Source organism: Promicromonospora sp. NPDC059942, assembly GCF_042731755.1.
GTDB lineage: Bacteria > Actinomycetota > Actinomycetes > Actinomycetales > Cellulomonadaceae > Promicromonospora.
The window spans coordinates 51,747-167,089 of record NZ_JBHWLR010000007.1; the positions used below are offsets into that span (position 1 = coordinate 51,747).

Annotated in this window: 93 protein-coding genes, 3 tRNA genes and 1 pseudogene (1 of these 97 only partly in view); 44 read left to right on the forward strand and 53 right to left on the reverse strand. The window is 70.8% G+C overall.

Translation table 11 applies throughout. The annotated features are described in order from the left end of the window. Positions 1 to 231: 231 nt before the first annotated feature. Positions 232 to 315: transfer RNA gene (locus ACFV9Q_RS13130), tRNA-Leu, on the reverse strand. 240 nt (positions 316 to 555) lie between these two features. On the opposite strand from ACFV9Q_RS13130, the gene ACFV9Q_RS13135 reads away from it, so the two are divergent. Genes ACFV9Q_RS13135 through pknB form a run of 7 tightly spaced genes read left to right on the forward strand, consistent with a single transcriptional unit; the run spans position 556 to position 10,208 of the window. After that, positions 556 to 1,272 (forward strand): DUF3662 and FHA domain-containing protein, encoded by a 717-nt coding sequence (locus ACFV9Q_RS13135; protein ID WP_020017306.1) that lies wholly within the window; start codon positions 556 to 558, stop codon positions 1,270 to 1,272. Positions 1,273 to 1,282: 10 nt separating this feature from the next. Beyond that, positions 1,283 to 1,774: an FHA domain-containing protein gene (locus tag ACFV9Q_RS13140; protein ID WP_377230919.1), complete on the forward strand. Its 492-nt coding sequence runs from the start codon at positions 1,283 to 1,285 to the stop codon at positions 1,772 to 1,774. Positions 1,775 to 1,787: 13 nt separating this feature from the next. Beyond that, the gene (locus ACFV9Q_RS13145; RefSeq protein ID WP_377234778.1) at positions 1,788 to 3,305 is read left to right on the forward strand and encodes a PP2C family protein-serine/threonine phosphatase; all 1,518 of its coding nucleotides are present in this window, start codon (positions 1,788 to 1,790) and stop codon (positions 3,303 to 3,305) included. Next, positions 3,302 to 4,807 (forward strand): FtsW/RodA/SpoVE family cell cycle protein, encoded by a 1,506-nt coding sequence (locus ACFV9Q_RS13150; RefSeq protein ID WP_377234779.1) that lies wholly within the window; start codon positions 3,302 to 3,304, stop codon positions 4,805 to 4,807. The genes ACFV9Q_RS13145 and ACFV9Q_RS13150 overlap by 4 nt, the downstream gene beginning before the upstream one ends. Beyond that, positions 4,804 to 6,339 (forward strand): peptidoglycan D,D-transpeptidase FtsI family protein, encoded by a 1,536-nt coding sequence (locus ACFV9Q_RS13155; RefSeq protein ID WP_377234780.1) that lies wholly within the window; start codon positions 4,804 to 4,806, stop codon positions 6,337 to 6,339. The genes ACFV9Q_RS13150 and ACFV9Q_RS13155 overlap by 4 nt, the downstream gene beginning before the upstream one ends. After that, positions 6,336 to 8,186 (forward strand): protein kinase, encoded by a 1,851-nt coding sequence (locus ACFV9Q_RS13160; RefSeq protein ID WP_377234781.1) that lies wholly within the window; start codon positions 6,336 to 6,338, stop codon positions 8,184 to 8,186. Before ACFV9Q_RS13155 ends, ACFV9Q_RS13160 begins: the two co-directional genes overlap by 4 nt. Then, complete coding sequence (gene pknB / locus ACFV9Q_RS13165; protein ID WP_377234782.1) at positions 8,187 to 10,208, forward strand: Stk1 family PASTA domain-containing Ser/Thr kinase; 2,022 nt, start codon at positions 8,187 to 8,189, stop codon at positions 10,206 to 10,208. A 61-nt stretch (positions 10,209 to 10,269) separates the two neighbouring features. Here the strand turns inward: pknB and ACFV9Q_RS13170 are convergent, their stop codons facing one another. Genes ACFV9Q_RS13170 through ACFV9Q_RS13185 form a run of 4 tightly spaced genes read right to left on the reverse strand, consistent with a single transcriptional unit; the run spans position 10,270 to position 12,745 of the window. Then, entirely contained in the window at positions 10,270 to 10,932 is a 663-nt protein-coding gene (locus ACFV9Q_RS13170; RefSeq protein WP_377234783.1) for an aminodeoxychorismate/anthranilate synthase component II, read from the reverse strand. 9 nt (positions 10,933 to 10,941) lie between these two features. Beyond that, positions 10,942 to 11,100: a hypothetical protein gene (locus ACFV9Q_RS13175; RefSeq protein ID WP_285100577.1), complete on the reverse strand. Its 159-nt coding sequence runs from the start codon at positions 11,098 to 11,100 to the stop codon at positions 10,942 to 10,944. Further along, positions 11,100 to 11,933 carry a class E sortase gene (locus ACFV9Q_RS13180; RefSeq protein WP_377234784.1) on the reverse strand — a complete coding sequence of 278 codons (834 nt, stop codon included), beginning with the start codon at positions 11,931 to 11,933 and terminating at the stop codon, positions 11,100 to 11,102. Before ACFV9Q_RS13180 ends, ACFV9Q_RS13175 begins: the two co-directional genes overlap by 1 nt. Continuing rightward, positions 11,930 to 12,745: a DUF881 domain-containing protein gene (locus tag ACFV9Q_RS13185; protein ID WP_377234785.1), complete on the reverse strand. Its 816-nt coding sequence runs from the start codon at positions 12,743 to 12,745 to the stop codon at positions 11,930 to 11,932. The genes ACFV9Q_RS13180 and ACFV9Q_RS13185 overlap by 4 nt, the downstream gene beginning before the upstream one ends. A gap of 144 nt (positions 12,746 to 12,889) precedes the next feature. Here ACFV9Q_RS13185 and ACFV9Q_RS13190 point away from each other — a divergent pair, with 144 nt between their 5' ends. Beyond that, positions 12,890 to 13,162, forward strand: coding sequence for a cell division protein CrgA (locus ACFV9Q_RS13190; protein ID WP_285100574.1), 273 nt, complete (start codon positions 12,890 to 12,892; stop codon positions 13,160 to 13,162). Positions 13,163 to 13,285: 123 nt separating this feature from the next. Here ACFV9Q_RS13190 and ACFV9Q_RS13195 read toward each other — a convergent pair whose 3' ends face one another. Further along, positions 13,286 to 14,167 carry a rhomboid family intramembrane serine protease gene (locus ACFV9Q_RS13195; RefSeq protein WP_377234786.1) on the reverse strand — a complete coding sequence of 294 codons (882 nt, stop codon included), beginning with the start codon at positions 14,165 to 14,167 and terminating at the stop codon, positions 13,286 to 13,288. Positions 14,168 to 14,247: 80 nt separating this feature from the next. Further along, the gene (locus tag ACFV9Q_RS13200) at positions 14,248 to 14,787 is read right to left on the reverse strand and encodes a peptidylprolyl isomerase (RefSeq protein ID WP_285100572.1); all 540 of its coding nucleotides are present in this window, start codon (positions 14,785 to 14,787) and stop codon (positions 14,248 to 14,250) included. A 122-nt stretch (positions 14,788 to 14,909) separates the two neighbouring features. Between ACFV9Q_RS13200 and ACFV9Q_RS13205 the strand changes: the two genes are divergently transcribed. Further along, positions 14,910 to 15,905 (forward strand): hypothetical protein, encoded by a 996-nt coding sequence (locus tag ACFV9Q_RS13205; RefSeq protein ID WP_377234787.1) that lies wholly within the window; start codon positions 14,910 to 14,912, stop codon positions 15,903 to 15,905. A gap of 88 nt (positions 15,906 to 15,993) precedes the next feature. Here the strand turns inward: ACFV9Q_RS13205 and ACFV9Q_RS13210 are convergent, their stop codons facing one another. From ACFV9Q_RS13210 to gyrB, 7 genes are all read right to left on the reverse strand, one after another. After that, positions 15,994 to 17,196, reverse strand: coding sequence for a beta-1,3-glucanase family protein (locus ACFV9Q_RS13210; RefSeq protein ID WP_377234788.1), 1,203 nt, complete (start codon positions 17,194 to 17,196; stop codon positions 15,994 to 15,996). 262 nt (positions 17,197 to 17,458) lie between these two features. Continuing rightward, positions 17,459 to 17,531: transfer RNA gene (locus ACFV9Q_RS13215), tRNA-Ala, on the reverse strand. Between the two features lie 12 nt (positions 17,532 to 17,543). Beyond that, on the reverse strand, positions 17,544 to 17,663 hold the full coding sequence (locus ACFV9Q_RS13220; RefSeq protein ID WP_285100569.1) for a DLW-39 family protein: 120 nt from the start codon (positions 17,661 to 17,663) through the stop codon (positions 17,544 to 17,546). 35 nt (positions 17,664 to 17,698) lie between these two features. Continuing rightward, positions 17,699 to 17,772: transfer RNA gene (locus ACFV9Q_RS13225), tRNA-Ile, on the reverse strand. Between the two features lie 139 nt (positions 17,773 to 17,911). After that, positions 17,912 to 19,150: a DUF3566 domain-containing protein gene (locus tag ACFV9Q_RS13230; RefSeq protein ID WP_377234789.1), complete on the reverse strand. Its 1,239-nt coding sequence runs from the start codon at positions 19,148 to 19,150 to the stop codon at positions 17,912 to 17,914. Continuing rightward, positions 19,150 to 21,810, reverse strand: coding sequence for a DNA gyrase subunit A (gene gyrA / locus ACFV9Q_RS13235; protein ID WP_377234790.1), 2,661 nt, complete (start codon positions 21,808 to 21,810; stop codon positions 19,150 to 19,152). Before gyrA ends, ACFV9Q_RS13230 begins: the two co-directional genes overlap by 1 nt. A gap of 109 nt (positions 21,811 to 21,919) precedes the next feature. Then, the gene (gyrB, locus tag ACFV9Q_RS13240) at positions 21,920 to 23,998 is read right to left on the reverse strand and encodes a DNA topoisomerase (ATP-hydrolyzing) subunit B (protein WP_377234791.1); all 2,079 of its coding nucleotides are present in this window, start codon (positions 23,996 to 23,998) and stop codon (positions 21,920 to 21,922) included. 700 nt (positions 23,999 to 24,698) lie between these two features. Here gyrB and ACFV9Q_RS13245 point away from each other — a divergent pair. After that, positions 24,699 to 25,391: a hypothetical protein gene (locus ACFV9Q_RS13245; protein WP_377234792.1), complete on the forward strand. Its 693-nt coding sequence runs from the start codon at positions 24,699 to 24,701 to the stop codon at positions 25,389 to 25,391. Between the two features lie 170 nt (positions 25,392 to 25,561). Here the strand turns inward: ACFV9Q_RS13245 and ACFV9Q_RS13250 are convergent, their stop codons facing one another. The 5 genes and pseudogenes from ACFV9Q_RS13250 to dnaA form a co-directional block, all read right to left on the reverse strand. Next, the gene (locus tag ACFV9Q_RS13250) at positions 25,562 to 26,077 is read right to left on the reverse strand and encodes a DUF721 domain-containing protein (RefSeq protein ID WP_377231619.1); all 516 of its coding nucleotides are present in this window, start codon (positions 26,075 to 26,077) and stop codon (positions 25,562 to 25,564) included. Between the two features lie 19 nt (positions 26,078 to 26,096). Continuing rightward, positions 26,097 to 27,335 (reverse strand): DNA replication/repair protein RecF, encoded by a 1,239-nt coding sequence (recF, locus tag ACFV9Q_RS13255; RefSeq protein WP_377234793.1) that lies wholly within the window; start codon positions 27,333 to 27,335, stop codon positions 26,097 to 26,099. Between the two features lie 26 nt (positions 27,336 to 27,361). After that, positions 27,362 to 28,312 (reverse strand): annotated as a pseudogene (gene gnd, locus ACFV9Q_RS13260) (phosphogluconate dehydrogenase (NAD(+)-dependent, decarboxylating)); the annotation flags it as partial. Between the two features lie 61 nt (positions 28,313 to 28,373). Further along, positions 28,374 to 29,504, reverse strand: coding sequence for a DNA polymerase III subunit beta (gene dnaN / locus ACFV9Q_RS13265; protein WP_377231617.1), 1,131 nt, complete (start codon positions 29,502 to 29,504; stop codon positions 28,374 to 28,376). A gap of 659 nt (positions 29,505 to 30,163) precedes the next feature. Further along, entirely contained in the window at positions 30,164 to 31,600 is a 1,437-nt protein-coding gene (gene dnaA / locus ACFV9Q_RS13270; protein ID WP_377231616.1) for a chromosomal replication initiator protein DnaA, read from the reverse strand. A gap of 432 nt (positions 31,601 to 32,032) precedes the next feature. Between dnaA and rpmH the strand changes: the two genes are divergently transcribed. The 6 genes from rpmH to rsmG all read left to right on the forward strand — a co-directional run bounded on the left by rpmH (position 32,033) and on the right by rsmG (position 35,504). Then, on the forward strand, positions 32,033 to 32,170 hold the full coding sequence (gene rpmH, locus ACFV9Q_RS13275; RefSeq protein WP_010849920.1) for a 50S ribosomal protein L34: 138 nt from the start codon (positions 32,033 to 32,035) through the stop codon (positions 32,168 to 32,170). A gap of 3 nt (positions 32,171 to 32,173) precedes the next feature. Continuing rightward, on the forward strand, positions 32,174 to 32,551 hold the full coding sequence (gene rnpA, locus ACFV9Q_RS13280) for a ribonuclease P protein component (protein WP_377234794.1): 378 nt from the start codon (positions 32,174 to 32,176) through the stop codon (positions 32,549 to 32,551). Then, positions 32,548 to 32,856 carry a membrane protein insertion efficiency factor YidD gene (gene yidD / locus ACFV9Q_RS13285; RefSeq protein ID WP_285100560.1) on the forward strand — a complete coding sequence of 103 codons (309 nt, stop codon included), beginning with the start codon at positions 32,548 to 32,550 and terminating at the stop codon, positions 32,854 to 32,856. Before rnpA ends, yidD begins: the two co-directional genes overlap by 4 nt. Before the next feature lie 83 nt (positions 32,857 to 32,939). Next, entirely contained in the window at positions 32,940 to 34,157 is a 1,218-nt protein-coding gene (gene yidC / locus ACFV9Q_RS13290; RefSeq protein WP_377234795.1) for a membrane protein insertase YidC, read from the forward strand. Between the two features lie 11 nt (positions 34,158 to 34,168). Continuing rightward, the gene (locus tag ACFV9Q_RS13295) at positions 34,169 to 34,720 is read left to right on the forward strand and encodes a protein jag (RefSeq protein ID WP_377234796.1); all 552 of its coding nucleotides are present in this window, start codon (positions 34,169 to 34,171) and stop codon (positions 34,718 to 34,720) included. A gap of 145 nt (positions 34,721 to 34,865) precedes the next feature. Further along, positions 34,866 to 35,504 (forward strand): 16S rRNA (guanine(527)-N(7))-methyltransferase RsmG, encoded by a 639-nt coding sequence (rsmG, locus tag ACFV9Q_RS13300; protein WP_377234954.1) that lies wholly within the window; start codon positions 34,866 to 34,868, stop codon positions 35,502 to 35,504. Positions 35,505 to 35,616: 112 nt separating this feature from the next. Here rsmG and ACFV9Q_RS13305 read toward each other — a convergent pair whose 3' ends face one another. Beyond that, positions 35,617 to 36,114, reverse strand: coding sequence for a hypothetical protein (locus ACFV9Q_RS13305; RefSeq protein WP_377234797.1), 498 nt, complete (start codon positions 36,112 to 36,114; stop codon positions 35,617 to 35,619). Positions 36,115 to 36,900: 786 nt separating this feature from the next. Here ACFV9Q_RS13305 and ACFV9Q_RS13310 point away from each other — a divergent pair. After that, a complete protein-coding gene (locus tag ACFV9Q_RS13310; RefSeq protein ID WP_377234798.1) occupies positions 36,901 to 39,123 on the forward strand; it encodes an AAA family ATPase in 2,223 nt (740 codons plus the stop codon). 94 nt (positions 39,124 to 39,217) lie between these two features. Beyond that, positions 39,218 to 40,498, forward strand: a complete 1,281-nt coding sequence (locus ACFV9Q_RS13315) for a ParB/RepB/Spo0J family partition protein (protein ID WP_377234799.1) — start codon at positions 39,218 to 39,220, stop codon at positions 40,496 to 40,498. Positions 40,499 to 40,621: 123 nt separating this feature from the next. On the opposite strand, the gene ACFV9Q_RS13320 is transcribed toward ACFV9Q_RS13315, so the two are convergent. The 8 genes from ACFV9Q_RS13320 to ACFV9Q_RS13355 all read right to left on the reverse strand — a co-directional run bounded on the left by ACFV9Q_RS13320 (position 40,622) and on the right by ACFV9Q_RS13355 (position 51,656). After that, positions 40,622 to 41,647, reverse strand: a complete 1,026-nt coding sequence (locus ACFV9Q_RS13320) for a D-alanine--D-alanine ligase (protein WP_377234800.1) — start codon at positions 41,645 to 41,647, stop codon at positions 40,622 to 40,624. 97 nt (positions 41,648 to 41,744) lie between these two features. Then, positions 41,745 to 42,980, reverse strand: coding sequence for a PLP-dependent aminotransferase family protein (locus tag ACFV9Q_RS13325; RefSeq protein ID WP_377234955.1), 1,236 nt, complete (start codon positions 42,978 to 42,980; stop codon positions 41,745 to 41,747). 270 nt (positions 42,981 to 43,250) lie between these two features. Then, complete coding sequence (trxA, locus tag ACFV9Q_RS13330) at positions 43,251 to 43,577, reverse strand: thioredoxin (RefSeq protein ID WP_377227371.1); 327 nt, start codon at positions 43,575 to 43,577, stop codon at positions 43,251 to 43,253. Between the two features lie 69 nt (positions 43,578 to 43,646). After that, positions 43,647 to 44,642, reverse strand: a complete 996-nt coding sequence (gene trxB, locus ACFV9Q_RS13335) for a thioredoxin-disulfide reductase (protein ID WP_377234801.1) — start codon at positions 44,640 to 44,642, stop codon at positions 43,647 to 43,649. A 239-nt stretch (positions 44,643 to 44,881) separates the two neighbouring features. Beyond that, entirely contained in the window at positions 44,882 to 46,774 is a 1,893-nt protein-coding gene (locus ACFV9Q_RS13340; protein WP_377234802.1) for a hypothetical protein, read from the reverse strand. A gap of 169 nt (positions 46,775 to 46,943) precedes the next feature. After that, positions 46,944 to 48,692 carry a murein biosynthesis integral membrane protein MurJ gene (murJ, locus tag ACFV9Q_RS13345; RefSeq protein WP_377234803.1) on the reverse strand — a complete coding sequence of 583 codons (1,749 nt, stop codon included), beginning with the start codon at positions 48,690 to 48,692 and terminating at the stop codon, positions 46,944 to 46,946. Positions 48,693 to 48,777: 85 nt separating this feature from the next. Next, positions 48,778 to 51,024, reverse strand: a complete 2,247-nt coding sequence (locus ACFV9Q_RS13350) for a DUF6049 family protein (RefSeq protein WP_377234804.1) — start codon at positions 51,022 to 51,024, stop codon at positions 48,778 to 48,780. Next, positions 51,021 to 51,656: an NUDIX hydrolase gene (locus ACFV9Q_RS13355; protein WP_377227366.1), complete on the reverse strand. Its 636-nt coding sequence runs from the start codon at positions 51,654 to 51,656 to the stop codon at positions 51,021 to 51,023. Before ACFV9Q_RS13355 ends, ACFV9Q_RS13350 begins: the two co-directional genes overlap by 4 nt. 212 nt (positions 51,657 to 51,868) lie before the next feature. On the opposite strand from ACFV9Q_RS13355, the gene ACFV9Q_RS13360 reads away from it, so the two are divergent. Next, entirely contained in the window at positions 51,869 to 53,308 is a 1,440-nt protein-coding gene (locus ACFV9Q_RS13360) for a CCA tRNA nucleotidyltransferase (protein ID WP_377234805.1), read from the forward strand. Here the strand turns inward: ACFV9Q_RS13360 and ACFV9Q_RS13365 are convergent. Beyond that, positions 53,305 to 54,255: a ribose-phosphate diphosphokinase gene (locus ACFV9Q_RS13365; protein WP_377227364.1), complete on the reverse strand. Its 951-nt coding sequence runs from the start codon at positions 54,253 to 54,255 to the stop codon at positions 53,305 to 53,307. The genes ACFV9Q_RS13360 and ACFV9Q_RS13365 overlap by 4 nt on opposite strands. Before the next feature lie 60 nt (positions 54,256 to 54,315). Between ACFV9Q_RS13365 and ACFV9Q_RS13370 the strand changes: the two genes are divergently transcribed. Then, the gene (locus tag ACFV9Q_RS13370; RefSeq protein ID WP_377234806.1) at positions 54,316 to 55,683 is read left to right on the forward strand and encodes an SMI1/KNR4 family protein; all 1,368 of its coding nucleotides are present in this window, start codon (positions 54,316 to 54,318) and stop codon (positions 55,681 to 55,683) included. A gap of 309 nt (positions 55,684 to 55,992) precedes the next feature. On the opposite strand, the gene ACFV9Q_RS13375 is transcribed toward ACFV9Q_RS13370, so the two are convergent. From ACFV9Q_RS13375 to ACFV9Q_RS13415, 9 genes are all read right to left on the reverse strand, one after another. Beyond that, entirely contained in the window at positions 55,993 to 57,525 is a 1,533-nt protein-coding gene (locus ACFV9Q_RS13375; protein WP_377234807.1) for an MDR family MFS transporter, read from the reverse strand. A gap of 151 nt (positions 57,526 to 57,676) precedes the next feature. Continuing rightward, positions 57,677 to 58,969, reverse strand: a complete 1,293-nt coding sequence (locus ACFV9Q_RS13380; protein WP_377234808.1) for a M23 family metallopeptidase — start codon at positions 58,967 to 58,969, stop codon at positions 57,677 to 57,679. Continuing rightward, positions 58,966 to 59,592 carry a hypothetical protein gene (locus ACFV9Q_RS13385; RefSeq protein ID WP_377234809.1) on the reverse strand — a complete coding sequence of 209 codons (627 nt, stop codon included), beginning with the start codon at positions 59,590 to 59,592 and terminating at the stop codon, positions 58,966 to 58,968. Before ACFV9Q_RS13385 ends, ACFV9Q_RS13380 begins: the two co-directional genes overlap by 4 nt. Further along, positions 59,592 to 61,589, reverse strand: coding sequence for a hypothetical protein (locus ACFV9Q_RS13390; RefSeq protein ID WP_377234810.1), 1,998 nt, complete (start codon positions 61,587 to 61,589; stop codon positions 59,592 to 59,594). The genes ACFV9Q_RS13385 and ACFV9Q_RS13390 overlap by 1 nt, the downstream gene beginning before the upstream one ends. Further along, the gene (locus tag ACFV9Q_RS13395) at positions 61,586 to 64,117 is read right to left on the reverse strand and encodes an ATP-binding protein (protein WP_377234811.1); all 2,532 of its coding nucleotides are present in this window, start codon (positions 64,115 to 64,117) and stop codon (positions 61,586 to 61,588) included. The genes ACFV9Q_RS13390 and ACFV9Q_RS13395 overlap by 4 nt, the downstream gene beginning before the upstream one ends. Positions 64,118 to 64,123: 6 nt before the next feature. Further along, positions 64,124 to 64,906 carry a hypothetical protein gene (locus ACFV9Q_RS13400; RefSeq protein WP_377234812.1) on the reverse strand — a complete coding sequence of 261 codons (783 nt, stop codon included), beginning with the start codon at positions 64,904 to 64,906 and terminating at the stop codon, positions 64,124 to 64,126. Positions 64,907 to 65,021: 115 nt separating this feature from the next. Continuing rightward, a complete protein-coding gene (locus tag ACFV9Q_RS13405; protein ID WP_377227356.1) occupies positions 65,022 to 65,306 on the reverse strand; it encodes a hypothetical protein in 285 nt (94 codons plus the stop codon). Between the two features lie 14 nt (positions 65,307 to 65,320). Further along, complete coding sequence (locus ACFV9Q_RS13410) at positions 65,321 to 66,469, reverse strand: hypothetical protein (RefSeq protein WP_377234813.1); 1,149 nt, start codon at positions 66,467 to 66,469, stop codon at positions 65,321 to 65,323. Then, positions 66,466 to 66,795, reverse strand: coding sequence for a hypothetical protein (locus tag ACFV9Q_RS13415; RefSeq protein WP_377227354.1), 330 nt, complete (start codon positions 66,793 to 66,795; stop codon positions 66,466 to 66,468). The genes ACFV9Q_RS13410 and ACFV9Q_RS13415 overlap by 4 nt, the downstream gene beginning before the upstream one ends. Positions 66,796 to 67,024: 229 nt before the next feature. On the opposite strand from ACFV9Q_RS13415, the gene ACFV9Q_RS13420 reads away from it, so the two are divergent. The 11 genes from ACFV9Q_RS13420 (at position 67,025) to ACFV9Q_RS13470 (ending at position 79,728) form a co-directional block, all read left to right on the forward strand. Continuing rightward, the gene (locus tag ACFV9Q_RS13420) at positions 67,025 to 67,882 is read left to right on the forward strand and encodes a hypothetical protein (protein WP_377234814.1); all 858 of its coding nucleotides are present in this window, start codon (positions 67,025 to 67,027) and stop codon (positions 67,880 to 67,882) included. 448 nt (positions 67,883 to 68,330) lie between these two features. Further along, the gene (locus ACFV9Q_RS13425; protein ID WP_377234815.1) at positions 68,331 to 69,029 is read left to right on the forward strand and encodes an SAF domain-containing protein; all 699 of its coding nucleotides are present in this window, start codon (positions 68,331 to 68,333) and stop codon (positions 69,027 to 69,029) included. Positions 69,030 to 69,033: 4 nt separating this feature from the next. Next, the gene (locus ACFV9Q_RS13430) at positions 69,034 to 69,951 is read left to right on the forward strand and encodes a hypothetical protein (RefSeq protein ID WP_377234816.1); all 918 of its coding nucleotides are present in this window, start codon (positions 69,034 to 69,036) and stop codon (positions 69,949 to 69,951) included. Continuing rightward, positions 69,948 to 71,603 (forward strand): CpaF family protein, encoded by a 1,656-nt coding sequence (locus tag ACFV9Q_RS13435; protein ID WP_377234817.1) that lies wholly within the window; start codon positions 69,948 to 69,950, stop codon positions 71,601 to 71,603. Before ACFV9Q_RS13430 ends, ACFV9Q_RS13435 begins: the two co-directional genes overlap by 4 nt. Continuing rightward, a complete protein-coding gene (locus ACFV9Q_RS13440; protein WP_377234818.1) occupies positions 71,600 to 72,478 on the forward strand; it encodes a type II secretion system F family protein in 879 nt (292 codons plus the stop codon). Before ACFV9Q_RS13435 ends, ACFV9Q_RS13440 begins: the two co-directional genes overlap by 4 nt. A 1-nt stretch (position 72,479) precedes the next feature. Further along, complete coding sequence (locus ACFV9Q_RS13445) at positions 72,480 to 73,400, forward strand: hypothetical protein (protein WP_377227349.1); 921 nt, start codon at positions 72,480 to 72,482, stop codon at positions 73,398 to 73,400. An 86-nt stretch (positions 73,401 to 73,486) separates the two neighbouring features. After that, complete coding sequence (locus ACFV9Q_RS13450) at positions 73,487 to 73,774, forward strand: hypothetical protein (protein ID WP_377227348.1); 288 nt, start codon at positions 73,487 to 73,489, stop codon at positions 73,772 to 73,774. A gap of 11 nt (positions 73,775 to 73,785) precedes the next feature. Further along, on the forward strand, positions 73,786 to 74,163 hold the full coding sequence (locus ACFV9Q_RS13455; RefSeq protein ID WP_377227347.1) for a TadE family protein: 378 nt from the start codon (positions 73,786 to 73,788) through the stop codon (positions 74,161 to 74,163). Continuing rightward, on the forward strand, positions 74,163 to 74,600 hold the full coding sequence (locus tag ACFV9Q_RS13460) for a TadE/TadG family type IV pilus assembly protein (RefSeq protein WP_377227346.1): 438 nt from the start codon (positions 74,163 to 74,165) through the stop codon (positions 74,598 to 74,600). Before ACFV9Q_RS13455 ends, ACFV9Q_RS13460 begins: the two co-directional genes overlap by 1 nt. A gap of 68 nt (positions 74,601 to 74,668) precedes the next feature. After that, positions 74,669 to 75,079, forward strand: a complete 411-nt coding sequence (locus ACFV9Q_RS13465) for a pilus assembly protein TadG-related protein (RefSeq protein WP_377227345.1) — start codon at positions 74,669 to 74,671, stop codon at positions 75,077 to 75,079. Next, positions 75,079 to 79,728, forward strand: a complete 4,650-nt coding sequence (locus tag ACFV9Q_RS13470) for a LysM peptidoglycan-binding domain-containing protein (protein ID WP_377234819.1) — start codon at positions 75,079 to 75,081, stop codon at positions 79,726 to 79,728. Before ACFV9Q_RS13465 ends, ACFV9Q_RS13470 begins: the two co-directional genes overlap by 1 nt. Before the next feature lie 73 nt (positions 79,729 to 79,801). Here the strand turns inward: ACFV9Q_RS13470 and ACFV9Q_RS13475 are convergent, their stop codons facing one another. Further along, the gene (locus ACFV9Q_RS13475) at positions 79,802 to 80,008 is read right to left on the reverse strand and encodes a hypothetical protein (RefSeq protein ID WP_377227343.1); all 207 of its coding nucleotides are present in this window, start codon (positions 80,006 to 80,008) and stop codon (positions 79,802 to 79,804) included. Positions 80,009 to 80,294: 286 nt separating this feature from the next. Here ACFV9Q_RS13475 and ACFV9Q_RS13480 point away from each other — a divergent pair, with 286 nt between their 5' ends. Both ACFV9Q_RS13480 and ACFV9Q_RS13485 read left to right on the forward strand, forming a co-directional pair. Further along, the gene (locus ACFV9Q_RS13480; protein WP_377234820.1) at positions 80,295 to 80,882 is read left to right on the forward strand and encodes a DUF6318 family protein; all 588 of its coding nucleotides are present in this window, start codon (positions 80,295 to 80,297) and stop codon (positions 80,880 to 80,882) included. Next, positions 80,879 to 81,760 carry a PKD domain-containing protein gene (locus tag ACFV9Q_RS13485; protein ID WP_377234821.1) on the forward strand — a complete coding sequence of 294 codons (882 nt, stop codon included), beginning with the start codon at positions 80,879 to 80,881 and terminating at the stop codon, positions 81,758 to 81,760. Before ACFV9Q_RS13480 ends, ACFV9Q_RS13485 begins: the two co-directional genes overlap by 4 nt. A gap of 21 nt (positions 81,761 to 81,781) precedes the next feature. Here the strand turns inward: ACFV9Q_RS13485 and ACFV9Q_RS13490 are convergent, their stop codons facing one another. Further along, a complete protein-coding gene (locus ACFV9Q_RS13490) occupies positions 81,782 to 82,306 on the reverse strand; it encodes a PDDEXK nuclease domain-containing protein (RefSeq protein ID WP_377234822.1) in 525 nt (174 codons plus the stop codon). A gap of 287 nt (positions 82,307 to 82,593) precedes the next feature. Here ACFV9Q_RS13490 and ACFV9Q_RS13495 point away from each other — a divergent pair, with 287 nt between their 5' ends. The 3 genes from ACFV9Q_RS13495 to ACFV9Q_RS13505 all read left to right on the forward strand — a co-directional run bounded on the left by ACFV9Q_RS13495 (position 82,594) and on the right by ACFV9Q_RS13505 (position 86,734). After that, a complete protein-coding gene (locus ACFV9Q_RS13495) occupies positions 82,594 to 83,259 on the forward strand; it encodes a hypothetical protein (RefSeq protein WP_377234823.1) in 666 nt (221 codons plus the stop codon). A 491-nt stretch (positions 83,260 to 83,750) separates the two neighbouring features. Beyond that, positions 83,751 to 84,227 (forward strand): hypothetical protein, encoded by a 477-nt coding sequence (locus ACFV9Q_RS13500; protein WP_377234824.1) that lies wholly within the window; start codon positions 83,751 to 83,753, stop codon positions 84,225 to 84,227. Between the two features lie 161 nt (positions 84,228 to 84,388). Beyond that, positions 84,389 to 86,734 (forward strand): hypothetical protein, encoded by a 2,346-nt coding sequence (locus ACFV9Q_RS13505; RefSeq protein WP_377234825.1) that lies wholly within the window; start codon positions 84,389 to 84,391, stop codon positions 86,732 to 86,734. A gap of 43 nt (positions 86,735 to 86,777) precedes the next feature. Here ACFV9Q_RS13505 and ACFV9Q_RS13510 read toward each other — a convergent pair whose 3' ends face one another. After that, complete coding sequence (locus ACFV9Q_RS13510; RefSeq protein WP_377234826.1) at positions 86,778 to 87,668, reverse strand: HNH endonuclease; 891 nt, start codon at positions 87,666 to 87,668, stop codon at positions 86,778 to 86,780. A 151-nt stretch (positions 87,669 to 87,819) separates the two neighbouring features. On the opposite strand from ACFV9Q_RS13510, the gene ACFV9Q_RS13515 reads away from it, so the two are divergent. Then, entirely contained in the window at positions 87,820 to 88,236 is a 417-nt protein-coding gene (locus tag ACFV9Q_RS13515) for a hypothetical protein (RefSeq protein WP_377234827.1), read from the forward strand. A gap of 17 nt (positions 88,237 to 88,253) precedes the next feature. Here ACFV9Q_RS13515 and ACFV9Q_RS13520 read toward each other — a convergent pair whose 3' ends face one another. Together ACFV9Q_RS13520 and ACFV9Q_RS13525 are read right to left on the reverse strand one after the other, a co-directional pair. Beyond that, positions 88,254 to 88,976 (reverse strand): response regulator, encoded by a 723-nt coding sequence (locus ACFV9Q_RS13520; protein ID WP_377234828.1) that lies wholly within the window; start codon positions 88,974 to 88,976, stop codon positions 88,254 to 88,256. A gap of 50 nt (positions 88,977 to 89,026) precedes the next feature. Further along, positions 89,027 to 92,299: an SNF2-related protein gene (locus tag ACFV9Q_RS13525; protein WP_377234829.1), complete on the reverse strand. Its 3,273-nt coding sequence runs from the start codon at positions 92,297 to 92,299 to the stop codon at positions 89,027 to 89,029. Positions 92,300 to 92,394: 95 nt separating this feature from the next. Between ACFV9Q_RS13525 and ACFV9Q_RS13530 the strand changes: the two genes are divergently transcribed. Continuing rightward, complete coding sequence (locus ACFV9Q_RS13530) at positions 92,395 to 93,204, forward strand: hypothetical protein (protein WP_377234830.1); 810 nt, start codon at positions 92,395 to 92,397, stop codon at positions 93,202 to 93,204. Positions 93,205 to 93,212: 8 nt separating this feature from the next. Here the strand turns inward: ACFV9Q_RS13530 and ACFV9Q_RS13535 are convergent, their stop codons facing one another. Both ACFV9Q_RS13535 and ACFV9Q_RS13540 read right to left on the reverse strand, forming a co-directional pair. Beyond that, positions 93,213 to 93,548: a hypothetical protein gene (locus ACFV9Q_RS13535; RefSeq protein WP_377227332.1), complete on the reverse strand. Its 336-nt coding sequence runs from the start codon at positions 93,546 to 93,548 to the stop codon at positions 93,213 to 93,215. Positions 93,549 to 93,722: 174 nt separating this feature from the next. Continuing rightward, positions 93,723 to 95,024: an MFS transporter gene (locus ACFV9Q_RS13540; RefSeq protein ID WP_377234831.1), complete on the reverse strand. Its 1,302-nt coding sequence runs from the start codon at positions 95,022 to 95,024 to the stop codon at positions 93,723 to 93,725. Positions 95,025 to 95,150: 126 nt separating this feature from the next. Between ACFV9Q_RS13540 and ACFV9Q_RS13545 the strand changes: the two genes are divergently transcribed. Then, positions 95,151 to 97,592, forward strand: coding sequence for an esterase-like activity of phytase family protein (locus tag ACFV9Q_RS13545; RefSeq protein WP_377234832.1), 2,442 nt, complete (start codon positions 95,151 to 95,153; stop codon positions 97,590 to 97,592). A gap of 93 nt (positions 97,593 to 97,685) precedes the next feature. Here the strand turns inward: ACFV9Q_RS13545 and ACFV9Q_RS13550 are convergent, their stop codons facing one another. Next, complete coding sequence (locus ACFV9Q_RS13550; RefSeq protein ID WP_377234833.1) at positions 97,686 to 99,125, reverse strand: alpha-amylase family protein; 1,440 nt, start codon at positions 99,123 to 99,125, stop codon at positions 97,686 to 97,688. A 155-nt stretch (positions 99,126 to 99,280) separates the two neighbouring features. Then, positions 99,281 to 99,469, reverse strand: a complete 189-nt coding sequence (locus tag ACFV9Q_RS13555; protein ID WP_285100509.1) for a PspC domain-containing protein — start codon at positions 99,467 to 99,469, stop codon at positions 99,281 to 99,283. A gap of 171 nt (positions 99,470 to 99,640) precedes the next feature. On the opposite strand from ACFV9Q_RS13555, the gene ACFV9Q_RS13560 reads away from it, so the two are divergent. Beyond that, complete coding sequence (locus ACFV9Q_RS13560; RefSeq protein WP_377234834.1) at positions 99,641 to 101,146, forward strand: hypothetical protein; 1,506 nt, start codon at positions 99,641 to 99,643, stop codon at positions 101,144 to 101,146. Positions 101,147 to 101,158: 12 nt separating this feature from the next. Here ACFV9Q_RS13560 and ACFV9Q_RS13565 read toward each other — a convergent pair whose 3' ends face one another. Further along, a complete protein-coding gene (locus ACFV9Q_RS13565; protein ID WP_377227327.1) occupies positions 101,159 to 101,356 on the reverse strand; it encodes a PspC domain-containing protein in 198 nt (65 codons plus the stop codon). 204 nt (positions 101,357 to 101,560) lie between these two features. On the opposite strand from ACFV9Q_RS13565, the gene ACFV9Q_RS13570 reads away from it, so the two are divergent. Next, positions 101,561 to 103,927 (forward strand): hypothetical protein, encoded by a 2,367-nt coding sequence (locus ACFV9Q_RS13570; RefSeq protein WP_377234835.1) that lies wholly within the window; start codon positions 101,561 to 101,563, stop codon positions 103,925 to 103,927. A gap of 65 nt (positions 103,928 to 103,992) precedes the next feature. Here the strand turns inward: ACFV9Q_RS13570 and hrpA are convergent, their stop codons facing one another. Further along, on the reverse strand, positions 103,993 to 108,657 hold the full coding sequence (gene hrpA / locus ACFV9Q_RS13575) for an ATP-dependent RNA helicase HrpA (protein WP_377234836.1): 4,665 nt from the start codon (positions 108,655 to 108,657) through the stop codon (positions 103,993 to 103,995). A 50-nt stretch (positions 108,658 to 108,707) separates the two neighbouring features. Beyond that, on the reverse strand, positions 108,708 to 110,294 hold the full coding sequence (locus ACFV9Q_RS13580) for a glycoside hydrolase family 76 protein (protein ID WP_377234837.1): 1,587 nt from the start codon (positions 110,292 to 110,294) through the stop codon (positions 108,708 to 108,710). 265 nt (positions 110,295 to 110,559) lie between these two features. On the opposite strand from ACFV9Q_RS13580, the gene ACFV9Q_RS13585 reads away from it, so the two are divergent. Both ACFV9Q_RS13585 and ACFV9Q_RS13590 read left to right on the forward strand, forming a co-directional pair. Beyond that, positions 110,560 to 110,994, forward strand: coding sequence for a hypothetical protein (locus tag ACFV9Q_RS13585; RefSeq protein WP_377234838.1), 435 nt, complete (start codon positions 110,560 to 110,562; stop codon positions 110,992 to 110,994). Then, on the forward strand, positions 110,991 to 111,578 hold the full coding sequence (locus ACFV9Q_RS13590; protein WP_377234839.1) for a hypothetical protein: 588 nt from the start codon (positions 110,991 to 110,993) through the stop codon (positions 111,576 to 111,578). Before ACFV9Q_RS13585 ends, ACFV9Q_RS13590 begins: the two co-directional genes overlap by 4 nt. 63 nt (positions 111,579 to 111,641) lie before the next feature. Here ACFV9Q_RS13590 and ACFV9Q_RS13595 read toward each other — a convergent pair whose 3' ends face one another. The 3 genes from ACFV9Q_RS13595 to ACFV9Q_RS13605 form a co-directional block, all read right to left on the reverse strand. After that, complete coding sequence (locus ACFV9Q_RS13595; RefSeq protein WP_377234840.1) at positions 111,642 to 112,316, reverse strand: HNH endonuclease family protein; 675 nt, start codon at positions 112,314 to 112,316, stop codon at positions 111,642 to 111,644. A gap of 239 nt (positions 112,317 to 112,555) precedes the next feature. Continuing rightward, complete coding sequence (locus tag ACFV9Q_RS13600) at positions 112,556 to 113,083, reverse strand: hypothetical protein (RefSeq protein ID WP_377234841.1); 528 nt, start codon at positions 113,081 to 113,083, stop codon at positions 112,556 to 112,558. 198 nt (positions 113,084 to 113,281) lie between these two features. Further along, complete coding sequence (locus tag ACFV9Q_RS13605; RefSeq protein ID WP_377230298.1) at positions 113,282 to 113,554, reverse strand: hypothetical protein; 273 nt, start codon at positions 113,552 to 113,554, stop codon at positions 113,282 to 113,284. A gap of 317 nt (positions 113,555 to 113,871) precedes the next feature. Between ACFV9Q_RS13605 and ACFV9Q_RS13610 the strand changes: the two genes are divergently transcribed. Then, positions 113,872 to 115,343: the 5' portion of a D-alanyl-D-alanine carboxypeptidase family protein gene (locus ACFV9Q_RS13610; protein WP_377234842.1), read on the forward strand. It continues 394 nt past the right edge of the window; 1,472 of the gene's 1,866 nt are visible here — the first part of the coding sequence; it begins with the start codon at positions 113,872 to 113,874; its stop codon lies beyond the right edge, outside the window.

The window sequence follows — 115,343 nt, forward strand, 5'->3', positions numbered from 1 at the left end:
ACAAGGGGGGGGGGAAAGAGCAAGGGGGGGGGGACCACCGGAGGACGGGGAGGAACGGGGGAACCCCCAAAGGGGGGGGGGGGCGACTCCCGACGCCTCCCCCACCCCGGCCTTTCGGCGCCCGACCCCAGAAATATCGGGGAGAAGTACCCATCTCGGACACACCGCGATGCCCCGAACCCGGGCATGACGAAGGCCCCGACTCTCTGAGCCGGGGCCTTGCGTACAACGTGCGCGAGGGGGGAGTTGAACCCCCACGCCCTTTCGGGCACACGGACCTGAACCGTGCGCGTCTGCCTATTCCGCCACTCGCGCGCTGCGAGGATGACGCTAGCACGACTCGGAGGGCAGTTCCGAATCCAATAACCGTGAAGTGGTTCACGTCCCGCCGCAGGTCTAGTAGCGTGCGGATCCGCCCACGTCTCTCCTCGCCGCGCCACCTGAGGGAAGATCGGAGAAGATCCGCAGGACATCCACAGTATTGGAGTCTGCGGGGACCTACCGGTCTATACGATCTAGGTAGTCTGCCCGGCGCAGACCCTGGAAGGAGGTGGCATGGGCGCCCTGGACCGCTTCGAGAAGAGCGTGGAGCGCATGATGAACAACGCGTTCGCCAAGGTGGGACGTGGCGAAGTGAAGCCCGTCGAGCTGGCGAGCAGGCTGCGGCGTGAACTGGACGACCGTGCCGCGGTCGTCGGACGCGACCGTACCGTCGCACCGAACGAGTTCACGATCGAGCTTGCTCCCGACGACTTCGCCCAGATCGAGGCGTGGGGTGCACAGACCCTCGCCGACGAGCTCGCGTCCAACATCACGGCGTACGCCGCGACGCAGCACTACGCGTTCGTGGGCCCTGTGAGCGTGACGTTCGACGAGCAGTACGAGCTGGTGCCCGGCCGCTTCACCGTGCGGTCGCGCAGCGTGCAGGGAAGCGTCGCCCCGGCGACCTCCGGCGCGCCGACGGGACGGCACCCGCTCATCGACATCGATGGTCAGCGCTACCTGCTCACCGGACCGGTGACCGTCATCGGGCGCGACGCCGAGGCGGACATCGTGGTGGACGACCCGGGTGTCTCCCGGCGTCACCTCGAGATCCGCGTGACGCCGGACGGCGTCGTGGCGACCGACATGGGCTCCACCAACGGCCTGTACGTCGAGGGCCACCAGGTTCCTGCCGCGACCCTGCTCGATGGCAACACGATGACCATCGGCCGTACCCGCATCATGTTCTGGACCGGCAGCGCGTCCGGTGCGGACAACGAGGACTGGTGAATAAACCGAAATGAGTGAGCTGACGTTCACCCTGCTCCGGCTGGGCTATCTCGTGCTGCTGTGGGTGTTCGTGCTCTCCGCCGTCGCAGTGCTTCGGCGCGACCTCGCGGGGCCACGCACGTCCAGCGGCCGGCGGCGCCGGCCCGAGCTGGCGGGGCCGGCCCCGACGCCGACCCCGGGTGGCGGTGCGCCCCGCGCACCCCAGCGCGGTGGCCCGTCGCGGCTCGTCGTGGTTGCCGGCCCGCTGACCGGGACGACCATTCCCCTCACCTCGTCCGGAGTGCTGATCGGGCGCGCGCCGAGCTGCACCCTCGTGCTCGACGACGACTACTCGTCCTCGCGTCACGCGCGGATCTTTCCCCAGGGCGGCCAGTGGTTCGTGGAGGACCTCGGTTCCACGAACGGCACCTACATCGGTGAGGAGCGGGTGCAGGGCGTCATCCCGCTCGGCCTCGGTGTAGGCGTGCAGATCGGACAGTCCGTCGTCGAGCTCCAGGGATGACCACCACGTGACCGTGACCTTGCGGTATGCCGCGCGCTCCGACGTCGGCCTCGTCCGCTCCAACAACCAGGACTCCGCGTACGCGGGGCCCAACCTCCTCGTCGTGGCCGACGGGATGGGCGGGCACGCCGGCGGCGACGTCGCGTCCGCGCTGACCATCGCGGCCCTGGTGGGCCTCGACCGGCCCGACCACAGCTCCGACCAATCGATGTCCGAGCTGGAACGCTCGATCGACCGCGCCCGGCAGGACCTCGTCGACGCCACCACGGCCGACCCGGACCTGGCCGGCATGGGCACCACCGTCACCGCGCTGCTGAAGTCCGGCAACACGCTTGCCATGGCCCACCTGGGCGACTCGCGCGCGTACCTGCTGCGGGGCGGCACGCTCGCCCAGGTCACCGTGGACCACACCTTCGTGCAGCACCTGGTCGACACCGGCCGGATCACGCCGGACGAGGCCGAGAGCCACCCGCAGCGCAACGTCGTCATGCGGGTCCTCGGCGACTTCGACCTGGACCTCACCCCCGACCTGTCGATCCGCGAGGCGGTGCCGGGCGACCGCTGGATGCTCTGCTCCGACGGCCTGTCCGGGTTCGTGCCGGACAGCGAGATCGCCGAGGTCCTCAGCACCGTCCCCGACCCGTATGACGCCGTCGAGCGGCTCGTCTCGATGTCCATGCGCGCGGGCAGCACCGACAACATCACCGTGGTCGTGGCCGACGTCCTGGACGACGCCGCCGCCGCGGGCACCACGGCCACCGTCACCCCGGAGATCGTCGGCTCGGCCGCCCTCGCGGGCGTGACCGCGGCCGGCGGCGGCACGCCCTCGACGAGCGCCGCTCCGCACTCCGACATCGACGGCGACACCGTGACCGGCTTCAGCCGCGGCGGCGCGGCGCAGGGCGGACAGCAGGCACCGGCCCCCGTGGCGGTGGGCGTGCTGTCCGACCCGACGGCCCAGGACAACCTGGCCGACACGCTCGAGCAGGCCATGATCGCGGGCGGCACCGACGAGGAGCAGTACCAGCCGGACATCCAGCCCGACGACGACCTGGCCGAGGAGACCGACGAGGAGGCGCCGACGCGCAAGAAGCGCGTCTGGCTCACCGTGGTCGGTGCGCTGCTGCTGGTCGTGGGCCTCGTCCTGGCGGGTTGGGGCGGCTACCGCTGGACCCAGACCCAGTACTACGTGGGTGAGTCCGACGGCCAGGTCGCGGTGTTCCGCGGCATCCCGGCCACGGCCGGGCCTCTTACCTTCTCGACGGCGGTCGAGCTCACGGGCACGCGCGTCGACGACCTGCCTACCTTCGTCGCGGACCGGGTGAACGAGACCATCCGCGCCACCTCGCTCGAGGACGCCCGCGGGCGCGCCGAGCGGCTGATCGCCGAGGCGACCGTGGAGACCGAGCCGTCGGCCTCGCCGTCGCCCTCGTCCACCCCGACGCCGACCTCGAGCGAGCCGGCCAGCACCTCGACGCCGAAGTCCACGCCCACCGCCTCCAAGGACACCGCGACGGGAGGGAACGGATGACCGCCCTTCAGCCCGAGGAGAAGGCCCCGGCCCGCGTCGCCGAGGCGATCCTGCTGGTCGTCGCGCTGGCGCTCGGCATGGGCGGCATGTGGATGGTGGGCTACTCCATGGAGGACGGCCTGCCCGAGGGGTTCTGGACGTACTCGCTCGTCCTGGCCGCACTGGCCTTCACGGCGCACATCGTGCTCCGGCTGCGGGCGCCCTACGCCGACCAGGTGATCCTGCCCGCCGTGATCCTCCTGAACAGCGTCAGCATGGCGATGGTGCTGCGGCTCGACCTGTCGCCGAGCGTCATGATGGCGGGTGCCAACGCGCCGCGGCACATCATGTGGTCCGCGATCGGGATCATCCTCGCCTGCATCATCATCTTCGTCATCCGCGACCACCGCAGCCTGCGCCGCCTGACCTACACGGCGATGATCGTCGGCATCGTGCTGGTCGTCCTCCCCCTGGTCCCCGGCCTGGGCAAGGAGATCAACGGCGCACAGATCTGGATCTTCATCGGCCCGTTCTCGCTGCAGCCGGCCGAGTTCGCCAAGATCGCGTTCGCCGTGTTCTTCGCGGGCTACCTGGTCGCGAACCGCGACACGCTGGCGCTGGCCGGCAAGAAGTTCCTGGGCCTCCAGCTCCCGCGCCTGCGCGACCTCGGCCCCATCCTCATCGTCTGGGCCGTCTCGCTGGCGGTCCTCGTCGGCGAGAAGGACCTCGGTACCTCCCTGCTGTTCTTCGGTCTGTTCGTCGGCATGCTCTACCTGGCCACCGACCGGGTCGGCTGGATCGTCATCGGCCTCACGATGTTCGCCGCGGGCGCCGTCGTCGCCTGGTCGATCTTCAGCCACGTGCAGGCCCGTGTCGACGTCTGGCTCGACCCGCTCAACCCGGAGCTCTACGACCGAGTCTTCGGCGGGTCCTACCAGATCGTCCAGGGCATGTTCGGCATGGCGTACGGCGGCATGTTCGGCGCCGGCTGGGGCGAGGGGTTCCCGGACCGCGTGCCGTTCGCCTTCTCCGACTTCGTGTACTCCTCCCTGGGCGAGGAGCTCGGCCTCACCGGCCTGCTGGCGATCCTGCTGATCTACCTGGTGATCGTGCAGCGCGGCCTGCGCCACGCGATCGGCGTGCGTGACGGCTTCGGCAAGCTGCTCGCGGGCGGCCTCGCGTTCGTCATGGCGCTGCAGCTCTTCGTCGTCGTGGGCGGCATCACCCGCGTCATCCCGCTCACCGGTCTGACCCTGCCGTTCATGGCGCAGGGTGGATCGTCCCTGCTCGCGAACTGGATAGTCATCGCCCTCATGCTGCGTATCTCCGACGCCGCCCGGCGACCGTCGGCCTTGCCGACCCGCGGCACCCTGGCCGACCCCGCGCCCGCAGTGGTGGGCGGCGGCGCGATCGAGGTCGGGGGGCCGGGTGCGGCCCCGGTCCAGGCGGGGACCGAGGCCGGTGCAGGCCGCGGACCGACGCCCGACGAGGCGACCCAGATCGTGCGGGGGGTGGACCTGTGAACGCGACCCTGCGCCGCCTGTCCACCGTCGTCATGGTGATGTTCCTGGCCCTCATGGTCTCGACCACCTGGATCCAGTTCGTCCAGGCAAAGAGCCTGAACGAGGATCCCAGGAACGTCCGAGGCACCTACAGCGCGCTCGGCCGGGATCGCGGACCGATCGTCGTGAGCAACGGCGACCCGATCGTCACGTCCGTCCCGGTGGACGACAACTTCAAGTACCAGCGCACCTACTCCGACGGCGACGCCGGTGCGGCCGCCGTGTTCGCGCCGGTCACGGGTTACTTCAGCATCAACGGCTCCATCACCGGTATGGAGCGGTACGCGAACAGCTACCTGGCGGGCGAGGACGACTCGCTCTGGCTGGACCGCCTCCAGAACCTCATCACGGGCGAGGAGGCGCAGGGTTCCTCGGTCGAGCTCACGATCGACCCCAAGGTTCAGAAGGCCGCCTGGGACGCCCTGGGCGACAACGTCGGCGCGGCCGTGGCCATCAACCCGAAGACGGGCGCCATCCTCGCGATGGTCTCCAAGCCCTCGTTCGACCCGAACGCGCTGTCCTCGCACGACGGCAAGGCGGCCACCGCTGCCGCCGAGAAGGTCCTCAACGCCAAGCCGCAGGTCAACTCGATCGGCGGCGAGGAGCGGCTCAGCCCCTACGGCCCCACGATCAACCGCACCATCAACGCGATCTATCCGCCCGGCTCGACGTTCAAGCTGCTCACGTCGGCCGCCGCGATCGAGTACGACGGCATGTCGCCCTCCACCCAGATCCCGGCGCCGAACGACTACCAGCTCCCCGGCACGACCGGGGACGGCGGCAAGGTGCGGAACTTCGACGGCGAGACCTGCTCGACGACGGGCCAGATGACGCTCAAGGACGCCCTGCGGATCTCCTGCAACACCGCCTTCCTCGGACTTGCGAACACGGTGGGCAAGGACGGCATGCAGCAGATGTTCCAGGACTTCGGCTTCACCGACTCGCTCGAGATCCCGATGACGACCTCGGTCGGCGTCTACCCGGGCCTCTCCGACAGCGCTACGGACGACTCCGCCGCGCGCATCGCGCTGTCCGGCATGGGCCAGGGCGACCTCCGCATGACGCCGCTCCAGGTGGCCATGATCTCCGCGGCCATCGCGAACGACGGCGACCTCATGGAGCCCTACCTCATCCAGAGCGTGCGGGACAGCGACCTCGAGCTCGTCAGCCAGACCAAGCCGAACCGTTACAAGAGCCCGTTCTCCTCGTCCACAGCCGACGCGCTGACCGAGATGATGGTCGCGGTGGTCGAGGACGGCTCCGGCACGGGCGCGCAGATCCCGGGTGTCCAGGTGGCCGGCAAGACCGGTACCGCCGAGGACGACCCCCGGTCGCCCACGCTGTGGTTCACCTCCTTCGCCCCGGCCGACGACCCGCAGGTCGCCGTGGCCGTGGTGCTGGAGAACGAGGGCCAGTCCACCAACGAGACCACGGGTGGCGCCCTCGCCAGCCCGATCGCCGCGCAGATCATGCAGGCGGCGATCTCGAAATGAGACCGGTCGAGGGTCTGTCGCTGGGTGATCGCTACAAGCTGGTGCGGCGCATCGCCATGGGCGGCATGGGCGAGGTCTGGGTCGCGCGCGACGAGAAGCTCGCGCGCGAGATCGCCGTGAAGGTGCTCCGCGAGGAGTACACGGGCAACGAGGACTTCCTCCGCCGCCTGCGCACCGAAGCCCGGAACTCGTCGACCCTCGTCCACCCCAACATCGCGCAGATGTTCGACTACGGCGAGGAGAACGGCGCCGGCTATCTCGTCATGGAGCTGGTCCTGGGCGAGCCGCTCGCCGACCTGCTCGAACGGGAGCCGGTGCTGCAGCCGGCCCGGCTGCTGCCGATCCTGGCGCAGACCGCGCGCGGCCTGCACGCCGCGCACCTCGCGGGGGTGGTGCACCGTGACGTGAAGCCGGGCAACATCCTGCTGGAGCACTCCGGCACCGTGAAGATCACCGACTTCGGCGTCTCGGTCGCCCAGAACCAGGTGCCCATGACCGCCACGGGCATGGTCATGGGCACCGCGCAGTATCTGTCCCCCGAGCAGGCCGTCGGCCAGTCGGCCACGGGCGCCTCGGACATCTACGCGCTCGGCGTGGTCGCCTACGAGGCGACGGCGGGCCGCCGTCCCTTCACCGGCCGGACGCCGGTCGACATCGCGATCGCGCACGTCAACGCGCCGATGCCGCTGCTGCCGACCTCGGTGCACCCGGGGCTGGCCGAGACCATCACGCAGATGCTGGAGAAGGACCCGGCGCAGCGCATCGCGTCGGCCGACCAGCTCGCGCGGCACCTCGACATGCTCGCCGCGGAGATCGCCGAGGACCCGTTCGGCAGCTCGCGCTACGCGCGCCGCTCGCGCCGCGACGGCCAGGCCTCCACCACGCAGCGCTCCGGCAACGGCCGGTCGAGCGCGCCGCAGCCCGGCCCCTCGCACGCCCGCAGGCAGTCCCCGTTCGGCCCGACCAGCGGCGGTCGGCACACGACCGTGGCCAACGCCCAGTCCGCGCCGCCCCAGCCCTCGCCCGGTCCAGGGGCGCCTGCCGGCGGCTTCGGCTCGGGCTCGGCGGCGGGCGGCTACGGCTCCGGGAACCCCGCGGGCGGTTACGGCCCGGGCACCCCGGCAGGCGGCTACGGCTCCGGACCGTTCGGCTCCGGCTCCTACGGTTCCGACTCGGCCGGGTACGGCACGACGTCGGGCACCTACGGGACGGACGCCTATGGACGCCCCTACTCTCCGGCGCCGGGCACCCCGGCCGGCGGACCCGCGTCCGGGGGATACGGCTCGACCGGGTACGGCGCCGACTCCGCCGGATACGGTTCGGACTCGGCGGGCTACGGTTCCGACTCGGCCGGGTACGGCACGACGTCGGGCGCCTACGGCTCCGACTCCTACGGCCAGGCCGCCGCACCCGGGTATGTCCCGCCGGCCGCGGGCACGGGGAACGGCGCCGCGCGGGCCTACCCGTCGCGCCGCGACCTGCACTCGACACGCCAGGACGGGCGGCGGGTCCCCCAGCAGGGGCGCTCGGGAGGGCACCCTGGGAAGGGACGGCGCAGCCTGTCGTCCGACATCCAGGGCTGGGTGAACGGGATCGAGGATCGCCTCGGGATCCGGGTGTCCTGGCCGCTCGTCGCACTGGTCGGGCTGTTGCTCGTGGTCATCCTCATCATGCTGGTCACCGGGGGCGGCGACGACGGCGCGCTGCGGGAGCCGTGGGGTTCCTCCGAAATCTACGCCGAAACGCTGAATCCCCCGGCAGCGGCCGGACTGGCCGCTTCTGGGATGATGCTCCTCAACGAGTCGTATGCCCCGAGGCAGACGGCCACGACATCAAAGGACCTATGAGTGGTGGAGAACACGCCCCGCGTACTCGCCGGCCGTTATGAGGTCGGCGAGCTCGTCGGCCGTGGCGGCATGGCCGAGGTACACATCGGCCACGACACCCGTCTCGGTCGTACCGTCGCGATCAAGGTGCTCCGTTCCGACCTCGCTCGCGACCCGTCGTTCCTCACGCGCTTCCGGCGCGAGGCCCAGTCGGCTGCCGCGCTGAACCACCCGGCCGTCGTCGCCGTGTACGACACCGGCGAGGACATCCACCAGAACGCCGCCGGCGAGGACGTGCACGTGCCGTTCATCGTCATGGAGTACGTCGAGGGCCACACGGTCCGCGACATCCTGACCGACGGCTCGGCCGTGCCGATCGAGGAGGCCGTGGAGATCACGGTCGGCGTGCTGAGCGCGCTGGAGTACTCCCACCACGCGGGCATCGTGCACCGCGACATCAAGCCCGCGAACGTGATGATCACGCCCACGGGCGCGGTCAAGGTGATGGACTTCGGCATCGCCCGGGCCATGGCCGACTCCGCCGCGACCATGACGCAGACGAACGCCGTGATCGGCACCGCGCAGTACCTGTCGCCCGAGCAGGCCCGGGGCGAGCAGGTGGACACGCGCTCCGACCTGTACTCGACCGGTTGCATGCTGTTCGAGCTGCTCACCGGCCGTCCGCCGTTCCAGGGCGACTCGCCCGTGGCGGTCGCCTACCAGCACGTGGGCCAGGAGCCGCAGCGCCCGTCCGAGGTCGCGACCGACGTCCCCGACGTGCTGGACCGCATCACGCTCAAGGCCCTCACCAAGGACCGGGACCACCGGTACAGCACCGCGGCGGAGTTCCGCCGCGACCTGGAGGCCGCGATGCGCGGCGGCCAGGTCACCGCACCCATGGTCGGTGCCGCGATGATGGGCGCGACCCAGGTCGCGGGCCAGCCCGCCTACGGGGCCACGCAGGTCATGACGCCGGGCCAGGGCAACTGGGGCCCGGCGACCGCGCAGCAGAGCCCGATCACGCCGGGCAACGGCTACCCCGGCCCACAGACCCGCAACGGTCAGCGCGAGCCCGAGAAGAAGAGCAAGGCCCTCATGTGGTGGCTGCTCGGGATCGCCCTCGCGGCGGTCGCGGCCATCATCATCGCCATGGTCATCAACGGCGGTGGCGAGGAGGAGCCGACGACGGTCGCCGTGCCCACGATCGCGGAGGGCATCACCGCCGACGAGGCGAAGGCACAGATCGAGGCCGCCGGGCTGACGTTCCAGAAGGCCATCGACAAGGAGTCCGACCTCGACGAGGGCCAGACGACCGGCACGACCGACCCTGGCGCGGGTGAGCAGGTCGAGCCGGACTCGACGGTCACCGTCTTCGTCGCGGGCGCGCCGGGTCAGGTCACCATGCCCGAGCTGAAGAACCTGTCCGAGGCGGACGCCCGGGCCAAGCTCGAGGAGCTGAACCTCTCGGTCAGCGGCACCGAGTCCGAGAACAGCCCGGACGTCAGCCAGGGCCAGGTCACCAAGAGCGAGCCGGGCGCGGGGTTGGCCGTGCAGGAGGGTTCGGAGGTCGTCCTCTACCTCTCGACCGGCAACACCACGCTCCCGAACGTGGTCGGGCAGTCCAAGGACGGCGCCGCGGCACAGCTCGCGAACCTCGGTCTCGGCACCATCCAGTGGGACACCGAGGAGAGCGACGAGGTGACCCCGGGCACGGTGTCGCGCACCGACCCCGAGGCCGGCGACGTGAAGCAGGGCACCTCGGTGACGGTCTACATCGCGGAGGCGCCGGCGCCCAAGGAGACGACCGTCCCCGCGGACCTCGTCGGCAAGACGCTCGACGAGGCCCAGGTCGCGTGCACCGGCGTGCAGATCACGTGCCAGCAGGCGTCTGAGGAGTCCTCGGACATCTTCGCCGCCGGCCAGGTGATCCGGTCCGACCCGGCTCCGGGCTCCACCGTCGACGTGGGCTCGTACATCAACCTGGTGATCTCCACCGGCCCGGAGGGCGGCGCGGAAGGCGACGGCGAGGACATCATCCCGTAACGCGATGCGGCCCCTGACCGGGAGACCGGTCAGGGGCCGCACCACACGATGGCGTCGCAGGTCAGGAGATGACCAGCGGCGCCATTCCCTTTGCCCGCTCCACGGCGCCCTCGAGCCCGCAGGTCTCCAGCCAGTTCGCCAGCAGCCGGTGCCCGCCCTCGGTGAGCACGGACTCGGGGTGGAACTGCACGCCGTGCAGCGGCAGCTCGCGGTGCTGCAGCCCCATGACGATGCCCGACGCCGTCGAGCAGGTCACCTCGAGCTCGGCCGGCACGCTGTCCGGCGTCACCGCCAGCGAGTGGTAGCGCGTCGCGGTGAACGGCGCGGGCAGGCCCGCGAGGACGCCCTGGCCCGAGTGCTCCACGAGGCTCGTCTTGCCGTGCATGAGCTCCGGCGCGTGCGTCACCTTGCCGCCGAACACCTCGGCCAGCGCCTGGTGCCCGAGGCAGACGCCGAGCATCGGGGTACGCGACCGGGCACAGGCTCGGATCACGTCCTCGGACGCGCCGGCCTCCGCGGGGGTGCCGGGGCCGGGGGAGACGAGCACGCCGTCGTAGGGCACGGGCGCGCCGTCGTCGCCGTCGTACCAGAAGCGGCCGTCGGCGTCGGGGGTGGGCACGGCGTCGTTCCGGACCACAACGGTCCGGGCGCCGATCTGGTCGAGATAACCGACGATCGTGTAGACGAACGAGTCGTAGTTGTCGACGACGAGGATGCGCGTCATGCAGGCATGCTACGCGCCGACGGTGGTGTCGTTGAACGGCATGTAGTCGCTGAGCCACGGGAAGAACTGGGTGAAGCACACCGCGATCACGCCGAACGCCAGCACGAGGCAGACCAGGAACTTGAACCAGCCGGGGCCGGGGATGGCCCGCCACAGCAGCGCGTACATCAGCTCACCAGCTCCTTCGGCTTGCCCTCGCCCACGGGCGACCAGTACTCGAGCTCACCGTGCACGATGTACCGCTCGGTCGCGGAGAACATCGGGTGGCAGGAGGTGAGGGTGATGAACCGCTGCGTCAGCTCGGGCATGGGCTCGTCCTTGGTGACACCCGGGACCGGGGCGATGACCTCGACGTTCTGCGGGTAGACGATCTGCGACTCGGTCACCTTGTAGACGTACCAGGTTTCCTTGGTGCGGACGACGAGGGGGTCGCCGGGCTTGAGCTCGGCGATCTGGTTGAACGGCTTGCCGTAGGTCGTGCGGTGGGCGGCGATCGCGAAGTTGCCCAGGTCGCCCGGCATGGCGGTGCCCACGTAGTGCCCGATGCCGATGGTGTCGAGCACCGTCGCCTTGTCCGTGCCCTCGGCGATCGGCTTGACGTAGTCGTCGCCAAACCGCGGGATGTACATCTGCGCGAAGGGCGTGCCGGCCTGCGGCGGCTCCGCCATGACCGGCGGCGGGCCGAGGTTCTCCTCGGCGGTCTGCGGGCCCGTCGGAGTGGCCTCCCAGTCCATCTCGGCGATGATCTCGTTCTGGGCGCGCGCGCCCTCGACGTCCGTCCACCAGAGCTGCCACACCACGAACAGCCCGAGCACCAGACCTGCCGTCACGAGGAGCTCGCCCATCACGCCGATCAGCCAGGCGACGGGCCGCATGGGGGATCCCGACGACTGGGGACGCCGCGCGTTGCGCGGCCCCATCCCGGACGGACCGCGCTGATACGCGATGGGGAACACCTCCTGTGGCAGCGGCACGTTGTGGCCGGCCTGCGCGTGGGTCATCCAAAGACCTCCGTACCATCGGGAACCGTCGCGTACTGCAGACCGCCGCCGTCGTACGCGGGGAGGTCCAGGTGGTCGCTACGCCGCACGTCCCAGCCCAGGTGTACCCAGTCCACGTACTCGAGGTACGTCTGCACACCCTCGGACTCGTCGAGCGACGCCTCCATCTTCGCCGGGTCTCCCACTGCCGTCACCTTGTACGGTGGTGAGAAGACCTTGCCGTGCAGCAGCAGGATGTTTCCGGAGCACCGGAACGCCGACGTCGACGTCACCCGCTCGCCCTGCAGGGTCATCGCCTCGGCCCCGCCGGCCCAGAGCGCGTTGATGACGTGCTGCAGGTCCTGCTGGTGCACCACGAGGTCATCCGGCTGCGGCTCGACGCCGCCAGGCCCCGCCCCGACCGACGTCGACGGTGCGTCGTCGAGCGTCACGGTCAGACCTGCGCCACGCACCGGCTCGGATCCCGACACCACGCCCTCGCGCCGCACCACGTCGTCGTCCAGCGTCGGCACGGTCGTGCCGGCCCGCGCGCTCAGGGCCTCGATCTCGCGGTCCAGCTCGCTGCTGCGCTCGGTGAGGTCGGTGACGCGGTTCGTCTCGGTGTCCACGAGCTGCGCGAGGTCCTGCGGGTCACGGTTGCCGGCGCCGCCGCCGTCGGCCAGCCGGGCGCTGGCGCTGAACATGAGACCGGCCAGCACGGCGACCGCCCCCACACTGAGCCACGACCGCCACCGGGCATGGGTCAGGGCACCAAGAAAGCCTCCGGCACCGCCCTTGGAAGACGGCGCGGGGGTGGGCTCCGGTCCGGTCACACGCGTCCCTCCTGCAACATTCGACAAACCCGCGGACGCGTCTGGTCACGACTCGGGCTGTCGACCACTACGCTAGTCCACGAGCAAGCAGACGTCGGCTCGGCACACCCGTCGGGCAGACCCCCCAGGACAGGAGCCCGCCTCGTGCCCGAGTCGAAGTCCCGCAATAAGAAGAAGGCCACGCCCAAGGCTGACAAGGCCGAGGCCAAGGTCGCGCTGCCCGGTGAGGCGGTCAACCCACGTTGGCTCGCCCCCGTCATGGTCGGCCTCATGGTCCTCGGCCTCGCCTGGATCGTGACGTACTACCTGACCAGCGCAGACCTCGCGCTGCCGATCCCGCAGATCGGCCAGTGGAACCTCGCGGTCGGCTTCGGGCTGATCATCGTGGGCTTCGGGCTCACCACCCGCTGGCGCTGAGAAACGGCGGCTCCGCGGCCGCACCGAGGCGGCCGCGGAGCTGTGTACCCATTTATCCACAGCTGTGGGTAAAGCTGGGGAAAAGAGACTGGTGACAGCCCGTTCGCTAGTCCCGCGGCCCGTTCACAGGACGCCGACCGAGCTGTAGCGCCACACCGCCAGCGCGGTCAGGACGGCGATACCGACCACCGGGACCACCCATGCGACGAGCGCGCGCCGCTCCTTGGGCGCGTACGCGTAGGCGGTCGCCACCAGCGCACCGGTGACGAGACCGCCGAGGTGCGCCTGCCACGAGATGTTCGGCACGAAGAACCCGATGACGCCGTTGATCGCGATCAGGACGAGCACCTGAGCCATGCTGCGGCCCAGGCGGCGCATCACGGGGAGCATCGCCCCGAACAGCCCGAACACCATCCCGGACGCGCCGACCACCGGTGTCACCCAGGCGCTCGACGTGAACGGGTCGCCGGCCAGGAGCAGCACGCCGACCGACCCCCCCACGGCGGAGAGCAGGCACAGGACCGCGAACCGGGCCCGGCCGAGCAGCGGCTCGAGGAACTGGCCCGTGATCCACAGCGCGTACATGTTGAACAGGATGTGCAGCGGCGACGTGGAGTGCAGGAACGACGCCGTGAGGAACCGCCACGGCTCCATCACGCCGCCCCACGGCCAGAACCACAGCGCGTCCGTCCACGCGCCCCTCGTCACCAGCTGCAGCAGCCAGCTCACGACGCAGATGCCGATGATCGTCAGCGTGACGACCGGCCGGCCGTTGGCGGCGGTGCTGGTGGCCGAGCCGCCGAACACCGTCCGGATGCGCGGGGCGGCGCGCTTCGTCTCCCGGACGCAGTCGACGCACTGGACGCCGACCGCGGCCGGTCGCTGGCACTCCGGGCACGTCGGACGACCGCAACGCTGGCAGCGCACGTAGGCCACCCGGTCGGGGTGTCGCGGGCAGACGGGAGCCTCGGCCTCGGTCGGCTCCTCGGCGGCCGGGTCGTTCATCGCGATACGTCCTCAGTCCCCTCGGTCATCGGTGCTCGGGTCGTACGGGTACTGTCCGGCGGCGCGAGCGCCGCGGCGGCTCAGGGCTCGATGGTGACCGACTCGATGACGATGTCCTCGACGGGACGGTCGCCGGGACGCGTGCGCGTCTTGCCGACCTTGTCGACGACCTCGCGCGACGCGTCGTCCGCGACCTTGCCGAAGATCGTGTGCTTGCCGTTGAGCCACGGGGTCTCCGCGGTGGTGAGGAAGAACTGGGAGCCGTTGGTGCCCTCGATCTCGCCGGTGACCGGGTTCCGGCGCTTGCCGGCGTTGGCCATCGCGAGGATGTACTTCTCGTTGAACTGGAGCTCAGGGTGGATCTCGTCGTTGAACGTGTACCCCGGGCCGCCGGTTCCCGTCCCGAGCGGGCAGCCGCCCTGGATCATGAAGTCGTCGATGACGCGGTGGAAGATCAGGCCGTCGTAGAACGGGTCCTTGCGCTCCTCGCCCGTGCGCGGGTCCGTCCAGGCCTTCTCACCCGTCGCGAGGCCGACGAAGTTCTCGACAGTCTTGGGCGCGTGGTTCGGGAAGAGCTCGATGCGGATGTCACCGGAGGTGGTGTGCAGGATTGCGAACATGTATCAATCCTCCCACGGAGCGGCCCGCAGATGCTGCAGCGGCGCAGCCCGCCCTCGCCAGTAACGGCAGGCGATGGCAGAGTGGCACCTTGAGGAGTATTGAACAGTTCGGGGGGAGTTACATGACCCGCAAGAAGGTGACCGACTACGTGGACACGAGCAAGATCGACACCGAGAAGGTCAAGGAGAGGGCCGCGGAGGCCACAGCTCTGCTTTCCGACGTCAGCTCCAAGGCCGCGACGCAGGCCGGGTCCATCGCGGCCCAGGCCAAGGACCGGGCCTCGAACGCGAAGGACTGGGCCCAGCCCCGCGTGAACGACTTCATCGCATGGCTCACACCGCGCGCCGAGAAGGCCTGGCAGGACAGCCTGCAGGCGGCCGCGCCCCAGGTCGAGAAGGTGGCGGGCAAGGCCGCGCCCCTGATCGACTCCGCGCACGACAAGCTCGTGGACGACCTGCTCCCGAAGATGGTCTCCGCGTTCAACGTCGCGGCGGCCAACGCCGCGGCGGCACAGGGCAAGACCTCGCTCGCCGAGACCGTCACGGACGCGGCGGACAAGGCCAGCAGGAAGAGCTCCAAGAAGGGCTGGCTCATCGCGCTGGCCGCGGGCGGTGCGGCCGTCGCGGGCTACGTGTTCTGGAAGCGCGCACAGCCCCAGACCGACCCGTGGGCCGAGCCCTGGGAACAGAGCTCGGGAGCCGACTACTCCGACGGCGCCGCCAAGCACTCCTCCGGCGTCGGCTCGGCAGCAGGCTCCGCCATCGCCAAGGGCAAGGAGGCGGGGGCCAAGGCCGCACAGACGGCCAAGGACCTCGGCGCCCGCGCCTACTCTGCCGCGAGCCCCGCGTTCGAGGCGGCGAAGGAAAAGGCCGGTCCGGTGCTCGAGAAGGCCGCCCCGGTGATCGACGCCGCCAAGGAGAAGGCCGGTCCCGTCATCGACGCCGCGAAGTCCACGGCGCAGAAGGCGAGCAGCGCGGTGTCCGACGCCGCGCAGAAGGCCGGCTCCGAGGCTCCGGTCAAGGCTGCGGAGCCTAAGGACGCCAAGCCGGCTCCGCCCGCCAAGGACGAGCCGGTCGTGGACCAGGTCCCGCCGGGGGAGAGCAAGCAGGGCGGCTGACCCCAGCCTGTCTCACGTACACCAGGAGGGCCCGGCCGACACGGCCGGGCCCTCCTGCCCTGTGTACGCCCCGATCAGCGGGCCGGGGTCAGCCGCCGATCGGCGTGGCCGCCCCCGCGAACGGGTCGAGCTGGATGAAAGCCTCGGTCGGGTCACCGTCGTGCACCAGCGACTCCTGCGCCACGACGTCGTCGAACGCGAACGCGTAGGCCTTGCCGTCCGCCATCTGCTCGTGGATGTACTTGGCGTAGTAGTTCGTCACCGAGTCCTGGTAGAAGCCGGCCGGATCCTGGGTCGGCTGGGTGCTGCTGTCGAGCAGCGAGGACCGGTTGAACCCGGCGCACAGCGTGCGCGCGATGGCGCCGATGTCGTTGTTCGGCGCGGCCAGGTCGCCAGCGCAGCCGAAGATCGACTCGCCGGAGGGCTTCGGGAACGTGGTGACAACGGCGCCCGACGTGTCGGTGAACGTCATCGTGTCGCCGGAGACGGTCCCGAGGAACTTCTTCTCCGGCTGGTCGCCGTACGGCACGACGGTGAGGGTCTCGCTCGCGTACCTGCTCCAGACGCGGTCGACGTAGTCGGACAGGACGTTCGCGTCGACCTGGCCCGTGCCGACGCCGTGGCCGGGGGAGAGGACCCGCAGCACGGATCCGTCGGGTCCGGTCTGCGCGAGACCGTCCCAGCCGTCCTGCTGCGAGAGCGACGAGACGACGTTGTCCCAGCCGTCGGGCTTGAGCATCCCGGTGTGCAGCAGCTCGCCGCTCGAGGAGCGCAGGCCCGTCTGGTACGGCGCCGAGAAGAAGTCGACCTGGGTGCTGTTGATCCACAGGCCGGAGTCGTTGAGCGTGTACTCCGTCCAGTTGAACAGGATGTCGCGGTTCGGGTCGCTCGGGTTCTGCACGGCCGGCTGCACGAGCCGCCCGTCGTTGACGATCTTGAGGTCGAGCTTGCTGCCGTAGGAGAAGTACACCCGGCCCGACAGCTTGGGCATCCGGATGGTGATGTCCTGCCCGTCCGCCGGACCCGCGATCGACGCGTCCGGCGCCGGCTCGGGGACGCTCCCGGCGTCCGGCCAGGGGTGGAACACCCCCTGGGCGTCGGCGTAGCCGAGCTGGCCGCCGGTCTCGCCAAGGACGTAGATGAACACCTGGTCGCCTCGACCTGAGTCGTTGGTGATGGTGAGCGGGATGGTGTCGGGCACTGCGGTGGCCGTCGGCGTGGCGACCACGGCGGCCGACAGGGCTGCTGTCACTGCGGCGGCGGTGCCGATGAGCTTCCTGGTCAGGGACACGCTGTCCTCCTCGGATCACGAGGGGCCGAACAGTTGGGTGGTGCTGCCCCTCGCGCTCGACGATATGGAAGGGGTCCTGCCTTGTCAGCAGCCCGAGGCCGATCGGGGGTGAAAAAATCGCCGGACCGGCCAAACGTACGGGTAACCCACTAGGCGCGCGTACGTGATCCCTCGGAGGCGCGGCGTCCGACCACGGGAACGCGGACCCGACCGACCCCGGGAACGACAAAAGCCCGGACGAATCCGGGCTTCGGTCATGGGGTGGAGCCAGGGGGACTCGAACCCCCAACCCCCTGCTTGCAAAGCAGGTGCGCTACCAATTGCGCCATGGCCCCGACGATGGCCGCTCAGTCGATCGAGTCGGTGACCTCGGACCAGAGATCGCGGCCAGCCGCGTCCTCACTCAGCTTGCGCCAGAGAATGTAGCCGGCGCCGGCCGCCAGCAGCACTATCAGCAGCTTCTTCACGAGTTCCTCCTGGGGAGCCTCTGCAGGTCCGGGAGTGGGGCTAGGAGGACTTGAACCTCCGACCTCTTCCTTATCAGGGAAGCGCTCTAACCGTCTGAGCTATAGCCCCGGACGAGCGTTGCGCACGCTCTAGCGACACTGGAGATTACCCCAGGTAGGGACGATGTCCCAAACCGAAATGATGGTCCGCGGTGTGACGTGCGCCGAGTCGTGCGCGAGGACGCACGAGAACGCTCCGGCAGCGCTGGTCAGTCGTCCGTCAGCGTCATGTGCACGCCGCCGACGAGTGCCGCCGTGATGTTGTACAGGAACGCCATGATCGTCGCGATGGCCGTCAGCAGCACGATGTTGCAGATGCTGATCAGGGTCGCGAGCGAGATGACGCGGGGGAACTCCACGAACTGCGTGAGGTTCACGTTGCTCTGCGGGCCCACGGCGTCCTCCACGAAGCTCTGCACCGTGGTGAAGACACCGAGGCTGTTCAGCACCGACCAGAACACCGCCGTGGCCACCACGGTCATGATCGCGACCGCCACGGCCAGCAGGAACGCCAGCTTCATGACGGACCACGGGTCGACCCGGGAGAGCGCGAGCCGTACGCGGCGCGGTCCGGCGGGGGCCGGGCGCGGCACCTCGGGCGTGGGGGACGACGCGGGCTGCGCCGACTGGCCCTGTGCGCCCTCGGTGGGCGTACCGACCGGAACGGCGGTGCCACGCACCCCACCCGCGGTGTAGTGCATCTCGGGCCGCGGCCTGGGCTCGTTCTGAGCCGCCGTCTGCCCCTCGTCGTCAGGCATGATCGAGGACACCTTCTTCGCCGCGCTGCGGGCCGCGTCGAGGGCGGCCTGGGCAGCCTTCATCGCGCCGGCCTTCACGCCGTCCGCGGCTCCCGTCGGAGCGGCCGCCGGGGTGCTCCCCGGCGTACCGGGCGCCGGGACCCTGTTCCACGACTTCGCGTCCGGCTCGGCCGCGGGTGCGTTCTGCGACGCCGCGGCGTCAGTCTTCGTCGAGGCCCGCCCGATCGCCGAGACGAGGCCCGCCGAATCCTTGGACCCGCCGTTCGACTCCGCGGCCGGCTTCTGCTCCTTGCCCTGCTTGCCCGCCTCGTAGGCGGACCGCCAGACCCCACCCGTGGTGGGGACGGCCGTGTCGTCCGCAGCGGGCGGCTTCGGTGCCTTGCTCTCCGTGGGCTGGTCCGCCTTCGCCGCGGGAGAGGCGACCACGACGGGCTCGGGCAGCTTCTCGCCGCCCGTGGCCTGGCCGGCGCCGGCAGCGGCGCCGTTCGACGCGCTCCCGCCGTCTGCGGGCTTGTCCGTGGCCGAACCGTTCGACGCGGAGGTCTTCTCCGAGCCGGCCCCTGCCGGCTCCGCGCTCGAGTTCTCGGCGTCGTTCTCCTGCGTCACGGCCTTGCGGTCCCGGGTGATCTCCAGGTCTTCTTCGAGCGAAGGCGTCGCGATGCGCACGTGCCCGTTCTTGTCACTCGTCATCAGCTGTCCTCGCGTCCGGTGCTGTCCTGCTCAGGGGTGCTCGGAACTTCGTCGGGGGTCGGATTGTCTTCCACGGTAACCCGCTCGGCGGGTTCACCGTCGGAGTTCTCGTCGGTGGCACCCACCGCATCGCCCGCGTCCTCACGCTCCGCGTTGCGCGCGACGGCGATGATCCTGTCCCCCTTGTCCGGCTTTGCGAAGGTTACCCCCTGGGTGTTCCGGCCGGTGAGGTTAACTTCCGCGACGGCCGAACGCACGATCTTCCCGCGCTCCATGATGACCAGCACCTCGTCGTCCCCGTGGGTCACGAGCGCGCCCACGAGGTCGCCCCGTGCCTCCACGAGGTTGGCGACCTTGATGCCGAGGCCACCGCGGCCCTGGATCCGGTACTCCGAGATCCGGGTGCGCTTGGCGAACCCGCCCTCGGTGACGACGAACAGGTCGGCGCCCTCGATGACCACGTCGGCGGACAGCAGCTCGTCCTCCTCGCGGAACTTCATGCCGGTGACGCCGGACGTCGCGCGGCCCAGGGGACGGATCGACTCGTCGTCCGCGTGGAAGCGGATCGACTGGCCCTTGCGCGACACGAGGATGAGGTCGTCGTCGGCGTTCACGAGACGGGCCGAGACCAGCTCGTCCGCGGCGCCGTCGGCGTCCTCGCGCAGGTTGATCGCGATGAGCCCGCCCGACCGCGGCGAGTTGTACTCGCTCAGGCGGGTCTTCTTCACGAGCCCGCGACGCGTGGCCAGCACCAGGTACTCGGCGGCCTCGTAGTCGGGGATGTCGAGCACCTGGGCGATCTTCTCGCCCGGCTGGAAGGCCAGCAGGTTGGCTACGTGCTGGCCCTTCGCGTCCCGGCCGCCCTCGGGCAGCTCGTAGCCCTTGGCCCGGTAGACGCGGCCGAGGTTGGTGAAGAACAGCATCCAGTGGTGGGTCGTCGTCGTGAAGAAGTGGTCCACGATGTCGTCCTCGCGCAGCTGCGCGCCGCGCACCCCCTTGCCGCCGCGCTTCTGCGAGCGGTAGTTGTCAGTCCGCGTCCGCTTGGCGTAGCCGCCGCGCGTGATCGTGACGACCACGTCCTCCTCGGGGATGAGGTCCTCCATCGACATGTCGCCGTCGTACGGGAGGATCGTGGTGCGGCGCTCGTCGCCCCAGCGCTCCGTGACCTCGTCGAGCTCCTCGCCGACGATGATCCGCTGACGCTCCGGCTTGGCGAGGATGTCGAGGTAGTCCTCGATCTCGGCGCGCAGCTTCGCGTGCTCGTCGAGGATCTTCTGCCGCTCGAGGGCGGCAAGACGGCGCAGCTGCATCGACAGGATCGCGTTGGCCTGCTGCTCGTCGATCGTGAGCAGGTCCATCAGGCCGGTGCGCGCCTCGTCGACGTCGGGGGAGCGGCGGATGAGCGCGATGACCTCGTCGAGCGCGTCGAGCGCCTTGAGGTAGCCCTCGTAGATGTGGATCTGGTCCTGCGCCTCCTTGAGGAGGTACTCGGTGCGCCGGCGCACGACCTCGATCTGGTGCGTGGTCCAGTGCCGCACGAACGCGTCGACGCTGAGGGTGCGGGGCACCTCGTCGACCAGCGCGAGCATGTTGGCGCTGAAGTTCTCCTGCAGCGGCGTGTGCTTGTAGAGGTTGTTCAGCACCACCTTGGCCACGGCGTCGCGCTTGAGCACGATCACCAGGCGCTGGCCGGTGCGGCCCGACGTCTCGTCGCGGATGTCCGCGATGCCCTGGATGCGGCCGTCGTTGACGAGGTCCGCGATCTTCGAGGCGAGGTTGTCCGGGTTGACCATGTACGGCAGCTCGGTGACGACCAGGCAGATCCGGTTCTGGATCTCCTCGACGTTCACGACCGCACGCATCGTGATCGAGCCGCGACCCGTGCGGTACGCGTCCTCGATGCCCTTGTGGCCCAGGATCTGCGCGCCGGAGGGGAAGTCCGGGCCCTTGATCCGCTGCAGGAGCGCCTCGAGCAGCTCCTCGCGCGAGGCGTCGGGGTGGGCGAGGTGCCAGCGCACGCCCTCGGCGACCTCGCGCAGGTTGTGCGGCGGGATGTTCGTGGCCATGCCGACGGCGATGCCCGCGGAGCCGTTGACCAGCAGGTTCGGGATGCGCGCCGGGAGGACGACGGGCTCCTGGGTGCGGCCGTCGTAGTTCGGCCGGAAGTCGACGGTGCCCTTCTCGATGTCGCGCACCATCTCCATCGCGAGCGGCGCCATCTTGCACTCGGTGTACCGCGGGGCGGCCGCGGGGTCGTTGCCCGGCGAGCCGAAGTTGCCCTGGCCGGCGACCAACGGGTAGCGCAGCACCCAGTCCTGCACCAGGCGGACCAGGGTGTCGTAGATCGCGGTGTCGCCGTGCGGGTGGTACTTGCCCATGACGTCACCCACGACGCGCGAGCACTTGGAGAACGCGCGGTCGGGCCGGTAGCCGCCGTCGTACATCGCGTAGATGACGCGGCGGTGCACCGGCTTGAGGCCGTCGCGCACGTCGGGCAGCGCGCGCCCCACGATCACGCTCATCGCGTAGTCGAGGTACGACCGCTGCATCTCCAGCTGCAGGTCGACCTGCTCGACACGACCGTGGTGGACCGCTACCCGCGCGTCCTCCAGGGGAATGCCGTCGTCGGAGTTCTCCACGCCGGGGGTCTCGTCCGTCACCGTCTGTACTTCCTTTCCACGCCGCTGGGCGTGTCACTTCGTCTCGTGGGCCACCGTCTCGACGCGGGACGTCGCAGGGCGCCGTGGGGCACTCCTGCGACGGCCCCGGTCAGATGTCGAGGAACCGCACGTCCTTGGCGTTGCGCTGGATGAAGGTGCGGCGGGACTCGACGTCCTCGCCCATGAGCACCGAGAAGATCTCGTCGGCCGCGGCCGCGTCGTCCATGGTGACCTGCAGCAGCGTCCGGTGGTCCGGGTCCATCGTGGTGTCCCAGAGCTCGGAGTAGTCCATCTCGCCGAGGCCCTTGTAGCGCTGGATGCCGTTGTCCTTGGGGATCCGCTTGCCCTGCGCGGCGCCGGCCTCCAGGAACGCGTCGCGCTCCCGGTCCGAGTACACGTAGTCGTGCGGGGCGTTGCTCCACTTGATCCGGTACAGCGGCGGCTGCGCGAGGTACACGTGGCCGTGCTCGATCAGGGGTCGCATGTACCGGAACAGCAGTGTCAGCAGCAGGGTGCAGATGTGCTGGCCGTCGACGTCGGCGTCGGCCATGAGCACGATCTTGTGGTACTTCAGCTTCGAGATGTCGAAGTCCTCGCCGATGCCCGTGCCGAAGGACGTGATCAGCGCCTGGACCTCGGCGTTGGACAGCGCCTTGTCCAGGCGGGCACGCTCGACGTTCAGGATCTTGCCGCGCAGCGGCAGGATCGCCTGGTTGTGCGGGTTACGGCCACGCACCGCCGAGCCGCCGGCCGAGTCGCCCTCGACGATGTAGATCTCGCACTCGTCGGGGAACCGCGACTGGCAGTCCTTGAGCTTGCCCGGCATGCCGCCGCCGTTGAGGATGCCCTTGCGGCGGGTCGCCTCGCGCGCCTTGCGCGCCGCGATCCGGGCCTGCGAGGCCTGGATCGCCTTGCGGATGACGTCGCGGGCCTCGTTCGGGTGCGCGTCGAACCAGTCGACGAGCTGCTCGCGGACCACGCGCTGCACGAAGGTCTTGGCCTCCGTGTTGCCGAGCTTGGTCTTGGTCTGGCCCTCGAACTGCGGCTCACCGAGCTTCACGGAGATGACGGCGGTCAGCCCCTCGCGGATGTCGTCACCCGTGAGGTTCTCGTCCTTCTCCTTGATGATCCCCTTGTCCCGCGCGTAGCTGTTGACCAGCGTGGTCATCGCCGCGCGGAAGCCCTCCTCGTGCGTGCCGCCCTCGGTGGTGGAGATCGTGTTGGCGAACGTGTGGACCGACTCGCTGTACGCGCTGGTCCACTGGAGCGCGACCTCGACCGAGATCTTGCGCTCGGTGTCCTCGCTCTCGAACGAGATGACGTCGGGGTGGATGAGGTCCACCCGCTTCGCCGAGTTGAGGTGGTGCACGTAGTCCATGAGGCCGTCGTCGTACTTGAACGTGACGGTGCGCCAGGCGCCCGCGTCCGGGGACTCGCCCTCGACGTCCGGCGTGCCGTCGGCTCCCGCGACCTCCTCGACGCCGTCGGCCGTCGCCTCGGGCTCGGCGCCCGTGACCTCGTCCGTCGCGGACGAGTGGCCGGCGCGCTCGTCGGTGAGCGTGATCTTCAGGCCCTTGTTGAGGAAGGCGTACTGCTGGAACCGGGCGCGCAGCGTCTCGAAGTCGTACTCGGTCGTCTCGAAGATCGACCCGTCGGCCCAGAACGTCTGCGTGGTTCCGGTGTGCTCGTCGGGGCCGAGCGGCTCGAGCTTCTCGACGCCGGTGATCGGGTTGCCGCCGTCGGTGTACTCCTGCCGCCAGTTGAACCCGTCGCGGCGCACCTCGGAGATGAACCGGTAGCTCAGCGCGTTCACCACGGACATGCCGACGCCGTGCAGGCCGCCGGAGACGGCATAACCGCCGCCGCCGAACTTGCCGCCGGCATGCAGGATCGTCATCACGACCTCAAGCGTTGGCTTGCCCTCGGTCGGGTGCATGGCGACCGGAATGCCTCGGCCGTCGTCGGTGACTCGCACTCCACCGTCGGCCAAGAGGCGCACGTCGATCTCGGTGGCGTGGCCCGCGAGGGCCTCGTCCACAGCGTTATCCACAATCTCGTACACAAGGTGGTGGAGCCCACGCTCACCGGTCGATCCGATATACATGCCCGGTCGCTTACGAACGGCCTCGAGACCTTCCAGGACTGTGATGTTCCCGGCGTCGTAGCCGCCGTCGATTCGCTCTGTCACGGGCGGGGTTGCTCCTCGTCTTTCAGGCACACGATGTGCACGACGACGGACGTACCAGCTGCTGCGCGAGCGGCTCGGACCAGGTGAGGTCCATGCCGTGCTCGGGTGCCACGTACGGTCCGACGGCTCGTCGGTGCTCAGCGTTCCGGGTCCTCAGGACGTTCCTGGGAACCCGGCGCGGTTGACCCCCTCATACTACCTTCTGAGCGGCGAAAACCCGGGATCCTGGGGTGTTTGTAGCCACTCCTCCACAACCTTTCTCCACAGGGTGATTTCTGGGGCCCTGGAGCGGTTCCCGAACGGCCTCCGGAGCCTCGGTCCAGCCCTCTCCGGAGGTCCGGACCAGGGGTCCGGTCCCGTCCTCGGACGGCCCCCGCCGGCGACCTCGGCGACGCCGCTCCGGACGACTCGTCGAGAGCGCGTCCCGGCATTCGATTCCCCTGCGGATCGTCATGTCGCCGTCTGTTGAAGGTCAGAAAATTTGCACGCAGAAGGTGACATTTCGTTGATTTGTCGTTTTCTGCTCTAATAGCGCCGACCGGTCACATGCGCGCGCACGCGCACTCTCACTTCGAAGGGCTACAGAGTGAAGAAGCTTCTCGCCGGCGGAACCCTCGCCATCCTGGCATTCGGCGGCATGATTGCCAGCGCCGCACCCGCCTCCGCACACACGCCGAGCGTCTCCGCAGACTGCGGTTTCGTGAACGTTGATCTCAAGTACTACAACGGGGCCAAGGTCACCGTCGTTATCGACGGCCAGACGGTCGAGGACACCGAGTTCTCCAACGGCTTCCAGAAGCTCTACCCGGACCTCGCGCTCGACAAGGCGCACGAGTGGACCGTCAGCGTCGACGCCTATGACGGCCAGGGCGGCACGCAGTACGACTGGTCGGAGTCCGGCTCGATCGGTGTCTGCCAGACGCCCCCGCCCGCCGAGGTCGTCACCCCCGTGATCCCTGAGGCCGTGGCCGGTTGCGCCGCCAGCCTGGACGACGTGGTCATCCCGGACAGCACCGAGGCGATCACCTACACCAAGACCGAGGCCGGCATCGTTGCCACGCTCACCTCGGAGGAGTACACGTTCCCCGAGGAGCTCGGTGCCTACCAGCTCCAGGAGGACGGTTCGGCACTGCTGCCGACCGAGCTCATCGTGATCGAGGAAGAGTGCGCCGAGCCCGAGCCGGAGCCGTCGCCGTCCGTCGAGCCCAGCGAGGCGGCCTCCGTGCCGCCCGCCGCCGAGCCCTCCGCGTCGCCCAGCCCCGAGGCTGAGGAGACCGAGGAGCTCGCCGCGACCGGTGCGACCGTCGGTGGCGCCATCGCGTTCGCCGCGCTCCTCGCGCTCGGTGGCGTCGCCCTGGTCTGGGCCCGCAAGCGGATGCAGCAGAACGCCTGATCAAACAGCTCCTGGCTGACGCCACGGCGTAGCTGAGCGACGAAGGGCTCCCCGGCTTCGGCCGGGGAGCCCTTCGTGCGTCTGCGGCCCGTTCCTGACCGCGTGCGAGCCGTGTGTGCGGTCCCGCCGGCGGGCGGACGCAGCCGCCTGTGGATCGTGGGCCGGGCCCGTCAGCCCCACGTGTCCCGGGGGCCGGGGCCACGCACCGAACGGGGGCCGCGCCGGAACCCGGGGCCGGCCGGGCCGAGGACCGTGACCTCCTCGACGACGCCCTCCCCGATCTCCTCGGCCATGCGTCGGACCAGGGTCGGCACCAGCAGCCGGAGCTGGGTGGCCCAGGCCGTCGAGTCGGCGCGCACCACGAGCACCTTCTCCTCGAACGTCTCGGGTGTGCAGTGGTCGGCGATCTCCGAACCCACCACCTCGCGCCAGCGGCCCACGACGCCGCCCACCGACACCTCCTCGGTCCAGCCCTTCTCGCGCAGCAGCCGGCCGACGACCGCACCGAGGAGCTGTGGATCCCGCGCGCCGGGCCCCGAACCGCTCGACCGGGGCTCGGCCAGGGGTGACCGGCGTGAGGGGGATCCGGGCCGCAGACCGCGGGCCCGGGCCGCGGCCTTGGCCCGGTTGAGGGCAGCGCGAGCGACCTCCGACGGCGGCGTCAGAGCGGGCTCAGAGTTATCCACAGGCCCCTGTGGAGATTCATCAGTCACGGGTCACCGTCCCGGGTTCCACGTGAAACCGTACGCCGTCCAGAGCCGGCGGGATGTCCTCGGGCACGGCCGCCGTGACGAGCACCTGGCGAGCCGGGAGCACCAGTTCCGCGAGCCGTTCCCGACGTCGGACGTCGAGCTCGGCGAACACGTCGTCGAGGATGAGCACCGGGTCGGCGTCGGTGCCCAGTTCGGGGTCCCAGAAAGTGGGTGAATCCGCCGAATTCTGCGGATCCCCGCCCAGCAGCCGGAACGATGCGAGCCGCAGCGCGAGTGCGAACGACCACGATTCGCCATGGCTCGCATACCCCTTGGCCGGCAGTCCGCCGAGCGTCAGCACGAGGTCGTCCCGATGCGGGCCGACAAGGCTGACACCGCGCTCCAGCTCCTGCGGCCGGGCCTCGACAAGAGCTTCGAGCAGCAGGTCACGGAGACGACCGACGTCCGAAAAGTTATCCCCAGAGCCTGTGGACAACTCCGGTGGATTGTCCAGGGAGAGGGCCGGCAGCGACGACCGGTAGGCGATCTCCGCGTCGCCGTCGGCATCACTCACCTGCTCGTACGCAGCGGCGACCGCGGGCCGCAGCGCGTTCACCAGCTGCACCCGCAGCGAGAGGATCTCCGCGCCGAGCTCGGCCAGTCGTGCGTCCCAGACGTCGAGCGTCGCGAGCTCGGCGGCCGCCGAGCTCTCCGACCGTGACGACCCACCGGAGCGCCGGGCCGACCGCGCCGACTTGAGCAGTGCCGAACGCTGCCGCAGGACCCGCTCGTAGTCGGAGAGCACCCCGGACACCCGCGGCATCATCAGGACCAGGAGCTGGTCCATGAACCTCCGCCGGCCGTCCGGGTCGCCCTTCACCAGGGCGAGGTCCTCGGGGGCGAAGAGCACCGTGCGCAGGACCCCCAGCACGTCCCGCGCCCGCACCGGCTGGCCCCGGTTGATCCGGGCGCGGTTCGCCTTGCCCTGGGTGATCTCCAGCTCGACCGTGCTCGCCCGGTCGCCCCGCACGATCCGCGTCCGGACGACCGCTCGCTCGGCGCCCGACCGCACGAGCGGCGCATCCGTGGCCACCCGGTGCGAACCGAGCGTCGCGACATAGCCGATGGCCTCGACCAGGTTGGTCTTGCCGCGGCCGTTGCGCCCTACGAACGCGTTGACCCCGGGTTCGAGCTCCAGGTCGGCCGACGCATACGACCGGAAGTCCAGCAGGGAGAGGTGGGAGACGTACATCGGTAGGAGATCGTACGTCCCGGCCGCTACTCCGCCGACTTCACCGCGTGCCCGCCGAACTGCTGGCGGAGCGCGGCCACGGCCTTCATGGCCGGCGACTGCTCCTGGCGCGAGGCGAACCGCGCGAACAGGGCGGCGGAGATCACGGGGAGCGGCACGGCCAGGTCAATGCCCTCGTCCACGGTCCACCGGCCCTCGCCGGAGTCGTCGACCCAGTCGTCGAGCAGCGCGAGCTTCGGGTCCTCCTCCAGCGCCTTGACCATCAGGTCGAGGAGCCAGGAGCGCACGACGGTGCCGCGGCTCCAGGCCCGCACCGTGCCGTGCACGTCGGTGATGAGGTCGGACTTGGCCGCGAGCAGCTCGTAGCCCTCGGCGTAGGCCTGCATCAGGCCGTACTCGATGCCGTTGTGGACCATCTTGGCGTAGTGGCCCGCGCCGACGCCGCCGGCGTGCACGAAGCCCTCCTCACGGGGCCCCTCGGGGCGCAGCGCGTCGAAGACGGGCAGCACGCTCTCAACGTCCGCGGCCGCGCCGCCGACCATCAGGCCGTACCCGTTCTCGAGGCCCCAGACGCCACCGCTCACGCCGACGTCGAGGTAGCCGATCCCGTTCTTCGCGAGCTCGGCGGCACGCTCCTGGTCCTCGACGTAGTGCGAGTTGCCGCCCTCGATGACGATGTCGCCCTCGGAGAGGATCTCACCGAGCTGGTCGAGCACGCCGCGGGTGGGCTCGCCCGCCGGGACCATCACCCAGACGACCCGCTTGTCCTCGGGGAGCGCTGCGGCGAGGTCCGCGAGCGTCGCGACGTCGGACACCTCGGGCCGCGGGTCGAACCCGGTGACCTCGATGCCGCCCTTGCGCAGACGGGCCCGCATGTTGTTGCCCATCTTCCCCAGGCCGACCAGACCGATGTGGGTAACCATGTGCGTGAAATCCTCCTGGGTCGTTCGACGGGGTCGCTCGTGGCGGCCGTCCTTGGTGCTGGCTGACGTCGGGTTGCGGGCACGTCCCGTCGATCAGGACGGGGCGTAGAACGCGTCAGCCGGTGAAGCGGATCGGCACCAGCAGGTACCGGTAGGCGGAGTCGTCCTCGCCGTCCAGGCTGCCCTGGCCGGTGAACTCGACCGGCTTGTTCGGGTGCGTGAACGACAGGCGGACGAAGTCCGTGCCCAGGGCGCCCAGGCCGTCGAGGAGGAACTGCGGGTTGAACGCCACCGCGATGTCCTCACCGACCAGGACGGCCTCCAGCGCCTCGGACGCCTGCGCGTCGTCCCCCTGACCGGCATCCAGTACGACCTGCCCCTCGCTGAACGAGAGCCGGATCGGAGTGTTGCGCTCCGCGACGAGGCTCACGCGCTTCGCCGCCTCGATCAGCGGGGCGGTGGCGACGACGGCGTGGATGGGCGTGCTGTCCGGGAACAGGCGGCGGACGGCGGGATAGTCGCCGTCGACGAGCTGCGAGGTGGTCTGCCGGCCGCCGGCCTCGAACCCGACGAGGTCGAGGCCCTGGCCTGTGGACAGACCGACGTTCACGAGTCCGCCCGAGCCGAGCGACTTGGCGACGTCGTTGAGCGTGCGTGCCCGCACGAGCGCGACGGCGGAGAAGCCTGGCGTGGCCGGGGTCCACGTCAGCTCGCGGAGCGCGAGGCGGTAGCGGTCGGTGGACAGGAGGGTGATGCGCTCGCCCTCGATCTCGACGCGCACACCGGTCAGCAGGGGGAGCGTGTCGTCGCGGCTGGCCGCGACGGTCACCTGGGCGACGGCGTGGGTGAACGCGTCACCCGACACCGTGCCGCTGACCTCGGGCAGGCCCGGCAGCGCCGGGTACTCGTCCACAGGCATGGTGAGGAGCGTGAATCGGCTGGCGCCACAGGTGACGACGACCTTGCTGCCCTCGAGCGCCACGTCCACAGGCTTGTTCGGCAGCGCACGCGAGATCTCGGCGAGCAGACGGCCGGAGACCAGCACGGTGCCCGGCTCGGCCACCTCGGCGGGGATCTCGGAGCGCGCGGAGGTCTCGTAGTCGAAGCTCGCGAGGTTGATCACGCCCTGCGCGTTGGCCTCGATCCGGACCCCGGCAAGCACCGGTGCCGGCGGGCGCGTGGGGAGCGTGCGAGCGGTCCATGTCACGGCATCGGCGAGAACGTCGCGCTCGACCCTGAACTTCATGCCGTTACATCTCCTCTTGTTCCTGGGCTGTCGAGGGAAACCCTACGCGAGTTGGGGACCTGGCGGCACTCGATAGGCCGGGGCTGTGGATGGACTTCATGCCGGGTGTCGTACTAGTGTTCGAAGAGGTAGCCGAAGCGCTCGACCGGCTTATGAAGGCGTGTGGATTCCCCCTAATAGATAACTGTCGTAGTAGTAGTCGGTGTTGTGGAAACTGGGGAAATCGTGTCTTTCCGCAGGTCAGAGGCCATTTCCTCCTGTGGAGGAGCTGTGGGGCGATCTGTGCATGAACTGGGGACTGCTGTGGACGGCCAGTTTTTACACACAGGCTGTCCACCGATCGGGGTCCCGTCGCCCACAGAAAACAGCCGCTTGTCCACACCCGTCCACAGGCTTGTCCCCAGGTGTGTATCGGCTGGTCAGCGCGGCGCACCAAGTTCTGCACAGGTTGTGTCCACAGCGCTGGGGACAAGCGAAGCCGAGCCCAGGTAATCAGCCGTTCCGCGTGTGGACAGCCCTGTGGAGGTGCGTATACGCAACACCCCTGCGCACCGGTCTCGCTGTGCACAGGGGTGTTGAAAGATGTGGAAGTGGGTTCTATGCCCGGATTTTCGGGCAACGTGAAGCCAGGCAAGGCGGCACGTGTGAGGTGCGGCTCGTCAGCCGCGCTGCTGCTGCTTGATCCGGCTGGTGAGCTCGGTGACCTGGTTGTAGGTCGAGCGGCGCTCCGCCATCTGGCCGGCGATCTTCTTGTTCGCGTGCATGACCGTGGTGTGGTCGCGGCCGCCGAACTGCTGGCCGATCTTGGGGAGCGACAGGTCGGTGAGCTCACGGCACAGGTACATGGCGATCTGCCGGGCGGTGACGAGCACCCGGGACCGTGACGAGCCGCACAGGTCGTCGATGGTGAGGCCGAAGTAGGCGGCCGTCTGCGCGATCACGACGGCGGGTGTGATCTCCGCGGTGTCGTCGTCGTCGGTGATGAGGTCCTTCAGGACGATCTCGGCGAGTGCCAGGTCGACCTGCTGCCGGTTGAGGTTGGCGAACGCGGTGACCCGGATGAGCGCGCCCTCGAGCTCACGGATGTTCGTCGAGATCCGGGAGCCGATGTAGGAGAGGACGTCGGCCGGCACGGCGAGGTGCTCGCTCGCGGCCTTCTTGCGCATGATCGCGATCCGGGTCTCGAGGTCCGGAGGCTGGACGTCTGTGATGAGACCCCACTCGAAGCGGGAGCGCAGCCGGTCCTCGAAGCCGTTGAGCTGTTTGGGCGGGACGTCGGACGTGATGACGACCTGCTTGTTCGCGTTGTGCAGCGCGTTGAAGGTGTGGAAGAACTCCTCCATCGTCTGTTCCTTGCCCTGCAGGAACTGGATGTCGTCGATGAGGAGCACGTCGACGTCGCGGTACCGGCGCTGGAAGGCGCCCGCCTTGCCCTCGCCGATGCTGTTGATGAAGTCGTTCGTGAACTCCTCGGAGTTCACGTACCGCACGCGGATGTGTGGATAGAGGTTGTGGACGTAGTGCCCGATGGCGTGCAGCAGGTGGGTCTTGCCCAGTCCCGAGTCGCCGTAGATGAAGAGCGGGTTGTACGCCTTGGCCGGAGCCTCCGCCACGGCGACGGCCGCCGCGTGCGCGAACCGGTTGGACGAGCCGATGACGAACGTCTCGAAGATGTACTTCGGATTCAGCCGGGTGGGCTCGGCCGACGGCTTGGGCGCGGGCTGCGGCGCGATCGGCATCTGCGCCTGCTCGGGCTCCGGGGGCTCGTGCTCGAGGGAGAGCGCCGCCGGGCCGGAGATCTGGGACGGGCCGGCGAGCGTGCTGCTGCTCAGCTCGGGGTCCACGGTGATGCCGAAGCGGACGTCGCGTCCCAGGACCGACGACATCGCGGAGACCAGGTCGTCGCGGACGGCCGTCTCCAGATAGGTGCGCGTCTGCTCGTGCGGGACGGCGATGAAGACCATGTCGTCCAGCACGGCCATCGGCTTGGCGAGACGGATGAAGGCGAGCTGCCGGGGGCTCATGTCGGGCCGGGCCTCGAGCGCTGTCAGGGTCTGCGCCCAGACATCGCCGATGTTCTCGTCCGGGTTGGCCACTGGCTTTCCTTAGTCTCGTGCGTGGGGTGGTGCGCGACGCTGGGGGTGTGTTGGAGTCTGCCATGATGAGGCACCGTCCACACAGTTGTCCACAGGTTGTGGATGGCGCGGATCATGCCTGGGTAAGTGGTACGTAGCCAGGCAGGACGGCCCAGCCGGGAAGGCCGGCGAGGCGCGCGGTGTGGCGCGTCCGACACGCATGATCCTGCGGTTCTGGTTTGACCCGAGGGGCCCGCCCGGCGTAACGTCAGACAGCCGTTCCAGGTACTTCTGCGCGCCCATACACGGATTCGAGCCACGTCCTCCGACGTCGGCCAGGACCGATGGGCCAGGCCCCGGGTCGGCTCGGTCGATCGAACTTCTGAACGGCCACCATTCACTGCATCGTCGAGGACAGACGGTGTGCCTACCCCGACGTTCTTGGAGTACCTCGTGAGCAAGCGGACCTTCCAGCCGAACAACCGCCGTCGTGCGAAGACCCACGGCTTCCGGCTGCGCATGCGCACCCGTGCCGGCCGCGCCATCCTGGCAGCTCGCCGGCGTAAGGGTCGCGCCGAGCTCTCAGCCTGAGCCATGTTGCCCGCGGCGCACCGTTTGCGCCGTTCCGTCGACTTCGAGCGGACGGTGCGCCGCGGCACGCGCGTAGGTCGATCGACCTTGGTGGTTCACCTCCTGGTCCCGGACGAAAATGTCCCGGATCCAGGATCGGGAACTCCACAGGTCGGTTTTGTCGTTTCCAAGGCTGTGGGTAACTCCGTGCAGCGCAACCTGGTGAAGCGTCGGCTCCGTGCCGCCGCGGTCGGCCAGCTCTCCGTGCTGCCCAGCTCCGCTCGTGCGGTGGTGCGCGCGCTGCCGCCGTCTGCGGACGCGACCTACGCGGACCTCGACCGCGACCTCGACTCGTGCTTGCGGCGTGCTGTCGCGCGCGTCTCCGGAGACGGGAAGAGATGACCACCATCCCCGCCCCTGAGGGTGAGGCGCCGACGCGTGAGCCTTCGCTGATCGGCCGGCTCCCGGTGACCCTCCTTGTGGGGATGGTCCGGTTCTACCAGGCGTTCATCAGCCCGATGAGCCCCCCGAGCTGCAAGTACTACCCGTCCTGCTCGCAGTACGCCCTGATCGCGCTGCGTCGCCACGGTGCGCTGCGCGGGCTCGGTCTCGCGCTGTGGCGCCTGCTGCGGTGCAACCCGTGGAGTCTCGGCGGCGTCGACGACGTGCCGCCCGCGCGCGGCACGCACACTCACGCCGAGAGCTGACCTGCCTCGGCTCGTGCCGCCGTACACGACCCCCTCGCACCCACCGCAGACTTCGCGTCACCAACACTGGAGCTTCTTGACCGATGGACTTCTTCGCCTTCCTCTACCCCATCGAATGGGTCGTAGCCTGGATCATTTACGGCTCGCACTGGCTGTTCACGACGCTCGGGATGGCCAGCGGCCCCGGGACGGCGTGGGTGCTGTCGATCGTCGCCCTCGTGATCGTCATCCGCGTGCTGCTCATCCCGCTGTTCTTCAAGCAGATCAAGGCCTCGCGCGGGATGCAGATGATCCAGCCCGAGCTGCAGGCCGTGCAGAAGAAGTACAAGGGCAAGACGGACCCGGCGTCCCGCGAGAACATGACGCGCGAGACCATGGAGCTGTACCGGAAGCACGGGACGAACCCGTTCGCCTCCTGCATGCCGATCCTGCTGCAGTCGCCGATCTTCTTCGCTCTGTTCCGGGTGCTGAACAGCCTCAAGCAGATCTCCGAGGGCACGGCTGACCCCATCGGCCCGATCACCCGCGACGTCGCAGGTGACATCGAGTCGTCCACGCTGTTCGGTGCCCAGCTGAGCGACGTCTTCCTGCAGACGGACTCGATGACCTCGCGCATCGTGGTCATCGTGCTGATCGTCGCGATGAGCGTTACGACCTTCACCACGCAGCGCCAGCTGACGATGAAGAACATGCCGCCGTCGGCTCTCGAGGGCCCGATGGCGCAGACGCAGAAGCTGATGCTCTACATGCTTCCGATCGTCTTCGCGATCTCCGGCGTGAACTTCCCGGTCGGTGTGCTGATCTACTGGACCGTCACCAACCTGTGGTCCATGGGTCAGCAGTACTACACGATCAAGCGGATGCCGACGCCTGGCTCCGTCGCCGAGAAGCAGATGAAGGAGCGGCAGGCCGCGAAGGCCGCGCGCAAGGCTGCCCGGAACGGCGGGGTCGTCGAGGAGGACGTCCCGGTGGTCGAGGAGCCGAAGAGCGGCCAGCGTGTCCAGCCCAAGCGGAAGAACCGGCAGAAGAGCGGGACCCGCCCGGCGATCGCACAGGCCGCCCCGCAGGACGCCACCGCTGCAGTGGCCGACGCACCGGCCGATGCGCCGACCGACGGATCGACCGGCAAGCAGCAGGCCGGTACGTCGAAGCAGTCGGGCACGGCCAAGCAGTCGGGCACGCCGAAGCAGGCCGGCTCGCCCAAGCAAGCCGGCACGCAGCCCGGATCGAAGCCCAAGCAGTCCGGCACCGCGCCCGGGGCGACCCCGGCGTCGTCGGGCAAGCGCAAGCAGAAGAAGTAGGAGGAGACGCGATGAACGCGAGCACAGGCACGGCCGCACCCGATCCCGCGGCCACGGTCGCGGATCCGGAGGACCGCACCAAGCGCCTCGAGGAGGAGGGCGAGATCGCCGCCGACTACCTCGAGGAGTTCCTCGACATCGCCGACCTCGACGGCGACATCGACCTGGACATAAAGCACGACCGCGCGGCCGTCGAGGTGGTCGCTGACGACCCAGAGTCGCTCGCGCACCTGATCGGGCGTGAGGGCGAGGTGCTCGACGCGATGCAGGAGCTCACCCGCCTGGCGGTGCAGACCCGCACGGGGGACCGGAGCCGGCTGATGCTCGACATCGGTGGCTACCGTGCGGCGCGTCGTGTCGAGCTCACGCGGATCGCGGAGCGGGCAGTCGAGCAGGTGCAGGAGTCCGGCGCGGAGGTCGAGCTCGAGCCGCTCAACGCGTTCGAGCGCAAGGTCGTGCACGACGCCGTTGCAGCTGCGGGCCTGGTCAGCGATTCGCGCGGCGTCGAGCCGGAGCGGTACGTCGTGGTCCAGCCGGCCGGGACGGCTGCGGTCACCGACTGATCCGATGGTTTCGGCCGAGGGCCGGTGCGCGTCCCGAGGACGTGCACCGGCCCTCGGTGTGTTTGGCTTCTTTCGACAGCGAGTGGAGGGACGGGACGTGGAAGGTTCGGACGTGGCAGGGGATGCCAGCTCGACCGACGTCGAGATGTTCGACGGCGAGACGCTTGGTGCCAGTGATGCGGTCAAGGCGTACCTGGGCGACGCGTACGACGGTGTGGTGCGCTTCGCGGAGCTGCTCCGTGATCAGGGGGAGCTGCGCGGGCTGATCGGTCCCCGCGAGGTGCCGCGCATCTGGGAGCGGCACATCCTCAACTCCGCGGCGGTCGTCCCGTACCTTCCTACGGTCGGATCGGTCGCCGACATCGGATCGGGAGCTGGGCTGCCGGGCATCGTGATCGCAGTGATGCGGCCCGAGCTGCAGGTGCTCCTGGTCGAGCCGATGGAGCGACGAACGACGTGGCTGGCCGAGGTGGTGGCCGAGCTCGGCCTGGCGAACGTCGAGATCAAGCGCGGGCGAGCCGAGGAGTATCACGGTGCCTTCGAGGCGGACGCCGTCACCTCCCGGGCGGTCGCCGCACTGTCGAAGCTGGTCCGGCTGAGCATGCCCCTCGTCCGGGTGGGCGGCGAGCTGGTGATCCTCAAGGGGCGCAACGTGGCTCAGGAGGTCGAGCCCGCACGCAAGGTGCTGCGGAAGTACGCCACGGGCGATCCGGAGATTCTCGAGGGAGCCACGGTGGAGGGTGTCGAGACCACGACGATCGTCCGGGTGCACCGCGGGAAGTAGGACTCCCGGCAGTCATGTTTCACGTGGAACGGGAGCGGTCGCCTTGGGCGATCGCTCCCGTTCCTGGTTCTCGGATGGCCTCGTGCTGAGCGGGCGGGACGGCTTGCCGCTCTCAGCAGCCGCCGCAGTTGTAGTAGAGGATGTCCCAGTGGTTGCCCTCGTCGGTGTAGAGGTTCCCGGCGCCGGAGCGGTACTGGTAGCCCCAGCCGGAGATGTACCCGACGTACGTGAAGTTGTTGCTGATGTAGCTGTCGATGCAGGTGCTCTGCCGGGTGTCGAGCTTGTAGCCGTTCCAGTGGCTGTAGGTACCGCTGGAGTGTCCGGTCTCGGTGCCGCCGGTGATCGTGATGGCACATCCGCTTGCTGAGCGGAGCGTCTTGATTCCGTCGATCGTGGTCTGCCGCACCTGGTCGAAGGACGTGCAGGTGGCGACGTTGCGATTGCTGCATCCGCCGCTCGACGTCCAGGAGATGCCGGCCGCGCTGAGCTGGGCGGTTGCCTGTGCGTGAGTAAGGAACGTCGCGGCGCTGGCGGGGGCCGCGAAGGCGAGCACGAGCGCTGCTGTGAACGCGGTGATCAGTGCGGTGGCTCGGGTGATGGGTCTGGACAAGACGCCTCCCTGCGTGGAGTCAGACGTACCTGGGCGATTTGAGGATAGGTGGAGACGCGACGGGTCTGGGCATACCAGTTCTGACATAGCGGCGACGGACTGGCGTGGGTGTTGACCGGAGGCAGCGGCATTCTTGGAGTTGGGTCCGGTCCGTGCCGAGCTCTGCTGAACCTCGCTCCCGTTCGGTTCAGGTGGGTCGAGCCTGCGCTCTGCCGACCGTGAGGAAACGGCGAGCCGAGGTCAGGGGCCGGAGGTGTACGGGCTGCCAGTCGGCCGGTCCGGGCCTGGGCGGCGAGGCATCCGGGTGAGGTCCGTTTCACGTGAAACACGAAGCAGGTGTGAAACGGAGCCGAGCGCGCGTTGCGTTCGGTTGATCGCTTGGCTCCTCGCGAGAAGGCCCCTTGAGAAGGCAGAGGCGTTTCACGTGAAACCGAGCGGTAGCGTTCTGCGGGGGCGTGGATCGGCGGTGCGGAGAGGGAGCGGTGGTCGACTTACGCCTCCCGGGCGGCTGTGTTCCCACCTGACGTCGCGCACCCGGCGCGCCTCGGCCGGTCGAGGAGGATCTGATCGCCTCCGCGACGGCGTTTCGGCACGCCCGAACAGGCGCCCGACCGTAGCGTTACACGGGTGTGCTTCTTCAGACGAAAGTCCAAGCGAGCGGCGGCGGCTGCGGCTCTGGCGGCGTCCGCCGCGAAGGCAGATACGTCCGACTCGTCCGCTTCGGAACCGGTAGCGGCGGCTCACGATGCCCCACCGGTGGACTCCGCGTCGCGAGAGGCGCCATCGGTGGTGCCCTCCGCGGAGGGGCCGACCGATGGGCAGCCGGAGGAGGTCGAGCCGGACGAGGCGCCGGCACCCAGCACACCGTCGGCGGAATCCCCGGCCGAGGGCGCGACGGCAGTCGGAGTGGTCGCTGCGGGAGAACGGCCAGGCCAGGTCGCGGACGAGTCCCCGGAGGGATCGCCCGCTGCCGCCGTCCTCAACGGGGCCGCGAGCGACGCTCCTGACGACACCCCGTCCGGTGCCGCCCCGGACGGCGCCGGAAATGACGCCCAGTTCCGTGCCGCCCCGGACGGCGCCGGAAGCGCCGTCCCGCTCCGCGCCGGGGGTGGTGATGCTCTGAGCGATGCCAGGAGCAGCACCCAGCCCACCAAGATCGAGGCACAGGCTGAGGTAACGGCACAGGCACACGTCGCGGTGGCCGTCTCGGCCACCGCGATGGTGAGCGACGGTGTTCCGTCCGACATCTCGAGCGCGTCGGCCCACGAGGAGAAGCACGGCGACACCGCCGTTGAGCCGGCCCATGAGGGGATCGACGCGTCGACGCCCGCGGCGCCTTCCCTGGAGAGTCTGGGTGAGGCGCAGGCGCAGGAACTGTCGGAGGGTTCGGCGGAGCGCGCGAGCGTGCCGTCGTCCGAGGACATGGCCCCGCCGCCGGCCGAGATCGTGACCGGTCGTCCGCGTGACGAGGTGTGGGGCCAGGACAAGCCGGACCCCGAGGGGAAGAACGTGGCTGAGCTCAGCCAGCTGATCGAGTCCGTGACGAGGTCGGCCACGGCCGACGACGACGAGGCCACGCAGGTGGCAGAGGTTCTGGAGATCGACGAGATGACGGAAGTGCTGGAGCCGGTGCCGGATCGGGTCGAGGTGCCGTCCCCGTCAGAAGCGGTGGCTGACGACCCGGATCTGATGGAGGAGCTGCCCTCGCGACGTCCGATCCCGGCAGATGCGATCAAGCGGGCAAGTGAGGCACTCGACGCGGCGGTGAACGCCGCTCCCGCGGTGATCGGCTCCGCGACGATGACGTTCGAGGACGAAATGGTCGACTTCGTCGACGCCGAATTCACACATTTCGACGGAGAAACCGTCCCGGAGGCCAAGCCAGAAGCGGGGGCCAGCGATTACAGTGTCCGCGTGACGGATCCGATTCCTGTGCAGAGCCTCTCCGCTCCCGGTGTTTCACGTGAAACGACCGGGTCCGTGCAGACGCCCAATGGCACTCAGCAGCCCACGGGCGGCCCGCACGGTGGCGATGACGAGCGGCGATCGGCCCTCATCGCGACCGTCCCGGCCGTTGACGAGACGACTCCTGTCGCCGCCGAGCTCGCAATGGACGCTCGCCGACGCATCGAACTCCAGGGGCGGAAGTTCCCGCGCCCGCCGAAGACCCGCATCATCACGGTCGCCAACCAGAAGGGTGGCGTCGGCAAGACGACCACCACGGTCAACATCGCGGCCGGGCTCGCGCAATCCGGCCTCAATGTCCTCGTGATCGACAACGACCCCCAGGGCAATGCCTCGACGGCGCTCGGGATCGAGCACCGGGCGGGAACGCCCTCCGTCTACGAGATCCTCGTCGAGGGCGAGCCCCTGGCGAACACGATCCAGCAGTGCCCGGACATCCCCAACCTCTGGGGTGTCCCCGCGACGATCGATCTGTCGGGCTCTGAGATCGAGCTGATCTCCCTTGTTTCACGTGAAACGCGACTCCGTAAGGCGCTCGACAAGTACCTGGCCGACCGGGTCGCCGCAGGGGAGGAGCGCATCGACTACGTGCTCATCGACTGCCCGCCCAGCCTCGGCCTCCTTACCGTGAACGCGTTCGTCGCAGGCCGCGAGGTCTTCATCCCCGTGCAGTGCGAGTACTACGCGCTCGAGGGTCTGAGCCAGCTGCTCAAGACGATCGACCTGATCCGCTCCCACCTCAACCCGGAGCTCCGGGTCTCGTCCATCCTGTTGACGATGTACGACGGCCGGACCAACCTGGCGCAGCAGGTGGCGGGGGAGGTGCGGTCGCACTTTCCCGCGGAGACGTTCAAGACCACGATCCCGCGTTCGGTCCGGATCTCCGAGGCGCCGAGCTACGGCCAGACGGTGATGACCTACGACGCGACATCCACGGGGGCACTCGCGTATCTTCAGTCGTCCCGAGAGCTGGCCGAGCGTGGGCAGGGCGGATCGAGCCCGCGTCGCGCGATGAAGACGGAGTCGGTCGGAGCGCAGGACTGATGGTCGGCAGTGATGAACGGGACGCGTTGCATCCCGTGTTTGAGATGAAGCCCGTCCGCGCTCAGCGCTGGACCGGAACCTACGAGGAGACACGATGACTGCGAAGCGACGCGGGCTCGGGCGGGGCCTGGGCGCCCTGATCCCGACGGGTCCGGAGCTGGACGAGCGGGCTTCCGCAGCTGGAGAGTCGGACGGCGCGGACAGCGTGCTGGGCGGCTCGGTCGCAACCGTCGTCGAGGAGCGGCCCACTACTGCCGAGACTCCGACGGACGAGGTGCCCGCAGGCGCCGTCTCCGCGGACACGGTCGCGGAGCGGACTCCCGAGCAGGTCACGGAGAAGAAGGCCGCCCCCAAGAACACCGGGCCGCGGCCCAGCACGGTGAAGTGGGACTCCGCGATCGCCAGTGGCCGGCTGTCCGTCGCCAACGAGGCGAGCGAAGGCACGGGGGCGTCGGCCCTGGACGATGCGTTCTTCAGTCGGGAGGAGAGCGCACCCGAAGCTGTTTCACGTGAAACACCGGACCTTGTCCCCGTGCCCGGCGCGCGGTTCGCGGAGCTGCCGGTCACCGCCATCCGGCCGAACACCTGGCAGCCGCGCACGGTCTTCGACGAGGGCGACCTCGACGAGCTGGTCGACTCGATCAAGGAGATCGGCGTCCTCCAGCCGATCGTCGTCCGTCCGGACAAGGACCACCCGGGCGAGTACGAGCTCATCATGGGCGAGCGGCGCTGGCGCGCAACACAGGCCGCCGAGCTGGAGACCATCCCGGCGATCGTTCGCGAGACCGACGACGGCGACATGCTCCGGGACGCGCTGCTGGAGAACCTGCACCGCTCGAACCTGAACCCGCTCGAGGAGGCTGCCGCGTACCGTCAGCTGCTCGACGACTTCGACTGCACGCACGAGGAGCTGGCGAACCGGATCGCGCGCAGTCGTCCGCAGATCTCCAACACCCTCCGCCTGCTGCGGCTACCTCCGCTGGTGCAGCGCCGTGTCGCCGCCGGCGTGCTCTCGGCCGGCCACGCGCGCGCCCTGCTCGGTCTGAGCGACGGCGCGGAGATCGAGCGCCTCGCGCAGCGCATCGTGTCGGAAGGTCTCTCGGTCCGGGCGACCGAGGAGATCGTGATGCTCACGGAGTCCGACGGCAACGGCTCCAAGGCGCGCAAGGCGCCGCGGGCCGGTACGCGCAGCGAGGCGGTCGACGAGCTGGCGACCCGGCTCTCCGACCGTTTCGAGACGCGGGTCAAGGTGGCGCTCGGCAAGAACAAGGGCCGCATGACCGTCGAGTTCGCCTCGGTCGAGGACCTCAACCGCATCCTCAACGTCATGGCACCCGAGGAGCGCGGCCTGCTGCGGCCGCCGTCCGAGGACTGACGCGCACGTCCGCGGACAGGCGCAGGGCTCAGGGCCGGCACCCACGAGGGATGCCGGCCCTGAGCCTTTGTGCCGGGTCCTACCGTCGCGCCTCGGCAGGCCGGGGCGAACGCGAGCGATCTGCTACCGCGCGGACACCAGCGCCGTGTCGATGATCGCCCGGTACAGCGTCGACAGGTTGTGCCCGCTCGCGGCAACCGCCTGGGGCAGAAGCGACATCTCTGTCATACCTGGCGCGACGTTCACCTCGAGCACGTGCGCCGTGCCTGAGCGGTCGAGAATCATGTCGGTGCGCGAGAGATGCCGCAGGTGCAGTGCGCGATGTGCGCGCACGGCGACGTCCGACACCAGGTCGGCCTGCTGCGGGGTGAGCCGGGCGGGCGCGAAGAACTCGGTCTCGCCGGCCACGTAGCGTGCGGCGTAGTCGTACCCGCCGTCGGCCACGATCTCCACCGCGGGAAGGGCTTCGGGACCGTCGGCGCCCTCGATCACGCTGACCGCGAGCTCCACACCGTCGATCGCCCGCTCGACCAGCGCCGTCTCGCCGTACGCGAAGCACTCCACCATCGCCCGGGGCAGGTCCTCGGCGCGGGTCACGACCGTGACGCCGAGCGCGGAGCCGCCTTCCGTGGGCTTGACCACCAGGGGGAGGCCGATGCGCCGCAGGATCGTGTCGAGCACCGGCTGCGCGCCGAGGTCCCGGAACAGGCTCTGGGGGAGCGTCACGTAGTCGGGCGTCGCGAGCCCGGCGTCGAGCAGCGCGGCCTTGGAGATCGGCTTGTTCCAGACGACGCGGCTCGCGCGCGGGCCCGTGCCCACGTAGGGCAGGCCGGCCATGTCGAGCACGTCGCGGACGGAACCGTCCTCACCGGAGGCGCCGTGCAGCAGCGGCCAGACGACGTCGGGCCTGGTCGTGCGGAGGAACGACAGGAGGTCGGCGTCGACGTCGTGCACCAGGACCTCCAGGCCGGTGGAGCGCAACGCCTCGGCGACCCGGCGCCCGGACCGCAGCGAGACGTCCCGCTCGTGCGACAGGCCACCGGCGAGGACGACCACCAGGGGCGAGCGGCGCCCGCCGTCGTGCGGCGAGGGGTCGAGGGGAGCGCCTGGCGCGGCCGGCTCGGTCGGGACGGGGGCGGGACTGGTCATCGAGGGCTCACTCGGTCGAGATGGAGAACGGTCAGCTGCCATCGTGTCAGACCCGCGGATCACCGGGGTGACCTGCGCGTCCGTCGAGGGGAGGGGCTCACGCCAGGTCGGGGGCGGGGCCCTCGACGTCGTCCGTGTCCGTGCCGGGCTGCGCGGAGGTGCCGAAGATCTGCACCAGCTCGGACTCACCGTTGACAACGCCGGCCAGCCGTCGCACACCCTCCCGGATGCGCTCCGGGGTGGGGAAGCAGAACGACAGGCGCATGTGGTCGGAGCCGCTGCCGTCGTAGTAGAAGGCCGTGCCCGGGACGTACGCGACGCGGGCGGTGACCGCACGGGGCAGCATCGCCCGCGCGTCGAGGCCCTCCGGCAGCCGCACCCACACGAAGAAACCGCCGTGCGGCACGTTCCACGACGCGCGGGGCAGGTACTCGCCGAGCGCCCCCACGAGGGCGTCGCGCCGCTCGCGGTAGGTCTCGCGGTACGCCTTGATCTGGGCCTTCCAGTCGCACGTCTCCAGGTACGTCGCCACGGCGAGCTGGGAGGCGTTCGACGGCGACAGGACCGCGGACTCGCTGGCGAGCACGAGCTTGTCGCGCACCGCGTGCGGCGCGATGACGAAGCCGACGCGGTAGCCGGGGGCGAAGGTCTTGGAGAACGAGCCGAGGTACAGCACGCCGTCGGTGTCGTAGGAGCGCAGCGCGGGCATCGGCTCGGTGTCGAACCCGAGCAGCCCGTACGGGTTGTCCTCCACCACGAGCACGCCGTGCCGCCGGCAGATCTCCAGGACCTGGGGGCGCCGCTCGACCGAGAGCGAGACGCCGGCCGGGTTCTGGAAGGTCGGGACGGTGTAGAGGAACTTCACGCGCCGGCCCTCGGCCGCCAGGCGGGTCAGCGTGGCGTCGAGCGCCGCCGGGACCAGGCCGTCGGCGTCGAGCGGCACCTGGACGACGTCGGCCTGGTAGGACCGGAAGACCCCCAGCGCACCCACGTACGACGGCGCCTCCGCGAGGACCACGTCGCCCGGGTCCACGAAGATGCGGGTCACGAGGTCGAGCGCGGACTGCGAGCCGGTGGTCACCACGACGTCGTCGGGATGGGCGGAGACGCCCTCGAGCGCGACGACCTGGGTGATGTGCTCGCGGAGCACCTCCTCGCCCTGGCCCGAGCCGTACTGGAGCGCCGTCGTGCCCTTGGTGGCGATGAGGCGCTGCATCGCGTCGGCGATGACGTCGAGCGGCAGGCCTTCCAGGTACGGCATCCCGCCCGCCAGCGACACGACCTCGGGGCGGTTGGCCACCGAGAAGAGCGCTCGGATCTCCGAGGCGCGCATGCCGTGCGCTCGCGCCGCGTACGAACCGAACCACGGGTCGAGGCGGTTACCGGCAGTCTCGGGAAGCTCGTTCACGCACGCCAGTCTCGCACGCACCGTGTGCTCGACCCAGTACCCGTTCGTAGCGAAACGGTGAGACTACGCGGCTCTCGTGCCGCGGCCGCTCCCCGGACAAGTGCCCGGACCAGGGCGAACGAAGAGCGCGTGCCCGGTGCCGCACCCGGTGAGGGTGGGCCGGACACGCGCTCGATCACGCGGCAGGGAGGCAGGTCAGCCCGCGAGGACCTCGTCGATCTCCTCGGTCAGCGCGCGCTTCGGACGGGCGCCGATGATCGACTTCACGACCTCGCCGCCCTTGTAGACGTTGAGCGTCGGGATCGAGACGATGCCGTAGTCCATGGCGGTCTGCCGGTTCTCGTCGGTGTCGATCTTGACGATCTTGATCTTGCCCTCGTACTCGTCGGACAGCTCCTCGAGGATGGGCGCCACCATGCGGCACGGGCCGCACCAGGTAGCCCAGAAGTCCACGAAGACGGGAATGTCAGAGTCGAGGACCTCGCTCTTGAAGGTGTCGTCGGTGACCTTGATGGTGCTCATCCAGCATCTCCTTGTTCATGGCCCCGCAGGGGGCCCAGTGGGGCGCGGCCGGTGGCAGCCGGCCGGAGATCAGTCGTTCAGCGAGTCGAGGAACGCCTGGGCGTCGAGCGCCGCGGAGCAGCCCGAGCCGGCGGCCGTGATCGCCTGGCGGTAGGTGTGGTCGACGGCGTCGCCGCAGGCGAAGACGCCAGGAAGGTTGGTGCGGGTGCTCCGGCCCTCCACGAGGATGTAGCCGTTCTCGTCGAGGTCGACCTGGCCCTTGACCAGGTCGGTGCGGGGCTCGTGACCGATCGCGACGAACAGGCCGGTCGCGTCCAGATCCCGGATCTCGCCGGTGACGGTGTCACGCAGGCTGAGGCCGGAGACCTTGCTGTCACCCGTGATGCCGGCGATCTCGCTGTTCCACGCGAACTCGATCTTCGGGTCCGCGGTGGCGCGCTCCGCCATGATCTTCGAGGCGCGCAGGTCGTCGCGGCGGTGCACGACGGTCACCTTCGAGGCGAACCGGGTCAGGAACGTCGCCTCCTCCATCGCGGAGTCGCCGCCGCCGACGACGGCGATGTCCTGGTCGCGGAAGAAGAAGCCGTCACAGGTGGCGCACCACGAGACACCGCGGCCGGAGAGCCGCTTCTCGTCGGGCAGCCCCAGCTCGCGGTACGCCGAGCCCGTCGACAGGATCACGGAGCGGGCGCGGTAGGTGTCGCCGCCGCCCGTCACGATCGTCTTGATGTCGCCGGTCAGCTCGACCTGCTCCGCGTCGTCCCAGATGACCTTGGCGCCGAACTTCTCCGCCTGCTCCCGCATGGCGTCCATCAGGTCAGGACCCTGGATGCCGGCGGGGAAGCCGGGGAAGTTCTCGACCTCGGTGGTGTTCATGAGGGCGCCGCCCGCGGTGACCGAACCCGCGATGACCACGGGCGCGAAGCCGGCACGAGCCGCGTAGATGGCCGCGGTGTATCCCGCGGGACCGGACCCGATGATGACGACGTCGAGCACGGGGGCGTCGGTGGTGCCGGCGGCCGGAGCGGTGGTCTGTTCGGTCAAGGTGTTCTCCTCGAGTTCCATGGGCACACGCAACAACACGCGAGCGGGTCCCAGTGTTCCAGCCCTGGTCCCCTGGGGCTCGGTCGTGGACGTGAATCTCGCCACACAACATCGACATCCGTCGATGCGTTCGGTATCCGAGCCGATCCTGTCACGAAAGAACACCGGCGGGAACGAACCATCGACATGATGTGGTTCGTACCCGCCGGTGTTCCGGACTGGTCGTGAGCGCCGGCGGCCGTGAGGGCCGGCGACGACGGTCAGCTCAGCACGACCTCGCTCAGCTCGAGCCGGAAGCCGTCCGAGACCTGCGGCAGCTCGGTGACCCAGATCGTGAACGAGTCGCTCACGACGGGCTCCGGCAGCTCAAAGGTGGTGGTCTCCGCGAACGTGCCCTCGGCGAGCACCTCGCCGCCCTCGCCGCCCTTGAGGATCTGCACCTTGCCGCCAGGGGTGTTGGTGAGCAGCTCGATCTTGGAGACGGACGCCGGCTCGCGGAGCCGCAGCTCCATGCCCAGGAAGTCCTTGAACCCGCCGAACGCCGCCCGCTGGTAGGTGGTCGTGAAGTAGAACGTGGCCGGGTCGGTGTCGAAGGCACGCTCGACCGCCTCGGGGTGGTCGAGCGTGCTGCCCTCCCAGTCGAGCTCGCCCAGGAGCGTCCCGGAGTCGATCACCGGACGGGCCTCGGTCTCGGTGGGCGCCGACGGCTCGGTGCTGCCTCCGTCCGCACCGGCGGACGCGGAGGCCGTCGCCGACGGGGGCGCGTCGGCGATCACGTCCGGGGTCGGCGAGAGGACGGCGTTGATGGCCCAGATGAGCCCCGCCACGACTGCCACACCGACGAGGCCGAGCACGATCGGCGTCGGGTTGACCCCGCCGCGCTTGGGCGCGGGCTGGGTGGCGAACCCGCCGTCCTGCTCGTAGTAGCCGCCGGCGTTGGGGTCGTAGCCGCCCGGCGCGTAGGACTGCGGGGGGTACTGCTGCGGCTGCTGCTGCGCGTACTGCGCCTGGTCGTAGCCGGGCTGGGCCTGTGCGGCCGGCTGGCCGTACTGGTCGACGGGCTGGCCGTACTGGTCGTAGCCCACCGGCGGGTAGCCGGCCGGCGCCGCCTCGGGCGGCGGGGGCGGCACGGGCGCGTGCTGCCCGTAGGTCTGCGGTTCGTAGGTGTAGTCGTTCTGGGGCTCGGGATAGCCGGCGGGCACGTTGCCGCCCGCCCCCATGGCCATTGTCTCGTCGGTACGTGCGATCCGGCCGGTGACGGGGCGCCGCGCGGGCGGAGCTCCTTCGCCTCCGAAGGCGTCGGCGATGGACTGCCGCCGCGGCTCCTCCGGCTCGGGCTGCACGAATCCAGGCAGCGATGCCACTACGGAAACCTCTCCCCACGGCTGGAGAGCCGCGGTCACGTCGTCGGGGTTCTTCGGCCCGTCGGTGCCGCCGGACGTGTCGAACGTCCGGGCCACCAGGCCGTCGATCTCGGTGTCCACGTGCGGGACCAAGCTGGAAAGAGGCGCCACGGCGCCGGAGTCGTCGAGCTGCGCGGGCAGCGGGATCAGGGTGTCCTTCGCGATCCAGTCGGCCTCGAGGTCCTGGCCGGGCCAGCGCGCCGTCATCGCGTAGTAGAGGAGAGCGACGAGGCCCTGGGCGTCGAGCTCCGCCGGCTTGACGTTGAGCGTGTCGCCCGAGGCGAGCCCGCCGTCCAGCCCGAGGCCCGTCACGCGGACCTGGTGACCGTCGACCCGCACGGCTTCCGGGCGGAGCGCGGCGTGGTGCACGCCGCGGGCGTGCGCGACGGCGAGGGCGCCGGCCGCCTCACCGACGATCGCGCGGGCCTGCTGCTCGTCCACGAGGCCGCTCGAGATGATCTGGGTCAGCGTGGTGCCGGTGTAGGGCTCGGTCACCACGTACTTGCGGCCGTCGGCGTCGGATCCGGCGTCGAGCACGCGGACCAGACGGGGGTCCGTCACGAGTGCCGCGCGCCGGGCGGAGTCCAGGGCGTCACCGGTATAAGGCCCGGTCACGAGGGTGACGCGGACCTCACGGTCCAGGATCAGGTCGTGCGCCTCCCAGGCGGTCGCCGCAGCAAGGTCGGTGGACGCCTGCTGGCGCAGCCGGTATCTCTCGACCAGCACGGTGCCAGGTTCGACAGTGCTCACGCGGACCTCCTCGCTCGGTCGGGGGACATTAGCAGGTACGTGACCACGACCGTCACGCACCGTCGCCATGCTACGCGGAACCGCTGCCCACTCGCCGAGGCATCGTCCGTATGTACGAAAGCGCAGCCCACACGCGCGGGCTGCGCTTCCCGTACGACGGCGGGGCGAATCAGCGCCGCAGGCGCGCGAGGACTGGACCGAGCAGCCCGTTGAGCTCCTCGACGCGCAGCAGGCGCAGGAGCAGCACGTAGACGGCGAGCATCACCAGGCCGCAGAGCGCCGTCACCCAGAGGCCGCTGAGCATCGTGAACAACCAGCCGCTGCCGAAGGAGAGGACGTCGAACCCGCCGACCAGCTGGTAGACGCCCCACCCGGCGCCTCCGGCGACCACCGCGGCGAGCACCGCCTTGGCGTGCAGCACGAAGATGCGCCCGCCGTCGAGGCGCCCGCCGAGCTTCCGCTTGAGGCCACCGGTGCGCAGGAGCACCGTGATCCAGTTCGACAGGGCGTAGGCGCCACCGGCGGCGACGACCCAGAGCTCGATCGGCAGCCAGATCTGCGCCGCGACCAGGCCGGCCACGAGGGCGACCGTCGAGGGCACGGTGATCCAGAAGACGGAGCGGCCGTCCTCGTAGGCGTAGAAGACCCACTTCATGAGGGCCATGCCGCCGAGGGGCACCAGCCCGAACGACAGCGCGACCAGCACGGGCGCGATGACCGACGTACCCGTCTCGCCCGCGGTCGGGACGATGAACGCGGTGGCCGGCCCGGCGAGCACCACGAGCGCCGCGGTGGCGAACACGGTGAAGACGCCGATGGTGCGCAGCCCCAGGGACAGGTCGGACCGGACCCGGTCGGTGTCGCCCGCCTGCGCGGCCTTGCTGATGCCCGTGAACAGTGCGGTCGCGATGGAGACCGTCACGAGGGAGTGGGGCAGCAGGTAGATCAGGAGCGCCTGGGTGTAGGCACCGTTGCTGGCGACCAGGTCCGCGGAGACCCCCGCGGCGCCGGCCTCGGCCGCGGCCCCGGCCGCGGACGCGACCCGGGTCAGGTACAGCACGCCGGCCTGCTCCAGGACCACGGCCGCGAACGTCCACAGGGCGACGGCCCCGGCCGAGCGGAGGCCGATGCCCCGCAGGCCCAGGCGGAGGTTCCAGCGGAAGCCGGACCGCAGCAGGGGCACGAGCAGGACAAGCGCCTGCGCCACGATGCCGAGCGTGGCCGTGCCGGCCAGCAGGATCGTGCGCGGGGTGTCCCATTCGGAGAGGTCGTTGATGCCGGTGTCCGGCGCGCCGCCGAACACGACCAGGAACACGGCGAACCCGATGACGGAGACCACGTTGTTGGCCACCGGGGCCCACATGAAGGGGCCGAACTGCTCGCGGGCGTTCAGCACCTGGCCGAGCAGCGTGTACAGGCCGTAGAAGAAGAGCTGGGGGATGCACCAGTAGGCGAAGACGGTGCCCAGGGCCAGCTGCTCGGCCGACCAGCCGTCGGTGTACAGCATCACGACCCACGCGGCGGCGCCGGTGAGGATCGCGGTGATGGCCAGGATGCCGACAGCCGCGATCGTGAGCAGCTTGTCGACGCGCTCCTGCGCGTTGTGCGCGCGGAACGCCTTGACGATCTGCGGCACCAGGACGGCGTTCAGCATGCCGCCCGCCAGGATCGCGAACAGGACGTTGGGCAGCTTGTTCGCGACGTCGAACGCGTTCGCGACCGAGCCCACGGAGCCGATCGCGGCCACCAGCATCATGTTGCGGACCAGGCCACCGAGACGGGACGCGGCCGTGCCGGCCGCCATCACGATCGAGTTGCGTCCCAGGCTGCTGGTCGACGACGGCGGCGCCGCGGGCGAACTCGGCCCGCCCGCGGCCTCGGCGCTGGGATCCGACGCGGGGTCGGTCGGTGCGGTCACGGCGTTCTCCTGGGTCAAGCGACTACTCCCGTGGTCTGGGCCCCTGCCCGGCGCTGTTCGACAGACGTGTGCGGCGGCCGAAACACTACTCTGCCCGGGCGGCCACGGAGTCCGCTTTCGCCGCTGCGGCCGGCTCCGGCGCCTCGGCGGCCACACCGGTCGCCTCCTCGACGTCCTTGCTGGTGGCACGGTACGGGGAACGGCCGCGACGCACGGTGCGCCAGATCCCGGACAGGAACAGCAGCGCGACGAGGCCGGCGGCGATCCAGGTGCCGAGCTCTTCCCAGCCCGCGCGGACGCGGACCTGGAACGACGAGTCGTCGCTGATCTTGGCGCCGGTCGGGGTGAGCACCTGGGCGGTCACGCCGACGTCGCCCGAGCCGATGGCCCGCACGGGCACCTGCACGTCGATCTCCTGGCCCGCGGGGATGACCTCGGTGCTGCGTGCGTCGACGGTCAGGCGCGGGTGGTCGGGGCGCAGCACCACCGTGACCGTCGCGTCCACGCCGAGCGTGTTGCGCACGCGCACCGGGATGTTGCCCTTGTCCGTGATGAAGTTGACGTCCTGGCGCGGCACCACGGACACGGACTGCTGCGTGAGCGCGTTCGACGCCTCCAGCGTCTGCTTGACGAGCGCCTCCCGGAGCCCGGTGTCGGCGCGGTGCGCGACGGCGAGCGGGGCGATCAGGCGGGTCACGCCCGGACGCCAGATCTGGGAGGAGTGGTCGACGGCGACCGACGAGAACGTGACGACGGCGTCGCGCGCGCGCTCCAGGGCCGCGACGTTCGTCGCGCCGAGCTCGGCCTTGGCCACGGTGCGCTTGGAGAGGGCGGTGCGGGAGACGTCCGGGGCGTCCTGCGCGAACAGCGTGTCGATGGTCGTGACGTCGACCCAGCCCGCCTCGTCGAGCTCGTTCAGGATCTTGCTCGCGCCCTCGGCGTCGGGCGTCCAGGTCCGCGGCGCGACGATGGTCAGCGACGGCGGGTCGGCCGGCGTCTGGGTGACGACGGCGGCGGTCTCGGCGAGGAGGCGCTGCGCGCCCTCGGTCGGGGTGGACGCGGTGGTGGCGGCATTCGTCGAGGCGGAGCTCTCCGTGGACGTCACGTCGACCGCGGCCGACAGGTCGGTGGCGGCGAGGAAGGCCCGCGTGAGGTCGGTGTCGGCCACCACCGCGCGTGCCGTGCCGGACGGCGTGCGGACGTCCGCTCGGCCGGTCACGGTGCCGGCGCCCTCGTAGGCGAGCCCGCCGCTGCCGACCACGAGGTGCCCGCGCTTCGCGGCGACCCCGAGGCCGACGGTCGCGACGTCGGGCACGACGCCGTCCGCGGGCCAGGCGATGTTCTTCTGCCACGACTCCGGAACCTCCCAGTTCCCCTTGCGGGGCGCCTGGAGGAAGCTGCGCGCGCCCGTGGTGCGCACGTTCGCGTGGGCGAGCGCCGCGAGGTCGGGGTCGTGGCTGGGGAGGGCGTACGTGGCGGTGCTCGCGGCGGCCGCCGTCATGCGCTCGGACCACTCGATGAGCGCCGGGTCGTCCGACGCCGCGGCCACGCCGATGGTGTCGGGGTCGATCGCCAACGACAGCTTGGTGTTCTCCGCGACCTCCAGCACGCCGTCGAGCCGCTGGCCGGAGGCGGCCTGCTGGGCCAGCTCCAGCTCCGTGGTGGTCGGGTCGGCCGGGTCGACGGCGGGGCTCGTGACCGCGGCCAGGACGCTGACCTGCATGGGCTCGCGCTCCAGGCCGTCGGCGTCGTACACGAGGAACGTACGCGCGATGCCGAGGCGACCCGTGGCGTCGCCGGCGGCGACGGCGAGTCTGCGCGCGCCGAAGCCCTTGAAGGTCTCGGCGCCCGGGTCGTAGGTGAACGAGACGTTCTTGGACGCGCCCGGCGCGAGATCGCCGATCGTCTTCGAGATGGGCTTGCCCCGGACCTGGTCGAGCAGGTCTGCCGTGACCCACTCCTCGATCTCGGTGCGCGTGGTGATCGCCACGTAGTCGATGGTGAGCTGGGCCACCGCGTCGGACACCGGGGCGTCGCTCGTATTGGTGACCTTCGCGCGGATGGTCACCTCGTCCCCCGGGTGCGAGACGGGGTGCGAGATGTCGGTGACCGCGACGTCGAGCGAGCCGGCGGCGGCGGAAGTCGTGGCGAGCGGCTGGGTGACGGCGGCGTCCGCGGTGGTGCGGGCCGCCGCCGGACCGGTGGCCCAGGCCGCGGGCAGCGCGGACCCGACGAGCAGCGCGCCCGCCAGGAGCACGGCGCCGAGCGCGCCGGTACGGCGGGCCGCCCGGTTGCGGGCGGGACTGCGGGAGAAGTCGGCGTGCTGCGTCATGGCAGGTCTGGGCGCTCCGTGGGGAAGGCGTCGGCGCGCAGTGCGTCCCGGAGGTTCCTCGACGAGACGAGGAGATCCAGGGCGGCCGCGGCCAGTCGCTGCTCGTTCGGGTACGACAAACGCTCGGCGAGCTCGTCGACCCTGACCCAGAGAGCGTCCTCGGCTTCGCCGTCCGGATCGTTCTCCACGGTCAGGTGACCGCCTTCCGCGCGCAAGAGGTAATGGTGCACCACCTTGTGCACCCGCCGGTCCTCACCGGTGAACCAGTAGTCGATCACGCCGAGCTCGGCCTGGATCGAGCCGCGGATCCCGGTCTCCTCGCGGATCTCGCGGATCGCGGCCTCCTGCGGCGTCTCGCGGCCCTCGAGGTGCCCCTTGGGGAGGCACCACTCCAGGCGGCCCGTGCGGTTGCGGCGCAGCAGCACCGCCGCGCTGAACTCCTCGGGCCGGTCGGACTCGGCGCGCAGGACTAGCCCGCCGGCCGACGTCTCGTCCACGATCGGCAGATGTACCGGGGCGGTCGTCGCGGCGGCACGCCGGGCAGGATTCACCCGCAGCGGCGCCCCGCCGGGCGGCGTGGGCACCTCCGGGCGACCGTCTGGACGGTCGCTCGCCGGAACAGGGGTGGACATGCCCCAACACTACCGACTGACCACCGTTGATCTGGTCAGGCGCGGTGCGCGGGCGGTTTCGGGCACCGGGTCGCCCCGGCACGTCCGCACCTTGTCCGCATGAGGGTGCGGTGGGCCCGCGCGCGGGCTTCGCCCGGGTCTCGCGCGGGCCTCGCGGGTGCCCGTGCGCCTCGGTGAGTAAGGCCGCGCCGGGTCTGGGAGAATCTTGGGCTGTGTCTACCCCTGAACAGGATCTGTTGCGTCGTGCGCTCGGCGTGCTGACCGAGATGGCGCCCGCCGCGCTCGAGCTGGGCGAGCAGTTCCGTGCCGCCGGGCACGAGCTGTCGCTCGTGGGCGGTCCGGTCCGCGACGCCTTCCTCGGCAGGACGAGCAACGACCTCGACTTCGCGACGTCGGCCTCGCCCGACCAGACGCAGCGGATCCTCGCCCGGTGGGGCGACGCGCACTGGGACATCGGCAAGGAGTTCGGCACGATCGGCGCGCGCCGGGGCGACGTCGTGGTCGAGGTGACGACGTACCGCACCGACAAGTACGACCCGGCGTCCCGCAAGCCGCTCGTGGAGTTCGGCGACAACCTCGACGGCGACCTGTCCCGGCGTGACTTCACCGTCAACGCGATGGCGGTCCGCGTGCCCGACCTGACCTTCGTCGACCCGTACAACGGGCTGGGTGACCTCGCCGCCGGGGTGCTCCGTACCCCGATCGCGCCCGAGCGCTCGTTCGACGACGACCCGCTGCGCATGATGCGCGCCGCGCGGTTCGCGGCCCAGCTCTCGTTTCACGTGGAACCAGGGACGCTCGCCGCGCTGGTCGCGATGGCCGAGCGGATCGAGATCGTCTCGGCGGAGCGGGTCCAGGCGGAGATCACCAAGCTGATCCTCAGCGACAACCCGCGCGCGGGCCTCGAGGTGCTGGTCGACACCGGCCTCGCCGAGCAGGTGCTGCCCGAGCTGCCGGCCCTCCAGCTCGAGATCGACGAGCACCACCGGCACAAGGACGTCTACCAGCACTCGCTCACCGTTCTCGACCAGGCGATCGCGCAGGAGACCGGAGCGGACGGCGCGGTGCCCGCGCCGGACCTGGTGCTTCGCCTCGCCGCCCTGCTGCACGACATCGGCAAGCCGGCCACGCGCCGCTTCGAGTCCGGCGGCGGCGTGAGCTTCCACCACCACGAGGTGGTCGGCGCCAAGCTCACCACCAAGCGGCTCCGCGCGCTCAAGTACGAGAAGCAGGTGGTGAAGGACGTGTCGCGGCTCGTCGAGCTGCACCTGCGGTTCCACGGGTACGGCGACGGCGCGTGGACCGACTCCGCCGTCCGGCGGTACGTGACCGACGCCGGCCCGCTCCTCGAGCGGCTGCACCGCCTCACCCGCGCCGACTCGACCACGCGCAACAAGCGCAAGGCCAAGCGCCTGTCCGACGCGTACACCGACCTGGAGAACCGCATCGCGGTGCTGCGCGAGCAGGAGGAGATCGACGCGATCCGGCCGGACCTCGACGGGACCCAGATCATGGAGATCCTCGGCATCTCGCCGTCGCGCGCCGTCGGCGAGGCCTACAAGTACCTGTTGGGCCTGCGCATGGAGCGCGGACCGCTGGGCGAGGACGTCGCGGCCGAGGAGCTCAAGAAGTGGTGGGCCGAGCGGGCCTAGACGTGGGTCGGGTCGAAGAGGGCGCTGACCGACTCGCCGCTGTGGATCCGGCGAACCGCCTCGGCGAAGGCCGGGGCGACGCTGATCACGGACAGCTTGTCGTGCGCCAGCAGCCCGGTCGACGGCACCGTGTTGGTGGTGACGATCTCGACGACGTCGGGGTCGGCCGCGATGCGGTGTGCGGCGTCGTTGGCGAAGATGCCGTGCGTGCACGCGATCCGGACGCTGCGCGCGCCGTGCTCACGGAGCAGATCGAGGATCGCCAGGATCGTGGACCCGTTGGCGATCTCGTCGTCGAGCACGATGATGTCGCGGCCGGTGACGTCGCCGATCAGTGACGTGATCTCGACCCGGTCGCCGTCGAACCGCTCCTTCGCGGCCGCCGCGACCGGGACCCCGAGCATCTTCGCGAACGCCGAAGCGCTCTTCGCGTTGCCCAGGTCGGGGGAGACCACCGTCGCCTTCGAGAGGTCGCTCGGCAGGAAGTGCGCCGCGAGCTCCCGCAGCGCGTTGAGCTGGTCGGTCGGCACCCGGAAGAACGCGTGCACCTGCGGTGCGTGCAGCGTCATCGTGAGGATGCGGTTCACGCCCGCCGTCTCCAGCAGGTCCGCGACGAGGCGGCCGCCGACCGAGATGCGCGGCGCGTCCTTCTTGTCCGAGCGCGCGTACGCGAAGTGCGGCATGACGGCGGTGATCCGGGCGGCCGACGCGCCCTTGGCGGCGTCGATCATCAGCAGGAGCTCCATCAGGCTCTCCTGGGCGGGACGCACCACGGGCTGCACGAGATAGACGTCGCGCTCGCGGCAGTTCTCCAGGAGCTGGACCTGCAGGCAGTCGTTCGCGAAGCGCTGGATGTTGATCGGGCTCAGCGGGACGTCGAGATCGGCACACATCTCCCGAGCGAAACGCTGACCACCGGTACCGGCAAAGACCCTCACCTCGGCCATGGCTGGAGTCTACGGAACGTCGAGCCGACACGCCCAGCAGGAGCAGGCATCATGTGGATCGTGAGCCTCACCGAGTGGCAGACCTGGGAACCGTTCGTCGACGCGTTGCGCAGGTCGGCACCGCCCGGGACGGACGTCAGCGAGTTCGCCGGCACGGTCGGTCGCGGCGCGTGGGACGGTTCCTACCTGGACGACGGCGACGCCGACGCCCGCCGTGCGCATTACCGCGAGGCCGCGCGGGAGGCCGCCCGGACCGGTGGGCGCGGGCCCAAGGCCGAGCTCGACGACGCGCTGAACGCGATCGCCGGCCTGCTGCCCGACACCGAGCAGGTCGTCCGCGTCGTCGCCGGCGCCCGGCCCGGCGACGACGCGGTCGAGCTCGTCACGCTCCCGCCCGCGGTCGTGCCGGGGCCGGTCACGCCGGTGCTCGAGGTGGTGCTGGAGCCCGGTGCGCTCCCCGCGCAGTACGAGGCGACGATCGCGCCGCCGCCGGACGGCGCACCGGCGGCATCGGCCGATCCCGACGCCGTGGCCCGGCTGGTCGCGGAACGGATGCCGGACGCCGTCGGGGCGCCGCCCGCGGAGATCGACGAGGCCGAGGCCGAGCTTCCCGCCGGCTCGCGGCTGCCCGACGAGGTGCGGGCGTTCTACGGTGCGGCGGCGGCGGGCAACCTGGAGCTCGCGGAGGAGGAGGGCCGGTTCGCGGGGTTCGAGATCGTGCCGCTGCGCGGGAGCTTTCTCCGTGAGGCGTTCCTGCCCGCGGCCCGCTTCGACACCTGGAGCGCGGACGCCGACACGCTCGCCCCGACCGACCCGGCGGGCCGGGTGCAGGCGGCGATCGGGTCGCCGCTCTGGTTCCCCGTGGGGACCGACGGCGCCGGGAACGTCTACGCCGCCGACCTCGCGCCCGGGCCGAACGGGCACGTGGGCCAGATCGTGCTGCTCGACCATGAGCAGCATGCCGGGGCGGCCTACCGGGCGGAGAGTCTCGCGGCCCTGCTCGTGAAGCGAGTGTCCGGGGCCGGCGACGCCGTTCCGGACGGCTCCGGTCGAGCGGGCTCCGGCCGGACGGCGGACGGGCCGGACGGGCCGGACGGCAACAAGGCCGGCCCGCGCTCGTCGTCGGACACCGAGTTCCTGAACCTCGAGCCGGCAGCATGGGCCGAGCGGCTCGACGCCGGAACCGTGCCGACCGGCCTGAAGGCTGCCGGGCTCGTGCCTGACCGCGCGAACCCGCCGGCCCTGTCCGAGGCGATCGCGGTGGCGAACCGCCTGCTGGAGCTGCGCGGTCAGGCTCTGATCGAGGTCACGCGACTGACGCGCCCGGAGGGGGCCGACCTTCCGGAGCGTCCGAAGTCGCCGGAGTCCGCGGAGGAAGCGGAGCGCCCGCGTCGCAAGGGTCTGCTCGGGCGCCTCCTTGATCGTTGACGGGTTCCGCCCTTCGGCAGGGGTCGTACTTCGCCGGGGGGTGCCAGTCCTGCTGAACTTCGTTCGGCACGGGACCGGTTGATTCACCTGCGCTGAACAGTCCGGTACAGCCGGAGATGACGCGTCAGGCCCGGACGAAGTACAGCAGGGCCGGCAGGAGCCGATCGGGTGCACCCCGCGCCTCGGGGCCTCGGGGCCTCGGGGCCTCGGGCGCCCGGCCGCCGGACGCGACGAGGGCGGGAACCCGGATGGATTCCCGCCCTCGTCATGCTTCCGACCGGCCGATCGGTTCAGTACCTTCCGTACGGGTCAGTGCCCGCCGTGGAACTCGCCGTCGGTCTCGGGCCGCTTGATCAGCGCGGCCAGAGCGATGGTCAGCGCCATCACCCCGGCGCCGATCCCGAACGCCAGGCTCGCACCTGACGTCAGCGCGTCGGCGGCGGACTCCCCGGCGGCGGTCAGCGTGTCGGAGCGGAGCGTCATGATCGCGATGAACAGCGCGATGCCCGCGGCACCCGCGACCTGCTGCACCGTGTTGATCGTGGCCGAGCCGTGCGAGTACTGGTGCGGCTTGAGCACGCCGAGCGCCGCGCTGAACAGCGGCGTGAACACCGCGGCCAGGCCCAGGCTCAGCAGGATGTGCGCGGCGAGCACGTAGAACGGCGAGATGCCGGGGTGCAGGAACGCGAGCATGCCGATGCCGAGGGTCACGAGCACCGTGCCGGGCACGAGGATCGGACGCGGTCCGACCCGGTCGTACCACCGGCCGACGACCGGGCCCAGGAGGCCCATCGCGAGCGCGCCGGGCAGCACGATCAGCCCGGACTGGAGCGGCGTCAGGCCCATGGCCTCCTGCAGCACCAGCGGCAGGACGATCAGGGTGCCGAGCATCGCGAGCATCGCGACCGCCATGATGCCGATCGCCACCCGGAAGTTGGGCTCGAGGAAGGTCCGCAGGTCCAGCAGCGCCGAGTCGGTCCGCTGCCGCACGATCTGCCGCCAGACGAACAGACCGAGGAACACCAGACCCGCACCCAGCGGGATCCACGGGTTCAGCGTGCCGCTGCTCGCGTGCGCGCCCTCACCCAGCCCGGACAGGCCCCACACCAGACCGCCGAATGCGACGAGCGTGAGCAGGAGGGACAGGGGGTCGAGCGTGTGGTGCTCCTTCTCGTTGACGTCGCGGATCCAGAGCACGCCGGCGACCAGTGCCAGCACCGAGATCGGCAGGACGACGCCGAACACGCCGCGCCAGCCGAGCGGCTCCAGGATCGCGCCGGACAGCGTGGGGCCGAGCGCGGGAGCTGCCGCGATGACCAGACCGACGTTACCCATGACCCGGCCGCGCATGTGCGGGGGCACGATGGTCATGATCGTGGTCATCAGCAGCGGCATCATGATGGCCGTGCCGGTCGCCTGCACCACGCGGCCCGTCACCAGGACCCCGAACCCCGGCGCGATCATCGCCAGGGCGGTGCCCGCGGTGAACAGGGACATCGCCAGCAGGTACGCGCCGCGCGTGCCGAGCCGGTTGATGAGGAACCCGGTCGCCGGGATGACGACCGCCATCGTCAGCAGGAACGCCGTGGTGAGCCACTGGCCGACCGTCGGGGTCACGCCCAGCTCGTCCATGATCGGCGGCAGCGCCACCGACATGGTCGTCTCGTTGAGGATCACGGTGAAGGCGCTCGCCATCAGCAGCGCGATGGCACGGAAGTGGCCGGGGGCGAGCTTGTCGGCGCGCGCCGGTGCGGGCGCAGGTGCGTCGACGCTGCCCGACGGCGGTCGGGTGGCCGGACGGTCGTCCAGCGGATCAGCAGTGTCAAGAATTTCGGTCGTCATGGGGTATGCCCTCTCGGTACGGAACGCGGGCCGAGATCGAGGGCGACATTGCACACGACCTACGTCTAACGACGCCGGATCATCGTGCGGTATTCCCGATGACGATCGCGACCTGTTTTTGTCGACGTCTGCGGTGAGCAGAAATCATCGGTCAGTTCGCCGAGGCGTCCGTGCCGTCCGACCGGTCCGACCCGTCCGGGGAGACGGGCTCGGTGACCGGCGTCGCGACGCCGAGCGTCACGCCCTGGCCCGCCATGAAGGGTTCCGGGTCCACGGCCTGGCCGTTCATCCGGACCTCGTAGTGCAGGTGGCAGCCCGACGACGTGCCGGCGCCCGCCGGGTCGATGCGCGAGTCGCCGCCCATCGACGCGATCTGCTGGCCCGCCTGCACCGTCTGGCCCACACGCACCAGGTTGGTGCCGGTGAGCAGGTGCCCGTAGGTCGAGTCGAGGCCCATGCCGTGCTCGATGCGGATCGTGTTGCCGGTGCCCCAGCCGGTCGCGCCGGAGATCACCACGCGCCCGGCCGCGGCCGCGTAGACCTGGGTGCCGCAGGACGCCGCGATGTCCTGGCCCATGTGGTAGGTCGACGCCCCGGCGATACCGGTGTTGCGAGGCCCGAACCCGGACGCCTTGGACCCGACCGCAGGGTTGGCCCAGCCGCCCGCGCTGACGGCGGCCTGCCCGATGGAGCCGGACATGCAGGGCGCGGCGGCCGCGGAGCCCTGGATGGACTGCGACAGCGCGTCGAGGTCCGCCGCGTCGGCGCCGCTGACCAGCTGGATCACCTGGAGCGCCTGGTCCCAATACTGCTGGTAGTGGTACGGGTCGGCGTTCCGCTGCGCCTTGTGGGCGGCGATCGTCGGCTCCAGGGTCTCCCAGCCGGTGACGGCGAGCAGCCGGTCGTAGAACCGGCCGGACGACTGCACGGGGTCGAGACGCTCCTCGACCGTGCCGTACCACTTCTGCTCCTGGAACATGCCGATCGAGGAGGTCAGCGAGCCGTCGGGGTTGCGCACGCCGAACCGGTCGTCGCCGTAGTTCAGGTTGCGCATGCCGGACTCGCCGAGCGCCGTCATCACCGCGACGGCCTGTGCGCGGGCCGGGACCCCGCGCTCCTGGCCCACCTGCAGGATCACCGCGGCGTTCTGCAGCTGCTCACCCGTGAAGCCGCCGGCCGCCGGCAGCTGGCCGCCCGCGGGCACCACCGACGCCGACATGCTGCAGCCGTTCTGCGACTGGTTCTCGCTCACGGCGCCACCCACCAGCACGACCATCGCGACCACCGCCGCGGGCACCGCCAGGACGGCTGCGACCAGGACGGCCAGCACGAGCACCGCGCGCCGGGTCCCGTCGTCCTTCTTCCTGCCGTTGCCGGAGCGCGAGGACCGGGCCGCCTGCGACACGACCCGCGTCGCGAGCCCGACGGTGTCCCGCCCGCTCACGACCCCTCCGGCGGCCTGATCTGCTCGGCCAGCCAGGGCGCCCCGCCGTCGGCCCGGGTCAGGAGCACCGTGTACGCGCCGACGTCGGTGGGCACCGCGACCTCCGCGAGCAGGGTGGACGTCTCGTCGGTGACCTCCGGGTCACCGGTCACGTCGGTGACCGGCACGAGGCGCGGGTCGACGTCCTGGTAGACGGGCTGCGCCTGCGGCGTCAGCAGCGGCTTCAGGCCGTCCCACCAGGCGTCCTCGGCCTGGTCGGTGGCGGCGAACGCGCTGATCGTCGCGACGGCGGCGTCCCGCGCGGCCTGCCGGACGGTCTCGTCCCAGGTCGCCTCGACGGGCTCGGCGGGCGCGGCCTCGTCGAACTCCGGCTCGGCCGTCACCTCGACCGCGGGATCCCCGGCCGCCGGGTCGCCGTCGACCGCCTCGGTGGCGGCCGCGTCGTCGGTGTCGTCCGACGTGCCCACGGGGTTGTCGAAGTCGTCCTGGCTCCCCGGGGCGACGGCGCCCGGGTTCACCTCCGTCGTCGGGTCGGCTGCGGGACCGCCCTCGCGGGGCCAGCCGATCCAGGTCCCGATCGCGAGGGCGACCACCGTGAGCACCACGATCACCGTGCGTTTCATCAGCGGCCCAGCTCTCGCATCTGACGCCGTCCCGGGTTGTGCACGATGGCAGAGGGCTGCGGCCCGACGCCCGGCGCCGCACCGCCCTGGCGTGCGGCGTTGAGGGACTGGGCGAGCCGCGCCGCGCTCTGCGACCGCTCGCCCCGCCGCCCGAGGCCGCGCACCGCCCCCAGGACCTGCTTGGCCTGTCCCGCCTTGCGGACGACGGTGAGCGCCTTGGAGGCCCCGGCCGCCGCGGCGGACGTGCCGCCGCTCGCGACCATCGCACCCGCCTGCAGCGCGATCGACGTCCCCGCACGGCCCGCGCTGCCCAGCCGGTCGCTGAGCCGTTCGCCGGCGGTCGGCGGCAGGTGGGGAGACGGCTCGTTCCCCGCCTTCTCGCCGACGTTCGTCGCGTCGGGCACCTGGTCGCCGGCCCCGCGTACGCCGTCGGGCGAACCGTCCTGGACGGTCCGGGCGGCGGTGCTCCAGGCGTTGCCGCCGCCGTTCCCGCTCCCCGGCCCGCCGTCCGGTCCGCCGTCGTAGCCGGAACCGTCGACCGGGATGGGCATGGTGCGGTTGTCGTCGCCGGCTGCGCGCCCCGCGACCGCTCCTGCGGCGGCTCCTGCCGCGGCACCGCCGACCGTGCCACCGCCGGGGGCGCCGTCCATGGCGGACGGACCCGCGGCCGGGGCGTCGTCGCCGTCGATCTGCACCGCGTTGTCGTTCGGCTGCACCGGGGCCGGGCCGAGGCCGACACCCGCCCAGGACTTGGCCTTGTTGTACCGGTCGCGCCACTTCGCGGTGCCGTCCCACGGCATCGCGGCCGGTTCGCCGATCTGGGAGGGCACACCGGCGGCCGCGAGCTTGTCGGCCAGCGCCCGCAGGCCCTGCCGCACGCTCGCGCCCATGAGCACGTAGAACACGGCGCCCGCGACGACCAGGGTGTTGAAGAGGTACAGGCGCACGAGGAACGGCAGGCCGCTCGTCGCGTCGTAGAAGCCGAGCAGCATCTTCATCCAGGCGACGAGGAACATCGTGGCCATCGCGACGAGGATGCAGCCGAAGCCCACGCTCGCGAACGTGCGGAAGAGCTGCGCCCGCGTGCCGCTGGAGATGACGCCGACCGGTAGCTGCCAGAGCAGCTTGATGGCCGACCAGCCCAGCAGCAGCACCGCGAAGATGGTGCCGCCCACGATCACCACGGACAGCAGCAGGAACACGAACCCGGTGGTGAGCAGGCTGAGCGTCGAGACGACCGTGCCGGCGTCGACCGTGGACGCCGCCTCCTTGTAGGCCGCGTCGCAACCGCCGATCTCGTCGACGGCGTTCTCCCGGCCCACGTTCTCGGTGTAGGCGTCCTCGCAGCCGGTGCCGTCGATGACCGACCCGTAGTTGATGATCTGGTGCGGCGCGCGCAGCAGCGTGTCCACGAGCTGGCCCTTGAGGCCGTCCCGGATCACGGTGGAGTCCCGCTCGAACGACGCACCCTCCGTGGCGAAGCCCGTGGCGATGTCCATGCCGGCGTCGCGGGACTGCATGATGACGCCCTGCTCACCGCCGATGGTCGCCATGGGGTTCGCGAGGAACCCGGTGGCCAGCGCGGCGATGACGCAGCCGATGAGCAGCTCCATGAAACCGCCCGCGTACCGGCCCTTGAGCAGCCAGAACCCCACGACGAACGCCAGGATGATGAGCATCAGGTTGAGCAGGCCGATCTGCGCGACCATGCCCTGCACGATGATGCTCAGCCCGGCCAGCGGCGCCAGGATGTAGCCGAGCCAGTCCATGCCGAGGACCCAGTCGAGCACCCAGATCTGCACCGCGACCATGTCGCGGTACCAGACCCAGAACATGCCGGCGAGGGTCGAGAAGATCTCGGAGTCGACGTTCAGCGGGTTCCACGGCGAGCCCGTGTCCCACTGGAGCATGAACCGGTCGACGGCCACGCCGTGCGTGTCCTCCAGGTTCAGCCCACCCTGCGGGTCGGCGAACGGGAGGGGCGCCAGCCCGATCATGCCCCGATCACCGCACCGGTCGAGCTCGTCGGCGTGGTCTTGACCGTCTGGGCGCGCTTCTCCACGAGCGGCGCCATGACCTTCGCCCGGCCGTACCGGGCCTGGAAGTCGCGGATGAGGCACTCGCCGCGGCGCTCCTCGACCACGCCGACGGCGGCGTCCGTCACCGGGGCGGTGCCCTCGGTGACCAGCTTGACCAGGCCCTCGTCCACGGGGGCGTCGGTCGGCAGGCCGTGCAGCCAGCGCAAGCCTCTGCGGGCGAGGTTGGAGTCGCGGTGGCGCAGCAGCACACGGAAGGGGATCAGACCGCGGACCACCTCGTTGCCGAAGTCCTCCTCGGCGTCGTGGCTGCCGAGCAGCAGCGCGGCCTTGTGCTTACGGCCGTCGCGGATGAACGTGCCGATCTCCTCGGCCGCCTCGGGCGACGACATGGTCTTGGACGCCTCGTCGGCGGCGAAGATGTCGAGCCGTGAGCGGTCCGCGAAGCAGCGGTAGCGGGCGAGGGCCGCGATGAGCGCGAACGTGGCGCGGCCGAACACCTTCTCCGCCTTGAGCTCGGCGAACAGGTGGCCGTGCTCCATGTCCGCGCGGGAGGGCAGCTGCATCTTGTGCGTGTGCAGCACGATCGCGGGCGAGCTCAGGTCGAGCGGCGGCAGCGTGTCGTCGAAGAGGGCGCGGCCGAAGTCGAGCTCGGAGAAGATCCGCATCTCGTCGGCCAGCATCCGGGCACCCGGGAACTCGCACTCCTCCTCGAGGTGCCGGGCGAGCGAGCCGAGCGACGTGATCTTGTTGCGCCACATGTACTCGGTCTGCAGCACCTTGGACAGCAGCACGTTCTGCTCGGACTTGGTCTGCACCGACAGCAGCACCGTGAGGAAGGCGCGGGCGACCCGCGGTGCCTGCGCGGGCGGCAGGATCCGCAGCGGGTCCATCGACACCGTCGCGTCCTCGGAGATCTCCACGACCTGCGAGCCGGGGATCTCCGAGACGGCGATACCCCACTCGCCCATCTCGGTGTGGTCCACCGCCATGAGCGTGGCGCCCATGTCCACGTTGTCCATGGCCACGGTCTTCATGCTCACCGACTTGCCCGAGCCCAGCTCGCCCACGAAGCCCATGGCGAGCGCGACGTCCAGCTTGTCGGTGGCGCCCGCCAGGTTGACGAACACCGGGTTGGGCCGGGCCGCGCCGTTCGAGATCTCCAGGGCGAACAGCGCGCCGGAGGTGTCGCCGAGCTCGGTCGTCGCGAAGGGCACGGCGGCGGAGAAGGCCCGCGCCGTCGTGATCTGCGAGTACTCCCGCACCGCGCGCGGCGTGGGCATGCCCGGCAGGGTGGCCTCGAAGAGGGTCGGCTGGATCGTGGGGTCCGTCCGCAGCGAGAACTGCATGGCGGCGAAGTACTTGGTCAGGTCGCGGGCGTCGTCCAGGGCCTGCTCCGGGGTGTGGCCCGAGACCGTGAACATCGTGGTGGCGTCGACCTCGACCTCGAGCTCGTCGGCGTCCATGACCGCCTGGTACTCGCCCAGCGCACGTGCCGTCGTGTCCAGGGACGACCCGGCCCGCTCCTCCTCGGAGCGCTGGTCGAACTGGTCGTTGAGGGTCCGCACCGCGCGCCGGTTGCGGTTGGTCACCTCGTCGCGCGAGCGCACGGTCATGCGGATGGCCCAGTCGCAGGGCACGCCCGACTCGTCGACGCGACCGATCCACTCGCACCCCGGGTAGACGATCCCGCCGGACGGCGTGTCGCTCACCACAAGCGTCGTCTGGTACGACGCGAGCTCGGGGTTGGTCGGGTCGAGCACCTTCACGTAAGGCCGCTTCAGGATCTGCAGCGGCCCGAGCTTCTTCTCCGAGTCCGTCTGCCCGGCCGGGTCCACGAGCGCGGACGGCAGGACCGAGGGACCGGACAGGTGCATCTCGGCGTCCAGCGACCCGTCGACCGGGACCGCCGTGTCGAGCCCGAGGCCGCGCTGCATCGCGTGGCCGAACATCCAGGCCATCTCGGCCACCGACGCCGGCTGGGGGTCGAACGCCGAGGGCATCTCCTTGCGCAGCGCCTCCGCCTGGGCGGCCCGCTCGCCGATCGCGTGCCGGCCCGGCACGGACCGCGGCATCATCAGCGTGTCCTGGAGCGTGGTCCAGCTCGCGTGCAGCGGCTCCATGAACGCCTTGGCGCCCGGGTTCGCGAGCGGCGCGGCGATCCAGTGGACGCGGCGCCCGATCGGGATCTGCTCCAGGAAGTCGAGGGTGGCCTCGCACTCGGCGGCCCAGGCCTCGCGCTCGGACAGGTCGACGCCCTCGATCATCGAGAGCACCACCGACGCCGGGTCGGTGGCCGCGGTCAGGCCGAGGTGCAGGGACTCGCCGCGCAGCGCGCGGTACAGCGCGGTGTGGTGCCGCCGGGCGGCGTGCTTCTTGTCGTCCGGCTGGAAGGCGTAGGGAACGGGTGACACGCGCCAGACCGCCCACACGGTCCCGGTGCGGGTCCACATGAGGCCGTCCGTCAGGGCCGAGATGTGGCTCAGCATGGGGGCTCAGTCCTCTCGCGGGGTGGTCGGTGCGGGGCGGTCGGTGTTCTTCGGCTTCCCGGCCAGCAGCTGGCCGACGCCGGTGAGGTCGGCGTTCCTGCGGTCCGCCGCCGCGGTCGCGGCTGCTGCCGCCCAGTCCGCGGGCGAGCGTCTGCCGGGTGGCGCGGCGGGTTGTGCGGCGGGTTGCGGGTCCGGTTGCCGTCCTGGTTGGCGGCCGGTCTGCGGGCCAGGTCCCGGGTCGAGCCGGCGGCCCTCGAACGTCGCGTCCGCGGGACCGCGGCTGGTCAGCTCCGGCAGCAGCTCGGTCGGTACCGGCTGCACGACGACGGGTCGCGTCGTCCCGACCGGCACGGCGGGTGCGACGGGGCGCGGCGTCGGCTCGGCGAGCCGCTCGCTCCGGACCGCGGCGCCCGGCACCACGACCATGACGCGGTGCGTCAGCAGGCGCGGCTTGGGCAGGGACACCTGCCCGCCCACGAGGCGGCCCGGGCTCGACGTCAGGTTCATCGCGTCCATGACGAACGCGACCGGGTTGCGCCCGGAGCTCGGCAGCTTGCCGGTGGCCCAGACCACCCCGACGACGACACCGACGGCGACCACGATGTTCATGAAACCGCCGAGCTGCGCCCACAGGGGGGCGGTCTTCCACAGGGCGAACGCCACCACGGCGCCCGCTCCCACCTGGGTGATCGTGTACGGACCACCCCAGATGCGCCCGCCGCTGGGCAGCTTCCCCACGAGCATGGGGATGCGTCGGGCCTTCGTGTAGAACTTCGCGGTCTCGGTCACCGGACACCCTCCTCACCACACGCCGGGCGCACGGATGCGCCCGTCCGACCAACCCTGTGCCTTGCCCCCAGCGCCATGCCCATGTTCCTGACCTGCAGCCCTGCTCCCGCGACCGTCAGAGGACGGTCTGCGTGTTCACGATCGCCGGAGCGGAGTCGAACTCGTCCTTGGCGAGCTCGGAGGTGACGTTGATGCCACCGTTCACGAGCCACAGGACGATCCCGCCCACGATCGCGGACATCAGGATGGCCGCGATCGACATCTTGGTCTTCACCGCGGTGATGACGACCATGAGGATGACGACCACGAAGGTCACGGACTCGATCGCGCTCTTGACCTCCTCGGACTTCACGGTGATGAGGTCGAGGAAGCCGTCGGCCATAACGATCTCGCTGATCATGGTTCTCTCCTTCGTTACTCCCCGGCGGTGCCGGGGTCGGTCGTGCCGGTTGGCGTCGTGTCGATACGGACAGCCGGCTCAACGCCGGCAACCTCCCAGCGGCCGTCCCGCGCGACGAGCGTGAGGACGTACTGGGCGGTCGTCTTGTTGCCGTCGAGCCGCGTGAGCTCGACGGTGGTCAGGGCGTGCGTCCCGTCGCCGTCGGCCGGGTTCTCCGTGACCTCGTGGGAGCCCTTGATGCCCGTCACGGCCACGGCCGTGTACGGGGCCGGGGTCACGGCCGAGACGGAGGTGCCGGGGCGCAGGTAGCGCGTGATCTCGCCGTCGCCCGCGACCATGGCCGCGAGGAACCCGGCCACGGACTGGCCCGCCGGCGACGTCGGGGAGATGGTCTCGGAGTAGCCGAGGTCCGGAGCCTCTGCGACGGCCGCCGGTCCGGGGACGGGCGACGGCAGCGCGAGGGCCGTGACCGCGAGGTCCGGTCCGGAGTACCTGGTGTCCGTGCGCTGCACGAGCACCGGCACCTGGAAGTAGCGACGCACCCACACGAGCGGGACCTCGGCCTGCTCGCCCTCCTTCGCCTGGCCGTCCGCGGGCGGGGGCGTCGAACCCGGGGCGGGCTCGGCGACGTCGACGCCGACCGTCACGGACCAGACGTCGTTCTCCGCCTCCTCGACCTGTGCCACCGACGAGTCGCGGATGGTCTGGCCCTCCTGGGGGAGAGTTCCGACCGGGGCGTTCGTCAGGGAGGCGATGAGCTGCTTGTCGTTGCTGTCGGCCCGCAGCCAGGTCTCCACGAGCTCGACCGCGCGCTCGGTCGCGGCGGCGGACTGCGCGGTGCTCGCCGCACCGGCGACCGCGGTGACGGGGGCCGGCGCGGGCCGCAGCGCGGTCCACACCAGGGCCGCGGGACCGGCGAGCAGCGCCAGCGCGAGCAGCGCCCCCCAGGCCTTGGTGGCCAGGGCGGGGCCGTTGGACCACTCCACGACGGCGGGCGGCGGGTCGTCGTCCGCACCTCCGCCGCCCGACGACGCGGGCGTCGCGGGCCGGTCGGGACCGCCCGCCCAGGGGGAGGCGGTGCCGGTGACGCCGTCGGCGGGGCCGGGCAGCTCGGCCGGCTTGGCGGCCTTCTTGCCCCGACGGCGCACGAGGAGCGAGCTCATCGCGTGTGCACCTCGTTCTGCAGGTCCGCCCGGATGCGCGCGCGGGCCTCGCGTGCGCTGCGCACACGGGGGCTGTCGAGCGCCTCGGTCAGGCGGATCGTCGTGTCGTTCTCACCGAGGGGGTCCTCGGCGAGCGATGCGATGAGGTCGCGCACCACGGGCGCCACCTCACCGCGTGCGGCGTGCACCTCGGCGGTGTCCCGGAGCAGCGACCACGTGTGGTCGAAGGCCGTCGGACCGGGGTCCGCGGCCTGCAGGTCCGTACTGCTCAGGTCGGTGCTGCCGAGTCCGGCGCCGGGCGCCTGGTCGAGCTCGTCCTTGCTCATCTCGCCTCTCCCGTTGATCCGTCAGTTGCGTCTGCTCAGCACAAATGGCTGGTGATGTGTTCGTGTGACATCGGTCGAGCAGGGGTTTTGGCCGAGTGTGACGCAGGTCACAGGGACTCGGAGGGAGCGGGCAACAGTGGCGGGCAACACCTTCCCGATGGACTCGGGGCAGACGGAGGGGGGAACCGCCATGCCTGCACGTACACCGGCGCCGGCATCAGGAACGCTGATGCGAGAGCTTGACCACGACTGGGCAGACCTGGTCCGTACGCGATCGTTCGCCACCGAGATCGACCGCTTCGTCGCACGCTTCCCCCGGCTCGCGGGACTGCGGCGGGGCGAGCCCGTGCGGCTCGCGCCCGACGAGGCGGACGAGGTGCTGTACGCGCTCATCGTCGAGCACGCGAGCGGCAGCTTCGCCGCAGGGCGCGCGGTGCTGCAGTGCATGCTGCCCGCGGTCCGCACCATCGTGCGCCGGTCGCGCCGGCACTACCCGGACGTGCAGGACCTCGAGCAGGAGGCCGCCGCCGCGATGTGGGACGCGATCACCCACTACGACCTCGAGCGCAGCAGCCGGGTCGCGATGCGGCTGCAGGGGCACACCCTGACGCGCGTCGTCGGTGACCAGGCCCCGCACGCCCGGGGCGGCCGGGCGAGCCGCGGTCCCCAGGTGGCGGAGATCCCCACCGACACGGACATGCTGACCGTCCTCGAGCGGCCGACCGTGCCCGAGCCCGGCCCCGACGCGGTCTACTCGCTCGCGAGCCTGTCCCTGGGCCCGACGGGCGAGGTCCTCGACGTCATCGCGTGGGGGCTGGACAAGGACGTCCTCACGCGGGACGAGTCAGCACTTCTGGCGCGGCTCTACGCGCCGGACCCCGATCTCCCGGAGTACGCCGAGCTCGGCTCGGGTCGCGGGAACTATCAGCGGCGGGTGGCCCACGAGCTGGGCATCTCGCACGCAGCCTTGCGCCAGCGGGCGAGTCGCGCAGTGCGACGGCTGGCGGAAGCCGTTCAGTCCGGTGGTCTGTCTGGGGGACAACCGGGCGAACGGGATGGTGAGGGACGACGACGGCCGACGGGCTGAGCACTGGGGGGTGCGTGATGCCCTGAAGTCGTCCGAAGTTCGCCTCATCGCGAGAGGGTCCCACCGCCAGCGGGGCCCTCTCGTTCTGTCCTCGACACTGGCAGAGACTCGCTATCTCATGCCTGACCTGCAGAGTCAATGCCACAACTGTGGTTCTGACGTGCCATCGAAGGATTGTCTGAGGGTCACTCAATATTCAAGCCATCTCCACACTTTTGAAGTCTCCTTGACCTAGCGAGCACCCGGAACGCTGATTAGCGTTCAACCTGCCGGGTCCGCCCGTCTGGATGAGGATTACCTGCGGTGACACGCGTGTGACACCGCAGGAGCCCTCGACAGCACGGGCGGGAGCACGGTGGAGACAGGCGCAGGCATGGGATCCTCGACGGGTTCCGCTCCGGGAAGACCCCTGGCGGACTTTGTCGATGGGCTCGGAGGAGACGGCACGGTGAGCAGTGGCACGAAGGTCGCGAACCAGGAACAGCAGGCCCGGTCCGCGACAAGACCCCAGCGACCCGCACCCCCCGGGCCGCTCAAACCCACGCGCGCCCGACGCCGGCCCGCCCTCATCGCCCTGGGTCTCGCGCTCGTGGCACTGAGCGTGCTGGCGAGTCTCTACCTGGCGACCACACTCGGCAAGACGTACCAGGTCCTGGCCGTGAACACGGACATCCCGCGCGGCGCCGCCATCACGGCGGGCGACATCGTGACAGCCGAGCTGCCCACGGGGCCGACCTCGCTCGACGCGGTCTCGGCCGACAAGTTCGACCAGGTCGTGGACAAGATCGCGACGGCCGACCTCAAGCCGGGGCAGCTCCTGACGTCCACGAGCTTCACGGACGAGCTCGCGCCCCCGTCGGGCCAGTCCATCGTGGGCATCGCGCTGACGCCCAGCCAGATGCCGACCAGCCAGCTGCACGCCGGCGACTCCGTGCGCGTCGTCGAGACGCCCGCGACCGGCGGCGAGCCGCCGGTGGAAGCGCCGTTCGCCATCGCCGCCACGGTGATCGGGGTCTCGGGCGACGCCGCACTCGGCGACCAGACCGTCGTCGACGTGCAGGTGGCCTCAGGCAACGCGGCGGCTCTCGCGGCCCGCGCCGCGACGGGCCGGGTCGCCATCGTCATCGACGCCGTCGGGGCCGGGTGATCCGGTGGCTCTCATCGCCCTGGCCAACGCGAAGGGTTCGCCGGGCACGACGACGGCGGCCCTCGTGCTGGCGCTCCAGTGGCCCCGCCCGGTGCTGCTCGTCGAGGCCGACCTCGCCGGGTCGTCGATCCTGGCCGGCTACTTCCGCGGCCAGCTCCCGCACGACCGTGGCCTGCAGCCCCTCGCGATCGCGCACTCCCACGGAGATCTCGAGGCAGCGTTCTGGGAGCAGACGATTCCCCTCGTTCGAAACGATCCGGACAAGAAGCTGCTCCCCGGCATCGTCAGCCCGCACACCGCACCCGCCGTCGCGAACCTCTGGGGGCCGCTGGCCAACCAGCTCGTGGCGCTGGAGCGCGGGGGCATCGACGTGCTGGTCGACCTCGGCCGGCTCGGCACCGGCGGTGCCGTGCGTGAGGACCGCGAGCCGATCGTCCGTCTCGCGGACCAGGTGCTGATCACCACCGGGTCGCGCCTGCCCGATATCGCGGTGACGCGCGAGCTCGTCAAGTCCCGCACGTCCGTCGTCGACGCCGCGGCGCGCGACCTCACCAACCTCACGGCCCTGACCATCGGTCCCGGCCGGCCCTATGACGCGAACGAGATCGCGCGGACGCTCGGCCTGGGCACCGTCGGCTCGCTCGCCTGGGACCCGGTGAACGCCGAAGTGCTGTCGGTGGGCTCGCCCGCCGGACGGCGGTACTCGACGTCCCCGCTCGTCCGTTCTGCCGCCCCGGTCATCTCCCGCCTCCAGGACCGGACCGAGAAGCGGCGCGCCCGGTTCTCCACCGGGCCGCGCGAGGCCGGCCGGGGGACCGGCCCGCGACGTCCGCCCGAGCAGTCCGGCACGAGCGCCCGCTCCGCGTCATGGAGCGTGCAGGGCGCCGCACCGTGGCAGGGCGACGGAAGGGGTGACGCGTGAGCACACCCGAGTTCCCCGACCTCTCCTCCCTGCCGATCTTCCACGACGCGGACGACCGGGCCCCGGCCCTCCCGCGTCGTGCCCCTGCCACCGATGCGGAGACCATGCCGGGCCGACGCCCTGCCGCCGTGCAGAACACCTGGACCCCGCCGGCCGCGGAGCCGGGCAACGGCGGGACCCGCATCGTCGACCCCGGGGGCCCCGGGCCCGCACGACCCGCGGGAGGCACACCGCCGTCGTCGGGCGGCGGGACCTCGCCCTGGGTCGGGGCGCTGGCCCGGGCCGAACGGGAGTACCACGGCCAGCCCGGCAACCCGCGGCTGCGCGACTCCGAGTTCTGGCGCCAGGTCAACAGCCTGCGCGGCGAGGTGTCCTCGCGGCTGACGACGGCGCTCGCGGCGCGCGAGCTGGACGAGGAGCAGCGCGAGGCCCTGGGCCAGGAGCTGATCCAGCAGGTGGTGCGCGACCACAACGACGCCCTGCTGTCGGGCGGCCAGCGCAACTGGACCACCGAGTACCAGGTCGAGGTGACGCGTGCACTGTTCGACGCGCTGTTCCGCCTGGGCCGGCTGCAGCCGCTCATCGACACGCCCGACGTGGAGAACATCGAGATCACGGGTACCGCACCCGTGCTGCTGCTGATGGGCGACGGGCACCGCATGTACGCGGAGCCCATCGCGGACTCCGACGCGGAGCTCATCGACTTCCTGCAGTTCCTCGCGGCGCGCGACCCGGCGAACGAGCGGTCGTTCACGCGGGCCAACCCGTTCCTCAACCTGGATCTGCCCGGGCGCGTGCGGCTGGCCGCCGTCGGCTGGGTGGTCCCGTGGCCGCGCGTCACCATCCGCCTGCAGCGCCTGCAGTCGGTCGACCTGGACCTGCTGCGCGAGAACCACACCATCGACGCCGTGCTGGTCGAGTTCCTCACGGCGGCGGTGCGCGCGCGCAAGTCGATCGTGGTGTCCGGCCAGGGCCAGGGCAGCGGCAAGACCACGCTGCTGCGCGCGCTCTGCGCCGGGCTGGACCCGTGGGAGTCGATCGCGACGATCGAGACCGACTACGAGCTCTACCTGCACCTCGAGCCCGACAAGCACAAGCGCGTGGTCGCGCTGCGCACGCGCGAGGGCTCGGGCGAGATGAACACGTCGGGCCGCCGCGTGGGCGAGATCAACACGAACGTCAACGTGTACGAGTCCCTGCGGCACAACATCTCCCGCGTCATCGTCGGCGAGGTGCGTGGGCCCGAGATCGTGTCCATGTTCCAGGCCATGCAGATGGGTAACGGCTCGCTGTCCACGGTGCACGCCGACGGTGCGCGCGACGTCGTCGAGCGCCTGGTCGGTATGGCCGTGCAGGACTCGACGCTCTCGGAGACGTACGCGTACCGGCAGGTCGCGCAGTCGATCGACCTCATCGTCTTCCTCCGGGTCGACTCCGAGGGCGACGGGCGACGGGTCCGCTACGTCTCCGAGGTGATCGAGGTGACGCGCGGCGAGGCCGGCAACCCGGTGGCGATCACGGACGTGTTCGAACCGGGGCCGGGCGGTCGCGCGGTGCCCAAGGTGACGCCGTCGTTCCTCGCCGACCTGGAGGCCGAGGGTTTCGACGCGAGCCTGCTGAACTACCGCGACGGGCTCTGGGAGACCGCATGACCACCCTGATCGCGGTGCTGACCGGCCTCGGTCTGGGGCTCGGGGTGTGGTTCGTCGTCGTCGGCACGCAGCGGTACGAGCCGACGCCGAGACCGAAGCGCACCACCCCACCGTTCCACGGGCTGCTCCGCCTGCTGGGCCTGACCAAGGGCGGGCCGCTCCACCCGCAGCGCAAGATCCTGGGCATCGGCGCGGCCGTGGGACTGGTGGTCGGGATCGTCACCGGCTGGTGGTCGCTCGTGCTCATCGTGCCCGTGCTGATCGTGGGTCTGCCGTCGCTGTTCCGCACCACCACCCAGTCCAACGAGGTGGAGAAGCTGACCGACCTGACCGCCTGGGTGCGGTCGCTGATCGGCGTGCTGTCGGGCGGCGCCGTCGGGCTGGAGCAGGGGATCGCCGCGACGCTGCACAGCGCCGCCCCGTCCGTACGGCCCTCGCTCGCGCGCCTGGTGGCGCGCCTGGAGGCACGCCAGCCGATCAAGCCCGCCCTGTACCGCTGGGCGGAGGAGATGGACGACTACTCGGCCGACATGATCGCGTCGGCCATGATCCTGGAGTCGGACAACCGGACCGGCGCCGTGGCGCCCGCGCTCCGGCAGCTCGCCGAGTCCCTGTCGGCGCAGGCCAAGGCGCGGCGCGAGATCGAGACCGAGCGCGCGACCGGCCGGGCGACGGTGCGCTGGGTGACCATCGTGACCCTCGTGGTGCTGGTCGCCACGGCGATGTCCGGGTACCTGAGCGGGTACGACTCGCCGCTGGGCCAGGTCGTGGCCGTGGTGCTGTTCTGCGCGTACGTGGTCTGCCTGCTGTGGATGCGCAAGATCAGCCTCGGCCAGCCGATCCCGCGGTTCCTGCCGCACGAGCGGGAGGTCTGACATGTGGCCCTGGGCAATCGGCAGCGGCCTGGTCGCGGGACTCGGCCTGTTCCTCGTGGTGCGGGAGCTGCTCCCGTCGACCCCGCGGCTCCAGTCCGCGCTCGACCGGATGAGCGGCGACGACAAGGTCGAGCCCATCACGGTGTCCGACGGCACCGAGCTCACCGCGACCCAGCGGTACACGCAGGTGTTCGGGGCGTGGGCGCAGCGCCGGCTCCCGCTCTCCCTGCTCGGGCGTGGCGGCCCGACCCGGGCCGACCTGGACCTGATCGGCAAGACCGCCACCGACCACTACGGCGAGAAGGCGCTCGGCACCGTGATCGTGCTGGTGGCGGTGCCCTTCCTCGGGCTGTGCGTCGGGCTGCTCAACCTCGGCATGCCGGTCTCGGTGCCGTTCGGGGCGGCGGTCGTGCTCGCGCTCGGCGCGTGGTTCCTGCCCGACCTCGACGCGCGGTCGAAGGCCAGGCGGGCCCGGCAGGAGTTCGCGCGGGCCGTCTCGACCTACCTCGAGCTGCTCGCGATCGAGCGGGTCTCCGGGGCCGGCGCCACCCAGGCGACGTTCGCCGCGGCGCAGGTCGCGGAGTCGTGGCCGTTCCGGCGGATCTCCGCGGCGCTCGAACGCAGCCGCTGGGAGGGCCAGGCGCCCTGGGTGGCGCTGCGCGAGCTGGGCGAGGAGGTCGAGGTGGACGCGCTGGGCGAGGTCGCCTCGATCGTGGAGCTCGCGGGTACCCAGGGCTCGGCGATCCACGACCAGCTGCAGTCCAAGGCGGCCGCGATGCGGGACGCGCAGCTCGACGTCGAGCAGCAGCTCGCGCACGACGCGACGGTCCGGATGACCGTCCCTGGGACACTTACCGTATTTGTGTACTTTTTGATGCTCATCTTTCCAATCGGGGTCACTATGTTTCAGACTGCACCCTGAGCCGGCTCGCCCCCCGGCGGCGTCGCGGTGTCACACGAGCCGCTTCTTACCCATTTGTTGAAGTCGACATCACCCCAGGAGTCACCATGAACCAGCACCTGAGCCAGGGCCGGACGGCGGCGTCGCGAGTCGCCGCGCGGGCGTCGTTGCGCGCGGCCGCGGCGCGCGGTCGCGTCGACGCTCTCAACGCCCGCTTCGCCGAGCGCTCGGCCGAGCTCCGTCGTCGGCTGTCCGCCGGTCGTGCGGGCGAGCCCGACGACGCCGGTCTGGAGTCCATCGAGGTGGTCGTGCTGTCCGTCGTGGGTCTCGGCATCGCCATCGCGCTGGGTGCGGCGATCAAGGGCCTCGTCGACGAGTACATGTCTCAGCTCTAGGGATGTAGCGGATGAACGAGCGCGGTGCCGCCTCCCTGCAGACCGTCCTGACCTACCCGATCGTGCTGATGCTCATCTTCGGGATGGTGCAGGGGGTGCTCTACTTCCACGCGCAGAACACGGCGCAGTCCGTGGCCAACGGTGCGGTGCAGGCCGCGCGCGTGGAGGGCGGCAGCGTCGACTCGGGATATGCGGAGGCCGCCTCGCGGCTCGCGCGCGGGGGCGATGCGTTCGCCTCGGTCCGGGTCTCCGTGACGCGTGGCGAGGAGATGGCCACCGCGACGGTGACCGGACTGGCGCCGTCGATCGTGCCGGGTTTCCGCGGGCTGCGGGTGGAGCAGTCGGCGACGGGGCCCGTGGAGCGGTTCACGTCGGCGGTGAACGGCTGATGAGCGGGTCCGGCGGGGGCTCGGACGAGCGCGGCAACGTGGCGATCAACACCGCCGTGATCTTTCCCGTGCTGCTCCTGATCGGGCTGCTGCTCATCATGGCGGGCCGGATCGTGCTGGCCGAGGGCGTGGTGCAGTCGGCCGCGAACGAGGCCGCGCGGGCGGCGTCGATCAGCCGGACGGCGGCCGTGGCCGGGGTGCAGGCGACGTCGACGGCGACGTCGACGCTGGTGAACTCCGGGGTGAGGTGCTCGTCGACGTCGGTCCGGCCGGCGACGGACGCGTTCGACCTGCCGCTGGGGACGGTCGGGACCATCACGGTGCGGGTGGAGTGCGTGGTGCCGCTCCGCGACCTCGGGCTGCCGGGCGCGCCCGGTTCGCGGACGATCAGTGCGACCGGGACGTCGGTGCTCGACGCCTATCGGGGGCGGTCATGACCAGGGGGGCTGGGCGTATGTGGGTACGGCGTGGGCGGACGGCGGCGACGCCGGCGGGAGCGCGGCGGGTGCGGGAGCGGGGCGAGATCAACATCCTCGCGGCCGGCATGGTGCCGGCGCTCATCATCGCGATCGGTCTCGTGGTCGACGGCGGCGGGCGACTGCACGCCGAGGACGAGGCCGAGTACGCGGCGGACCAGGCGGCCCGGGCCGCCGCACAGCAGATCCGGATCGACCGCGCGCAGATGGGACTGCCCCCTGAGGTGGATCCCGCGCGCGCGACACAGGCTGCCGCCGACACGCTCGGCGCGCTGGGAGTGCAGGGCGGGCTGACCGGCGTGAACGGCGCCACCGTCACCGTGGGCACTCAGGTCACCTACAAGACGACGTTCCTGACGTTGATCGGAATCAGCTCGCTCCGTGTCACGGCCGATGCCGAGGCGCGGGCGGTCCGCGGCATAGGACAGGAGGAATCCTGATGAGCACCTCGACAGTCCAGGGTCGTGCGGTGACCGGTGAGCCCGGTGGACCGCGGCGGGGTACCGGCGCGCGTGTGCTGAGGGGGCTGGGCGCGGCACTGCTCCTGTGCGCGCTCGTCGTCGGGATCCCGGTGGGCCTGTGGGTGCTCGGCGGGCCGATCTGGACCGGACCGGTCAGCGTGGGCCAGATCATCTCGATCCTGAGCAGCCCCGACGTGACCGGTTCGGTGCTGATCGGGCTGATCAAGATCGTCGGCTGGCTCGCGTGGCTGACCTTCGCGATCGCGGTGGTGGTCGAGGTGGTCGCGGCGCTGCGGGGACGCCGGTCGCCGCACGTGCGCGGGCTCGGCGCGCAGCAGCGCGCGGCGGCGGTGCTCGTGGGTGCGGTGATCACGATGCTGGTCGCTGCACCGTCCGTGTCGCCCGCCATGGCGGCGACGACGCCGGTGGAGGTCGCCGAGACCGGGACCGTCGTGACGGCGCCGGTCACGTCGGAGGCCGTTGTCCCGGCGGATGTCGCCACGGGAGCGACGGAGAAGTCGACCGGTGCGGACGAGGCACCGGCGCCCACCTACACCGTGCAGCCCGGCGACTCGCTGTGGCGGATCGCGGAGCAGACCCTGGGCGACGGCGCGCGGTTCAAGCAGATCGCCGACCTGAACTACGGCGTGCCGCAGGCCGACGGCAACGCGCTCGACGCCGGCAACTGGATCGAGCCGGGCTGGGTGCTGCGGCTGCCCGCGGAGGCCGCCGGAGGCGCCGACGTCGTCCTCACCGGCGCGGACGGCGACGATCCCGTCGGGATCGGTCCCTCGAAGGCGGGCGCGGACGACGGGGACGCCGTCGACGTGACCAACTCCGGGAAGGCCGCGGCCGAGGTGGTCGTGGAGCCGGGCGACACCCTGTGGGGCATCGCCGAGGAGGAGCTCGGCGACGGCACGAAGTACCCGGAGGTCTTCGAGGCGTCACGTGCCACGGACCAGCCGGGCGGGGAGCGGCTCACCGACCCCGACCTCATCTACCCGGGCTGGACCGTGACCGTCCCGGGCGCCGGGGAGGCCGCGCCGGACGAGGCGGCCGAGGGCACGCGCGGCGACGGCGCCGCGCAGCCGACACCGGACGACACCGACGAGTCGGCGTCCGATGGGGAGTCCGCGGACGCGGGTGCGGAGCAGCCGGCCGGGTCGGACGCCGGGTCGGACGCCGCGGACGATGCCGCGGGGTCGGATGCCGCGACGCCGGGCGAGACCGGGTCCGCGCCGGAGGCCGACGGCCCGGGCGACGAGGCCCAGGCCGACGGCGGCGTGTCGGAAGCGGTCGGCGCCACGAGGATCGGCCAGCGTGCCGGCGCGAAAGAGCCCGCCCCCGAGCCGGCCACGCCCTCCACCGAGGTGACGCCCGAGGGCACGGTCGAGGTCGAGCCCGAGGACATCGAGGAGCCGGGCGGCGCGGGGAACGACGTCGTGCAGGACGAGCAGACGCCGTCGGACGAGCGACCCGCCGGCGAGCAGCCGGCCGGGGAGGCCCCGGCCGCCGACGAGCCGAACCGTGCCGGTCAGAACGCCGCCCCGCGGTCGCCGGCCGACGGCGCAGCCGGCGAGCGGCGGGACGACGCGGGCCGGGACGGTGCCGACCAGCCCGACCCTGCCGACGTCGCGACCGGTACGGCCGGTATCGGCGGCCGGGACGCCGCCACGGAAGACGCGGGCAACGGCGACGCGGGCAAGGGCGACGCCGGCACCGACGGTGACAAGCCCGAACCGAAGCCCGAGCAGACCGCCGAGGGCAACCTCGTCCCGCAGGCCCCGCCCGCACCGCAGGAGACCGAGGGGCCCCAGTACGACGAGGTCACGCCCGAGGACCTCGAGAACGATCCGAACCTCGAGCCGGACCAGTCGGCGCCGCAGGGCCGCTCGCTCGACGAGTCCATCCCCGGCAGCGGGCTGATCGCCGACGAGCTCCTTCCGCAGGACCAGGGCGACGAGCCGGCCACCGACGGCTCGGCCGCCGACGAGCCGGCCGCGGAGGAGACGTCGTCCGGGGACGGTACGACCTGGGACGGCGACCCGGCGTCCGAGGACCAGCCGGCGACGGGCAACGCGCTGGAGGGCGTGATCGAGGAGCCCGCCCCGCTCGTCCCGGAGGACGAGGTGGAGCCGACCACGGTCGGGGGCGTGGGCATCGACTCGCCCCAGGGTGCGGACGACGTGCTGCCCGAGGACATCGCGAGCGACGAGCCCGTCGCGGAGGAGTCCGTTCCCGAGGTCGCCGTCGAGTCGTCGCCGCCCGTCGAGGCGGAGGCACCGGTGGAGGCCGGTGCTCCTGCGGAGCCGGACGCCGAGTCCGGCGGCGCCGCGGCGGCGGGGACGACGGTGGCGGGCGCCACCACCGCTGCCGCGAGCGACCTGTCACTCCTGGAATCGGCGAGCGATGTCGCCTCCGACCTCGTGGATGACATCGACGAGTCAGTGGGTGTGCGCACCGCGGCCGGCGTCGGCGGCCTGCTGGCCGCAGGGCTGCTCGCCCTGGTCGCCGTGAAGCGGCGCCGGGTGCGCAAGGGTCGCGAACCCGGCGAGACCGTCGTCGTACCCGGGCCGGAGACGCCGGCGGGGGCGCTGGAGCGCGACCTGCACGGCGTCGAGGACCCCTTCGGACGTGACCAGGTGGACCGCGCGCTGCGCAGCCTCGCGGCGTGGCACCGCGAGCGTGGCCTGCCGCTGCCGGGGGTGCGCATCGCGCGGCTGAGGAGCGGTGAGTTCGTCGAGCTCTACCTCGACCGCGCCTCCGACCTGCCCGAACCCTGGGCGAGCACGACCGACCGGTTCATCTGGCAGCTCGCGGCGGGCGACGCGGAGGCGGCCGCGCAGGTCGGTTCTGCGGGAGCCACCGCAACCGAGGAGGGCGAGGCGCCCTACCCGGCCCTCGTCACCGTCGGCCACGACGACGAGGACGCGCACCTCATGCTCGACCTCGAGAACCTCGCGTGCCTCGACATCCGCGGCACGGACGCCGCCGCGCAGGCCACCCTCGCGGCGCTCGCGGTCGAGCTGGCCACGAGCCTGTGGGCGGACGACCTGCAGATCACCGTGGTCGGCACGCTCGGCGACCTGCCGGGCGTGGTCGACACGGGCCGGGTGCGGCACGTCGCGGGCCTCGCGGAGATCGTGCGCGAGCTCGAGGCGCGCGCTGCCGACGTCGACCGTACGCTGGCGCAGGTCGGAGCGACCTCCGTGGCCGAGGCGCGCGGCCGTGGGCTGGCGACCGATGCCTGGACGCCGGAGATCCTGCTCGTCGGCGAACGGCTCGGCCTGACCGATCGGGCCAGGCTGGAGAGTCTCGTCGAGCGCGTGCCGAGCGTCGGGATCGCGGCCGTGACGTCCAGCGCGGAGGTGGGGGACTGGGTGCTCGACCTGACCGGCGACCTGACCAACGGCGACACCACCCGCGGCATCCTCATGCCGGCCTACATCGCGGTGCGCCCGCAACAGCTCGACGCCGAGACCTACGCACAGGCCCTGGCCCTGCTGGCCGAGCCCGAGACCGCGCCCGGCCCCGAGTGGAGCCGTTCGATCGACCGCACCGAACCGACGCTCGAGGAGATCCCTGTGGAAGCTGTCCGCGCTGGTGCCGCGGATTCGGACGTGGCGGTCGGCGAGGCGACGGCGCTAGCGCCGTCCGCCTACGGCACGGGGACGGCGGCCGGACCGGCGGTCCCGGCGACCCACGGCAGGCTGCCCGAGAGCTTCTCGCCGTGGGCGCGGGCCGCGGTCAGCGTGGCGACCCCGCCGCTGGGGACGCCCGTCGTCGGGACGGGTGGGTCGGCCGAGACCTCGGGGCCGGCCGAACCGGCGCCGGAGCCGCTCGTGGTCGAGCCGCCGATCGTGCGGGTGCTGGGGAACGTCGAGCTCGCCAGGACGACGGGTGTGGAGCTGCCCTCCACACACCAGCGGCAGGCGACCGAGCTGATCGCGTTCCTGGCGTTCAACCCGGGTTCGCGCGGTTCGGACATCTCGAAGGCGCTGTGGCCCTCGCGCGAGCCGAACCTGGCGACCCGGCGTTCCGCCGTGTCGCGCGCGCGGCGCTGGCTGGGCACCGACCCGAGCGGCTTCGAGTACCTGCCGCGCTACTGGTCCGCGGACGACGGCGGTCAGGCCGACGTCGAGTCCGCCGGCTACCGCCTGCGCGGGGTCGCCACGGACTGGCACAAGTTCTGCGACCTGGTCGGCCCGGACCTCACGCAGACGCCGACGTCGGACCTGCTCGCCGCGCTGGACATGGTGCGGGGCAAGCCGTTCGAGGGCGTGCCGCTGCGCAAGTACGTGTGGGCCGAGCAGCTGATGCACACGATCTCGTCGGGTGTGGTGGACGTGTCCCACGAGGTGGCCCGTCGCGCGCTCCTGGAGGGCGACGTGGCGACCGCGCGGCACGCGTCCCAGGTGGGGCGGCTCGCCGACCCGGTGGACGAGCGGTCGTGGCGCAACGGGATCCGCGCGGAGATCGCCTCCGGACGACGGGACGCGGTGGGCCGGCTCGTGGACCGGCTGCGCGATCACCTGGAGCAGCTCGCCATGGAGCCCGAGCCGGACACCGAGGAGCTGCTTGCGCAGGTGGACGAGCAGGAGCGGCGTCGGGAGCGCACCGGGGGCTGACGTCGGGCCGGCGTTGCCGCAGGGGCGGAGACACGGACAGCAGACAACGTCTGCTGTCCGTGTCTCGTTGCGCTCAGTCGAATCCGCCCGGGCCGGGGATCGGCGCGAGGTCGATCGCGAAGCTCTCGGCGTCCTCACCGGTGAGCCTGGCGAGCAGGGTGCGGAGGGCGGCCTCGGCGTCGTCCAGGAAGACCGCCTGGCTGACGGCGCCGGGGACGCCGACCGCGCGCAGCGTCCAACGCTGGTCGTCGCGGTACGCGACCACGGTGTACCTGTTCATTCCGGGCTCGCTGGCCGCGGCGCGGTGATGTCGACGCGATGAGATGTCATGGTGGCAAGCCTGTAGAGGAACAATGCGATCCGCTACTTGAAACTCATATTGGCCACCTATTAGCGGTGATATCAATATAAATGTCGGGGTACGGGGCGCCCTTCCTGTGGGCCGTGATGCGCACTGTCCCCAAGGTTTTCCACAGGGCCCACTTTCCGGATCCCGGGGCCCCGGCTAGCGTCATTCCCGGCCGTTGCGGATACGCAACGGCGTGGCCGAGGGGCGGGGTGCGGGGATGAGCGGCATGGTGATGCGCGCGGCCGGGCTGATAGTGACGGCCGGATTGGCGCTGACGGGGTGCACGGGCTCGCCGCCGGATCCTGAGGCTTCTTCGGCCCCTTCTGGCGTTTCAACGCCTGCGGCCAGCGCGAGCCCTTCCCCGTCGTTGCCGGCCAAGCCGGAGCGTCCCGAGGCGATGAAGCGCAAGGACGCGGAGGGGGCGGCGGCTGCGGCGGAGTACTTCATCGAGCTCTACCCGTACGTGATGGCCACGGGGGACACGGAGGAGTTCGAGGCGATGTCGCACCGGGCTTGCGGGTTCTGCGAGCAGGCGATCAAAGATGCTGAACGGATTCAGGATCAAGATCGACTCTTCCAAGGTGGAACGACGGAGGTGAAGATTCTTGATCGCTTTGCGCAGGATGATCTGACCGGCATCTACCCGCTTGACGTAGAAGTACACCAGGCGCTGTCTGAGACGCTAGCGGCCGATGGGTCCGTCGTCTCGTCTGCCGAGGCGCAGGTGTCTGCTCATCGTGTTGAGGTTGGTCGCAAGGATGGTCATTGGGTGGTTGTCGCGATCGCGCCGAGGCCGAAGTCGTGAGCGGGATCAGTGTGGTACTCCTGGCCAGCGCGATGGTTTTTGCGGTGCCTCAGGCCAATGAACAACCAACCTTTAGTGGAACGTCGGAACACGATCAGGTCTCGGTCGAAGCAATCACACCAATAGGAGCCGCGAGGGCTCCGATCGAGGCCGCAGGCGATCGCGGGCGTCCGTCGCTCGCGCCGCCCGTCCGCCAGTGGCGCGTCACTCCCGCGCTGTGCTTCCTGCGTGACCTCGGTGGGGCTACCGTGCTCGCAGAGTCGTGCGACGAAGGCCACCGGCTCGCCTATGAGGGCATCGAGTGCGAGGACGACGAACAAGCGGTCGGCGCCCTGTTCGAGCAGCGTCAGCTGTCGGGCGAGTGGTCGGACGCCGCGCTGGTCGAGGATGAGTCATGCCTGGCCGAGCGGCGTCGTCAGGTCGACATTCCCGCCGCCGCGGCACGAGCGTTCCAGGAGATGCAGATCGCGCCGTCGGAGGTGAACGTGCAGCCGCCGGACGGCTGGACGCTCGTCAACGCCGACACCATCGCCTTCACTGATCGGGAACCCCGAACCGTCAGCACCGAACTGTTCGGCATCCCCGTGGATATCCGTGCGGTCCCGAGCAGCTACTCCTGGGACTTCGGCGACGGCACAGCTCCGCTGAGCACCACCGACCCGGGTGCCCCCTATCCCGCCCACACCATCGCGCACGCCTATGCGAAACAGGGCACGGCGACCATCTCGCTCACCACCACCTGGAGTGGTCAGTTCCGCCTGGCTGGTGAGCCCACCTGGCGCGGCGTGCCGGGGGAGGCGACCACGGCGTCGTCGTCGGGCAGCCTGGAGATCCTGGAGGCGAGGGCGCGTCTGGTGGAGGACCTCTACGGCGGCTGACGCCGACCGCGCTCTCGACGCTCACGACATCGCGTGCTTGGCGGTCGTGGTGTCGAGGCAGCGATCGACGAGCGCGGTGAGCTCGAGCGGGAGCGGCAGATCCGCCTGTTCTACGTCGGGCAGTTCGTCGTACAGGGTGACGGCGACCGGGCCTGCCATCTGGTCGGCCGGCGCGTCGGTGCAGAGCAGGATCCCGACCGTGGGGCGGTGCGTCTCGGGGATGCGTACAAGGTCGTCCACCAGCGACACCGTGTATCGGGTGCGGCCGATCAGGACAGGGTTGAAGCGACCGACGTGAACTTGGATCGCTATGTAACGCAGCTGGGTCACATGGAATAGCAGCAGGTCCACGGAGTAGTCGCGCTCGTCCTCCATCAGCTCCATGTGCCGGTCCACCACGCACATGTGGCGGTCCGGCAGGGCGAGGAGATCCTCCAGATGGTCGACGACGATGCCGGTGAAGGTGCGGCGGATTGACTCGGTGATCTCGTCGATGACGTCCTCGAACCCCTCGGGGCCGGACTCGGTGCGCCGGAACATGTTCATCGCTCACCGGTCCGGCGGATGGGCTCGGCTCGGGCAGTCAGAAGGTTCATGGCTCAAGCCTGTAGAGGCATTGCAACATTCGCCACCTGAGTTGCGTATACGCAACGAATCGCCACGAGGACAACCTCAGCCAAGGTCGGGGCATGGCAAGTTGGTGGCTCGTTCTTGCCCAGTGTTGGCGAGATGTTGTGAATTATCACGGAGGCGCCTTGCCGGGAAGACGGATGTAGCGCACCCTTGTTCCGGCCGTGTTCACTGAGTTGTGCCCGAAGTTGAGGGAGTCGCCGATGGTCTCGTCCGCCATCACGCCCAAGCGCACCATCGCCGTCCTCATCGGGGTCGCAGTCATAGCGGTGGCGGCATTCGCGGTCGTGCGATCGGGTGTGTTCGAGCCGGAGACAGTCCAGGGCGCGATCCCCGGACCGGGATCATCGTCCCCCTCGGCGTCGGCTTCCGCGAGTCCTTCCGCGACGCCGGCTCCAGAGCCGTCCGCATCGCCGACGACGCCGGAGCAGGTCAAGGCCAAGAACATCGCAGACGCGAAGGCGCGGCTCGTAAAGTACTACGAGACGACGGCCCAAGTAGCGAACAACAGCTACAAGGACTGGGAACGTAAGTTGGTTCCGTTCTGGGGTAGTTTCGAAATCCGAGACTCGATGGGAGTCGCCTACGCCCAAAGTCTGGACGCGGGCCAGTACACTACAGGCGTTGCGAGGATCGAGTCGGTTCGGCCCACGGGCTATAAGGCACCTGAGCCGGATTACGAGCGGGTGAATTTCGAAGTTTGTGTCGACTTTTCCGACGTCCAAACGTTCGAAGAGAACGGTGCGAAAATTGAGCGCCAGGCTGGTGTCCCTACGCGCTATTACCTTCAGTATGAGATGCGGCACCATGGTGCCGATCGGGGCTGGGCAATCGACCTCGAAGAGCGGCAAGTGGAGCGCGCATGCTGACCGGACGCAGATCTGCTGCATGGACATTGCGGATTGGGCTATTCGTGATGGTGGCCTTGACCGCGGTCATATTGGTCAGGCCTCCACTTGCAGCGGCAGAATGCCGAGAGGTCCTGCTGCCAGACGGCACGGTGAAGACGATCTGCGAAGACGATGACGACAGCGGCGAACCAGGCGACGGTGGCGGAGACGACAATGGTGGAGGCAATCAGAATCCCCGAACCTGCGAGTTAGAAGGACACGAGATCCCGTGTACTAGTGAGTTTGGCGTCTGGGATGGTTACTGCTATATCCGTGTTGCCACTGATGACCCAAATGTGCACAAGGACCTCTGGGGAGAACACACGGATGGCGTAATCCTTGAGTGCAGTCCCTACGACTGCATTGGCGGACCGGATCCATGCCCAGGTGCGTCGCTGGACTGGGCCCCGGGTCCCCCTGCTCCGGTTGGCCCGTCTGTCGAAGAACTCGCACGCCGTGCCGTTACCAGCATGCAGCTTACGATGGGCCAGATAGGCTCCACCCCGCCAGCATCTGCACGGGAGGATGTGGTGGGTGCGATAGGTCTGCCCATCTGGCTATGGGTTGCCAATCGCGCAGAGAACACGATTGGACCTATCACCCGTACCGCGAGTGATGGCGGTCTGACTGTGAGTGCGACCGGCACGCTGAACCGTGTCGAGTGGACGCTTGTCGATGCGAACGGCAACACGGTTGGCACTATTACCTGCGACGGAGTTAATGCTCCAGGGACGCCGTACGACGGTCGGAACAGCGCGGAGCCGTCGCCTACGTGTGGATTTGGCGCGGACCTCAACAGCAGCCCAGGCACACTGACCCTTACCGGTACGGCCTACTGGTCCGTTGAGTGGCAGGGCGGCAATCAGTCCGGTCAGATTGATGTTCCTGCGCAGAGCAACACCACGCAGATCCGGATCGGCGAGCTCCAGGCGCTTCTCCGGAACTGAAACACCGACGATCGAATCTCTGCGTTCCCCGATACAGGGCGGCGGAGAGTTCACCCCACCATCGGCACTATTGCCCTCTGATCTGGCCATTGCCGCCGATACAGTCCTCGTGACGCCGCACCCATGACCTGAGCCGGCGGGCCAATGGAGGACACGCACCAATGGTTTCTGCCGAGGTTCCTGCGCGCCCGTTCGGGCGTGGCGCGACCGTCTGGATGGCTTCCTTGGCCGCGACGACGCTGCTCGCGGTGGGCCTGGTGCCCGCACACCAGGCGGCAGCCAGTCCCGCGCCGAGCAGCATGGAACTGGGCAGGTTGTCCACGACGTCGGACGCAGTGCCCGTGCCGTCCGCCCTGTTGGCGGCCGCAGGAGAGCTGCCCGCCGCCGCGCAGGCCGTGGCGCTGGCCGGCTCTGTGGTCTTCGTGCAGGTCACGGGAGAGGCCGGCCCGCGAGTGCTATGGCGCGAGCAGGACGGTGGCGGATGGTCTTCCACATGGGGCGGCGTCGAGCTGGCGGGCGAGCTCATCGCGGCGGAGAACGACGTCGTGCACCTGCGGCAGGGTGAGATCGAGATTCTCGTGTGGACGCGGGACGGCGGTGGAAGCCGGACGGTGCCGAGCGGGACACGGCTGGGGCGAGGCGCGCAGTACATCGCGTACCTCAACGACCGTCCCTATGTGGCAGTACAGACCGTGACCACCGACCAGGACCTGCCGCTGCCTGCGCAGGGAGCGGGGGACGGCAGGGAAGGTTTTGCCGTCGTGGGAGACGACGTCGCATTCATGCGCAGTAACGGCGTCCGGTTCTTCGACATCCCGACGGTGCGGGTGGTCGCCTTCGAGGTCCCGTGCCCGTACACGGTCGGGCGCGACGCGGCTCTCGCTGGTGTCGGGTCCCGGATGGTGCTCGCCTCGTGTGGACCGGACGATGCCATCGGGGCAGCAGATCTCGGCGGAATCTACACCCCACTCACGCCCGTCGGGTCGTTGCAGCGGGGGTTCGTCGCCGGGGAGTCCTTCGCGCTCGGCCGGTCCACCGTGACCGGTGACCTGACCGTCGTTCCCGTGCTGAACGGGATCGGTGGTGAGAGCACCGGAACGCTCGGCGCGACGACGGACTTCGACCTGGGTGACGACGCAACGACCGTGGCCTTCATCGACGGTGCCGGCGACATCCGTGCTGCGGATCTCGACGGCTGGTCCTCCGACCTCGCAACGGAGATCGTCGATTCGGCGCCCCCGTCCTCGCCCGCGGACATCTCCGGAACGCGGAGCGTCGACGGTTCGGTCCTGATCAGACGCGACTACTCGGTGTTCGTGGACTCGAGAGACGCGGGGACATCACCCTTCGAACCGATCGGAGTGGCGACCGAGGAGCTTCGGTATCGGCAGAAGCTCGCTGGTCAGAGCTCCTTCGGCGGCTACGTCGGCATTGACTCCGGATCGACGTCCGTCACGCATCCCGTCGGATCCACCACCTGCTGGTCCGGTCGGGCCGTCGATCACGCGGGCAACCAGAGCGCCTGGAGCGGGGAGACCTGCGGGACGATTGACGGCACCCGTCCGACCGTCACCACCACGGCGCTCCCCGTGCGGATCAAAGCGACGGCGACGGCAACGCCCGTGACGTTCAAGTATTCGGCGACCGACAACGGGCGGATCGGCTCGTTCGACGTCCGCTATCACAAGGACAAGGGCGGCAAGCAGATTGGCCCGTGGGTGTACCCGACGTCGGGCACGGGGATCACCGCGCGCTCGTTCACCGTGGGCACCGGGAAGTCATACCGCGTCTGCTTTTCCGTCCGCGCACGGGACACCGCCGGAAACACCACCGGGTGGTCGAGCTCGCGCTGCACCTACGTCGACGGCGCTGCACCGAAGTTCACCAAGGTGGAGATGTCCACGCGCTGGCTCGCACCGATTCCGAGCGGCCTGCTCAAGTGGACCCCCCGACTCACGTACGCGGCGTCGGACGACCAGGCCGTCGCCGCCTACCAGGTCCAGGAGCGGACGGCGGGCATGTTCGGCGGGCTGCCGTCCACGCCGTCGACCTACCCGTGGAAGACGGCCCGAAGCATGGAGAACTTCCTCGATCCGGGCGATCAGGCGTGCGCGAGGGTGCGCGCCAAGGACAGCGTCGGGAACGTGAGCGCCTGGTCACCGTGGCGCTGCGTCAACGCGCCCTTCATGAACGGGACGGGGCACATCGACGGCGCCAACAACGGAATCTGGGGGTTCACCGTCTACGACAGGGGGCCGGCGTCGACCGCGAGGACCGTCGCCGTGCGTTCCGTCCGGGTGAAGGTCCAGACGGGGCCCAGCTACGGGTCGATGAAGGTCTACGCAGGATCGGAGTACCTGGGCACGGTCAACGCTCACTCGGCGACGAGCGGCACGAGGTGGGCGACGCTCACCACGTCGTCGGCCACGGTGAAGGCCGTGAAGGTTCGGTTCGTCGCGACGAGCTCGAAGGACGTGCGGGTCAAGACGCTTTACTTCGTGCGTTGACGGTTCGACTTCGCTAGCCCGGTTCAGGCGGTCGACCCACTCATCAGGTCCGGACCCCGAACTGCTCGTATCGCCATGCCAGGAATTCGGCGCTCGGACGGTCGGCACTGCGCTGCGGAAGTTGGATGGTCCGGCCGTGCATCTCCTGCAACCCGTGCCTCAGCATCGGTCCATCGACCTTTTCCAGGATGTCGCGGGAGATGCGCACCTCGTAGTCCGGCGTCACACCGAGCATGTTCTGGTCGTACGCAGCGTGGTGGATCTTGCACAGCGCGAGGCCGTTGTTCACCGTGGGAACTCCACGCTCATGTGAATCCGGGATGATGTGCGCTGCGTCGAGCAGCGATCCGTACTTCAACTCGCAGATCGCGCACTGCGTGCCGTACGCGATGATGACGCGCGTGCGAAAGGCCGGCTGATGCAGCCGCTCCTTCGCGAGTCGCAGTGCGTAGATTCGCTCAGGCTCCGGCATGTGTCGTACGTCGTGCACAAAGTTGAAGGACTCGTCGAGAGCGATGATGAAGGTGCGCTCCTCCGGATAGTCCTCGACGACGTAGACGGGCGCCACGGGCGTGTAGATGTTGGGCACCTCCTTCCGGAACAGGATCAGCGGAGCGCCCGTGGCCATCGCGTTGCGGAGCTTTCGATTGTCGCCCGACCAGGGGTCTCCCTCGCGGTAGGCATAGTGGAGGAGACCATCTTCGGACTCGGTGTCGTCGTAGGGCCCGTCGGTGGCACTGACGATGGACAGAGTGGACTCGAATGACGCGGGATTTCGGATTCCTCGCGAGTAGTCGATGATCGGGAGCTTCTGGCCGTCGATGTGGAAGTCGAGCAGTTCGGCGCGATTGAGAAAGCCGCCGTTCGCCTCGGCGCGCTCCTGAACCCAGGAGATGATGCGTGGGCGCAATGCCTTCTCGAACGCAGATTCCATGTGCACACCTCACCAGATCTCATCGGCTGGGGGAAGCCATGAGCACGCTGGGGCGCAGTCGCACCACACCGTGGTGACCAGCATGAACTGTCAAGCGTCGGATCCTCCGTGTGGGATGCCCGGTCGCAGCGTGGAGTCCAGGATGGACCCCATGGCATCCACCTCCTCCGTCCTCCGCGGTATCGGCCAGGTCGCTCTTGGCGCCGCACTGCTCACGGCCGGCATCAGCCACCTGACCACGGCCCGCAAGGAGTTCCAGGCCCAGGTACCCAGCTGGTTCCCGGCCGATCCCGACACCGTCGTGGTCGGGTCCGGCATCGTCGAGATCGGCCTCGGCACCGCCCTGGTGGCCACCTGGAAGCAGCCGGTCCGACGGCGCTTGGGGGCGCTGGTCGCCGCGTTCTTCGTCGCGGTCTTCCCTGGGAACATCGCGCAGTACGCGGGGCGTCGAGACGGGTTCGGGCTGAACACGGATCGCAAGCGCGCGCTACGGCTCCTCGGCCAGCCTGTCCTTGTCGCGTGGGCGCTCGCGTCGACGCGGAACCGTGCCACCAAGGCCGGGAGCTGACACCGAGCGGCCGGGCGTCAGACGCCCTGGAGCATTCCCAGCTTGCTCGCGAAGTCGACCAGCTCGAACGTCGAGCCCGTCACCAGGGTCGCGCCCGCGGCTCGCGCCACGTCGGAGACGGGCTCGACGTTCCCGTAGAGAACGAACGGCAGGTGAGCGTCCGCCGCGCGGACCTCGGCGAGAAAGCGGAGTCCGGCGTCGGGTACGTCCACGCCGGACTCGTGCCGGCCCATGTCCGAGATCACCAGCCCGTACCGCCGACTCCCGAGAAGGCGCATCGCCTCGGCCGTCGAGCGCGCGGTGTCGACCTCGGCGCCCTCGCGCCGCCACGACTCCGTGACCATCGCGTTGTTCTCGGGGTGGTCGTCGACCCAGAGGATCGGGAGGCTCGCGGGGACCGTGACCCGTCGCTCCTGTTCCTGCGACATCCAGGCGGTCTCGTCGGGATGCGGGATCGCACCCTGGGACTGCCCGGTGGCCCCGGTCTCGGTGTTCGGCACGACGCCGTCGAGCTGCCGCTTGAGCAGCGCCACCTCGCGCTGCAGATCGGTGATCATGTCGGACTGCTGGTCCGTCGCCTGCTTGAGGTTGAGCCGCTGCCCGCCGATCTCCAGCGTGACGTCGTCGGAGTTGCGCAGCTTCGACAGGAGCTGTCGGCCGAACACCAGCAGCACGACGATGACGAGCAAGGGCCACAGGAGGCTGGCGACAGCCCCGATCAGGTCGGCAACGGGAGTCACGGGGGCAAACGTACCGGTCAGAGCCGTGGAGCGGGACAGGGCACCAGGGCTCAGCCCTCCAGCAGCCCCCGGATGTCCTCCGCTCCCAGCGCCCCCGCGAACGCGCCCGCGTCGTCGCTCAGCACCGCGTCGAACAGCCGGGCCTTGCGCTCCTTGAGCGCCATCACCTTGTCCTCGATCGTGTTCTCGGACACCAGCCGGAACACCATCACGTTCTGCGTCTGCCCGATGCGGTGCGTCCGGTCGATCGCCTGCGCTTCCGTCGCCGGGTTCCACCACGGGTCGAGGAGATAGACGTAGTCGGCCTCGGTCAGGTTGAGCCCGAACCCCCCGGCCTTGAGGCTGATCAGGAACACCGGTGCCGAACCCTCCTTGAACCGGCCGATCACCTCCGGCCTCCGCCGCGTGGACCCGTCCAGGTACTCGTACGGGATCCCTAGCTCCTGGCACAGCTCGGCCGCCTTGGTCAGGAACGACGTGAACTGGGAGAACACCAGCGCGCGGTGCCCCTCTGCCGCGACCTCCGCCAGCTGCTCCGCGAGCAGGTCCAGCTTGGCCGACCCGACACCCTCGTACTCCGGGTCCACCAGCGAGGCGTCCAGCGCCAGGCGCCGCAGGGTGGTCAGCGCGCGGAACACCGCCACCCGGTTCTCGTCGAAGCTGTCCAGCAGACCCAGCAGGCGGGACCGTTCGCGCTGCAGGTGGGTGTCGTAGATCCGGCGGTGCCGGGGGTCGAGGGTGACGCGGAGCACCTGCTCCTGCCGTTCGGGCAGCTCGGGCGCCACCTGGCCCTTGGTCCGGCGCAGCATGAGCGGCTTGATCCGACGGCGGAGCCGGTTCAGCAGCGGCCCGGAGTCGCCCTCGCCCGCGACCGGCTTGACGTAGTCCTCCCGGAACTTCATCGCCGACCCGTAGAGCCCCGGCGCGACGATCGCGAGCATCGCCCACAGCTCCATGAGGTTGTTCTCCATGGGCGTGCCGGTGATGGCCAGCTTGAACGGCGTCCGCAGGCGGCGCGCGGACTCGTTGGCGCGCGTCTGGTGGTTCTTCGCGAACTGCGCCTCGTCAAGGATCAGGCCGCTCCATTCGACCTCGGCGAACGCGTCGAAGTCCAGCCGGAAGATCGCGTACGACGTCACGACGATGTCGGCCCCCGCGGCGACGTCCGCCACCGAGGTGCCCGCCTTCCGCGCGGTCGTCGGGAGTGTCACCACCTTGAGGTCCGGGGTGAAGCGCGCGGCCTCGGCGGCCCAGTTGCTCACCACCGAGGCCGGCGCGATCACGAGGAACGGCGGGCGGGCGCCCTCCTGGCGGGCCTGGGCGACGAAGGCGAGGGTCTGGATGGTCTTGCCCAGTCCCATGTCGTCGGCGAGGATCCCGCCGAGCCCGTGCCGCCACAGGAAGGTGAGCCACTCGAAACCGTGCTGCTGGTACGGCCGCAGCTCGGCCTTGAGGCCGACGGGTGGCGGCAGCGGCTCGGGCCCGTCGACGCCGTCGGCGGTCAGCGCGACCAGGTCGCTCACCGAGCGCCGCCACCGGTCGGACTGCTCGACGACGTCGGCGACGTCCTCCAGCTCGGCCCACAGGCCGGCGTTGAACCGGCTGATCCGCAGCTTGCCCGGCTGGTCGGAGAGCCGTTGCGCCTCCTCGATCAGGGCCCGGAGCTGCGCGAACACCGGCAGGTCGGTACGCAGCCAGGTGCCGTCGGTCAGCATGAACCGCTTCTGGTTGCGGGCCAGCGCGTCGAACAGCGACCCGAACGGGATCTCGCGCCCGTTGACCGTGACCGTGACACCCAGCTCGAACCAGTCCATGTCGCCGCTGTCGGTGGCGCGCATGCTGACGACGGGTGCGGCCTCCAGGCCGTGGTACTCGGGCAGCTCGTCGCTCTCCACCCGGACGTCCGGCAGGGCGCGGAGCGCGGGCAGCGCCGTGGTGGCGAAGTCCATCGCCTGCAGCCCGCGGAACACCTCGGGCGCCACCCGGAAGTGGCCGAAGCCGGGCACCTCGCGCACCGCGGCGACGGCCCGGCCGAGGGTCGCGGCCTCTGCCGCGAGATCGCGCAGGTCGGAGCCCGGTTCCAGCGCCGTGGTCAGCGGGTACTCCTTGTCTGACGGCGGATACGCCCACCGCCACGTCACCCGGACCTCTGCCGCCGAGACCGCCTCGACGGACACGACGAGCTCTGGACGGGGAAGCTCCGGCAGCTCGACGCCGGCGTCCGCCCGGACCCGCACCTCACGGCGCAGGAGCGGCAGGTAGTCCGCGAGGAACTCGTCGACCGCGTCGGCGGGGATCGCGACGTCGGCCAGGTGGACCGCGGCGCGCTCCTGGTCGGTGAGCAGCGCCGCGGTCGGGCCGAGGGTGATGGTGCGGCCCGAGGAGGACTCCTCCACCGCGAACAGGCCGTGATGGCCGAGCGGGCCGACCGAGGACGTGCCCGTGACCACGCCGTCGAAGGCGACGGTCCGCTCGAGGCGCGCGCCGCCGTCGGGCAGCGAGAGGTCCAGCGCGACGGACGCCTCGTGGGCCAGGCGCACCGACTCGCGCCTCGACTTGCCGACGAGCTCGATCCCGAGCTCGGCGGCGTCGGCGAGGTGGTGCCAGAACGGGCGAGGCAGCACGTCGTCCAGGCTGATCCAGTCGCCCGTGCTGAGGTACCCGTAGCCGCGCGGGCTCGTCGCGCGGAGGGCGTCGAGCGTGGTGAACCACTCCCGGACGGCGGGGTCGACGCCGCGGAGGAAGCCGTTGCGGATATAGCTCCACGAGGCGTTGCCGCCGACCCAGGCTCCGCGGTCGTTGCGCTGCACCGGCCGCATCGACAGGGAGAGGGTGTGTGCGGCGGCGGAGCCGTCGATCCGCAGCTGCAACGCCAGCGTCGTCTCGGTGTCGGCCGTCGGACCGGCCGGCGGGGTCGCCGGAGCCGTGGGCACGAGCTGCTGGACGACCGCCTTCCACTCCGGCACCTGCGGGGCCCGGTTCAGCGACGAGGCGGGCCGGACCATCGAGGCCAGACCGTCCGTCCCGGACTCGAGGAGCGTCGCCGCCACGTGCTTGCAGGCGGACCGGACCGGGCAGGTGCAGTCCGAGCCGACGACGACCGGCGGGCCGGGCGGGTCCGCCTTGAACTCGATGGAGCACGAATACGTGCTGCGGCCGCTGCCGCGCACCCAGGAGATGAGCAGCAGGTCGTCCGGCAGCCATTCCCACGAGATGACCCGGCCTTGCTGCTGGTAATCCTCGCCGCGCTGGAACGCGCCGCTGCCCACCAGCAGCCTGATGGCTGCGGGGAGGACGCGAGGAGCGGGGATCGGCGTGGGCACCCGTCCATGGTTCCACGGCGTGCGGACCGTCAGGCCGAGTTATCCACAGCGTGCCGCACATCACGAGTGTCGGTGGTCTCTGCGATGGTGTCCCCATGAACCAGTTGCCCGACGCCGGCCGCCGGCCCGCCGCGCTCAGCATCCTCGCCCTCGCCGCAGGGGCGTGGACGGCCGTGCCGCTGCGCCTGGTGATCCCCGGCACCGAGCTCGACCTCGGGTTCACCCTGAACAACGCGGTCTTCGTCGTGGAGAACGCGGCGACGGCCGGAACGGTCCTGCTGGCGCTGGGATCGGCGGCGCTCCGCGCCCGGCGGCTCCTGATCGGCGCCGTGGTCGTGGTCGGCGTGCACCTGCTGCTCCAGGTCGGCACGGCGGTCGTGCAGCTCGTGCTCGGCGCCCGCCCCGACCTGCTCCTGGGCACCCTGGCGGAGATCTTCGTGCTGCTCGTCGTCGGAACGGGGGCGCTGCTCGCCCTGCTCGTCCCCGACCCGCGGTCGGCTCGCCGCGCCGGCGTGGTCGTCGTCCTGGTGGGGGCGGTCATCCACACCCTGTGGACGAGCGTGCTGCTCCCGGTCGTGTCGATGCTGTCCTTCGGCGGTCTGCCGCCGGGGATGATCGGATCCCTGCTCCTGAGCACCGCGATCGGCCTGCTCGTCGTCGCGGCCGCCGTGCTGTGCGGCTGGGCGGCGCCGACGACGCGGCGCATCGGTGCGCTGCTGGCGGCGGTGGTCGCCGTGCTCGGCCTCCTGGCCGCTGCCGGCTCCTTCGAGATGCTCGGCGTCGGCTATGCCGGGGTGCAGATCCTGCAGGGGGTGCTGACACTGGCCGCCGTACCGTGCGCCGTCGTCGCGGCCCGGCGCCTGGCGGTGGCCGTTACCCCTGATCCGGCCACCGTCAAGACATAGAACGTGTACTACTTCGCGGAGCTGGCTCGAATCTCTTCCAGCGCCACGACCTCGAGGATCTGCTTGACGATGATCGGGCCGACCGACTCCCACGAGAGCATCTCGGCGATCACCATGTACGACAGGTCGTCCCCGGTGAAGCAGCCGCCGCGGTGCAGTGCGTTGAGCAGCCGGTGCTTGGGCCAGGTCAGGTCGTCGAGCCGCTCGACCCGCCGCACTGCGGGGTAGAGCCGGCCGACGGGGAGCGGCTTGAGCCGCGTCACCGCGGCGTCGGCCAGGCGGGTGACGCCGACATCGGTCTTGTTGTCGACCTTGCCGACGTACCAGGCGTCGTCTTCGGCCATGACCTCACGAAACCAGGGGAAAACCTCTCCCCAGGTTGGCGTCGGTGTGACGGCGGGTGCGTCGGACATGAACTAGAACCTCCAGTCCCTGTAGGTAACTAGTCTCAATCCTTGCACCGTTCGACCGGCAAAACAGGCATGTTCGCCCCAAAAGACCGGACCTCATCCATAAATTCACCCGCTTACCGGTTGCCGCACCAGCGCCGCCGTGCGAGTGCCACGCATCCCGAACAGGAGCGCCGCCGCGACGTACCCCACGGAGAGGGCGACGAAGAGGCCGGGCGACCAGCCGGCGTCCGGCACCAGGAAGGCCGCGAGGGCCGCCGCTCCCACGAACGCGGCGTTGTACAGCACGTCGTAGAAGGCGAACGCGCGGCCGCGATAGGCGTCCTCGGAGTCGCGCTGCACGATCGTGTCGACCGCGATCTTGGCGCCCTGCGCCGCGAGGCCCAGCAGCCCGGCGGCCGTGACCACCGTGGCGAAGCCCGGTTCGGGCACCAGGATGAGCTGCGAGACGCCCGCGACCAGGAGCATCACGGCGATCCAGGACTGCGGGGCCATGCGCCGGGCCAGCACGGCGGTGAGCAGGATCGCGAGCCCGCCACCGATGCCGGTCGCGGCGATCACGGTCGCGAAGGTCGCGAGACCGGCGGTCGGGTCGTCGGGGTCGGCCAGCAGGTTGCGGGACATCAGGATCGACGCGATGAACACCACCCCGTACAGGAAGCGGTGCAGCGCCATGACGAGCAGCGCCTGGCCGGGGGTGCGGCGTGCGGCGAGGTAGCGGGCGCCGTCCACCAGACCGCGGACGACCAGCGCCAGCTCGTTGCGGATCGAGCCGGCGGCGGGTTCCTCCGGACCCAGCAGCGTGCGCGACATGCGCAGCCCCAGCAGCGAGGCGCACCCCATGACGACGCACGCGCAGGCCAGCGCGGTGGCGTCGTGCACCCGGCCGGACGGCATCGCGAGGCTCAGCACGAAGCTCAGGCCGCCTCCGAGGAAGGCCGCCCCCGCGCCGAGTGTCGGGGTGAGGGCGTTGGCCGTGAGCAGCAGGTCGCCCTGGACCACGCGCGGCAGGCCAGCAGAGAGGCCGGCGAGCAGGAACCGGTTGACGCTCAGGGCGGCGAGGCCCAGCACGTAGATCGCCGGCGTGACGCCCTGGGTGAGCATGAGCACCGCCATCGTTCCGGTGATCAGCACACGCACCGCGTTGCCGAACACCAGGACCTGACGCCGCTGCCACCGGTCCAGGAACACCCCGGCGAACGGGCCCACGATCGTGAACGGCGCCAGCATCACCGCGAACGCGCCCGCGATCGCGGAGGCGGACCCCTGCGACTCCGGGCTGAAGAACAGAAGGTTCGCGAGCCCCACCTGGAACATGCCGTCGCCGGCCTGGGACACGAGGCGCACCGCGAACAGCTTGCGGAACCCGGGAAGGCGCAGCAGCGCACGTAGCTCGGCAAGGACGGTCACGCCATCGAGCCTATCCGCGCGGGTCGGGTACCACCCGGCCCGGGCGACCGGAAGTTCACCTGCGGGACACCCCGGGGCCAGCCCGCGGTCCTCCCACCGACACCAGATCGCGCGACGGTGCCGAGCGTGTCTCCTCACCGCCGCCATGCGGCCTTCATCGCTTCCGGCGCGGTTCTCGCGCTCGGTCTGAGCACGTTCCCGGCCTTCGCCGCCGGCCAGCATGTCCCGACCGGATCGACCGGATCGTTCGGCGGGACCAGCGCACGCGAGACGTTCCACCGCCTCGCCACCTACCCCGTCTTCGAGAACGTCCCCGCGGGCACGGACCCGGCCGACGCGACGGTCGCCGAGATCTCCGCGGTCAGCGAGGACGGCCGGACCCTCGTCCACACCGACGCCGCCGCGCGCCGCATCGGCTTCGTCGACATCAGCGACCCCGCGAAGCCGCGGGGGCTGGGCACCCTGTCGCTCGCCGAGCTCGGCTCGGAGCACGACGAGCCGACCTCCGTCGCGATCGTCGGCGACCACGTGCTCGTCGTCGTCGACAGCTCGACGTCGTTCACCGCGCCGTCCGGCCGCCTCGACGTCGTCGACCTCGCGACGCGCACCCTGGTGCGCTCGATCGACCTGGGCGGCCAGCCCGACTCGATCGCCGTCACGCACGACGGCGCCCACGCCGTCATCGCGATGGAGAACCAGCGCGACGAGGACGCGCCGCCCGACACGGGCGAGGGCGAGGAGGGCGACCTCCCGCAGGCTCCCGCCGGGTTCCTGCAGTTCGTCGACCTGCCGGGCACCGACCCCGCGGCCTGGCAGGTCCGGCCGGTCGCGCTCGACGAGGCGGCGCTCGCGGCCGCGGGCCTGGACACCCCGCAGGACCCGGAGCCCGAGTACGTCTCGATCAACCCGTCCGACACCAGGGTCGCGGTGACGCTGCAGGAGAACAACGGCGTCGCCGTGCTGGACGTCGAGTCCGGCGAGCTGGAGAACGTGTTCTCCGCGGGGTCCGTCGCGCTGGAGGGCGTGGACGCCGAGGACGACGGGGCGATCGACCAGACCGGTTCCGTCGAGGCGGCCCCGCGCGAGCCCGACGCGATCGGCTGGATCGACGACGAGCACGTCGCCACCGCGAACGAGGGCGACTGGAAGGGCGGCACGCGCGGCTGGACGGTCTTCGAGGCCGCGACCGGCGACGTCGTCTGGGACGCGGGGTCCTCGGTGGAGGAGCTCGCCGTCCGCGTCGGCCTGCACAACGAGGACCGCGCCGGCAAGAAGGGCGTGGAGATGGAGGGCCTTGCGGTCGCGACGCTCGACGGCGTCCGCTACGCGTTCGTCGGCTCGGAGCGGTCCAACTTCGTGGCCGTGTACGACGTGTCGCGCCCGGCGAAGCCGCGGTTCGTGCAGGTGCTGGCCACGACGAACGGCCCGGAGGGGATCCTGCCGGTCCCGTCGCGGAACCTGCTCGTCGTCTCCTCCGAGGAGGACGCGGCCGAGGACGGCGTCCGGGCCTCGGTCTCGCTGTTCGGCAAGGGTCAGCGATACGCCCGGGCGGCCGGTCCGGCTCTGCTCGATGCCGCGGCTTTGCGGGGCTCGCAAGCTCACTCCTCAGCCGCGGGCTTCCCGACGATCGTCTCGGCCGACGCCAGGACAGCGGCGGGCACGAAGAAGCCGATCGGCTGGACCGCCCTCGGCGCGCTCTCGGCCGACCCGGCCGAGCGCGACCGCCTGTGGACCGTGACCGACGCCGCGAAGTCGCCGACGTCGATCCTCTCCGTCTCGACCGCGGGCTCGCGCGGTTCGAAGAACGGCCCCGCCGCGATCGACCGCGAGATCGTCGTCACGGAGAACGGCGAGCCGGTGGGCCTGGACGCCGAGGGCATCTGGGCACGACCGTCGGTCCGCGGTAAGTCGGGCGGGTTCTGGCTCGGCGTCGAGGGCGCGACCGGTCCGGAGAACGCGCTGGTGCGCGTCTCGGCGTCGGGCCGCGTACAGGAGCGCGTCAGCCTGCCTGCCGACGTCGCCGCCGGCCTCGGCAAGTGGGGCATCGAGGGCGTGACCGGCACCGTGGACCGCGACGGCGAGCACCTGTTCGTCGCGCTCCAGCGGGGCCTGACCACCGACGACGGTGTGGGCGGCTACGCCCGCATCGGTCGCTACGACGTCGGGACGGGGGAGTGGACCTGGTTCGGCTACGAGCTGTCCGATCCGTCCGCCGACGGCGACTGGGTGGGCCTGTCCGAGATCACCGTCGTGGACCGCGACACCCTCGCCGTGATCGAGCGCGACAAGCTCAACGGGCCCGCGGCGAAGCTCAAGGCCGTGTACACGGTGGACCTGCCGAAGCGTGACCCACGGCCGGGGACGGTGCCGGTGCTGCGCAAGAAGCTCGCGATCGACGTCCTGCCCGCGCTCCGGGCCACCAACGGCTGGACGCAGGAGAAGCTCGAGGGCCTCACGATCGGCGGGGACGGCCGCGTGTACGCGATCACCGACAACGACGGCGTGCAGGACGCGACCGGCGAGACGGTGTTCCTCGACCTGGGCAGCGCCCGCAAGTTCTTCCGCTGAGCCCCGATTGCTGAGTGCTGGGCATTCGTCCTTCTGGCACAGCAAAAAGGGCGAATACCCAGCACTCAGCGATCGTCGTTGTGTGGGTGCGGGTCAGCCGCGCGCGCCCACGTGGATCGCCAGGGCGCCGTACGCCGGGACCGAGGCGGTGAACCAGCCGTTGCCGTCCACGGTGCGCTTCACCGAGCAGTTCGATGCGGCGACGACGTCGCAGTACGTGCCGGCGGGGAGCGAGGTCTGGAACGAGCGCTGCACGGCCGACGCGGTGTTGTTCAGCACCACGTAGCCCTTGGTGCCGCGGCCGTAGGAGACGAGGTTGCCGCCGTCGTCCCACCAGTTGGTGACCTCGGTGCCGGACACCTCGTTGTGGAAGCCGACCATGCCGCGGATCTCCGTCCAGCGCTGCGTGCAGGTCCACCGCCCGGAACCACAGGTCGCGTCGGGGACCGTGGTGTCGGTGGCGCCGGGCGCCCCGGCGTCGTTGTTCGAGAACTCGTAGCCCGAGTAGACCGACGGCGAGCCGTACGGCCACGACAGCAGGAACGTGTTTGCCAGGACGTACTTGGCGCCCCACTTGTAGTTCATCGACTCGCCGTTGCGCTCCGTGTCGTGGTTGTCCACGAACACGCCCGCGCGGTCGTACGGCAGCTTGCCGTCGCCGATGAACCGCAGGTTCTTGATCTGCCCGTCGAAGTCGGACTTGAGCTGGCGCGCGTAGTTGAACTCGTGCGAGTCGCCGCTGCCCAGGTACTCCGACGGCTGGATCGGCTCGCCGGCGCCGCCGATCACCTCGTGCACCCAGAACACGTTCGGGTTGCCCATCCGGGCCTTGATCGCCGCGAGGTCGGACGCCGGGATGTGCTTCGCGGCGTCGATCCGGAACCCGTCGACGCCGAGGGACACCAGGTCGTCGAAGTACGCGGCCAGCCGGCCGCGCACGTAGTCGGAGCCGGTGCGCAGGTCCTGGAGCGAGACCAGGCGGCAGTTCTGCACCTGGTAGCGGTCGGAGTAGTCCGCGATGTTGCTGCGGCAGTCGTTGAAGTCGGCCGCGCTGTACGTCCCGGCGAAGTTGTCGTCCGAGAACTGCGTGCCCGCCACACCGGTGCCGGACTGGCCGGCGCCCGCCATGTGGTTCACGACGGCGTCCGCGATCACGCCGACCCCGGCGGCGTCGCACGCGGCGACCATGCTCGCGAACTCGGCGCGGGTGCCCAGCTTGGACTCGATCTTGTAGCTCACGGGCTGGTACGACGTCCACCACTGCGAGCCGCGGATGTGCTCCATCGGCGGGGAGACCTGCACGTAGCCGAACCCGGCGGGCCCGACGACGTCCCTGCACTCCGCGGCGACGGAGTCCCAGGTCCACTGGAACATGTTCAGGATGACGTCCCCGTCGCCGTGCTCCGGGGTCGCTGCCCGGGCCGGCTCGGCGGCGGGTGTGGCGGCGCTCGCGACCAGGCCCAGCGTGAGCGCGGTGGCGAACGTCGTCAGGGTGGCTAGCAGGCGGCGGGGCACGTTCGGATGACGCGTCATGGCGGCTCCTTGCGGCGTCGTCCCGGCTGAGGCGCATGCGGCGTTGCACGGCCGTTTCCGGATCTTGCTGCAAGCCTTGCAGAAACGTGCGACGACACGCCAGAGGCCCGGGTGAAAAACCCGGGCCTGGCGTGTCGGGGGAGACGGGAGCGGGGTCAGTCCTCGTTCGGCATGAGGATCCAGAACGCGATGTACGCGAGGAACTGGGGCCCCGGGATGAAGATCGAGGCGACGGCGAGGACCCGGACGAGCGTCGGGTCCCAGCCGAAACGGCGGGCGATGCCGGCGCAGACACCGGCGATCATGCGCCCCTGGCGCGGACGGGAAAGTGTCTGTGTGGTCATGTCTTCGACGGTACGTGGGGCCCGGGCCGCCGGGTATCCGGTGATCCCCCGGACCGTCCCTGAACCGGCCCTGGGAATCGTCGGGGTGAAGTTCCGCCGGGCCTGAGGGTGGCAGAACGCGTCACGCGTACGCTGGCACCCGGTCGTGGCGGTCCACCGGGGAGGTCAGCGTTGGGGTACGTCCAACGGACGCCGGCGTGGGCCGGCCCCCTGGGTGCGAAGGACCGGACGACCTACTGGGGCGTGGTCCCGCTGCGGCCGGAGGGGCCGGATCGCAGTCTCCCGCCGCACCCGGACGACGTCCCGCCCGCCGGTACCTTCGGGGACTGGTACGACGTCGCGTGCGGGTACCTCTGGCGTGCGGAGCAGGTGGACCTGTCGCTGGCCCGCCTGTGCGCCGGCGGCCTCCTGGTGCTCCTCCAGCTCGTCGGCCTGCTGCCCCTCGTGCAGCTCGCCGCCTCGGCGCTGCCGGGGCTGTCGGTGGCGGCTCCCGCCCCGTGGGCGGCGCTCGCGGGCGCGATCCTGCTCGCCGTCGTCTGGACCGGCTGGGCCGTGTACCGGCGCCGGTGGAACCGGGCCTGGGTGCTGCGCAAGGCCTGGTCGTGGGCGATCGACGACCCCCGGGTGCTGGCCCTGCCCGCGCGTCCGCTCGCCCCGGGCGAGGAGCGTGACGTCGACACGGACCCGGAGATGGCTCATCCGTACCGGGCGCGGTCGCACGTCTGGATCGAGGACCGTCCGTTCGCCGCGCTGATGGTCGGCGGCGCGTTCACCGACCGGGTGCGCAGGAGAGAGGTTGCCCGCCTGTACCTGCTGGTGGTGGTCCCCTTCATGGCGACGGTCGGTGTCGCGATCGCCGGGGGACAGCTCTGGTGGGAGCCGGGCCCCGGGCAGTACGTCGTGCTGATCGTCGCCTGGCTGCTCGCGCTGCTGCCTCCTGTGGTCGGGGCGTTCGTCCGCTTCTTCCGGCGGATCTCCCTCTCCTCGGCCCTTGCCCGGGCGGAGACGGAGGAGCGGCACCGCTGGATGGGCTGGCAGCAGCTCCACGGGGTGGTGGGTTCGGACGCGCCGGCTCGGGAGGACGGTCTCGGTGGGTCGACGAGGCCGCGGGACGCGCGCCGTCGTCCGCCCGTGAGCCCGCGCGCCCTGCGCGCGGACGAGAAAGGGGCGCGGACGGTCGTCATCTTCGGTGCCGCACTCGGCTTCGGGATCTTCGGCCTGGTGGCGGTGCTCGCCGCGCTGACCGAGCCCGGCAAGGCGCTCACGTTCGCGGGCGGCCTCGCGCTCGTCGCGCTGGTCTGCGGGGCCCTGGTGCTGTGGCACCGGTCGGGGCGGCAGCCCGTCGGACGGGCGGGCGGCGGCTTCGTGGTCCGGGTCGAGGTCCCGGACCTCTCTCCCGTACTGATGACCACCGCTGTGCCGCAGGGGGACGCGACCCTGACCTTCTCGGACGGCCGTGCCCACCTGTTCCCTCTGGTGGGTGACGTCCTGGAGGTGGAGGTGCCCGTGAAGGCGCTGATCAGCGGTGTCGGTGTGCAGATGCGCGACGGGAAGCAGTGGTTCGTGCTGCCCGACGACAGCCAGGTGGCCGTCACGTGCTCCGACTACGTCGGCCTGCGGGACGCGGCGGCCGACGCCGGGATCGCCGTGGTGCTGCCCGGCCCGCAGCCGCTCTGACCCCGCCCGGCGTCAGGCTGCCTGGCGCTCGTTCGGGATGACGGCCCAGCAGATGAGGTAGGCGAGGAACTGCGGGCCCGGGATGAGGACCGAGGCGACGGCGACGACCCGTACCACGGTGGGGTTCCAGTCGAATCGGCGGGCGATGCCGGCGCAGACGCCGCCGATCATGCGGCCCTGACGGGGACGGTAGATGGTCTGTGTGCTCATGTTCTCGACGGTACGTGCGCCGCGGGGACGGCGGCATCCGGGCTGCCCCGGAGATCGCCCCTGATCGAGGGTCGGGTGTCCCTGAGAACGGGCACGGGTGATTTTCCTCGAAACGGTCCGGTCGGGCTTCCGGCGACGCCTAGTCTTGGCCCGCTCGATCGACGACCGGAGGCCGTGGTGGTTGTTGCTGTTCCTGTCTTTCCCATGAGGCTCCGGCGGGCGGCGGTACGTGCCGCAGCGGCCTTCGCCGGTGGTGCGCTTGTCGCGTCCTCGGTACTGGTTCCTGCTGTCCCCGCCATCGCATCGGCGGCGGACCTGCTGGCGCTCTCCGGCGTCACGGTGGGCGGACAGGCTTGCGGGGCGGACCCGGTAACCGTCGTCCGCGACCGCCAGGGCTCCGACCTGCTGCCGTTCACCGCCGAACTCGACGTCGAGCCCTATGCGGGGGTCAGCCGTGTGATGGTGGTCGCCCTCGACGCACTCGACGACGTCGTCGCCACCCTCACGTACGAGACCTACGACAAGGTCGTGGACGGGTCACTCGGTGCGGACGTCCTCACCGACAACGCCGTCAACACGCTGCGGGTCAGCGTGCTGGCCGACGACGGTACGAACGGCCCGGCAGTCGAGTGCACGTTCCTGTTCCGCCACGGTCCCCTCGCCCAGCTGTCGATCGTCCCGGTACTCGGTGCCGAGACCGTCTACACCTCCTGGCGCGCCCGGGGAGGCGTGGGCGTGCCTGGTGCGTTCGCGGTCGTCGCACCCCGGTCCCCGGACACCGTCGCCTTCGCGTACGGCTACACCGCGGAGGTCACCGCGGAGCCTGCGGTCTGGACCACCGTGCCCGCGACGCAGCACGCCGTCATCCCGTTCGTCCCGACAGCCGCGGGAAAGCAGGTGATCAAGGTGGCCGAGGTCGACGAGACGGGTCTCGTCGGCGTAGCGACCAACCAGGAGGTCGTCGTCGCGCGCCCGGACAACGCCAACGCGGTCCCGCCTGCCGTCACCGCTCGGAAGCTCACGGACACCGACCCGGCCGACGACCTGGTGACGGTCCGCCTCACCCTCACGGACGATCTCGTGGCGGTGGCGGGGCAGGCAGTGCTGTACGACGGTGCCACTGAGCTCGGTCGGACGACGTTCGACACACGCGTCAAGGACGTGGTGTTGCGGCGGAGCCAGATCGGCCCCGGCCATCGCGATCTCCGTGTCGAGTACGAGCAGTTCGCCGGCGCTCCGACCGTGACGACAACGCTGCGGGTCTGCGTCGCATCGTGCCCGTTCACCGGTGGGTCTGCCACGGTCCGGGCGACCTGGTCGTCGGGAACCAGCTCCGATCCCGGCTACAGCAGCTCCTACGAGGCAGTGGCCCAGGGCTTCAGCCCGGCACCGGCGTCCTACACGTATCAGTGGCTCCGGAACGGTGCAGCCATCAAGAACGCGACGAGCAAGCAGTATCTGAGCTCACCGGCCGACATCGGACACAGCATCTCCGTCCGCATCACGGCACAGGGGCCCACCATGAGCCCGCGTTCGGTCACCTCGACACCGTTCACGGTCAAGCCACGCGACACGATGCACGTCAACTACGACCTCAGCCCCGTCGGCTCCTCGTTGTCGAGCAGCTACTGCTACTGCACCGCCAGTGACGGCCAGAGCACTGGCCGGGCGGGCATGGGAAGGTCGGCGCAGGCTCTGGTCGCCTTCCCGTCGTCGGAGTCGTACACGACAGGTCTCGTGCCGCCGACCAGTGCCGAGAGCGAGATGCCGGCGGTCTTCTGGTTCGAGACGGAGGGTTACGTCCAGGATCGGGGATGGGTCGGTCCGAAGTCCAAGAACGGTATCTACTACGTCGGCAGCGTTGGGGAGCAGCGCCGTCTCGAGGCCTTCCGGATCACGCCCGGAGGACCGCACGCTCCGTTCTACGACGTCTGGTACCGCGCGTACGTGCCGAAGTTCGGATGGCTCGGCTGGGCCAAGAACGGCGAGGCGGCGGGTACCACCGGACTTGGCTACGGCATCGAGGACGTCCAGATCCGGGTGCTGCCCAAGGGCAAGGCACCGACGGCGTCCGGCACCGGGAACGCGCCCTTCTACGACAAGGCGACCCAGAACCAGGTCACCGTCCAGCCCTACCTGCGGCCGGCGGGCTGGAAGTCCGTCGTCCACGGCGGCTCGACCGCCGGGCTCACCAGCACATCGCAGCGCCTGAACGCCGTGCGCGTCGACGTCAACGGCCAGAGGTACTCGGGCGGTGTCCAGGTGTCGGCGAAGGTCGAGGGCGACGGCTGGCGGTCCTGGGTGGGCGACACCAAGGTCGCGGGGACGTACCACCGGACCGACCGCACGTCCGCGTACCGGATGCGGCTCACCGGCGAGATGGCCAAGCAGTACGACATCTACTACCGCGTCCACGTGGCCGGCACCGGCTGGCTCGGCTGGGCGAAGAACGGCGCGGGCGCCGGCACCGAGTCGTACAAGTACCGCAACACTGCCGTGCAGGTGGTGCTCGTCAAGAAGGGCGAGCGCCCGCTGATGAGCGGCTACGGCCGGGCGGCCTACAGGCGCTGAGTGCTGGACGACGGAGGGGCGGGGTGCGGACAGCCGCACCCCGCCCCTCCGCCGTCGCGCCGGCCTTACCAGCCGCCGGGCGCCAGCACTTTCCGGATCCGCTTCTCGCTGACCGGGCCGTCCGTGCCGAGCTGCTGCGCGAACAGCGAGACGCGCAGCTCCTCCAGCATCCAGCGCACCTCGGCGAGCTCGGCGGCGCGTGCGGCGTCGGGGGCGCCCGCCGCGTACGTGGCCTGCGCCTTCTCGTAGGCGGCGGTCACGTCGCCGATCCGCCAGGCGAGGTCCGAGTCGCGCGCCGGGTTCTCCGTCGCCTTCGTCAGCCGGTGCGAGTCCGCCCGCAGGTAGCGCGCCAGGTGCGGCAGCCGCCGCGGCGGCGTCGCCGACACGAACCCGTCGTGGATCAGGCTCGCGCGGTGCTCGCGGAGGTCCTGCAGCGTGTTGAGCAGCGCGAGGCTGCCCGACGCGCGGACCTCCGCCTCGAGCGTCCGGCTCGCCGACAGCGCGGCGACGACGTGCCCGACGACGCGGTGCACCTCGTCCTCCAGGTGCTTCCGCACGAACGCGAGCGCGTCCCCGTAAGCCGCCGCCGACCGCACGGTTGCCGCGTCGATCCCGCCCGGCGGCGTGTCGTACCGCGCCTCGTCCGTTGCCGACGTCAGCGAGACGACGGCCGCCAGCTGCAGGTCCGCCACGAGTGCCTCGGTGCTCGGGTACGGCGACGCCGCGAGCGTCAGCGACTGCGTCCCGGTCCACCGCGACGTGATCCGCCCGGTCCCGAGCGCAGCCTCCGACACCAGCAGCCGTCGCACGCCGGCCGCGTGCGCACTGGCCTGAGCGTTCTCGTCGGCCAGGATCCGCAAGGCCACGCCAACACTGCGCGCCTGCCCCTTCACCTTGGGCGCGACCTCCTCGACGAGCGCCGGGAACCCCCGCACCACGACCCCGGCCCCCACATCGGTAGCCACGGACCCAGGCAACACCCCGCCGTCGGGCAGCCCACCAGGCCAGGTAGTCAGCCCACTCTGCTCCCCGACAACACTCCCACCAGCAAGCCCGTCAACACCAACACCCCCGTTACCCACCCCACCGCGGGGACCGCGTCCACCCACCACAGAAGGCGACGCCCCTACGGAGGGCGCGGAAGACGAAGACCCCCGCGCGGACGTATCCCTTCCCGAAGTGGAGGGCCCCCTGGGGCCCGTGAACGCGTCCGCGCGGGGGTCTTCGCCTTCCGCGCCCGCCCCGACCGAAGCAGCACCAGCACCGCCAGCAACAGCAGCAGCCCGAGCCTCAGCCAGAGCACGCCCCACAGCACCCTTCACAGCCGAACGCACAGCCGCTTCAGCACGCCCAGCCAACTTCCGCTGCAGCAGCACCAGGTCCTTCGACTCGTCCAGCACCACGGCGGACGCCGACCGCCCCCGCCCGCGCTCCTCGACGACCCGGAACGTGACCCGGAGGTGCCGCGGCAGCCGCGAGACCCGCTCGTCGTCCCACACCTCGGCCGGCACCACGACGTCGCGCAGCGCGCGCACCGCCCGGGTGAACGCCGCGGTGTACGGCTCGGCCATGTCGCCGGCCCGCGCGATGTCCTCCCAGGCCGGGGCCTCGGCGCGCAGCCAGGCGACGACGTCGCGCGCCACGTCGGGCGCCGGAACCAGCTCGCGCCGCACGGTCTTGGGCAGCGACTTGATGGTGGCGACCGTCAGCTCCTCGAGGAGCCCCGGCACCATCCAGTCGAACCCGTCCGGCACGACGCGGGCGAGCACTGCCACGGGGATGTGCACGGTGACGCCGTCGGCGTCGGACCCGGGCTGGAACTGGTAGGTGAGCGGCAGGGAGAGCTCGCCCTGCGGCCACGTCTCGGGGAACTGGGCGGTGTCCACGGAGGCGTCGCCGACGAGCTGCTCCATGGTGAAGGTGAGCAGGTCCGGCGTCTCCTTGCGCGCCTGCGACCACCAGCGGTCGAAGTGCGCCGCGGACACGACCGAGTCGGGGACGCGCTCGTCGTAGAAGGCGAAGAGGTCGTCCTCGTCCGCGACGAGGCCGCGCTGCCGGGAGCGGGCCTCGAGCTCGCCCGCCTCCTCCAGGAGCGCACGGTTGTCGTGGAAGAACCGGTGGTGCGTGGTCCACTCGCCCTGCACGAGCGCGTGCCGCACGAACATCTCGCGCGCCGCCTCGGGGTCGACCTTCGCCCAGAGCACGCGGCGGTCGGACACGATGGGCACCCCGTACAGCAGCACCTTCTCCGTGCACATCGCGGCGCCCTGCTTGCTGGACCAGTGCGGGTCGGAGTAGGTGCGCTTCGCCAGCGGCCCGGCGAGCTCCTCGGCCCACTCCGGCTGGACCCGGGCGACGTCGCGCGCCCACAGGCGGCTGGTCTCCACGAGCTCGCCCGCCATGATCCACACGGGCGGCTTCTTGGACAGCGGCGACCCGGGGAAGATCGCGAACCGCGCCCCACGGGCGCCGATGTACTCGTTGCGGGCCTGCTTCTTCGCGCGCTTCAGCGCGATCTCGCGCTGGGCCCCGCGCAGGTGCGCGACGGCGGAGGCCTTGACCTCCCCGGTGTCCTGCATGCCGAGCTGCGACAGGAGCCCGGCCAGCAGCGACCGGTGGATCGTGTCGTCGTCCCAGGTCTGCCGGTACGACGTCGGCTCGGGCTCGGCGTCGTCCTGCACAGGTACCGGACGCTCGGCGCCGGCGGGACGCCGGTGCTTCGGCTGGAACGACATCTCTATGCCCAGGGGCTTGGCCATCTCGCGGAGCTGTGCCACGACGTCCTGCCACTCGCGGATGCGCAGAAAGTTGAGGTACTCGGCCTTGCACTGGCGCCGGAACGCGGAGCTGGACAGCAGGTGCTGCTGCTCCCGCACGTACTCCCAGAGGTTGAGGTAGGTGAGGAAGTCGGAGCGGGGGTCGGCGAACCGGGCGTGCAGCTGGTCGGCCTGCGCGCGCTGCTCGGCGGGGCGCTCGCGGGGGTCCTGGATCGACAGCGCGGCCGCCACGATGGCGACCTCGCGGGCGACGCCGTGCTTCGAGCCCTCGATGACCATGCGCGCCAGGCGCGGGTCCATCGGGAGCTGCGCGAGCGTGCGGCCCACCTCGGTGAGCCGCGTGACGCCGTCGACCTCCTCCAGCGCGCCCAGCTCGGTGAGGAGCTGCACGCCGTCGCGGATCGCGCGCGTGTCCGGCGGTTCGACGAAGGGGAACCGGGCGACGTCGTCGGGCGTGCTGACCACGCCGACCGAGATCATCTGCAGCAGCACCGACGCCAGCGAGGTGCGCAGGATCTCGGGCTCGGTGAACTCGGGCCGCCCGTCGAAGTCCTCCTGCGAGTAGAGGCGGATCGCGATGCCGTCGGCCACCCGGCCGGAGCGGCCGCTGCGCTGGTTGGCGGAGGCCTGCGACACCGGCTCGATCGGCAGCCGCTGCACCTTGGTCTGCTTGGAGTAGCGGCTGATGCGCGCGGTGCCGGGGTCCACGACGTAGTGGATGCCCGGGACGGTCAGCGACGTCTCGGCGACGTTCGTGGCCAGCACGATGCGCCGCGAGGCGTGCTGCTGGAAGACGCGGTGCTGCTCCGCGCTCGACAGCCGCGCATACAGCGGCAGGATCTCGACGTGCTGCGGGTGCTTCGGGTCGCGGGCGCGTTCCTTGAGGTGGCCGGCGAGGCCGTCGGCGGCGTCGTGGATCTCACGCTCGCCGGAGAGGAAGACGAGGATGTCGCCGCTGCCCTCCCGCATCAGCTCGTCGCAGGCATCGATGATGCCGGTGACCAGGTCCTTCTCCTCGTCGCCGCGCGCCTTGCCCTTCTTCTTCGGGCCGCCCTGGTCGCGGCCCGACGACGCCGGCCGGTCGCCGTCCGTACCCGTCTCGCCCTCGTCCGGCGAGAGCGGCCGGTACCGGATCTCGACCGGGAACGTGCGGCCGGAGACCTCGACTATCGGGGCGAGGTCCGGCAGCACGTCGGTGACGTACTCGGGCGCGCCGCCCCGCCCGGCCAGGGCCGCGGGGGAGAAGTGGCCGGCGAACCGCTCGGAGTCGATGGTGGCCGACGTGATGATCAGCTTGAGGTCGGGCCGCTGGGGCAGCAGCCGCGACAGGTAGCCGAGCAGGAAGTCGATGTTGAGGGACCGCTCGTGCGCCTCGTCGATGATGATCGTGTCGTAGGCGAGCAGCTGCGGGTCGCGCTGGATCTGGGCGAGCAGGATGCCGTCGGTCATGACCTTGACCAGCGTCTCGTCGCTGGACTGGTCGGTGAACCGGACCTGGTAGCCGACCACGCCGCCGAGCTGGGTGCCGAGCTCCTCGGCGATGCGCTCCGCGACGGTGCGCGCGGCCAGGCGGCGGGGCTGGGTGTGGCCGATCTGGCCCGTCCGGCCGCGCCCCAGCTCCAGCGCGATCTTGGGGATCTGCGTCGTCTTGCCCGAGCCGGTCTCGCCGGCGACGATCACGACCTGGTTGTCCCGGATCGCCGCGGCGATGTCCTCGCGCCGGGCCGAGACGGGCAGCTGCGCCGGGTAGGTGATGGGCGGCATCTCGACGGCGGCGCGCTTGGCGGCCGCCGCCTCGAGCTGTGCGGTGGTGACGCGCTGCGGCCCGGAGCGGCGCGGGCGGCGGCCCTGGTTGTCCGACCGCCTGCCCGAGCCGCGCCGACGGTTCCGCCCTCCGCCCGGGCGACCGCGATCGCCGTCGGACACGGGGGAGGAGGAAGGCTCGGTACTCACAACCCCCCATTCTCCCAGGAACGGCAAGATGATTTGCCGCGCGGTCCGCTCTAGCCGGCCTCCGCCGCGTTCAGCAGGTCCAGCGCGCCCTGCTGGCAGCCGTGTCCCGTCGCGGGCCGCACGAGCGGCCCGGCCCAGTGCGGGCCGTACATGCCGAGCGCGTCGCGGTCGTTCCCGTACGCCGCGTCGGCCTGCCGGTCGAGGTAGGCGCCGTACGGTCGGTCGGCCAGGTAGGCGTTGAGCTTGCCCAGGCCGCGCACGTAGGCGCCCTTGAACGAGGCGCCGTCGCTGTTGCAGTCGTCGCCCTCGTTCACCTCGCGGAGGATCCCGCCGGGGTTGAGGTACGAGGACGTGGTCGAGGCGTCGGCCAGGTCCCGGGCGGTCTCCAGCAGCGCCGCGTCACCGGTGGCCCGGTGCAGCTCGGCCAGGGCGCCGAGGATCACGCCCTGGTTGTACGTCCAGGTGGGCTGGCCGTTGTTGGCGCACGAGTCGTTCAGCCCGTCGTTGACCAGGTGGCCCGAGTTGATCATCCCGCTGTCCCGGAACCACTCCCACCCCTCCACCGCTCGCTGGCGGTAGGTGGTGTCGCCCGGGATGCGGTTGTGCAGCGCCGCGTTGAGCTGGACGTACAGCTCGTTGGTGATGGCGTTCTTGTAGGCGATGCCGGTGTTCCACTGCACGCCGCCGCCGCACTTGTCGGTCCAGTAGGCGCGCATGTGGTCGGCGTCGGCGCGGGCGGTGCTCAGGTACCGGCTGTCGCCGGTCAGGTCGTACGCGGCGACCCAGGCGAGGCCCCACCAGCCGGTGTCGTCCAGGTACTCGTTGCGGAACTGGCCGTCGCGCGCGTTCACGTTCTTGTCGTAGGTCTGCGCGATCGCGTACCGGTAGCTGTTCATCCCACTGATCCGGGCGTTGTCGACGACGGCGGTCAGCGCGTTGGCGCCCGTCCACCAGCCGTTGGTCTCGAACAGGCCCGTGTTCCGGTCCCAGAGCATCATCAACGCGGTGGCGGCCTGCGTCGACCGGCTCCACGCGTTGCGGTCGTTGCGGGCCCAGGCCGTGCAGGCGATCTCGGCCCGGTCGCCCGCCTTGCCGCAGACGCGCAGCGCGCCGACGCCGGTGTTGTTCCAGTCGTCGACGTTGTACATCTGCGTGCGCCAGCCCGTGGAGCCGCCCGGGACGGTCGTGGCGCCGAGCCGGCTGCCGGACGCCCAGGTCTTTCCGCCGTCGAACGAGCGGTCCAGCCAGACCTCGTCGCCCGGCTGGCCGCCCTCGACCGAGCCCCAGCCCATGACGTCGGGGTCCGAGACGTGCAGCCGGAGGGTCCGACCGTGGATGGTGGCGGTCACGGGCACCCGGTCGCCGGTCGCGGACCCGGGGTCCCTGGCGTCGCAGTAGATGTCGCAGATCACGGCCAGAGCCGTCGGGGCGGCTTGCGCCGCGGGCACGGCCGTGGCCGCGGACGCCGCCGCGGCGTCGGCCTGGGCCGGGGGAGCGGCGGCGAACGGCACCGCCAGCAGGCCTACGGCGGCGAATGCCGCGGCGAGCCCGCCGGCCCGTCGCCCGGGACGTGCGCCGGGGTGTCTCCTGATGCGTCGGTGCGGGCGGTGCGAGGGCGTCTCTGACAGCGTTGTCATCGGTTCTCCCTGTGCTCGTACTTCGTCCGTCGATGGAGAGTGGAGCAGTGCGAACGCGGCCCGCGGGCCGCGGCCCGACCAGACTCACGGCAATTGCGTGATCAGTCAACAGTCCCCGGTCGTCACGATGGGGATCGCTCCCCATGTTGCCCCGGTCGCCCGCCGCCTAGGCTGCCGAAAATCCCTGTGACATGCGGGGACGCCGGAGAGGGAGCTGGATGGCTGAGCAGCGCAGGGTCGATGTCGGCACGGCGGAGGGCATCCGATGAGCCCGGAGACCATCGCCCGCTCGGTCCAGCGGTTGAACGCCGCGGGAGTCGGCTGGCCCACGACGCGGCGCGTCGCCATCACGGTGCGGCTGGCCGGGCTCGCCGACGTCATCGCGCTCGGCGAGGCGGTGGTGCATGGGCCGGCGGCGACCCGTGCCGCCGTCGGGGACGTGCTGCGCACGGTGGGCCAGGAGTCCGACCCGGCCGCCGCGCTCCGCGAGATCGCCAAGGTCCAGCGTGTGCTGTCGGTGATGGGGCCGCCCGCGCCGGCGCGGCTCGAGCCCGCGCCCCCGCGGCCCGAGGCGGGAGCCGGTACCGAGGAACCGGCCGAGACCCCTGCCCGAGACGAGCCCCCGGGGCCACGCCCCCTGCCGGTCCGCCCGGTGCGTACGACCGACCAGGCGCCGTCCTCCGCCGAAGGGCCGGCGTGAGCCTCAGCGACCTCGTCGACCTGTGCGAGAGCCGGATCGACGAGCTGAGCCGGCGGCGCCAGGGCTTCGAGCACCTCGACGTCCCGGAGTACGTCGAGATCCTGGTCGGCGACCTGCGCGCCGCGGCGTCCGACTGGGAGGTGGCCGCCGGCCACCTGCCCGGCGGGAGCCCCGCGGAGGTCCGCGGCCGCGCGCGGGCCGTCCGGGACGCCGCGACGGGCCTGCGGACCATGGGCACCGCCCTGCGCGGCCGCCCCGCCGTGGTCGCCGGGACACACGGCCTCGACGCCGTGGCCGACACCTTCGACGGGTACGCGGCGGCCCTGGAGTCCGGCCGGACGCTCCACACCACCGGCGTCGCGCGGCTGCGTGTCGCCCGGCACCTGGCCGGAGGGCTCTCCTCGGTCAGCGGGAGCGCCCGACCCGACGAGGTCGACGCGCTGTCCCGGTCGGCCCTCGCCGTCGTCGACGCCGCGTGCGCCGGGTACGCCGCCTGCCGGGACGCCTACCAGGCCGTGCTGGACGCCGAGGAGGTGCTGCGCCGAGCCCTCGCCCACCTGCCGGGCGCCCAGGTCACGCGGTGACGTGGGCTCCGGGCAGCAGAGGCGGCGCGGCCAGCAGGGACGCGGTCAGCACGGACGGCGCGGTCAGTATGAGCAGGAGCTCAGCAGCGGCTGGAGCGCGGCCTTCTCGGCAGCGTCCACGCTCAGGCCCCACCGCGACTTCGTGTGGATCCACATCTTCGAGTAGGCGCAGCGCTTGCTCGCGAGCGGCGGGACCCACTCGGCGGGGTCCTTGTCGCTCTTCGAGCTGTTCACCTCGGCCGTGACCGCGATGAGCTGCGGCCCGGTGAGGTCGTTCGCGAAGTCCTGCCGCCGGGCCGTCGTCCACGTGCTCGCGCCCGAGTACCAGGCCTCGGCCAGCGCCACGACGTGGTCGATCGAGATGTCGGCCGGCGCGGTCCGGGTCTGGCCGTCGTACTCGCTGTACCAGCTGCCCGACGTCGGGTAGCAGTCGCTGCCCACCACCACGCCGTCGCCGTCCCGCTTCAGGACGGTCTCGCGGGTGGTGCACCCGTTCACGGTGACCCAGTGCGGGAAGAGGGCGCGGTCGTAGGGTGCGGACGCGCTCTCGGCGCGCACCGGCAGCGCGTCGAGCTCCGACTGCGCCACCGCCTTGGACGGGAGGCCGGGCGGGTAGGCGCTCGCGGCCTGGGGCTGCACCGTCACGAGGAGCGCGACGAGCGCCAGGGTCGTGACCGACGCGACCAGGTGACGGACGCGAGACCCACGGGGGTCCGGGTGGACGACGAGCTGCGACATGGGACAGACCTTCCTCGAGACCGACCTGGGCCCGTTCATGGTCGAGGCGCCCGATGACACCCAAATGACCACCATGTGTAGGTTAGCGAAATTTCACCCGGTCTGGTGGGTTACGGGGTCTGGCGCGGCGGCGAACGGCACGAGGTCCGCCCCCGCCGGCCGGCCCGGCACGGCGTCTGGGGAGAGACCGTGCGGGGAAGGGCTCGGTGGGAGCGGACCTCGGAGGGGCCGCGAGCAGCTCAGACGGCGCCGGCGGTGAGCAGGCCGAAGTAGTAGCCGATGCCGACGAGGATCAGGGCACCGACGGTCTCGACGATGGCGAGCGCGAGGCCCCAGCGGGCGAGCCACAGGTCGAAGCCCTCCTTGCCGGCACGGACGACCGCGATGGCGTTCAGGATCACGCCGATGATCGGCAGGGCCGCGAGGAAGAAGGTGACGAGGCTGAAGACCGTGGTCTGCGGGTCCTCCTCCTCCTCGACGACGGCGGTCGCGGTCGCGGCGACGGCGGTCACGGCAGCCGGGGCGGCGACCTCGGTCGTGGTGGCGACCGGAGCCTCGACGGCGGGGGCTACGGGGGCGGTCTCGGCGACGACGGCCTCGGCGACGGGCGCCTCGGTGGCCGGCGCGGCGGCCGGGGCCGCGGACTCTGCCTTCGCCTCGGACGTCGCCGCCGGCTCGGCAGGCTCGGTCTCCACGACCTCCGGGGCAGCCGCGGCCGCGCTCTCTTCGGTCGTGGCCTCGGGGGTCGTGGTGTCGGGCGTGGTCATGGTGGAAGTGCTCCCCTGGTTGCAGGTAGTCGGAAATGTCAGGCCATATTGTGGAGTATCCCAATGGTCTTGGATAGACCGATATCAGGCCTCAGAAGCGGCAGAGGCCGCCGCCCCCGCAGGAGCGACAGCCTCTGTGCTGTGGACGGTGCCGCCGGGCGCGCACGTGGGCGCCCGAGGCGCGCGACCTCAGGTCACCTACGCGCCGGCCGGCAGGGAGAGCGCCGCGACGACGCCCAGTCCCACGAAGACCAGGTACAGCACGGTGAAGATGATCGAGAGGGCCAGACCCCACTTCGCGAGCTTGCTGTCGATACCCGTCTTGCCGGCCTTCGACACGGCGATCGCCGAGAGGATGATCCCGATCGGGGGCGCGACGAACGCGAGGATGAAGCCGACGATCGCGAGGACGTTCGCCTGCGGGTCCTGGACGGTGCCCTCGACTGCGGGTGCGTTGGGAGTCTCGGTCATGGGGGACTTCCTTTCACGGCCACACTTCCGGCCGCTCGGTTGCGGGCGCCAGCGCGCCCGTACGGACCCGGGTCAGTGTGAAGCATCCGGAGATGTACCAGGAAGACTTCATTGCGTTGTACGCCCGAATCGTTACTCTTGTCGATCGTGGGTCGTCATCGGCGTCCGCGTAGAGCGTCTTCCCTCCGAGAGGGTGGTTCACCTGCGCGCCGATAATTACCCCACCTGAGTTCACCAGATCGTGATACTGCTGTGTAAGGATCCGAACGGCATGCACCGCGCACGACGAGGCAGTGCACCGACCGAGGGGGAGACGCGTGAACCCAGCGAAGACGCTCGTTCCGCACATACCCCGTGCGGCACTGCGCAAGTACCTCCGCACCGCGTGGACCGGCGCGGTCGCGACCGTCCTCGCAGCGGGCGTGCTGGTCACGGCAGCGGCGAGCGTCCCTGGTGCGCAGGACGCCCGCGACGGCAGCGATCTGCCGATCCGGCTCTACGGGCTGCTCCAGAGCGTGACCGTCGGCGAGACCGAGACCGCCCCCGAGGGCGTCACCCTCAGCCAGATCGTCGCGGTCCTCGAGCGCGCCGAGCAGGAGGCGCGTGACCAGGGCCCGGACTTCAGCCCGACGGTCGCCCAGGCCGCGGCCGAGCTCGGCATGCTCTACACGACCTACCAGATGCAGCAGCTCGCCTTCGGCGAGAACAACGAGGGCCTCCGCGTCGAGGACGCCCCGGTCGCCCGCGGGTCGCAGGACGCCGACGTCCCGCCGTCGGGTTCCGACGAGGACGGCGCCGACGACGGCGCCGGCGGCGCGGACCAGGACGGCGCCGGCAAGAACGGCACCGCCGACCAGGACGCCGAAAGGAGCGGCGACCCCGGCCAGGACGGCACCCGGACGCCGTCCGACGAGGACACCCCGCCCGCCGTCCAGGTGTCGAACGACCGCACCTCCGTGGTCGAGCCCGACACCGCCGACCCGCAGGCTGGTTATGTCACCTACGACCAGGTGGTCATCGCCGCGGTCCGGCTGGCGAACATGCTGGACCCGTCGGTGCCCAACGCGCTGGTGGAGGTCGAGGGGGTCGGCGAGCGTGCCGGCGGCGTGTCGCTCCGGGAGAGCCTGCTCGACGTCGTGACCATGTTCGGCGGATCCACCCTGGGCTACGCCAACGGGCGCATCCCCGCCGACGTGCTGTGCCCGCTGGAGTTCGCGCCCGGCCACATGCTGCGCTGCGACGCCGCCGAACGGTTCACGGCGCTGAACGCCGAGTTCGAGCGGGAGTTCGGCTACCCGATCCCGATCACGGACTCCTACCGGTCCTACGAGCTCCAGGTCGCGGTGGCGCACACCAAGCCGCACCTCGCGGCGATCCCGGGCACGTCGAACCACGGCTGGGGCCTCGCCGTGGACCTGGGCAACCCGATCGCCGGCGGTGGCTCCCCCGAGTACGTCTGGCTGCGCCTGCACGGCCCCGACTACGGCTGGGACAACCCGTCCTGGGCGCAGCTCGGCGGCGCCAAGCCGGAGCCGTGGCACTTCGAGTTCTTCGCGGCGGGCTCCATCCCGAACCGCGCCATCGACGCGTCCGACGTCGGCACCTGGACCCCCTCCGACTCCGCGAGCCCGCGCTACAAGCCGTCGCTCGACCCGAAGCCGGGCGACGGCAAGGACAAGCCGTCCACCAAGCCGTCCGACGACCCGAGTGACAACCCGCCGTCGCAGAAGCCGCCCAAGGCGACCCCGAAGCCGTCTCCGGACGAGCCGACGCCCAGGCCGACGAGCCC

Bases quoted from the DNA above. Each gene is read 5' to 3' on its own strand.
- ACFV9Q_RS13135 (WP_020017306.1), top strand. From the start codon at position 556: ATGGGCGCCCTGGACCGCTTCGAGAAGAGCGTGGAGCGCATGATGAAC.
- ACFV9Q_RS13140 (WP_377230919.1), top strand. From the start codon at position 1,283: ATGAGTGAGCTGACGTTCACCCTGCTCCGGCTGGGCTATCTCGTGCTG.
- ACFV9Q_RS13150 (WP_377234779.1), top strand. From the start codon at position 3,302: ATGACCGCCCTTCAGCCCGAGGAGAAGGCCCCGGCCCGCGTCGCCGAG.
- ACFV9Q_RS13160 (WP_377234781.1), top strand. From the start codon at position 6,336: ATGAGACCGGTCGAGGGTCTGTCGCTGGGTGATCGCTACAAGCTGGTG.
- ACFV9Q_RS13170 (WP_377234783.1), bottom strand. From the start codon at position 10,932: ATGACGCGCATCCTCGTCGTCGACAACTACGACTCGTTCGTCTACACG.
- ACFV9Q_RS13175 (WP_285100577.1), bottom strand. From the start codon at position 11,100: ATGTACGCGCTGCTGTGGCGGGCCATCCCCGGCCCCGGCTGGTTCAAG.
- ACFV9Q_RS13180 (WP_377234784.1), bottom strand. From the start codon at position 11,933: ATGACCCACGCGCAGGCCGGCCACAACGTGCCGCTGCCACAGGAGGTG.
- ACFV9Q_RS13195 (WP_377234786.1), bottom strand. From the start codon at position 14,167: ATGAACGACCCGGCCGCCGAGGAGCCGACCGAGGCCGAGGCTCCCGTC.
- ACFV9Q_RS13200 (WP_285100572.1), bottom strand. From the start codon at position 14,787: ATGTTCGCAATCCTGCACACCACCTCCGGTGACATCCGCATCGAGCTC.
- ACFV9Q_RS13205 (WP_377234787.1), top strand. From the start codon at position 14,910: ATGACCCGCAAGAAGGTGACCGACTACGTGGACACGAGCAAGATCGAC.
- ACFV9Q_RS13230 (WP_377234789.1), bottom strand. From the start codon at position 19,150: ATGACGAGTGACAAGAACGGGCACGTGCGCATCGCGACGCCTTCGCTC.
- recF (WP_377234793.1), bottom strand. From the start codon at position 27,335: ATGTACGTCTCCCACCTCTCCCTGCTGGACTTCCGGTCGTATGCGTCG.
- dnaN (WP_377231617.1), bottom strand. From the start codon at position 29,504: ATGAAGTTCAGGGTCGAGCGCGACGTTCTCGCCGATGCCGTGACATGG.
- rnpA (WP_377234794.1), top strand. From the start codon at position 32,174: ATGTTGCCCGCGGCGCACCGTTTGCGCCGTTCCGTCGACTTCGAGCGG.
- yidD (WP_285100560.1), top strand. From the start codon at position 32,548: ATGACCACCATCCCCGCCCCTGAGGGTGAGGCGCCGACGCGTGAGCCT.
- yidC (WP_377234795.1), top strand. From the start codon at position 32,940: ATGGACTTCTTCGCCTTCCTCTACCCCATCGAATGGGTCGTAGCCTGG.
- ACFV9Q_RS13295 (WP_377234796.1), top strand. From the start codon at position 34,169: ATGAACGCGAGCACAGGCACGGCCGCACCCGATCCCGCGGCCACGGTC.
- rsmG (WP_377234954.1), top strand. From the start codon at position 34,866: ATGTTCGACGGCGAGACGCTTGGTGCCAGTGATGCGGTCAAGGCGTAC.
- ACFV9Q_RS13315 (WP_377234799.1), top strand. From the start codon at position 39,218: ATGACTGCGAAGCGACGCGGGCTCGGGCGGGGCCTGGGCGCCCTGATC.
- ACFV9Q_RS13320 (WP_377234800.1), bottom strand. From the start codon at position 41,647: ATGACCAGTCCCGCCCCCGTCCCGACCGAGCCGGCCGCGCCAGGCGCT.
- ACFV9Q_RS13325 (WP_377234955.1), bottom strand. From the start codon at position 42,980: ATGCGCGCCTCGGAGATCCGAGCGCTCTTCTCGGTGGCCAACCGCCCC.
- trxA (WP_377227371.1), bottom strand. From the start codon at position 43,577: ATGAGCACCATCAAGGTCACCGACGACACCTTCAAGAGCGAGGTCCTC.
- trxB (WP_377234801.1), bottom strand. From the start codon at position 44,642: ATGGAACTCGAGGAGAACACCTTGACCGAACAGACCACCGCTCCGGCC.
- ACFV9Q_RS13350 (WP_377234804.1), bottom strand. From the start codon at position 51,024: ATGACGCAGCACGCCGACTTCTCCCGCAGTCCCGCCCGCAACCGGGCG.
- ACFV9Q_RS13355 (WP_377227366.1), bottom strand. From the start codon at position 51,656: ATGTCCACCCCTGTTCCGGCGAGCGACCGTCCAGACGGTCGCCCGGAG.
- ACFV9Q_RS13365 (WP_377227364.1), bottom strand. From the start codon at position 54,255: ATGGCCGAGGTGAGGGTCTTTGCCGGTACCGGTGGTCAGCGTTTCGCT.
- ACFV9Q_RS13375 (WP_377234807.1), bottom strand. From the start codon at position 57,525: ATGACGACCGAAATTCTTGACACTGCTGATCCGCTGGACGACCGTCCG.
- ACFV9Q_RS13385 (WP_377234809.1), bottom strand. From the start codon at position 59,592: ATGAAACGCACGGTGATCGTGGTGCTCACGGTGGTCGCCCTCGCGATC.
- ACFV9Q_RS13390 (WP_377234810.1), bottom strand. From the start codon at position 61,589: ATGATCGGGCTGGCGCCCCTCCCGTTCGCCGACCCGCAGGGTGGGCTG.
- ACFV9Q_RS13395 (WP_377234811.1), bottom strand. From the start codon at position 64,117: ATGCTGAGCCACATCTCGGCCCTGACGGACGGCCTCATGTGGACCCGC.
- ACFV9Q_RS13405 (WP_377227356.1), bottom strand. From the start codon at position 65,306: ATGATCAGCGAGATCGTTATGGCCGACGGCTTCCTCGACCTCATCACC.
- ACFV9Q_RS13410 (WP_377234813.1), bottom strand. From the start codon at position 66,469: ATGAGCTCGCTCCTCGTGCGCCGTCGGGGCAAGAAGGCCGCCAAGCCG.
- ACFV9Q_RS13415 (WP_377227354.1), bottom strand. From the start codon at position 66,795: ATGAGCAAGGACGAGCTCGACCAGGCGCCCGGCGCCGGACTCGGCAGC.
- ACFV9Q_RS13420 (WP_377234814.1), top strand. From the start codon at position 67,025: ATGCGAGAGCTTGACCACGACTGGGCAGACCTGGTCCGTACGCGATCG.
- ACFV9Q_RS13440 (WP_377234818.1), top strand. From the start codon at position 71,600: ATGACCACCCTGATCGCGGTGCTGACCGGCCTCGGTCTGGGGCTCGGG.
- ACFV9Q_RS13445 (WP_377227349.1), top strand. From the start codon at position 72,480: ATGTGGCCCTGGGCAATCGGCAGCGGCCTGGTCGCGGGACTCGGCCTG.
- ACFV9Q_RS13450 (WP_377227348.1), top strand. From the start codon at position 73,487: ATGAACCAGCACCTGAGCCAGGGCCGGACGGCGGCGTCGCGAGTCGCC.
- ACFV9Q_RS13455 (WP_377227347.1), top strand. From the start codon at position 73,786: ATGAACGAGCGCGGTGCCGCCTCCCTGCAGACCGTCCTGACCTACCCG.
- ACFV9Q_RS13460 (WP_377227346.1), top strand. From the start codon at position 74,163: ATGAGCGGGTCCGGCGGGGGCTCGGACGAGCGCGGCAACGTGGCGATC.
- ACFV9Q_RS13470 (WP_377234819.1), top strand. From the start codon at position 75,079: ATGAGCACCTCGACAGTCCAGGGTCGTGCGGTGACCGGTGAGCCCGGT.
- ACFV9Q_RS13475 (WP_377227343.1), bottom strand. From the start codon at position 80,008: ATGAACAGGTACACCGTGGTCGCGTACCGCGACGACCAGCGTTGGACG.
- ACFV9Q_RS13480 (WP_377234820.1), top strand. From the start codon at position 80,295: ATGAGCGGCATGGTGATGCGCGCGGCCGGGCTGATAGTGACGGCCGGA.
- ACFV9Q_RS13490 (WP_377234822.1), bottom strand. From the start codon at position 82,306: ATGAACATGTTCCGGCGCACCGAGTCCGGCCCCGAGGGGTTCGAGGAC.
- ACFV9Q_RS13495 (WP_377234823.1), top strand. From the start codon at position 82,594: ATGGTCTCGTCCGCCATCACGCCCAAGCGCACCATCGCCGTCCTCATC.
- ACFV9Q_RS13500 (WP_377234824.1), top strand. From the start codon at position 83,751: ATGCAGCTTACGATGGGCCAGATAGGCTCCACCCCGCCAGCATCTGCA.
- ACFV9Q_RS13505 (WP_377234825.1), top strand. From the start codon at position 84,389: ATGGTTTCTGCCGAGGTTCCTGCGCGCCCGTTCGGGCGTGGCGCGACC.
- ACFV9Q_RS13510 (WP_377234826.1), bottom strand. From the start codon at position 87,668: ATGGAATCTGCGTTCGAGAAGGCATTGCGCCCACGCATCATCTCCTGG.
- ACFV9Q_RS13515 (WP_377234827.1), top strand. From the start codon at position 87,820: ATGGCATCCACCTCCTCCGTCCTCCGCGGTATCGGCCAGGTCGCTCTT.
- ACFV9Q_RS13530 (WP_377234830.1), top strand. From the start codon at position 92,395: ATGAACCAGTTGCCCGACGCCGGCCGCCGGCCCGCCGCGCTCAGCATC.
- ACFV9Q_RS13535 (WP_377227332.1), bottom strand. From the start codon at position 93,548: ATGGCCGAAGACGACGCCTGGTACGTCGGCAAGGTCGACAACAAGACC.
- ACFV9Q_RS13550 (WP_377234833.1), bottom strand. From the start codon at position 99,125: ATGACGCGTCATCCGAACGTGCCCCGCCGCCTGCTAGCCACCCTGACG.
- ACFV9Q_RS13555 (WP_285100509.1), bottom strand. From the start codon at position 99,469: ATGACCACACAGACACTTTCCCGTCCGCGCCAGGGGCGCATGATCGCC.
- ACFV9Q_RS13565 (WP_377227327.1), bottom strand. From the start codon at position 101,356: ATGAGCACACAGACCATCTACCGTCCCCGTCAGGGCCGCATGATCGGC.
- ACFV9Q_RS13570 (WP_377234835.1), top strand. From the start codon at position 101,561: ATGAGGCTCCGGCGGGCGGCGGTACGTGCCGCAGCGGCCTTCGCCGGT.
- ACFV9Q_RS13580 (WP_377234837.1), bottom strand. From the start codon at position 110,294: ATGACAACGCTGTCAGAGACGCCCTCGCACCGCCCGCACCGACGCATC.
- ACFV9Q_RS13585 (WP_377234838.1), top strand. From the start codon at position 110,560: ATGAGCCCGGAGACCATCGCCCGCTCGGTCCAGCGGTTGAACGCCGCG.
- ACFV9Q_RS13595 (WP_377234840.1), bottom strand. From the start codon at position 112,316: ATGTCGCAGCTCGTCGTCCACCCGGACCCCCGTGGGTCTCGCGTCCGT.
- ACFV9Q_RS13600 (WP_377234841.1), bottom strand. From the start codon at position 113,083: ATGACCACGCCCGACACCACGACCCCCGAGGCCACGACCGAAGAGAGC.
- ACFV9Q_RS13605 (WP_377230298.1), bottom strand. From the start codon at position 113,554: ATGACCGAGACTCCCAACGCACCCGCAGTCGAGGGCACCGTCCAGGAC.